106 protein-coding genes and 4 pseudogenes (2 of these 110 only partly in view) are annotated in these 113,332 nt (G+C 61.5%); 55 read left to right on the top strand and 55 right to left on the bottom strand.

Annotated elements, in window-relative coordinates; translation table 11 throughout:
* Together gndA and K1X15_RS10680 are read left to right on the top strand one after the other, a co-directional pair.
* Window positions 1–976: the 3' portion of an NADP-dependent phosphogluconate dehydrogenase gene (gndA, locus tag K1X15_RS10685; RefSeq protein ID WP_220303599.1), read on the top strand. 443 nt of this gene lie to the left of the window's left edge; the window shows 976 of its 1,419 coding nt (coding positions 444–1,419); its start codon lies beyond the left edge, outside the window; the stop codon is at window positions 974–976.
* Between the two features lie 74 nt (window positions 977–1,050).
* Window positions 1,051–2,355 carry a chloride channel protein gene (locus tag K1X15_RS10680; RefSeq protein ID WP_220303598.1) on the top strand — a complete coding sequence of 435 codons (1,305 nt, stop codon included), beginning with the start codon at window positions 1,051–1,053 and terminating at the stop codon, window positions 2,353–2,355.
* On the opposite strand, the gene K1X15_RS10675 is transcribed toward K1X15_RS10680, so the two are convergent.
* The 4 genes from K1X15_RS10675 to K1X15_RS10660 form a co-directional block, all read right to left on the bottom strand.
* Window positions 2,356–2,838, bottom strand: a complete 483-nt coding sequence (locus K1X15_RS10675; RefSeq protein WP_220307505.1) for a GNAT family N-acetyltransferase — start codon at window positions 2,836–2,838, stop codon at window positions 2,356–2,358.
* Window positions 2,816–4,153, bottom strand: a complete 1,338-nt coding sequence (locus K1X15_RS10670) for an MFS transporter (RefSeq protein WP_220303597.1) — start codon at window positions 4,151–4,153, stop codon at window positions 2,816–2,818. Before K1X15_RS10670 ends, K1X15_RS10675 begins: the two co-directional genes overlap by 23 nt.
* A gap of 114 nt (window positions 4,154–4,267) precedes the next feature.
* Entirely contained in the window at window positions 4,268–5,440 is a 1,173-nt protein-coding gene (locus K1X15_RS10665) for an FAD-dependent monooxygenase (protein ID WP_220303596.1), read from the bottom strand.
* A gap of 8 nt (window positions 5,441–5,448) precedes the next feature.
* Window positions 5,449–5,697, bottom strand: coding sequence for a zinc-finger domain-containing protein (locus tag K1X15_RS10660; RefSeq protein ID WP_220303595.1), 249 nt, complete (start codon window positions 5,695–5,697; stop codon window positions 5,449–5,451).
* A gap of 132 nt (window positions 5,698–5,829) precedes the next feature.
* Between K1X15_RS10660 and K1X15_RS10655 the strand changes: the two genes are divergently transcribed.
* Entirely contained in the window at window positions 5,830–6,600 is a 771-nt protein-coding gene (locus tag K1X15_RS10655; protein WP_220303594.1) for an alpha/beta fold hydrolase, read from the top strand.
* A gap of 81 nt (window positions 6,601–6,681) precedes the next feature.
* Complete coding sequence (gene cysE, locus K1X15_RS10650) at window positions 6,682–7,512, top strand: serine O-acetyltransferase (RefSeq protein ID WP_220303593.1); 831 nt, start codon at window positions 6,682–6,684, stop codon at window positions 7,510–7,512.
* A 383-nt stretch (window positions 7,513–7,895) separates the two neighbouring features.
* Here cysE and K1X15_RS10645 read toward each other — a convergent pair whose 3' ends face one another.
* The gene (locus K1X15_RS10645; RefSeq protein WP_220303592.1) at window positions 7,896–8,426 is read right to left on the bottom strand and encodes a hypothetical protein; all 531 of its coding nucleotides are present in this window, start codon (window positions 8,424–8,426) and stop codon (window positions 7,896–7,898) included.
* A gap of 579 nt (window positions 8,427–9,005) precedes the next feature.
* On the opposite strand from K1X15_RS10645, the gene K1X15_RS10640 reads away from it, so the two are divergent.
* The 4 genes from K1X15_RS10640 (at window position 9,006) to K1X15_RS10625 (ending at window position 12,679) form a co-directional block, all read left to right on the top strand.
* The gene (locus K1X15_RS10640; RefSeq protein WP_220303591.1) at window positions 9,006–9,896 is read left to right on the top strand and encodes a DUF4357 domain-containing protein; all 891 of its coding nucleotides are present in this window, start codon (window positions 9,006–9,008) and stop codon (window positions 9,894–9,896) included.
* Window positions 9,897–9,997: 101 nt separating this feature from the next.
* Entirely contained in the window at window positions 9,998–11,896 is a 1,899-nt protein-coding gene (locus tag K1X15_RS10635) for an AAA family ATPase (protein WP_220303590.1), read from the top strand.
* Window positions 11,897–11,910: 14 nt separating this feature from the next.
* Window positions 11,911–12,315, top strand: coding sequence for a DUF6634 family protein (locus K1X15_RS10630; RefSeq protein WP_220303589.1), 405 nt, complete (start codon window positions 11,911–11,913; stop codon window positions 12,313–12,315).
* Window positions 12,316–12,460: 145 nt separating this feature from the next.
* Window positions 12,461–12,679: a DUF3126 family protein gene (locus K1X15_RS10625; RefSeq protein ID WP_220303588.1), complete on the top strand. Its 219-nt coding sequence runs from the start codon at window positions 12,461–12,463 to the stop codon at window positions 12,677–12,679.
* Between the two features lie 4 nt (window positions 12,680–12,683).
* Here the strand turns inward: K1X15_RS10625 and K1X15_RS10620 are convergent, their stop codons facing one another.
* Window positions 12,684–13,364: a hypothetical protein gene (locus K1X15_RS10620; protein ID WP_220303587.1), complete on the bottom strand. Its 681-nt coding sequence runs from the start codon at window positions 13,362–13,364 to the stop codon at window positions 12,684–12,686.
* Window positions 13,365–13,477: 113 nt separating this feature from the next.
* Here K1X15_RS10620 and K1X15_RS10615 point away from each other — a divergent pair, with 113 nt between their 5' ends.
* On the top strand, window positions 13,478–13,798 hold the full coding sequence (locus K1X15_RS10615) for a DUF6949 family protein (protein ID WP_220303586.1): 321 nt from the start codon (window positions 13,478–13,480) through the stop codon (window positions 13,796–13,798).
* Between the two features lie 107 nt (window positions 13,799–13,905).
* On the opposite strand, the gene K1X15_RS10610 is transcribed toward K1X15_RS10615, so the two are convergent.
* On the bottom strand, window positions 13,906–14,529 hold the full coding sequence (locus K1X15_RS10610; protein WP_220303585.1) for a transglutaminase-like cysteine peptidase: 624 nt from the start codon (window positions 14,527–14,529) through the stop codon (window positions 13,906–13,908).
* A 293-nt stretch (window positions 14,530–14,822) separates the two neighbouring features.
* Between K1X15_RS10610 and K1X15_RS10605 the strand changes: the two genes are divergently transcribed.
* The gene (locus K1X15_RS10605) at window positions 14,823–15,140 is read left to right on the top strand and encodes a DUF5655 domain-containing protein (RefSeq protein WP_220303584.1); all 318 of its coding nucleotides are present in this window, start codon (window positions 14,823–14,825) and stop codon (window positions 15,138–15,140) included.
* Between the two features lie 309 nt (window positions 15,141–15,449).
* Here the strand turns inward: K1X15_RS10605 and K1X15_RS10600 are convergent, their stop codons facing one another.
* Together K1X15_RS10600 and K1X15_RS10595 are read right to left on the bottom strand one after the other, a co-directional pair.
* On the bottom strand, window positions 15,450–16,082 hold the full coding sequence (locus K1X15_RS10600) for a PilZ domain-containing protein (protein WP_220303583.1): 633 nt from the start codon (window positions 16,080–16,082) through the stop codon (window positions 15,450–15,452).
* A gap of 107 nt (window positions 16,083–16,189) precedes the next feature.
* Window positions 16,190–16,837, bottom strand: coding sequence for a PAS domain-containing protein (locus K1X15_RS10595; protein WP_220303582.1), 648 nt, complete (start codon window positions 16,835–16,837; stop codon window positions 16,190–16,192).
* A gap of 187 nt (window positions 16,838–17,024) precedes the next feature.
* Between K1X15_RS10595 and K1X15_RS10590 the strand changes: the two genes are divergently transcribed.
* Window positions 17,025–17,759: a rhomboid family intramembrane serine protease gene (locus K1X15_RS10590; protein WP_220303581.1), complete on the top strand. Its 735-nt coding sequence runs from the start codon at window positions 17,025–17,027 to the stop codon at window positions 17,757–17,759.
* A gap of 296 nt (window positions 17,760–18,055) precedes the next feature.
* Here K1X15_RS10590 and hisI read toward each other — a convergent pair whose 3' ends face one another.
* The 3 genes from hisI to folE form a co-directional block, all read right to left on the bottom strand.
* Window positions 18,056–18,508, bottom strand: coding sequence for a phosphoribosyl-AMP cyclohydrolase (gene hisI / locus K1X15_RS10585; protein ID WP_220303580.1), 453 nt, complete (start codon window positions 18,506–18,508; stop codon window positions 18,056–18,058).
* Between the two features lie 65 nt (window positions 18,509–18,573).
* Entirely contained in the window at window positions 18,574–19,407 is an 834-nt protein-coding gene (locus K1X15_RS10580) for a helix-turn-helix domain-containing protein (RefSeq protein ID WP_220303579.1), read from the bottom strand.
* 76 nt (window positions 19,408–19,483) lie between these two features.
* Entirely contained in the window at window positions 19,484–20,107 is a 624-nt protein-coding gene (folE, locus tag K1X15_RS10575; protein ID WP_220303578.1) for a GTP cyclohydrolase I FolE, read from the bottom strand.
* 151 nt (window positions 20,108–20,258) lie between these two features.
* Here folE and K1X15_RS10570 point away from each other — a divergent pair, with 151 nt between their 5' ends.
* From K1X15_RS10570 to K1X15_RS10535, 8 genes are all read left to right on the top strand, one after another.
* Complete coding sequence (locus K1X15_RS10570) at window positions 20,259–20,711, top strand: iron-sulfur cluster assembly scaffold protein (protein WP_220303577.1); 453 nt, start codon at window positions 20,259–20,261, stop codon at window positions 20,709–20,711.
* Window positions 20,711–21,022 (top strand): membrane protein insertion efficiency factor YidD, encoded by a 312-nt coding sequence (yidD, locus tag K1X15_RS10565; RefSeq protein ID WP_220303576.1) that lies wholly within the window; start codon window positions 20,711–20,713, stop codon window positions 21,020–21,022. Before K1X15_RS10570 ends, yidD begins: the two co-directional genes overlap by 1 nt.
* Window positions 21,023–21,126: 104 nt before the next feature.
* Entirely contained in the window at window positions 21,127–23,118 is a 1,992-nt protein-coding gene (gene thrS, locus K1X15_RS10560; protein WP_240549459.1) for a threonine--tRNA ligase, read from the top strand.
* A complete protein-coding gene (locus K1X15_RS10555; RefSeq protein WP_220303574.1) occupies window positions 23,118–23,342 on the top strand; it encodes a hypothetical protein in 225 nt (74 codons plus the stop codon). Before thrS ends, K1X15_RS10555 begins: the two co-directional genes overlap by 1 nt.
* 52 nt (window positions 23,343–23,394) lie before the next feature.
* The gene (arfB, locus tag K1X15_RS10550) at window positions 23,395–23,826 is read left to right on the top strand and encodes an alternative ribosome rescue aminoacyl-tRNA hydrolase ArfB (protein WP_220303573.1); all 432 of its coding nucleotides are present in this window, start codon (window positions 23,395–23,397) and stop codon (window positions 23,824–23,826) included.
* 134 nt (window positions 23,827–23,960) lie between these two features.
* Window positions 23,961–25,283: a UDP-glucose dehydrogenase family protein gene (locus tag K1X15_RS10545; RefSeq protein ID WP_220303572.1), complete on the top strand. Its 1,323-nt coding sequence runs from the start codon at window positions 23,961–23,963 to the stop codon at window positions 25,281–25,283.
* Window positions 25,280–26,284: an NAD-dependent epimerase/dehydratase family protein gene (locus K1X15_RS10540; protein ID WP_220303571.1), complete on the top strand. Its 1,005-nt coding sequence runs from the start codon at window positions 25,280–25,282 to the stop codon at window positions 26,282–26,284. The genes K1X15_RS10545 and K1X15_RS10540 overlap by 4 nt, the downstream gene beginning before the upstream one ends.
* Before the next feature lie 6 nt (window positions 26,285–26,290).
* Window positions 26,291–27,697: a phosphohexomutase domain-containing protein gene (locus K1X15_RS10535; protein ID WP_220303570.1), complete on the top strand. Its 1,407-nt coding sequence runs from the start codon at window positions 26,291–26,293 to the stop codon at window positions 27,695–27,697.
* A gap of 33 nt (window positions 27,698–27,730) precedes the next feature.
* Here the strand turns inward: K1X15_RS10535 and K1X15_RS10530 are convergent, their stop codons facing one another.
* From K1X15_RS10530 to K1X15_RS21260, 6 genes and pseudogenes are all read right to left on the bottom strand, one after another.
* Window positions 27,731–29,518, bottom strand: coding sequence for a hypothetical protein (locus tag K1X15_RS10530; protein ID WP_220303569.1), 1,788 nt, complete (start codon window positions 29,516–29,518; stop codon window positions 27,731–27,733).
* 425 nt (window positions 29,519–29,943) lie between these two features.
* Window positions 29,944–30,522, bottom strand: a complete 579-nt coding sequence (locus tag K1X15_RS10525) for a DUF6969 family protein (protein ID WP_220303568.1) — start codon at window positions 30,520–30,522, stop codon at window positions 29,944–29,946.
* Window positions 30,519–30,944: a hypothetical protein gene (locus K1X15_RS21425; RefSeq protein ID WP_220303567.1), complete on the bottom strand. Its 426-nt coding sequence runs from the start codon at window positions 30,942–30,944 to the stop codon at window positions 30,519–30,521. Before K1X15_RS21425 ends, K1X15_RS10525 begins: the two co-directional genes overlap by 4 nt.
* A complete protein-coding gene (locus K1X15_RS10515; protein WP_220303566.1) occupies window positions 30,941–32,155 on the bottom strand; it encodes a YeeE/YedE family protein in 1,215 nt (404 codons plus the stop codon). Before K1X15_RS10515 ends, K1X15_RS21425 begins: the two co-directional genes overlap by 4 nt.
* Before the next feature lie 93 nt (window positions 32,156–32,248).
* Window positions 32,249–33,148 carry a sulfurtransferase gene (locus tag K1X15_RS10510; RefSeq protein WP_220303565.1) on the bottom strand — a complete coding sequence of 300 codons (900 nt, stop codon included), beginning with the start codon at window positions 33,146–33,148 and terminating at the stop codon, window positions 32,249–32,251.
* A 904-nt stretch (window positions 33,149–34,052) separates the two neighbouring features.
* Window positions 34,053–34,253: pseudogene (locus K1X15_RS21260) on the bottom strand (NIPSNAP family protein); the annotation flags it as partial.
* Window positions 34,254–35,001: 748 nt separating this feature from the next.
* Between K1X15_RS21260 and K1X15_RS10500 the strand changes: the two are divergent.
* Complete coding sequence (locus K1X15_RS10500) at window positions 35,002–35,988, top strand: plasmid recombination protein (protein WP_220303563.1); 987 nt, start codon at window positions 35,002–35,004, stop codon at window positions 35,986–35,988.
* A 283-nt stretch (window positions 35,989–36,271) separates the two neighbouring features.
* Here the strand turns inward: K1X15_RS10500 and K1X15_RS21615 are convergent, their stop codons facing one another.
* The 3 genes from K1X15_RS21615 to K1X15_RS10485 are packed head-to-tail and all read right to left on the bottom strand — an operon-like array spanning window position 36,272 to window position 37,205.
* Window positions 36,272–36,400, bottom strand: a complete 129-nt coding sequence (locus K1X15_RS21615; RefSeq protein WP_220303562.1) for a hypothetical protein — start codon at window positions 36,398–36,400, stop codon at window positions 36,272–36,274.
* The gene (locus K1X15_RS10490; RefSeq protein ID WP_220303561.1) at window positions 36,349–36,825 is read right to left on the bottom strand and encodes a site-specific integrase; all 477 of its coding nucleotides are present in this window, start codon (window positions 36,823–36,825) and stop codon (window positions 36,349–36,351) included. The genes K1X15_RS21615 and K1X15_RS10490 overlap by 52 nt, the downstream gene beginning before the upstream one ends.
* Entirely contained in the window at window positions 36,822–37,205 is a 384-nt protein-coding gene (locus K1X15_RS10485) for a hypothetical protein (protein ID WP_220303560.1), read from the bottom strand. Before K1X15_RS10485 ends, K1X15_RS10490 begins: the two co-directional genes overlap by 4 nt.
* A 975-nt stretch (window positions 37,206–38,180) precedes the next feature.
* Between K1X15_RS10485 and K1X15_RS10480 the strand changes: the two genes are divergently transcribed.
* The 10 genes from K1X15_RS10480 to K1X15_RS10435 all read left to right on the top strand — a co-directional run bounded on the left by K1X15_RS10480 (window position 38,181) and on the right by K1X15_RS10435 (window position 50,552).
* A complete protein-coding gene (locus K1X15_RS10480; protein WP_220303559.1) occupies window positions 38,181–39,956 on the top strand; it encodes an SLC13 family permease in 1,776 nt (591 codons plus the stop codon).
* 188 nt (window positions 39,957–40,144) lie between these two features.
* A complete protein-coding gene (cysQ, locus tag K1X15_RS10475) occupies window positions 40,145–40,987 on the top strand; it encodes a 3'(2'),5'-bisphosphate nucleotidase CysQ (protein WP_220303558.1) in 843 nt (280 codons plus the stop codon).
* A gap of 15 nt (window positions 40,988–41,002) precedes the next feature.
* Entirely contained in the window at window positions 41,003–41,911 is a 909-nt protein-coding gene (cysD, locus tag K1X15_RS10470) for a sulfate adenylyltransferase subunit CysD (RefSeq protein WP_220303557.1), read from the top strand.
* Window position 41,912: 1 nt separating this feature from the next.
* Entirely contained in the window at window positions 41,913–43,811 is a 1,899-nt protein-coding gene (gene cysN, locus K1X15_RS10465; protein WP_220303556.1) for a sulfate adenylyltransferase subunit CysN, read from the top strand.
* Complete coding sequence (locus K1X15_RS10460; protein ID WP_220303555.1) at window positions 43,804–44,784, top strand: NAD-dependent epimerase/dehydratase family protein; 981 nt, start codon at window positions 43,804–43,806, stop codon at window positions 44,782–44,784. Before cysN ends, K1X15_RS10460 begins: the two co-directional genes overlap by 8 nt.
* 58 nt (window positions 44,785–44,842) lie before the next feature.
* Complete coding sequence (locus K1X15_RS10455; protein WP_220303554.1) at window positions 44,843–45,979, top strand: glycosyltransferase; 1,137 nt, start codon at window positions 44,843–44,845, stop codon at window positions 45,977–45,979.
* Entirely contained in the window at window positions 45,976–47,325 is a 1,350-nt protein-coding gene (locus tag K1X15_RS10450) for an oligosaccharide flippase family protein (RefSeq protein ID WP_220303553.1), read from the top strand. The genes K1X15_RS10455 and K1X15_RS10450 overlap by 4 nt, the downstream gene beginning before the upstream one ends.
* Entirely contained in the window at window positions 47,322–48,233 is a 912-nt protein-coding gene (locus tag K1X15_RS10445) for a sulfotransferase family protein (protein ID WP_220303552.1), read from the top strand. The genes K1X15_RS10450 and K1X15_RS10445 overlap by 4 nt, the downstream gene beginning before the upstream one ends.
* Before the next feature lie 224 nt (window positions 48,234–48,457).
* Window positions 48,458–49,495, top strand: coding sequence for an O-antigen ligase family protein (locus tag K1X15_RS10440; RefSeq protein ID WP_220303551.1), 1,038 nt, complete (start codon window positions 48,458–48,460; stop codon window positions 49,493–49,495).
* The gene (locus K1X15_RS10435) at window positions 49,458–50,552 is read left to right on the top strand and encodes a glycosyltransferase (RefSeq protein ID WP_338033497.1); all 1,095 of its coding nucleotides are present in this window, start codon (window positions 49,458–49,460) and stop codon (window positions 50,550–50,552) included. The genes K1X15_RS10440 and K1X15_RS10435 overlap by 38 nt, the downstream gene beginning before the upstream one ends.
* A 55-nt stretch (window positions 50,553–50,607) precedes the next feature.
* On the opposite strand, the gene K1X15_RS10430 is transcribed toward K1X15_RS10435, so the two are convergent.
* From K1X15_RS10430 to K1X15_RS21605, 7 genes and pseudogenes are all read right to left on the bottom strand, one after another.
* Window positions 50,608–51,486 carry a phage head spike fiber domain-containing protein gene (locus tag K1X15_RS10430; RefSeq protein ID WP_220303549.1) on the bottom strand — a complete coding sequence of 293 codons (879 nt, stop codon included), beginning with the start codon at window positions 51,484–51,486 and terminating at the stop codon, window positions 50,608–50,610.
* A 502-nt stretch (window positions 51,487–51,988) separates the two neighbouring features.
* The gene (locus K1X15_RS21610; protein ID WP_420828337.1) at window positions 51,989–52,102 is read right to left on the bottom strand and encodes a spike base protein, RCAP_Rcc01079 family; all 114 of its coding nucleotides are present in this window, start codon (window positions 52,100–52,102) and stop codon (window positions 51,989–51,991) included.
* Window positions 52,103–52,204: 102 nt separating this feature from the next.
* Window positions 52,205–52,600, bottom strand: coding sequence for a hypothetical protein (locus tag K1X15_RS10425; RefSeq protein WP_220303548.1), 396 nt, complete (start codon window positions 52,598–52,600; stop codon window positions 52,205–52,207).
* A 40-nt stretch (window positions 52,601–52,640) separates the two neighbouring features.
* A protein-coding gene (locus K1X15_RS10420) for an IS3 family transposase (RefSeq protein ID WP_220303547.1) occupies window positions 52,641–53,794 on the bottom strand; the annotation gives its coding sequence in 2 pieces (ribosomal slippage) (window positions 52,641–53,519 and window positions 53,522–53,794; 1,152 coding nt in all).
* A gap of 333 nt (window positions 53,795–54,127) precedes the next feature.
* Window positions 54,128–54,400 (bottom strand): hypothetical protein, encoded by a 273-nt coding sequence (locus K1X15_RS10415; RefSeq protein WP_220303546.1) that lies wholly within the window; start codon window positions 54,398–54,400, stop codon window positions 54,128–54,130.
* A gap of 79 nt (window positions 54,401–54,479) precedes the next feature.
* Window positions 54,480–54,599 (bottom strand): annotated as a pseudogene (locus K1X15_RS10410) (transposase domain-containing protein); the annotation flags it as partial.
* A 37-nt stretch (window positions 54,600–54,636) separates the two neighbouring features.
* A pseudogene (locus K1X15_RS21605) lies at window positions 54,637–54,813 on the bottom strand (transposase); the annotation flags it as partial.
* A 40-nt stretch (window positions 54,814–54,853) separates the two neighbouring features.
* On the opposite strand from K1X15_RS21605, the gene K1X15_RS10400 reads away from it, so the two are divergent.
* Window positions 54,854–55,381, top strand: coding sequence for an SOS response-associated peptidase family protein (locus K1X15_RS10400; RefSeq protein WP_338033458.1), 528 nt, complete (start codon window positions 54,854–54,856; stop codon window positions 55,379–55,381).
* A 29-nt stretch (window positions 55,382–55,410) separates the two neighbouring features.
* Here the strand turns inward: K1X15_RS10400 and K1X15_RS10395 are convergent, their stop codons facing one another.
* Together K1X15_RS10395 and K1X15_RS10390 are read right to left on the bottom strand one after the other, a co-directional pair.
* Entirely contained in the window at window positions 55,411–56,466 is a 1,056-nt protein-coding gene (locus K1X15_RS10395) for a FecR domain-containing protein (RefSeq protein ID WP_220303545.1), read from the bottom strand.
* Window positions 56,467–56,900: 434 nt separating this feature from the next.
* A complete protein-coding gene (locus K1X15_RS10390) occupies window positions 56,901–57,293 on the bottom strand; it encodes a VOC family protein (protein WP_220303544.1) in 393 nt (130 codons plus the stop codon).
* 1,186 nt (window positions 57,294–58,479) lie between these two features.
* On the opposite strand from K1X15_RS10390, the gene K1X15_RS10385 reads away from it, so the two are divergent.
* The gene (locus tag K1X15_RS10385; protein WP_220303543.1) at window positions 58,480–58,740 is read left to right on the top strand and encodes a hypothetical protein; all 261 of its coding nucleotides are present in this window, start codon (window positions 58,480–58,482) and stop codon (window positions 58,738–58,740) included.
* A gap of 240 nt (window positions 58,741–58,980) precedes the next feature.
* The gene (locus tag K1X15_RS10380) at window positions 58,981–59,469 is read left to right on the top strand and encodes a PAS domain-containing protein (protein ID WP_220303542.1); all 489 of its coding nucleotides are present in this window, start codon (window positions 58,981–58,983) and stop codon (window positions 59,467–59,469) included.
* 860 nt (window positions 59,470–60,329) lie between these two features.
* Here K1X15_RS10380 and K1X15_RS10375 read toward each other — a convergent pair.
* The gene (locus tag K1X15_RS10375; protein ID WP_220303541.1) at window positions 60,330–60,713 is read right to left on the bottom strand and encodes a response regulator; all 384 of its coding nucleotides are present in this window, start codon (window positions 60,711–60,713) and stop codon (window positions 60,330–60,332) included.
* 273 nt (window positions 60,714–60,986) lie between these two features.
* On the opposite strand from K1X15_RS10375, the gene K1X15_RS10370 reads away from it, so the two are divergent.
* Together K1X15_RS10370 and K1X15_RS21690 are read left to right on the top strand one after the other, a co-directional pair.
* Entirely contained in the window at window positions 60,987–61,229 is a 243-nt protein-coding gene (locus K1X15_RS10370; protein WP_220303540.1) for a DUF6894 family protein, read from the top strand.
* Between the two features lie 1,036 nt (window positions 61,230–62,265).
* Window positions 62,266–62,511 carry a sunset domain-containing protein gene (locus tag K1X15_RS21690; RefSeq protein WP_240549456.1) on the top strand — a complete coding sequence of 82 codons (246 nt, stop codon included), beginning with the start codon at window positions 62,266–62,268 and terminating at the stop codon, window positions 62,509–62,511.
* A 126-nt stretch (window positions 62,512–62,637) separates the two neighbouring features.
* On the opposite strand, the gene K1X15_RS10365 is transcribed toward K1X15_RS21690, so the two are convergent.
* From K1X15_RS10365 to K1X15_RS10355, 3 genes are all read right to left on the bottom strand, one after another.
* Window positions 62,638–62,898, bottom strand: coding sequence for a hypothetical protein (locus K1X15_RS10365; RefSeq protein ID WP_220303539.1), 261 nt, complete (start codon window positions 62,896–62,898; stop codon window positions 62,638–62,640).
* A gap of 126 nt (window positions 62,899–63,024) precedes the next feature.
* On the bottom strand, window positions 63,025–63,942 hold the full coding sequence (gene galU, locus K1X15_RS10360; protein WP_220307503.1) for a UTP--glucose-1-phosphate uridylyltransferase GalU: 918 nt from the start codon (window positions 63,940–63,942) through the stop codon (window positions 63,025–63,027).
* 548 nt (window positions 63,943–64,490) lie between these two features.
* Complete coding sequence (locus tag K1X15_RS10355) at window positions 64,491–66,482, bottom strand: MobA/MobL family protein (RefSeq protein ID WP_220307355.1); 1,992 nt, start codon at window positions 66,480–66,482, stop codon at window positions 64,491–64,493.
* 226 nt (window positions 66,483–66,708) lie between these two features.
* Here K1X15_RS10355 and K1X15_RS10350 point away from each other — a divergent pair, with 226 nt between their 5' ends.
* Both K1X15_RS10350 and K1X15_RS10345 read left to right on the top strand, forming a co-directional pair.
* On the top strand, window positions 66,709–67,398 hold the full coding sequence (locus K1X15_RS10350) for a hypothetical protein (protein ID WP_220307354.1): 690 nt from the start codon (window positions 66,709–66,711) through the stop codon (window positions 67,396–67,398).
* Window positions 67,395–67,535 carry a hypothetical protein gene (locus K1X15_RS10345; RefSeq protein WP_220307353.1) on the top strand — a complete coding sequence of 47 codons (141 nt, stop codon included), beginning with the start codon at window positions 67,395–67,397 and terminating at the stop codon, window positions 67,533–67,535. The genes K1X15_RS10350 and K1X15_RS10345 overlap by 4 nt, the downstream gene beginning before the upstream one ends.
* A gap of 101 nt (window positions 67,536–67,636) precedes the next feature.
* Here the strand turns inward: K1X15_RS10345 and K1X15_RS10340 are convergent, their stop codons facing one another.
* The 6 genes from K1X15_RS10340 to K1X15_RS10315 form a co-directional block, all read right to left on the bottom strand.
* A complete protein-coding gene (locus tag K1X15_RS10340; protein WP_220307352.1) occupies window positions 67,637–68,914 on the bottom strand; it encodes a type II toxin-antitoxin system HipA family toxin in 1,278 nt (425 codons plus the stop codon).
* Window positions 68,914–69,165 carry a helix-turn-helix domain-containing protein gene (locus tag K1X15_RS10335; protein WP_220307351.1) on the bottom strand — a complete coding sequence of 84 codons (252 nt, stop codon included), beginning with the start codon at window positions 69,163–69,165 and terminating at the stop codon, window positions 68,914–68,916. Before K1X15_RS10335 ends, K1X15_RS10340 begins: the two co-directional genes overlap by 1 nt.
* A gap of 357 nt (window positions 69,166–69,522) precedes the next feature.
* A complete protein-coding gene (locus K1X15_RS10330) occupies window positions 69,523–71,940 on the bottom strand; it encodes a glycoside hydrolase family 38 N-terminal domain-containing protein (RefSeq protein WP_220307350.1) in 2,418 nt (805 codons plus the stop codon).
* 13 nt (window positions 71,941–71,953) lie between these two features.
* On the bottom strand, window positions 71,954–74,620 hold the full coding sequence (locus K1X15_RS10325; RefSeq protein WP_220307349.1) for an alpha-L-rhamnosidase: 2,667 nt from the start codon (window positions 74,618–74,620) through the stop codon (window positions 71,954–71,956).
* 34 nt (window positions 74,621–74,654) lie between these two features.
* Window positions 74,655–75,338 carry a GntR family transcriptional regulator gene (locus tag K1X15_RS10320; protein WP_220307348.1) on the bottom strand — a complete coding sequence of 228 codons (684 nt, stop codon included), beginning with the start codon at window positions 75,336–75,338 and terminating at the stop codon, window positions 74,655–74,657.
* A gap of 23 nt (window positions 75,339–75,361) precedes the next feature.
* Window positions 75,362–76,438: a dihydrodipicolinate synthase family protein gene (locus K1X15_RS10315; protein WP_240549715.1), complete on the bottom strand. Its 1,077-nt coding sequence runs from the start codon at window positions 76,436–76,438 to the stop codon at window positions 75,362–75,364.
* Window positions 76,439–76,455: 17 nt separating this feature from the next.
* Between K1X15_RS10315 and K1X15_RS10310 the strand changes: the two genes are divergently transcribed.
* The 3 genes from K1X15_RS10310 to K1X15_RS10300 are packed head-to-tail and all read left to right on the top strand — an operon-like array spanning window position 76,456 to window position 79,305.
* Complete coding sequence (locus K1X15_RS10310) at window positions 76,456–77,457, top strand: sialic acid TRAP transporter substrate-binding protein SiaP (protein ID WP_220307346.1); 1,002 nt, start codon at window positions 76,456–76,458, stop codon at window positions 77,455–77,457.
* A 32-nt stretch (window positions 77,458–77,489) separates the two neighbouring features.
* On the top strand, window positions 77,490–77,981 hold the full coding sequence (locus tag K1X15_RS10305; protein WP_220307345.1) for a TRAP transporter small permease: 492 nt from the start codon (window positions 77,490–77,492) through the stop codon (window positions 77,979–77,981).
* A gap of 22 nt (window positions 77,982–78,003) precedes the next feature.
* Window positions 78,004–79,305: a TRAP transporter large permease gene (locus K1X15_RS10300; protein WP_220307344.1), complete on the top strand. Its 1,302-nt coding sequence runs from the start codon at window positions 78,004–78,006 to the stop codon at window positions 79,303–79,305.
* A gap of 270 nt (window positions 79,306–79,575) precedes the next feature.
* On the opposite strand, the gene K1X15_RS10295 is transcribed toward K1X15_RS10300, so the two are convergent.
* The 7 genes from K1X15_RS10295 to K1X15_RS10265 all read right to left on the bottom strand — a co-directional run bounded on the left by K1X15_RS10295 (window position 79,576) and on the right by K1X15_RS10265 (window position 87,966).
* A complete protein-coding gene (locus K1X15_RS10295; RefSeq protein ID WP_220307343.1) occupies window positions 79,576–80,514 on the bottom strand; it encodes a LysR family transcriptional regulator in 939 nt (312 codons plus the stop codon).
* 32 nt (window positions 80,515–80,546) lie between these two features.
* Entirely contained in the window at window positions 80,547–81,164 is a 618-nt protein-coding gene (locus K1X15_RS10290) for a flavin reductase family protein (RefSeq protein ID WP_220307342.1), read from the bottom strand.
* Between the two features lie 32 nt (window positions 81,165–81,196).
* The gene (locus K1X15_RS10285) at window positions 81,197–82,543 is read right to left on the bottom strand and encodes a lyase family protein (protein WP_220307341.1); all 1,347 of its coding nucleotides are present in this window, start codon (window positions 82,541–82,543) and stop codon (window positions 81,197–81,199) included.
* Window positions 82,530–84,539, bottom strand: a complete 2,010-nt coding sequence (locus K1X15_RS10280) for an ABC transporter ATP-binding protein (protein WP_220307340.1) — start codon at window positions 84,537–84,539, stop codon at window positions 82,530–82,532. Before K1X15_RS10280 ends, K1X15_RS10285 begins: the two co-directional genes overlap by 14 nt.
* 2 nt (window positions 84,540–84,541) lie before the next feature.
* Window positions 84,542–85,447, bottom strand: a complete 906-nt coding sequence (locus tag K1X15_RS10275) for an ABC transporter permease (protein ID WP_220307339.1) — start codon at window positions 85,445–85,447, stop codon at window positions 84,542–84,544.
* On the bottom strand, window positions 85,444–86,361 hold the full coding sequence (locus K1X15_RS10270) for an ABC transporter permease (RefSeq protein ID WP_220307338.1): 918 nt from the start codon (window positions 86,359–86,361) through the stop codon (window positions 85,444–85,446). Before K1X15_RS10270 ends, K1X15_RS10275 begins: the two co-directional genes overlap by 4 nt.
* 63 nt (window positions 86,362–86,424) lie before the next feature.
* Window positions 86,425–87,966, bottom strand: a complete 1,542-nt coding sequence (locus K1X15_RS10265) for an ABC transporter substrate-binding protein (protein ID WP_220307337.1) — start codon at window positions 87,964–87,966, stop codon at window positions 86,425–86,427.
* A gap of 195 nt (window positions 87,967–88,161) precedes the next feature.
* Between K1X15_RS10265 and K1X15_RS21245 the strand changes: the two are divergent.
* The 4 genes and pseudogenes from K1X15_RS21245 to K1X15_RS10250 form a co-directional block, all read left to right on the top strand.
* A pseudogene (locus K1X15_RS21245) lies at window positions 88,162–88,254 on the top strand (integrase); the annotation flags it as partial.
* Window positions 88,255–88,769: 515 nt separating this feature from the next.
* The gene (locus K1X15_RS21600; RefSeq protein WP_420828370.1) at window positions 88,770–89,390 is read left to right on the top strand and encodes an SH3 domain-containing protein; all 621 of its coding nucleotides are present in this window, start codon (window positions 88,770–88,772) and stop codon (window positions 89,388–89,390) included.
* Between the two features lie 540 nt (window positions 89,391–89,930).
* Window positions 89,931–90,281 (top strand): helix-turn-helix domain-containing protein, encoded by a 351-nt coding sequence (locus tag K1X15_RS10255; protein WP_220307335.1) that lies wholly within the window; start codon window positions 89,931–89,933, stop codon window positions 90,279–90,281.
* Window positions 90,278–91,585, top strand: coding sequence for a type II toxin-antitoxin system HipA family toxin (locus K1X15_RS10250; protein WP_220307334.1), 1,308 nt, complete (start codon window positions 90,278–90,280; stop codon window positions 91,583–91,585). The genes K1X15_RS10255 and K1X15_RS10250 overlap by 4 nt, the downstream gene beginning before the upstream one ends.
* Before the next feature lie 277 nt (window positions 91,586–91,862).
* Here K1X15_RS10250 and K1X15_RS10245 read toward each other — a convergent pair whose 3' ends face one another.
* Window positions 91,863–93,569: a winged helix-turn-helix domain-containing protein gene (locus tag K1X15_RS10245; RefSeq protein ID WP_220307333.1), complete on the bottom strand. Its 1,707-nt coding sequence runs from the start codon at window positions 93,567–93,569 to the stop codon at window positions 91,863–91,865.
* 917 nt (window positions 93,570–94,486) lie between these two features.
* Window positions 94,487–96,175: a sensor histidine kinase gene (locus tag K1X15_RS10240; protein ID WP_220307332.1), complete on the bottom strand. Its 1,689-nt coding sequence runs from the start codon at window positions 96,173–96,175 to the stop codon at window positions 94,487–94,489.
* 132 nt (window positions 96,176–96,307) lie between these two features.
* On the opposite strand from K1X15_RS10240, the gene K1X15_RS10235 reads away from it, so the two are divergent.
* From K1X15_RS10235 to K1X15_RS10225, 3 genes are all read left to right on the top strand, one after another.
* Complete coding sequence (locus tag K1X15_RS10235; protein WP_220307331.1) at window positions 96,308–96,661, top strand: response regulator transcription factor; 354 nt, start codon at window positions 96,308–96,310, stop codon at window positions 96,659–96,661.
* 193 nt (window positions 96,662–96,854) lie between these two features.
* Window positions 96,855–97,073: a hypothetical protein gene (locus K1X15_RS10230; RefSeq protein ID WP_220307330.1), complete on the top strand. Its 219-nt coding sequence runs from the start codon at window positions 96,855–96,857 to the stop codon at window positions 97,071–97,073.
* A gap of 278 nt (window positions 97,074–97,351) precedes the next feature.
* Window positions 97,352–97,735 carry a hypothetical protein gene (locus tag K1X15_RS10225; protein WP_220307329.1) on the top strand — a complete coding sequence of 128 codons (384 nt, stop codon included), beginning with the start codon at window positions 97,352–97,354 and terminating at the stop codon, window positions 97,733–97,735.
* Window positions 97,736–98,204: 469 nt separating this feature from the next.
* On the opposite strand, the gene K1X15_RS10220 is transcribed toward K1X15_RS10225, so the two are convergent.
* Window positions 98,205–99,167, bottom strand: coding sequence for a hypothetical protein (locus K1X15_RS10220; RefSeq protein ID WP_220307328.1), 963 nt, complete (start codon window positions 99,165–99,167; stop codon window positions 98,205–98,207).
* A 187-nt stretch (window positions 99,168–99,354) separates the two neighbouring features.
* Here K1X15_RS10220 and K1X15_RS10215 point away from each other — a divergent pair, with 187 nt between their 5' ends.
* From K1X15_RS10215 to K1X15_RS10205, 3 genes are all read left to right on the top strand, one after another.
* Entirely contained in the window at window positions 99,355–99,942 is a 588-nt protein-coding gene (locus K1X15_RS10215) for a nitroreductase family protein (RefSeq protein WP_220307327.1), read from the top strand.
* Between the two features lie 60 nt (window positions 99,943–100,002).
* The gene (locus tag K1X15_RS10210; RefSeq protein ID WP_220307326.1) at window positions 100,003–100,809 is read left to right on the top strand and encodes a lysozyme family protein; all 807 of its coding nucleotides are present in this window, start codon (window positions 100,003–100,005) and stop codon (window positions 100,807–100,809) included.
* Window positions 100,810–101,166: 357 nt separating this feature from the next.
* Window positions 101,167–102,372, top strand: coding sequence for a DUF2336 domain-containing protein (locus K1X15_RS10205; protein WP_220307325.1), 1,206 nt, complete (start codon window positions 101,167–101,169; stop codon window positions 102,370–102,372).
* 57 nt (window positions 102,373–102,429) lie between these two features.
* On the opposite strand, the gene K1X15_RS10200 is transcribed toward K1X15_RS10205, so the two are convergent.
* Window positions 102,430–103,191 (bottom strand): NAD kinase, encoded by a 762-nt coding sequence (locus tag K1X15_RS10200; RefSeq protein ID WP_220307324.1) that lies wholly within the window; start codon window positions 103,189–103,191, stop codon window positions 102,430–102,432.
* Window positions 103,192–103,481: 290 nt separating this feature from the next.
* Between K1X15_RS10200 and K1X15_RS10195 the strand changes: the two genes are divergently transcribed.
* The 4 genes from K1X15_RS10195 to K1X15_RS10180 all read left to right on the top strand — a co-directional run bounded on the left by K1X15_RS10195 (window position 103,482) and on the right by K1X15_RS10180 (window position 107,371).
* Complete coding sequence (locus K1X15_RS10195; protein WP_220307323.1) at window positions 103,482–104,048, top strand: transglutaminase-like cysteine peptidase; 567 nt, start codon at window positions 103,482–103,484, stop codon at window positions 104,046–104,048.
* 319 nt (window positions 104,049–104,367) lie between these two features.
* The gene (locus tag K1X15_RS10190) at window positions 104,368–104,718 is read left to right on the top strand and encodes a hypothetical protein (RefSeq protein WP_220307322.1); all 351 of its coding nucleotides are present in this window, start codon (window positions 104,368–104,370) and stop codon (window positions 104,716–104,718) included.
* Window positions 104,719–105,089: 371 nt separating this feature from the next.
* The gene (locus K1X15_RS10185; protein WP_220307321.1) at window positions 105,090–105,881 is read left to right on the top strand and encodes an exopolysaccharide biosynthesis polyprenyl glycosylphosphotransferase; all 792 of its coding nucleotides are present in this window, start codon (window positions 105,090–105,092) and stop codon (window positions 105,879–105,881) included.
* A 68-nt stretch (window positions 105,882–105,949) separates the two neighbouring features.
* Window positions 105,950–107,371: a mannose-1-phosphate guanylyltransferase/mannose-6-phosphate isomerase gene (locus tag K1X15_RS10180; RefSeq protein ID WP_220307320.1), complete on the top strand. Its 1,422-nt coding sequence runs from the start codon at window positions 105,950–105,952 to the stop codon at window positions 107,369–107,371.
* Between the two features lie 106 nt (window positions 107,372–107,477).
* Here the strand turns inward: K1X15_RS10180 and K1X15_RS10175 are convergent, their stop codons facing one another.
* The 4 genes from K1X15_RS10175 to K1X15_RS10160 all read right to left on the bottom strand — a co-directional run bounded on the left by K1X15_RS10175 (window position 107,478) and on the right by K1X15_RS10160 (window position 112,593).
* Entirely contained in the window at window positions 107,478–108,266 is a 789-nt protein-coding gene (locus K1X15_RS10175; RefSeq protein ID WP_220307319.1) for a metallophosphoesterase family protein, read from the bottom strand.
* Window positions 108,266–109,666: an O-antigen ligase family protein gene (locus tag K1X15_RS10170; protein ID WP_220307318.1), complete on the bottom strand. Its 1,401-nt coding sequence runs from the start codon at window positions 109,664–109,666 to the stop codon at window positions 108,266–108,268. Before K1X15_RS10170 ends, K1X15_RS10175 begins: the two co-directional genes overlap by 1 nt.
* A 10-nt stretch (window positions 109,667–109,676) precedes the next feature.
* Window positions 109,677–110,351: a hypothetical protein gene (locus K1X15_RS10165; protein ID WP_220307317.1), complete on the bottom strand. Its 675-nt coding sequence runs from the start codon at window positions 110,349–110,351 to the stop codon at window positions 109,677–109,679.
* Between the two features lie 100 nt (window positions 110,352–110,451).
* Entirely contained in the window at window positions 110,452–112,593 is a 2,142-nt protein-coding gene (locus tag K1X15_RS10160) for a Wzz/FepE/Etk N-terminal domain-containing protein (RefSeq protein ID WP_220307316.1), read from the bottom strand.
* 601 nt (window positions 112,594–113,194) lie between these two features.
* On the opposite strand from K1X15_RS10160, the gene K1X15_RS10155 reads away from it, so the two are divergent.
* Window positions 113,195–113,332, top strand: partial view of a hypothetical protein gene (locus K1X15_RS10155; protein ID WP_220307315.1) — the start only. Its footprint extends 219 nt past the window's final position; the window shows 138 of its 357 coding nt (coding positions 1–138); its start codon is at window positions 113,195–113,197; its stop codon lies off the right edge, out of view.

Below are 113,332 nucleotides of genomic sequence, written 5' to 3'. Positions count from 1 at the left end.
CTCCGAGGAGCAGTGGCACAATGCCGAGGCCGTGCTGACCGCCATCGCCGCCAAGTTCAATGGCGAGAGCTGCTGCGCCTATCTCGGCGAGGGCGGGGCCGGTCACTTCGTCAAGACCATCCATAACGGCATCGAATATGGCGACATGCAGATGATTGCCGAGGTCTATGGCGTGATGCGCGATGGCCTGGGGATGTCGGCCAGAGAATGCGCCGATGTCTTCAAGGAATGGAACAAGGGGCCGCTCAATTCCTATCTCATCGAGATCACCGGGCACGTCCTGGATGCCGTTGATGAACAGACCGGCCAGCCGCTGGTCGAACTGATCCTCGACAAGGCCGGCCAGAAAGGCACTGGCGTGTGGTCCGCTATCGTTGCCCAGCAGATGGGTGTGCCGGCCACTGCCATCGAGGGCGCCGTGGCGGCCCGTTCGATTTCATCGCGCAAGGCCGAGCGCGTCGCCGCCGAAGGCATTTACGGCAAGCCCGACCGTGCCAAGACCGATGTCACGCTCGCCGATCTGGAAAAGGCCCTCCTGGCCGGCAAGATCGTCAGCTATGCGCAGGGCTTTGCGGTGATCGCCAAGGCCTCGGAAGAAAACGGCTGGGCGCTGCCGCTGGCCACCATCGCCAAGATCTGGCGCGCCGGCTGCATCATCCGCTCGCGCTTCCTCGACCAGATGGCGTCCGCCTATGCCAAGGGCGAGGCGGTCAACCTGCTGGTCGTGCCGGACTTTGTGGAGATCATGAAAGACAGCCACCCGAGCCTGCGCAAGGTCGTGGCCGCTGCCGCGATGGGCGAATTCCCGATGATCTGCCTGTCGGCGGCACTCAGCTACTTTGACAGCTACCGCCAGGCCAAGGGCACGGCCAATCTGATCCAGGGCCAGCGCGACTTCTTCGGCGCCCATGGCTTCGAGATCGAGGGACGCGGCGCCGATCTGCATGGCACCTGGCCGTCAACGCTGGGCAAGTAGTCGCAAGCCCCGATTATCGCCATGAAGAGCCGGGGCCAGTCTCCGGCTCGCCTGTTCTTGTTTGAAAGGCCGACATGTCTGAGCGCAGCTTCCGTCAATCCATGCACCTGCGGTGGCATCGGATCTGGTTGCCGCGACTTCGACGCCGCGCCTTGTTCCTGGTGGGCGGCGTTGTCGTAGGCATTGCGGCGCTGGCCATGGCCTTCGTCGCCGATTTTGCCATCGAGACCTTCGCGCATTGGCAGAAGCAGTGGCACTACCTGCCGCTGTTCGCCACGCCTTTGGGATTTGCCGGTCTTGCCTGGCTGACGCGACGCTATTTCGACGGGGCGCAGGGCAGCGGCATTCCACAGGTGATCGCCGCCAGGCAAATGACTGACCTCAAGCGCAAGGGCAAACTGGTGTCACCCAAGCTGGCCGTCGCCAAGATGGTGTTGCTGGCCGGTGGCCTGCTGGTCGGCGCATCGGCCGGCCGCGAGGGGCCGACGGTGCAGGTCGGGGCCAGCATCATGTTCTGGCTGGGCCGGTTCGCACCGCATCGGCAACCGGGCCTGCTCCTGGCCGGGGGCGCCGCCGGTGTTGCCGCCGCCTTCAATGCGCCGCTGGCCGGGGTGGTGTTCGGCATCGAGGAAATGAGCCGATCGTTCGAACTGCGCACCAGTGGCCTCGTGCTGGGCACGGTGATCGTAGCGGGTCTGGTACCGCTGGCCGTGGTGGGGGACTATACCTATTTCGGCCGTTCCGACATCGCCCTGGCGGCCATTGCGGAGTGGATCTGGGTCATTCCGATAGCGGCGCTGTGCGGGTTGGCGGGCGGCGGGTTCAGCCGGCTCCTCGTCATCTTCACCGACGGACTGCCGGGCCGGGCCGGTCGCTGGATCAAGACGCATCCCGTGCTCTTCGCGGCTGGGTGCGGCGTCGGCGTGGCGCTGTGTGGGGTGTTGACCCAGGGCAGTGTGTTCGGAACCAGTGCCGAGCAGGCCAAAGCCATCATGACGGGTGAATCGGCCCCATTGGCGTTCGGGCCGCTCAAGTTCATCGCGACCCTGCTCACCTCCATCAGTGGCATTCCGGGCGGCATCTTTTCCCCGTCGCTGGCCGTGGGGGCAGGCATTGCCGATCTCTTCGCGGGTATCACACCGGTACCGATCGCGGCCCTGACCATTGTGTGCATGGCGGCTTATCTCGCGGCGGTCCTGCAGGCACCGATCACCGCCTTCGTGATCGTGACGGAAATGACCGGCAACCACGCGCTGATCTTTCCGGTCATGCTGGGTGCGCTCATCGCCAATTTCATGTCGAAGCTGGTATGCGAAGAGGGGGTCTATCATGCCCTGGCCAAGCGCCTTCTGCAGCAGGACGGCAAGGCTGCGCAGTAGCTAAAGGCTCCGGAACATCACATAGCTATCCACCAAGCCGCGCTGGGGGTGGTTGAACGCCTTGGGAAGGGTTCCGACAATTTCGAAGCCCAGACGCTGCCAGAGGTGAACCGCGGGCTCGTTGCTGGACACTACGAAATTGAACTGGATACCCTTGAAGCCCTGCTGCCGGCAATAGTCGATGGAGTGCGCACACAGGGCACGCGCGATGCCGCGACCGCGGGCGGCGGGAGATGTCATGTAGCCACAATTGGCGATGTGGCTGCCACCGCCCTGCTGGTTGGCACGCACATAGCTGGCGCCGAGGATGATCCCGTCTTCCTCGGCAACGAAATTGGTCTTCTCGGCCGAGGCGAAGTAGGCGCGGGCCGTCGCCTCGTTGCCATCGCGCGGCAAGGCAAAGGTCTCGCCTTCGCGCATGATCGGTTCGATGATGGCCCAGAGATGTGGCCAGTCGGCCTCAGTGGCGGGGCGAATTTTCAACGTCATCGTCGTCTTCCAGTGGAGCTACGCGGACCTGGCCCGGCGGGGGCATTTCGGGTGCATGGGGATGGTCGGCCACGCTGGGGCGGCGACCCAGATCAAAGCGCCAGGCGGCCACGGCAAATACGAACAGGGCAAGGGCAACCGCTATGCCGCAGGCGATGAATGGTGCGCCGGGGAAGTAATGCCCGGAGGCCGGGGAGCTGGTGTAGTAGGAAAATATCTGCGTGGCACCGAGCGGCCCGATGATCGTTGCCAGCGAACTGGCCGCGTTGACCGCGCCCTGCAATTCGCCCTGGCTGTTGTCGGGCACCTGCCGTGACAGCACGCCATTGATTGCCGGTGGCGCCAGGCCGCTGACGCAGCCAACGGCGATGAAGAGATAGAGTTGATAGACATCGGCCGAGAAGGCGATGCCCGCAAAAGCGATTGCCGCTGCCAGTAGCCCGATCACGCCCACGATCGGCTCGCCCATGCCCTTTGCCAGCGGCCCGGCCAGAACGGCCTGGCTGAAGGCGAACCCGATCCCGAACGCGCCCAGCGTACGACCGATGCTGGAGGAGGAGAAGGCGAACACTTCCACAGTGAAGTAGCTGAAGATCGTCGGCAGCGCCTGCGTTGCAAGCTGCAGGAAAAAGAGGACGACGAGCAGCCACAGCACCGAGGAATACTGCCGCAGCGCCAAGACGGCCCCGAGCGGGTTGGCGCGGCGGATGCTGAACTTGCGTCGATTTGACTTGGGCAGGCTTTCAGGCAGGACCAGGAGGCCGAATAGGAAGTTGGCAAAGGCCAGGCCCGCCGCCGCAAAGAAGGGTACGCGAGGACCAAACTCGCCCAGCTCGCCGCCGATCACCGGGCCGATGATGAAGCCCAGCCCGAAGGCGGCGCCGATGAGGCCGAAGCGGTGGGTGCGCTTATGCGGGGGGGTGATATCGGCCATATAGGCCGTGGCTGTTGCCAGGGCCGCTCCGGCGATGCCGGCAATGATGCGGCCGATGAAAAGGTACCACACGAAGGGCGCGATCGACATCATGAGGTAGTCGAAGGTCAGGCCGAGCAGCGATAGCAGCAGAACCGGCCGGCGCCCGAAGCGGTCGGAAAGATTGCCCAGGACAGGAGAAAACACGAACTGCATGAAGGCATAGGCAAAAACGAGATAACCGCCGATGACGGCAGCCTGGGCCACGCTGCCCCCCGTCAATTCCTCCAGCAATTCGGGCAGCACGGGCACAATGATCCCCACGCCGATCATGTCGATCAGAATGGTGACCAGGATGCAGGTGAGCGTCAGACGGGAGCGTGTCGCAGCTTGCATGCGGTGGCTTTTACCTTTTCTTTTTCCCACCGGGATGGTGCGATGCAATTGACACGGCGCGCGCCGTCAAGGCAAGCGCCCAGCTTTCCGGTTGGCCCGGCCGGGCTATTCGACCTAGTCTGCGCCCGCCAATCGATACGAGTAGACCCAGTTCAGTCGCTTGAGGTGGGCACGCGGCCCTTGCAGGCGTATCACCATGTTGCGGGCCACGCTGAGCGGCCAGGGTAGATGGAAGATGCGACCGTTCTCTGCCGAAAGTGCGGCAATACGCCGGGTTCTGGGTTGGCGCATCTCGGCATAGCGGGAGAAGGCTGCTTCTGCGGTTTCGGTTCCCGCCAGCAACGGCGCCAGCGCGGCGGCGTCCTCAATTCCCATGGCCGCACCCTGGGCCTGAAACGGCACCATTGCATGGGCCGCGTCGCCGATAATGCCAATATTGCCCTGGTGCCAGATCGGCGTCTCCACCGTGTACATGGGCCAGGCCGTCCAGCCGTCACCGGCCGCCGCCAGTATCGCTTCGACCCGTGGTCCGGGCTTTGCGGGCCGCGGTTGTGCACTGGTCTCGGGCGTCGCACCCGGCATGAACAGCGCCAGATTGACCTGGCCGCGATGGGGCAGGGGGTAGCATACGAGATGGAAGCCAGCGCCGAAGAACACTGACACGCGGTCCGGCGCGATCTGTCCCGAAACATGTTCGAACGGGATCAGGGCCCGCCAGGCGATGCGATTGCGGAATTCGGCTTTGGGGCCGTCCAGAAGTCCGATGCGCGTCTGGGAATGGACCCCGTCGGCGCCGATGAAGCCGTTGGCCCGTGTGGTCCGGCTCTGGCCATTGGCTTCGTCAATGGCGACGGTGACGCCGCGCGCATGGGAAACGACGTCCCAATGGCGCACGCCGAAGACGAGGTCGATATTGGCGAAACGGCGGCACGCTTTGTAGAGCACGTCGGCGAGATCGGCACGGTGCATCACCGCATAGGGCGCGCCGAAACGCTCGCGCATGACTGGGCCCAGTTCCATGCTGAGGAGCGGCTTCTGGGCGCCCTGGGGATAGAGGTCGAGCGCGCGCGGTTCGAGGCTGACGCGGTCAAGCGCCTCGCCCAGGCCAAGCTGGTTGAGACAGTGCCGGGCGTTCGGACTGATCTGGAGGCCGGCACCGAATTCCTGCACATTCGGACTGCGCTCGAGAACAACAACGGTTGCGCCGAACTTTGCCAGTGCAAGCGCCATGGTCATGCCGGCGATGCCGGCACCAGCGACGATATAATTGCGGCCCGTGGCGGGCATGGGCGAACTCAGGCGGCGTCTTCGACCTGGAAGATTGCGGAGGCCGGGTTGGCCTGTCCGTCACCAAGCTCGGCCTTGAAGACGTAAAGGGTCGAGCAGTAGGGGCAGACGATCTCGTTGTCCTTGCCCATGTCGAGGAAAATATGGGGATGGTCGAAGGGCGGCAGGGCGCCGACACACTGGAATTCCTTGGAGCCGATCTCGATGCTGCGCAGGCCTTGGGTGTTGTGGAAATGCGGTGTCGAGCCGTGGGCCATGATAGGAACCTGGGTGGTGTTTGATTTGGCGCGACCATAGCCAAAGCCCCCATCCAAGAAAAGGGCAAAGGGGCGCTTGATTTTGTGCGCCGAAGCCGCAAAACCGGGAGCCGTTGCCAAGAGGAGAGCCAAATGCCACGCTTCACCACGTCCGGTCTCTCGCTAGCCTATGATGACCAGGGGGAGGGCCCGCCGGTCCTGCTGGTGCATGGCTTTGCTTCGAGCGGCAAGGTCAACTGGCATGACACTGGATGGGTAGAGACGCTTACCGGCGCCGGCTATCGGGCCATCACAATGGACAATCGCGGGCATGGGCAGTCCGACAAACCGCACGACCCGGACCAGTATTATCCAGCGTTGATGGCCGAGGATGCGGTGGCACTGCTCGACCACCTCGATATCCCTCGTGCTGCGGTGCTCGGCTATTCGATGGGCGCGCGAATTGCCGCCTTCATGGCTTTCTTTCATCCCGAAAGGGTCGCCTGCGCGGTGTTCGGGGGCATGGGCATGAACCTGATCAATGGATTGACCGACGGCAATGACATCATTGCCGGGCTGCGCGCCCCCGCCCTGGCCGACCTGACCCATCCGACCGCGCGCCAGTTCCGCATCTTTGCCGACCACACCGGATCGGACCGGGAAGCCCTGGCCGCCTGCATGGAAACCTCCCGCCAGCCCATGGCGCGGGCCGATGTGCGGCGCATCGGGGTCCCGGTGCTGGTGGCCGTGGGCGAGGCCGATGAAATGGCCGGGCGCCCCGAGCCCCTGGCGGAATTGCTGCCCCAGGGCGAGGCCCTGTTGATCCCGAAACGCGATCATATGCGGGCCACGGGCGACAAGGTGTTCAAGGCGGCGACGCTGGAATTCCTGGGCAGGACATTCTCAAACGTGCCGGCTTCGTGAACCAATCCACCGGCTTTGGCTTTGAATGTGGAAACGAACTGGCTTATATCGTCAGTTATCGATGAAGCGGAGAGTTGCGCGATGAGTGGCAATGCCAAGAAATCGGCTCATATTCAGGCGGTCGATCCTGTTTGGGCCGCAGTTCGAGCCGGGGCGCAACAGATTCTGGAGAACGAGCCCTCGCTGGGCAATCTGGTGCTCTCCACCGTCCTCAATCACGACACGTTCGAAGAAGCGCTGGCCCACAGGCTCGCCGCGCGCCTCGACCACGAGGATGTTTCGGCCGATATGATCCGGCAGGCTTTCGCCGAGACCCTGCGCGACACCCCGGCTATTGGAGAAGCGGCCCGTGTCGACCTCGCGGCCACGCTTGAGCGCGATCCCGCCTGCCATCGCGCAATCGAGCCACTGCTTTATTTCAAGGGCTACCAGGCCATCCAGACGCACCGGTTTGCGCACGCCATGCACAAGGCGGGGCGGCGGGATTTCGCGCTCTATCTACAGAGCCGCTCGAGCCAGGTGTTCCAGGTGGACATCAATCCGGCCGTGCCGATGGGCAAGGGCATCATGCTCGATCACGGCACGGGTCTGGTCATCGGCGAGACGGCGGTGGTGGGCGACAATGTCTCCATGTTGCAGAATGTGACCCTGGGCGGCACCGGCAAGGCGGATCAGGACCGGCACCCCAAGATCGGCAATGGCGTGCTCATCGGCGCGGGCGCCAAGGTACTTGGCAATATCAAGGTCGGCGACTGCTCGCGCGTGGGTGCTGGCTCGGTGGTTCTCAAGGAAGTGCCGCCGCGGACCACTGTTGCGGGCGTGCCGGCAAAGGTCATCGGCGAGGCTGGTTGCGCGCAGCCGGCATTGGTCATGGACCAGATGGTTCTGGTCCACGATCGGGCACAAGAATAGCCTGAACCCGTAACTTTGGGGGCCAAACCGGTCGGCGCGAGACCCTCAGAGCCGCAGCCGTGCCGGTTAGTCTGGCAGAACGGGAGCCGTGCCGTGGCATGCCGGGTGGCAAACAGGCCAGCCTGACCGGGCCCGAGAAGCGTTTCCATGGGGTATGGCCTCGCCACTAACAACAAAGAGCGTTCAGCCACACCTTCAAACGAAAACCCCGCCGCATCTGCGACGGGGTTTTGTGAGACGACCCAAGACCGAGGCAGTTACGGGCCCCGGCAGGTCAAACGACTGAACGGTCAGATCTCTTCAGCCTTGGGTAACGCCCGGTTCCGGGCCGCATTATTATGCAAGTGAAGGTCATTCAACCGCGGACAATCGTCAGCGTGCCGCTAGCCCACGGCCGAAAGGGCCCGAGCGAATGCGTCCCGGTAGAGCGGGATCGCTTCCTGGTCCTCTCGCGTGGGGACGAAGTCGTTGTAGCGCTTGAGGTCAAACACGGGCGCCGGGCGGGAGAGCAAGTCTTCAATTGTTTCGCCGGGTCCCAGGATGAACGGCGAGCCCAGATGCTCGTGAATGAAAGTGACCTCCTCCGGACGGTTGACTTCGGCCCAGAGAAGATACGCGATTGCCGCGGTCAGCACCTCAATGTGATGCGGGTCGTAAGTGTCGATCTTATTGAACAGGCTTGTGCAGGCGTCGTAGATCGGCCGGTATGGCCACGGATAGTTGGTTTCGGGGGCGTCCGGCGTAGGATCGAGTCGATCAGCGTAATCGATTACTGCGCCGCTGAGCCAAAGAAGCCCCCACTTGATGCGCTGGGCGGATGCGGGCGGCTGGATCCTGTGCGCACGCATCAACTTCGCAAGAAGTTCGAGCTCAACAGGGGTAAGGTCGGAGAAGTTGTATATCTGGTCCGTCAATTTCGCGAATCTCATGTTGATGACAAGAGAATTGTCCGCTGGGAAATATTTAAGCTCAATGTCCGGAATGGGGATCTGGATTTGTGGTTAATCGCCGTTGGCAGGAGATGCTGCAATTTTCGGGAACATCGTTTCTGTGGCGATGGTCGCCAGACGCATTCGCCACCCCGGCGTCATAAGAGGAATGGCTCGCGATCGAGAGACATTAACCATGCGATCGAGGAGTTCTGGAACGGAAGCGGAACCTTGGTCAAGGTGACCGATACCGGATCGATGAACGATTCGGACTGGCCGGGCCGCTTCGTAACAAAAGCGGCCGCCGATCCGTTGGCGCGGACCGACGGCCTGACCACATCAACCTGAGTACACAGGTGTAACATGGCTGAGGCCAATCCTAGCGGGACGCGCGTCCCGCACAATCGCTGCCGCTTCCCGGCAAGCGCTTTTCCCCACCCGATCGAGATCGAGACGGCGCCCCTGGCGCTGATGCGGCGCCCCTAGCCGGCGCTGCGCGTCCTCACACCCTCTTGGTTCATTCGATCAGGCGCAGCCCCTTGGGCTTTGCGCGGGAGAAGTTCATTGTCTTTTCTGTCCACCCATTCCGTCTTTTCCGCCGTCAGCCAGTTCGGCGATGACGATCATCCGCTGGTGCCCACGGTGCTGCATGTGCCCGGCAACCGCCGCGCCGATCTCAGCCGCCTGCGCGTCACCGGCCCCGCCGTCTATGTGGCGCTCTATGCCGATGGCATCCATGCCTATGTCGGGGTCAGCGGCGACTATTCCGCCCGGGCCGGGGAAAGCCCGCATCTCACCTGGCATGGTCCGCTCGAGCAGGTGTTTGTCATCACCGAGGCCCAGGACCGCTGGACGCTCGATGAGGCCCGCGCCGCCGAACGCATCGTCTGGGAAAGCCTGAGCGAAGTCTGTGGCTATGTCACCCTGGGACAGATCCCGCTGGGGGCGCCGGTGGCTGACCGTTATTCGCAGTTGCGCATGTTCTGCGGCCGGGCGCTGCAGATCATCGCCGCCAGCGGCCATGCCCTGACCACCATTTCCGATGCTGCGCTCCTCGTCGGCGCCACCGGCAATAGCGACATTCTGGGCGACGATCTGCCCGGCCTCTATGAAGGCGTGCTGCACGAGTTTGTCGGCAAGGGCATCGCGGCCCAGGCCGTCGAGACGGCAGAGGGCGATTGGATGCTGCTGGCGGGCAGCGAGATCTGGGGCGCGCCGGTGCCCTCGGCCGGCCAGCTGCTGCGGGTGCGGCACGAAAGCCTCCTCTATTCGGGCTGCATTGAGGCGCATGTGGACGACCCGCGGCTCCTGGTGACCCGCCGGCATCTGCATTTTGCCTCTGCCAGTGGCGCCGCACTCTTTGTGGCCGGCAGCAAAGGCTTTGGTCCCACCGGCTGGCGCCGCCTCTGCATGGTCAGGAACGGCGTGCCCGGTCCCTTGCCGCGCCAGCCCTAGGCCGGACCCGGTCCCGGCCCGCGGGACCGCGCGGCCCCTCTTCCCTTTTTCCCATTCTCACGTGCAGCGCCACCGCATCCGCGCGGGCGCCCAGGACAGCCATGCCCAAACCCACGAAAGTACCCGACCCCCAATCGCCGCTGCTGCCCGATCCCGAGATCCAGATCCGGGCCATTGCGGACCGCTTCTGCACCGCCATGCTCAAGGCCGCGCTGCCCGGGAGCCTGGTTGCGGCTCTCAAAGCCAACCGGCCGACCGTGGTCATTCTCGAAGCGCCCGGGCCGGACTGGGTCGACTTTCTCGAAGAGCATCTGCGCGAGGTCTATCCCCACGCCCTGGTGGTGGCGCGCCATGAGCCGTCAAGCCGCGGTCTTGCCGGCTGGAGCAGCCAGTCACTGATGCCCTTCCTCCACTCCCGATCGGTGATCGGCGTCTCCCAGGATCCCGAGGGGCTGCTCCCAGCCCTGCTGCTCGATACGGCCGACTACGCCCTGGTGCTGGCAAGGCCCGATTACGCAATGGTGCGGGACTGCATCATCGATCTCACCACCTGCATGCCGCGTGCCCTCAAGGCCGAGCATCTTGCAGGGCTCGATGCAGGGCAGTTGCTGGCGGCCTTGCGCCCGGCGACCAGTGCCGGGACCATGGCCAAACGCCTTGCCGCCATCGCTGCAAAGCAGGGCGGGGCGCAGAACGTGCCGGACGCTCCACACATTGACGCGCTGTGCCTGCCCGACAAGGTGGCGGACTGGGCGCGGCGGGTGGTGACCGACCTGCCGCAGGGCAATACCGCTGGTCTTGAACACACCCTGCTCGAAGGCCCGCCCGGCACCGGCAAAACGCTGCTTGCCCATTCACTCGCCGCGACCGCCGGCCTGCCTCTGGTGATGACCAATGCCGCCAGCTGGCTGCAGTCGGGCAAGGGGCATCTTTCCGACGTCCTCTCCGCCCAGGTGGCCTTCTTTGCCGAGCTCAGCCGGCTGGCCCCGGCCATCGGCGTGATCGATGAACTCGATTCCGTGCCCAACCGGCAGGATCTGCGTGGCGACTATGACCCCTGGTGGGTCAGCCTCACCAATAGCCTGCTCACCGGCATTGACCAGATGGTGGCCTCCGGAACACCGGTGCTGCTGATCGGCATCACCAATCACGTCCAGCGGCTCGATCCGGCCCTAATCCGCGCCGGACGGCTGGGGCAGCACCTGACCCTGCCGCCGCCCGGTTCGGCCGGCCAGCGCCTTTCCATGCTCAAGCTGCATCTGTCCGAAGCACTCCAGAAGGCCGATCTCGCGGCGCTGCTGCCCTACCTTGGTACTCAGACCCAGGCCGAGCTCAAGCAGCTGGCAGTGCTGGCGACGGCCAGGGCGGCCGAAAAGGCAATGCCGCTCGCAATCGAACATCTCCTTGCGGTCCTCGTGCCGCCGGACACCCGTTCACCCGAACTGCGTCGCGCGGTGGCGCTGCACGAGGCCGGTCATGCCGTCATGGCCCTCTTTCTGGGGCGTCCGGTCCACTCGGTCTCCATCCTGCCGGGGGCCGGGCATGAGGGTGAGACCGATATTGCCGAGCCGTCCGCCGGCATCATCACCGCCGGGGTTATCGAGGACAATGTGCGCATCCTCCTGGCTGGTCGCGCCGCCGACATGCTGGCCGGGCTCGGGGCCAATACCGGCGCCCGCTCGGACATCGCCCGTGCCGCCGAGCTCATCCACGACGCCTGCTTCGAGCTGTTCCTTCATGGCCCCACCCGCCAATGGGCCGGGCAGGGGGCCGAGTTCAAGGATCGCCGGCGCCTCGTCGAGGAGCGGTTGGGTCGTCTGCTCGACGACACCATCGCCATCCTCACCCCGCTGCGCCCGGCAATCGAGACCGTGGCCGAGGCACTCCTCAACCGCTCCGTGCTCACCGGCTTGGAACTCACGGCGCTGCTTGAGCCGCACGGTCTCGCCCCCTCCGATCCGGCCGAGCCCAACGAACCCACCGATCCCTCCACTCCCTGATAGGACCCGAACCCATGATCATTCTTCCGCCCTTCGATATCGGCCTTTCCAACCGGAGCGGCAGCATCGGCCTGATGGATCTCGACCGCCTGATCGACGTCGATGACGACAAGCTGAGCGAGCATATGCGCCGCAAGATCGCGGCGGCCCGCAAGACGCTCTATCGCCTGCGCGCCGGCTGGCGCCCCGGGCCCGACATTCTCGAAATGGCGCCGCGCCTGCATGACTGGCGCTTTGTCCAGGTAGCCCCCCGCGCCACGGTCCTTGTCGGCACCGTCATCGGCCATCCGCGCCTCGGAGACCGGCCCCACGTGCAGACCTCCTACCTCATCGGGCTCGACGCCACCCATCTCAAATGGGCCCGTACCCTCTCAAGGTTTTATGCCCTGGGAGAGCCGTCGGACTATCCGGTGGAGTAGGTGAGATGTCAGCGTGGGGGCAGGTTGTCGTCTCTAGGCAAGGCCCCCGCCGCGATTGTTCCCGCTAAATTGCCTGGCGCAGGGGTTGCCAGCGCCGGGTGACGCACTATTTTCCCGAGCAACGCAACCAGCAGGACGTTTTCCCGTGAACCACCCCGAAATCATAAAGCTGCAGAAGTTCCTGCAACGCACCTTCAACAATCGCAATATCGATGTGCGCCCGCGCGCCAAGCTCAATGACTCGGTGGAAGTGTTTATCGGCGAAGAGTCGATCGGCCTTATTCACCTCGACGACGAGGACGGCGACAAGTCATACATGTTCTCGATGTCGATCCTGGACATCGACCTCGACGACATCGACTGATCGATCAGAGCGCGCCGATCTGGCCCAGCCAAAGGGCCAGTTCGTCGTCGAAGCGCTTCCAGCCTTTGAGCGCTTCGGCATCAAAACTGAGGACAGCGGCCAGCCCGTTGGGCAGGTGGATGGTCCTGAGGCATCGGTCCGCGCGCGAGCGTTCAGGTGCTGCCGCGCACTTGGCCACGAATGGACTGGGTGAAAGCGGGTCATACCAAACCGTTTCTCCCGCATAGCCGTCGATCGCGCGTAGCGGTTTGCCGACCAGTCCCGGTGTTCCACCGATTGTCGCGTCGGCGAACTGGTGCAGGTAGACCGCATCGAGTAGGGCGCCGCTTGATCGGGCGCCGCTCCGAGGCAGCAAGGTCGCGTCGACCCTGACCGGCGGGTGCCCGGGTTCCAGCGCCAGTTGGAACGACAGGTCCACCCGGCTGGCAAAGCCGGGCTTGTGATCTTCTCCAAACCGAAACCAGGTGGCCGGAATATTGAGTTCCTGGCCCGCAACCGTTTGGGCCACCGTATCGCCGTCGGTGAGCCGGGGCAGGGCGGGTGTCGTTTTTCGGCCGGCCTGATCAATGGCATACGCAATGCCAACCGCCGCCAGCAGCACCAAAACTGCAATGGCTGCAAGGTTGTAGGCCAGATGCCCCCTGCCGCCCGCTGCGTCCTGCACTGGTGCTTGGGAAACCGACATGTCGAAATTAACCAGTTCTCTCGCAACGGGGTGACAGCCATTAGGGCGATCAATATGCTTAACAAAGAGTAAACATTTGAGCGGCCCTGGCTGCGACATGAGGACGGCGAAGGATGACGAGGGAACTTCTGCTGGCGGCATTCATCATGGGTGTGGGTTTGTGCGTGGCCGGCGCGGGCACGCATCTCTACCAATGGGTCACCAGGCAGCAGGCGATGCTGCGCATGGATGGCTCGACCTACCTGGCCTCGCTGGGCAATCTGGCGATGAGCTTTGTGTGCGGCCCCTATATCCTGCTCCAGGTCGGCTGGAGCCATGAGGAAGACGGCACCATCTCGATGACTTCGGTTCTGCTCGCCGCACTGGTCTCTTTCGGCTGGGCCTTTATCACCGGCCTGCTGTTCCTCAGCGCCTATGTCGCCTTGCGATACTGACGTGCTCCGGACATCGGAACATAGAAAGGCCGGCTCCGCTCGCGCGGGCCGGCCTTTCTCTTCAGACCCCTATCAGGGATAGGATTTGGGCGGGGTCCGGAAACTTTTCAGTTGGCCGCAGCGACCACCAGGACGCGGTCGTCGATCATATCGACCCACTGGCCGGCATTGGCCTGGGACTGGCGCTTGATGAACTTGTAGGGCGTTTCGCTCCAGAGGCGGATGGCGCCGTCCTGGTTGTCCAGCACGAGGTCGCCGCGATCGGTGCGGGCCAGGAGCACGGCGTGGCCATTGCCATTGGCTTCCTTGACCACTGCGATCATCAGCGTCGAGGGATGCCAGCCGGAATTGATGAGATCGCGTCGCTTGGCGAGGGCAAAGTCCTCGCAGTCGCCATAGCCATTGGGATAGGTCCAGAACTCGGCGACGCGATAGAGATCCTGGTCCGTGACCGGCACCACGTTCTGATTGTAGAAGGCGTTGACAGAGACCAATTGCTGCCAGTTGGCGTCGGTCAAAACCGTCGCGGGCACCACGCGGTCATTGGCGCGGCATTCGGCTGGGTGGCTGTTGCAGAATTCGAGATGTCCCACCGGGATCGATGTTGTTTCCGCTGCGGTTTGAACGAAAGCGACATTGCTCAAGTCTAGCGCCACGGCGGGGGCGGCGGGGGCAAGGGCGAGGAGGGCGGATATTAGCCCTGCGTACAGCCTCTTTTTGGTGATTGCCATTGTGTAGTCTCCCTGATGAAGACCACACTAGGGGGCGCCAATTGCCCCGTTCCGAAAACTGCCATGCAGTTTTTATGCGTGTTTTATCGAGTGTTGCAGGAAAAGATTCACCATGTGAATCGGGTGAGAAGGCCGCCAGGCGACGGGGGCTTCAGGGTGCCTGAGCCCAAGTTCCACAGAAGATGACGATGGCGTTGCAGCTAAGGCACGTTCGCCCTTGCTGGCAATGTCGTCAGCCAGAGATTGCCAGCAAGGTTGTTTGGCGCACGGGACCGGGCGGGAGTTTGGCCGGCGTGAATGAGAGCGACTACCTGGGGCCCGATCTGAACATCCGCTCGATACTCTCTGCAATCGAATCTGCGGTGACAGCAATTGGCGAGGCGGATCGGCGTGTGTCCACGAGCCAGATTGGGTTTTACCGGAAGCGCTCGTTTGCCGCTGTCTGGCGGCCGAACCAATACCTCAGAGAATCCCACCCGCCGCGCTGCAAAGAAGTGTACGAACTCAAGCCGGGACGCTTTACCCATCACCTGGAGATCAATGACGCAACAGAGGTTGACGACCAGGTTCGGGAGTGGCTGAGGGAGGCGTGGGCCTCTGCTGCCGCGTAGTCAGAGCCAGAATCTGGCGTTCGCCGCGATGCGGAGGTACGTGTGGGCACATGGGTCGCAACGGAAAAGGATGCGGCGTCGGTCTGGGCAGAGGGTGTTCCTCGAACCGCCGGCGCGACCTTCCACCGGGAGGACGTTGCGGATCACCTAACGATCCCCCTCACAAGCCGATGGTCATTCCCCCGCGGAGTGCCGCGCAAGACCCGGAAAATGCAGCGTGTCCGTGTTATCCGGCGCCTGCCTCGACGAACGGCGCGCGATCACCGTCTCATTATCGGAGCGACAAGTCGAACCGAACTGATCCTGAGCCTAGTTCATCCGCAGGTTCTGCTGAACGACGGTCAGCATCTCCTGGGCGGCAGCGAATTCGACGGCTACCCCGTTCTGGAAATGGCGGACGACACGGGCCCGCATGCGACCCAGGGTGATCGGCGTGCCCATGGCGGGACGTACGTCGAGTTCGACCGCAGCGCCTGAGAGCGAGATATCGATGATCTTGCAATTGTAGCGGCGGCCATCATCGAGAACCACGGTCGAGTGCCGGATATCGGGCACCACGCGTTCGTGACGCCGGTCTTCGGGAAGGTTCAGAATATCCTTGTTGGCAAGCCAGGTGAGCTGGGCGGCCATCTTGTCGCGCTTGCGCGGCGAGGCGGCGATGTCCATGACGAAACCGCCATCGACCTGGGACAGGATGGTTCCCTCGATACGCCCCATATGATCGAGATAGGCGATGATGCGTTCGCCGACAATTCCGGGTACGGGCGCGATCACCACGGCGTCGCCGGGCGACATGGACAGGACCTGACAGGGAAATTCCCGCCGGTCCGCCAGCATGTAGCGACCGAGAATCGACACGCTGACGCGTTGAAAACGCCGGTCCACCGCACTGTTTTGCAGGTTGAGGGCATTTGGAGGCGCGGAAATGTCGTCACTCAGCATGCGTCAACCTGTTCCACGCACTGGGGAAATCCACAGCAACGTTAGCGGGTTTTGGTTAACGCTTGATGAGGCCGAAGGCGCCGAGACGTCTCAAATGCCGCCGGTTTTCAGTTACGGCCACCATCGATGACCGCAAGGTGCGCATAGCGGCGGGCGGTTCGGCCATAGACGGTCGTCGGCTGGCCGGGACGGGGGCCAGTCTGGGAAAAATCGACGTCATTGACGACGCTGGCGAGGACTTCACGGGCGGTATCTTCAGCCGCGATTTCGTCCGGCCAGATCAACCGGAGACCCGTAATGCGCTGCTCGAGCACCGGCTGGACGCCCAGCCAGTAGGGCTCTTCGAGGGCCGACATGGCGCCCAGGATGCGCGTGTGGGTCGAGCCATTGTGGCGCAAGGGCATCAGAATGGTTTCGAAGGTCACCTTGGTCTGGAGCGCTGTGGTGCCCTGGAAGGTCACCAGCGCGACGGCATGGTCCTCGGTGACTGCGCGAAGCAGGGTATCCATGGCGTCGCTGTCGCGATCGTGCCAAAGGGCAGAGAAGGAGCGGCCCTTCAGTTCGCGGCAATAGCTGGTGCACAGATGCGAGCCGGCAAGACGGAAAGAGAACTTGTCCTGACCATCGAGCTCGAGAATGAAGGTGTTGGCAAGGGCCTCACGGATGCGCGTCGGGTCGATGTCGCGGCGGTCAGGCGCGCTGCGGGAGCCACGAATCGTGTTCCAGTAGGTATAGAGGGTCTTCGTGCTCGGCATCTGCATCGTTCGGGTCCGCATCTGGAGTCGATATGGCGTCCTGTCGAAGAGGTCCGCCGCGCCTTTCGACAATTGCAAAATGCGGCCCGGAAGGCGCGCTTAAAGAATAGTTAAGGTTAACGTGTGCGGCCAAATGTGGAAAAGCTGGTGCAACCCGGCTCCGGGCCGCGGTTTCAGGACATAGCGCATGAGTGAAGAAGGCCAGACGCCCGAAAATCCTACGCCTCGTGAGCGCGAGCCTGTGTTCCTGCTGCCTGCAGGAGTAACCATTCTGGCGGGTGTGCTCCTCGCCGTTCACCTCGCATCAACCCTGATTCTTAATCAGGACGGGCAGATGCAGATGCTGTTCTGGTTCGCTTTCCAGCCCTATCGGATCGTCGTGGCGAGCATGGATGCAAGCATTGCCATCCCGCTTCTATGGACACCATTTTCACACGCCTTCCTGCATGCGGGGTGGGATCACTTGCTGATCAACCTGGCGTGGCTGGTGATTTTCGCGACCCCGGTCGCGCGACGCTATGGAGCAGGGGCCATGCTGGCGCTGTTCCTGCTGTCGGCGGCGGGTGGAGCGGCCCTGTTTGCCGCCACCACGCTCTATAGCCAGGTCTATCTCATCGGCGCGTCCGGTGGCGTTGCCGGCCTGACCGGGGCCGCCATCCGATTCATGTTCCAGCCCGTGCTCTGGGCGCGGCATCCGGAAACCGGTGAACGGGTCGTGCTGGGGCGGCGTCTGGCAGGCATGCGCGAGGTGTTTGCCAATCCGCGCTCGCGCTTCTTCACGCTGATCTGGCTGGTCTTGAATGCCGCTGTGCCGCTGGTGCCGCTGCTGACCGGAACGTCTCTGAGCATTGCCTGGCAGGCGCATCTGGGGGGCTTTGCGACAGGCTTCCTGCTGGTGGGGCTTTTCGAGCGGAAGGTCTAGAACGCCGCTCTGATAGAATCAGAAACGCGTTCTATCTCTTTGTTTTGTCGGAGCGTTTCGCGTTCAGGCTGACGCGGTGCTTTCGCCCCTTTCCCCCCGAGGGGCTTTGCAGACGGTTCGCGTAGCGAAGGCGCGGCGCCGGCGGAGCCGGGCCAGTCGAGAAGGCCATAGAGCGACGCTCGAATGGCTGGCAGGGATGGGGGTATGTGGGCTACCAATGGCCCCCCTCCCTTGATCCCTCCCCTCAAGGGGGAGGGACGCGAAGGAACCGGCAATCTGGCCAATAGTGAAGGGCCCTAGCTGCCATATACCGCCTTGGGATCGAACAGGCGCGGCAGGCCTGTGTCCTGCAACTGCGCCTCACCCTCAACCAACATGACCCGGCGGTAGAAGCAGCTCTTGCGGCCGGTGTGGCAGGCGGCGCCGCGACCTGTCTGGCGCACTACCATGACCAGGCAGTCCTGGTCACAATCGGTGCGCAGCTCGACCACTTCCTGCAATTCGCCGGAGGTTTCGCCCTTCTTCCAGATGGATTTGCGAGAGCGTGACCAATAATGGGCGATCCCGGTATCGAGGGTCAGCGAGAGCGCCTCGGCATTCATATGCGCGACCATGAGCACGTCGTTGGTATCCACTTCCGTGGTGACCACAGTCAGCAGGCCGTGCGCATCAAAGCGCGGGGCGAAGACGGCGCCCTCTTCGAGGGCGTCGTGGTCGAGCGATTGGGGGTCGGTGAAGGAAACGGTCATGATGCGCGCCATTGCTCGTGCAGTGGCAAGGGCTCTAGCGCGCATCAGGCCATATTGCCAGTGCTTCAGCGATCGAGCCCGAACCAGATCTCGATATCACCGCTGCCGCTGCGCGCGTCGAAACCGGGGCCGTAATATTCGAGGAAGCTGTAACTGGCCTGACTGGCCTCATGGCCGTTCGCGCTGAGCCACTGTTCGGCGGCGCCAATGGTCTGGCGGATGGTGGACAGGTCGCCACCATGGGTGAAGCGCGCCCATTTCAGCGCCGGTACCGAAACACGTCCTAGTTCGGCTGGCACTTCGGCGCCTACACGCATTTCCACGGCAACCACATATTCGAACGCATTCTCGGCAATCTCGCCAACCAGGCCATAGGCCGCGCCGGCAATGGCGCCGTCAATATTGCCGATATAGGGCTGGAAGCGCTGCCACTGGCCGGGCAGACCGGCCGGGTTGCTCATCTGGTGGCGCTGGGCAAGGCCGGCGAAGACCATGGCCGGGCGATTTTCGAACCGGGGCGGCTCGATCGAGACGGGGGCTGCAATATCCATTCTGAGAGGCTCCACGAGGGTGATCCCATTGAGATTGCGCTGCCGGCGGATCGTTTGCGGCGTCATGCCGAATTGATCGCGGAAAGCGCGGGTGAATGCCTCATGCGAGCCGTACCCGGCTTCGAGTGCGACCGACAGGATGTCAGGCGCACCATCGGCCAGTTGCCGGGCCGCGTCGCTCAGGCGCCGTGCCCGGAGATAGGCCGTGACAGAATATCCGGTCACCAGGGGGAAGATGCGCGAGAGATAGCTTCTGGACCGCCCGGTCACCGCCGCCAATTCGTCGAGGCCCAGCGGCTCGCGAGAGCGGCTTTCGAGGACCCAGAGCATTTTGGAAACAACCGACATGGCACAGACCCGTTTGAGACGGGTAGTCTATGCCATATCGGCGGCAGGTGCATTTGATCGTGCTTGTCGTCGCGCCTCAGCGGCCGCGAACCATGGCAAAGAACCGGTCCTGCTCGACCCGGTCCTCGGCGAAGACCCCAGTGAAGCGGTGGGTGATGGTTTTGACGTCATGGGCTTTGACGCCGCGCATGGTCATGCACATGTGTTCGGCTTCGAGCATCACGGCCGCGCCGCGGGGCCCGAGATTCTCGTTGATGGCGTCGATGATCTGCGCCGTCATGGTCTCCTGCGTCTGCAGGCGCCTGGCATAGACATCGACGAGCCGCGAGAGCTTGGAGAGCCCCACAACCCCATCATGGGGCAGATAGGCTATGTGCGCCTTGCCGAAGAAGGGCACCATGTGATGCTCGCAATGGGCATAGAAGGGGATGTCCCGGACCAACACCAAATCGTCGTAGCCGCCGACCTCCTTGAAGGTCTTGGACAGGACTTCGCCGGCGTCCTGGTCATAGCCGGCAAACAGTTCGCCATAGGCCTTGGCCACCCGCGCGGGTGTCTCGAGCAAGCCTTCACGGCCGGGATCGTCGCCGGCCCAGGCGATCAGCGTTCGCACTGCGGCCTCGGCTTGTTCCCTGGTGGGGCGGTTAACGGGTGCGCTGGCGACGGGCGTGGCCGTCAGTGGCTTAAGTCGTGCGTCCATGGGGTCCGGCTCCTTGCGTTACGACCGTTGCTCACTACGCGACGAACGACGCGTCAGATTTCGACAGGAGCACAAACCCCTGACAGTCGGATGGAGACCACCTATATAGAAGCGGAACGAGACCGGAACAAGAAACAGAATTGTCAGGCCGATGGAGCTAAGCGATCTCTATTCCGAAAAGATCCTTGATCTGGCAGGAAACGCCCGCCAGCCGGGCCGGCTCGGCGCACCCGACGCGAGCGCCAGGAAGGTCAGCCGGGTCTGTGGTTCGGTAATCGAGGTGGATGTCGTGGTTCGTGACGGCGTGATTGCCGGCTATGGCCACGAGATTTCCGCCTGTGCGCTCGGGCAGACATCAGCGGCCGTCGTGGCGCGCGAGGTGGTGGGCACACCGGTCGATGAGTTCTTGAGCGTGCGCCAGGCCATGCATGACATGCTCAAGGCCGAGGGCTCGCCGCCGACCGGCAAGTGGAGCGACCTCAAATATCTCGAACCGGTGCGGGAGTATCCGGCCCGGCATGTTTCCACGCTCCTGGTGTTCGATGCGATCGCCGCGGCGCTGGAAAAGCTCGAGTCGCCGCAGGCGGTTGAAGCGTCGCGCTGATGAAGAGAGTCATCGACTTGATGTGGCGAGTCATCGACCTGCCGTTCAAGGTGGCGGCGGTGCTGCTGATCACGATCTATCGCTATACGCTGTCTGCCTTTGCCGGGCGCACCTGCCGGCATCTGCCGACCTGCTCGGAATTCACCCGCGACGCCATCTGGCAATTCGGGTTCTGGCCGGGCGGCTGGATGGGCGCGGCGCGCTTCTGGCGCTGCCGGCCAGGTGGCACGCATGGCTATGATCCGGTGCCGGAGACGGTTCCGGACGAGGGGCGATGGTATGCGCCCTGGCGCTATGGGCGGTGGCGCTAGACCGGCTTCTCGGTGCTGCGGGCTGGAAATGTCCGCCAATCATGCTATTCAGGCCGCCTTGCAGCGAAAGGCGCTGCATCGAACCCAATTTCTGGAGACCTAAAATGTCGATCAAGGTGACGTTCCCCGATGGTGCTGCTCGCGACTATTCGCGCGGCACTACCGGCACCGAGATCGTGGAGGGTATCTCCAAATCGCTTGCCAAGAAGACGGTGGCAATGCGCTGGAATGGCGTGCTGTCGGACCTCAGCGACCCGCTGGAGGCTGATGGCGCCATCGAATTCGTGACGCGCGACTCTGGCTCGAAGGATGTGCTGGAGCTGATCCGGCACGATGCCGCGCATGTGCTGGCGGAGGCGGTGCAGGAGCTCTGGCCGGACACGCAGGTGACGATCGGCCCGGTGATCGAGAACGGCTTCTACTACGACTTCTACCGCCCCGCTGGTCCTTTCACGGAAGACGAGCTGCGTACCATCGAGAAGAAGATGGGCGAGATCATCGATCGCGGCGCGGCCTTCACCAAGGAAGTCTGGAGCCGCGACCAGGCCAAGGACTGGTTCGAGACCAGGGGCGAAGCCTTCAAGGTCGAACTGGTGGACGCCATTCCGGCCGACCAGTCGATCAAGATGTATGCCCAGGGGCAGTGGAAGGACCTGTGTCGCGGCCCGCATATGCGCACGGTCAAGGATGTCGGCCAGGCCTTCAAGCTGACCAAGGTGGCGGGCGCTTACTGGCGTGGCGACAGCAATCGCGAGGTGCTTTCGCGCATCTACGGAACGGCCTTTGCCACCAAAGAAGAGCTGGACGCCTATCTCACGATGATGGAGGAGGCGGAAAAGCGCGACCATCGCAAGATTGGTCGTGATCTCGACCTGTTCCACCTTCAGGAAGAGGCGCAGGGCTCGGTGTTCTGGCATCCGCGCGGCTTCGTCATCTACAACCAGATGGAAGCCTATATCCGCCGGCGCCTCAACAAGTCGGGCTATGTCGAGGTCAAGACGCCGCAGCTGATGCATGCCAAGTTCTGGGAACAGTCCGGCCACTGGGGCAAGTATCGCGAGAACATGTTCGTGGTGCCTGACCAGGTGCCGAATACCGAGGACGACAAGCCCGTGTTCGAGGAGGTCGGCGACCTCCTGGCCCTCAAGCCCATGAACTGTCCGGCGCATGTGCAGATCTTCAACCAGGGCATCAAGTCCTACCGCGATCTGCCTCTGCGCATGGCAGAATTCGGTTGCTGCCACCGTAATGAGGCACATGGCGCCCTGCATGGGCTGATGCGCGTGCGGCAGATGACGCAGGACGATGCGCATATTTTCTGCCGCGAAGACCAGATCCAGTCCGAGACCGAGCATTTCGTGCATCTGCTCTATTCGGTCTATGGCCATATGGGCTTTGACAATGTCGTCATCAAGCTCGCGACGCGGCCGGAAAAGTTCGGTGGCACGATCGAGCGCTGGGACGCAGCCGAGAAGGCGCTGGGTGATGCCTTGCGCGCCACGGGCTATGATTTCGAGATTGCCGAGGGCGAGGGGGCCTTCTACGCGCCCAAGCTCGAATTCCATCTCAAGGACGCCATCGGCCGTTCCTGGCAGGTTGGGACGCTGCAACTCGATTATGTGTTGCCCGAGCGTCTTGATGCCACCTATGTGGCCGAGGACGGCAGCCGCCAATATGCGGTCATGCTGCATCGCGCCATTCTGGGTTCGCTCGAGCGCTTCATCGGCATCCTGATCGAGAACTATGCCGGCAAGATGCCGATGTGGCTGGCCCCGACCCAGGTCGTTGTTGCCACCATTGTCTCGGAAGCGGACGAGTATGCCGAAAAGCTGGTGCGCCAGCTGCGCGATGCGGGTATCCGGGCCGAGATCGACACGCGCAACGAGAAGATCAACTACAAGGTGCGCGAACACTCCGTGCAAAAGGTGCCGCTGATGTTCGTCGTCGGCAAGCGCGAGGCCGAGGAGGGGACCGTCTCGGTCCGACGCCTCGGCACCGAGGGCCAGAAGGTGGAGCCGTTCATGGACGCGCTGGTGTCCCTGATGGCCGAAGCCACCCCACCGGACCTCAAGGACGCCGCTGCAAAGGTCGCCTGATGCCGCAACGTCCCTCCAATCGCGAGATGAAGGCTCTCTATCATCTGGGCGAAGCCAATGAGCTCGGCCCGGATGACTTCAAGGATATCGGCGAAAAGGTCTTTGCCGGCATGCTGAGGAAGAAATGGATCGAGGAGGCCGGCCCCGGCAAGTACCGGACGACCGAAAAAGGCCGCGTCATCCATGACGAGGAAGTGTGGTTCGCGGGGCGTTCCAAGCGGTAGCCGCAACGTGCCCTTCGGGGTAACGCCGATCGAATGAAGGAACGGGTGAGACATGGCAGAGCCTATCCATATCACCCGTTCCATCTCGATCGATCCGGCCGAGATCGAGGAAAGCTTCATCCGCGCCTCCGGTCCGGGCGGGCAGAACGTCAACAAGGTCTCGAGCGCGGTGCAGTTGCGATTTGACCTGCGCAACTCCCCCAACGTGCCCGAGCCGATGAAGCGGCGGGTGGCGGCCCTCGCCGGCAGCCGCATCACCAAGGACGGGATCATCCTGATCACCTCCAACGCGCATCGCGACCAGCCGCTCAACCGCACGGAAGCTCTGGCACGGTTGGTGGCCCTGCTACGGGCCGGAGCGCATGTTCCCAAGCCGCGCCTGGCGACCCGACCGACATTGGCCTCCAAGAAAAGACGGCTTGAGGGCAAGTCGGTGAGGTCTGCCGTCAAGCGGATGCGCGGACGTCCGAGCGGTGAAGAATAGCGTAGTCTGTCAAGTGCAGGCCGGATCTGCGTTACTTTCCGTAGCCTTGCGCTGTTGCCGGTGCTTTGCTGCCGCCGGGGCGCATTGTTCGGTCCGCGTAATCTGGGGGAATTGATGCGAAGGGATCTGGGAAAGTGAAGATTGCCGTTGTGGGGTCGGGCTATGTGGGGCTGGTGACTGGCGTGTGCCTCGCCGATTTCGGTCACGAGGTGATCTGCGTTGACCAGGACGCCTCCAAAATTGATGCGCTTTCGAAAGGCGAAGTACCGATCTTCGAACCCGGCCTCGAAGCGCTACTGGAAGCTAACGTTGCCAGTGGGCGTTTGTCATTCACAACCGAACTCGCAAAAAGCGTTGCGGGAGCGGACGTGGTGTTCATAGCCGTCGGCACCCCGAGCCGGCGCGGCGACGGTCACGCAGACCTGAGTTTTGTTTATGCAGTTGCGCGCGAGGTGGCGGCGGCCGTCAGCGGGTTCACCGTCATCGCGACCAAGTCGACCGTGCCGGTGGGCACCGGCGATGAAGTGGCGCGTATCGTCCGCGCGATCAATCCCGGCGCCGATGTGGCGGTTGTATCCAATCCCGAATTCCTCCGGGAAGGGGCTGCCATTGAGGATTTCAAGCGGCCCGACCGCATCATTGTGGGGATGGACGACGAGCGCGCAAGGGCCGTCATGAGCGAAGTCTATCGGCCGCTCTATCTCAATCAGGCGCCGATTGTCTTCACCGACCGCCGGACGGCCGAAATCACCAAATATGCCGCCAACGCCTTTCTCGCCATGAAGATCACCTTCATCAACGAGGTCGCCGATCTGTGCGAAGCGAGCGGAGCCAATGTGCAAGAGGTGGCGCGCGGGATCGGGCTCGACAATCGAATTGGCAGCAAGTTCCTGCATCCCGGGCCCGGTTATGGCGGCTCATGCTTCCCCAAGGACACTGCTGCACTGGTCAGGATCGGTCAGGACTTCGGTAGTCCGATGCGATTGGTGGAAACCACCGCTGCTGTCAATGACGCGCGCAAGCGAGACATGTCCAGGAAGGTGATTGCGGCCTGCGGCGGGGCGGTTGAAGGCCTCACCGTTGGGGTGCTCGGTTTGACCTTCAAGCCTAACACCGATGACATGCGCGAAGCGCCCTCGATCGATATCATCTCCGACCTTCAGCACGCGGGAGCCCGGATTGTGGCCTTTGATCCCCAAGGGATGAAGGCTGCCGGCGTCGTGATGCAGGATGTCGCGTTCGCCGATAGCGCCTACACGGCTGCCACTGACGCTGACGCGGTTGTCTTGATCACCGAGTGGAACGAGTTCCGCTCGCTTGATCTCGCGCGTCTTAAGACAGTGATGAAGCGCCCGGTCTTTGTCGATCTGCGCAATGTCTATCCACCGTCCGAGATGCGCCGTCACGGGTTCAGCTATACCAGTGTGGGACGTCCGGATGTGGAGGCGATGACATGACCGTCCTCGTCACCGGCGCCGCCGGGTTCATCGGCTTTCACCTGTGTCGCGCCCTGCTCGCGGCCGGCCACAGCGTAGTGGGCCTCGATGCCCTGACCAACTATTATGACCCAGCTCTCAAGCAGACACGGCTCGACCTGCTCATGCCAATGCGGGGGTTCAGCTTCGGCAGGGTCGATCTCACCGATCCGGCAGCCTTGGGCGCCTTCGTCGCTGCTGCCCAGGCTGAGACTGTCTTTCATCTCGCCGCGCAACCAGGCGTGCGTTACAGCATCGAGGCCCCCCAAAGCTATATTCAATCCAACGTCGTTGGCACCGCAAATCTGCTCGAAGCGCTGCGGCAGCATCCGCCGGAGCACCTGATTTTTGCCTCCACCAGTTCAGTCTATGGCGGCAATTCACGACTGCCCTATGCCGAGACAGATCGCGCTGATTCACCGCTGTCGCTCTATGCAGCCACTAAAAAATCCGGCGAAGCCCTGGTGCATTCCTATTCCCACCTCTGGTCCATCCCCTCGACCTGCCTGCGCTTTTTTACCGTCTACGGGCCGTTCGGCCGGCCGGACATGGCTCCGCTCAAGTTCGCCCGTGCCATTGCCGCAGGCGAGCCTATCGACGTCTACGGCAATGGGCAGATGCGCCGGGATTTCACTTATGTCGAAGACCTCGTCGCGGCGATGATGGCGGTTATGGGCAAGGCGCCGGTGATGGGCCAACCGCTCGAAGGCGATAGCCTCTCAGCCGTCGCGCCCTTCCGTCTGCTCAATATCGGCGGTGGTCGGCCGGTGGAGCTGATGGATTTCATTGCCTCGTTAGAGCGGGCCCTGGGGGCAAAGGCGGTGCTCAACATGCTGCCGATGCAGCCGGGGGATGTGGTGGCGACCGAAGCGGACGCAAGACTGCTGAAGGCGCTCATAGGGGTTTTGCCATCAACATCGATTGACGAGGGTGTGGCAAAATTTGTCGAATGGTACCAACAATATGCCGGCAAGGGGAGCTGAAGAGAAATGCCAGAAAGCAGCCTGAAATTCGGCACCAGCGGTCTGCGCGGTCTGGCCGATGAACTGCAAGGCCAAGCCGCCCGGCAGTACACAACCGCGTTTTTGCGCCACCTCCACAAGGTTGCCGACCGGCCGGTCGAGCGGGTCTTTCTCGCACGCGACTTCAGGCCATCCAGCCCGGCGGTTCTCAACGATTGCGCCATTGCCATTGCGGCAGCTGGCCTTGAACCGGTCGATTGCGGTGCCTTGCCGACCCCGGCACTGGCCCTGCACGCCATGGCGGGGGGGGGGGCGGCCATCATGGTCACGGGCAGCCACATTCCGGCGGACCGCAACGGCCTCAAATTCTATCTGCCCAGCGGCGAGATCGGCAAAGCCGACGAGGCCGGCATCCTCGCCGCACTCGGTGACCAACCCATTTCCGACCGTGTGGTCGAGCCGAGTGATGAAGTCGATGCGGCTGCCCAAGACTATCTCGAGCGCTGTTCGAGGCTCCTGTCGGCCAATGCCCTCAGTGGAAAACGCATCGGCGTCTTTCAGCATTCCACCGTGGCGCGCGACCTTATTGCTCAAGTTCTCACGGCCTACGGCGCCCAAGTCATTTCCCTGGGTCGTCTCGAGGGCTTCGTGCCGGTCGACACCGAAGCTTTCTCCGATGCGGTCTTTGCGCCAATCCCAGGGTGGATCAGGGAGCATCGTCTCGACGCCGTGGTGTCCGCCGATGGCGATGGTGACAGGCCCCTGGTCGTGGACGAACAGGGCGTCTTCATCCGTGGCGATGTGCTCGGGCTGCTAGCCGCGCGCCATCTCGGTGCCGAATGCCTCGTCACCCCGGTCACTTCCAATTCTGCGATCGAAGATCTGGGCATTGCCCAAGCGGTCATTCGCACCCGGGTCGGCTCGCCCTTCGTGGTCGAGGCCATGAATGGCGCCAGCGGCGCCACGATCGGTTTCGAGGCCAATGGCGGGACCTTTGTGGGGCAGGGGATCACATGCCATGGTGGGAGGCTGGATCCACTGGTCACCCGCGACGCGATCCTGCCCATCATCTGCGCCTTGGGCGAGAGCGCGCGGCTCGGCCTGGCCCTGTCGGAAGTGGTGGCGCAGCTTCCCCTCAAGAACGCCCTGGCCGATCGGCTGCAGAATGTTGCCGGTGAGCGCAGCGCGGCGTTTCTGGACCGTCTGCGATCGGACCCGGCTTATGTGGACGAGATCTTCGGCGATCTTGGCGTATCCCGGCGCGCCGATATCGACGGACTGCAGTTCTGGACTGCGGAGGGCGACATGGTGCACTTCCGAGCCTCGGGCAATGCCCCGGAATTGCGCTGTTACGTCGAGGGTCGTTCGCCCGAGGTGACACGGCAATTGCTCGAATGGGGGCTTTGTGCCGCCGCGAGGGAAACCGCCGGATAGGAAAAGAGGCCGCCCGATGGGCGGCCCCCACTGTCATTTGGCCTCGGCGCTGATATTGACCTTGCCGATCAGGGAGGTCGGATCCTCCTCGGCGGCCATGAAGTCCATCATGCCCAGGCCCGGATCGGTCTTGGCCTCGATACCGATGATCAGTGTCTTGGCATTGCCGGACACAAAGCTGTTGATCGCCTCGCCCAGCTTGGCGGCATCGGCGGCGCCGGCCATCATGCTGATCACCGTGCCCTGCGCGAGGCCGGCAAAGACCGGGCGCAGGGTTTCGGGATCGGCGTCCTGATCGGCCGCGGCGACGGCGAGGACGATGTCGGAGAGGCCCGCATCGGTCACGGTCAGATCGAGCGATTTTACCGCCAGCGCCATGCCGGCTGCCATGGCGGTATCGGGATCGAGGGCGAAGAGGTCGGCGCCGGCATTGGTGATCTTGCCGGCCAGCACCACGCTGGCAAGGTCTACGCCGCTGATCGACACCTCCTCGAGATCGATGCTGCTTGTCGCCTCATCCCAGGCCGCCGCGACGCGGAAGCCGGCATTGATATCGGTGATGCCCAGCGCCCGAAGCTGTTCCAGGCTATCATCGCCGCTGTTTTCCGGAATCTGCGCCTCGACATTGGCGGCGGACATGTCGAGATTAGTCGGGATGCCGTTCAGATAATCGGCAAGGGAGAGGTCGAAGGAGCCCACCTTGGCCTGGATGCGGCTATCCGGGGCGTCAGGATCGGGGATATCGATATCGAGCCCGCTGAAGCCAAAGCCTTCCATGGCAGGGATCAGCGCGCGCGCATTGGCCTCGAGCCACGCCTCATCTACCATTTCGGGAGCGGCTTCCAGCGTTGCAATGGTGGAGGTCAGATCCATCGGCTTGACGGTGAAGTTCTCAAGCGACATCGAGCCGTCACCGTCGACGACAACATCGAAGCCATCCATTGAAATGGAGGGATAGACGCCCGGGCTCATGCCACCCATGGTCATGCCGGCCACCGACAGGTTCATGGCCTGGCCCTCTTCGGTGGTGCCGTCGCAGGACATACCGTCGAAGCTGATCTCGGAGGTTTCAAAGGCGGTGAGGATGTCGGCATACATTTTAAGGAACTGGCCCATGAGTGCGGGGTCGACGGTCTCGGGATCCTCCTCCATGGCCAGGGAGATTGCCATCATCTCGCCAAAGGAGGTCTTGAGCGGGCGGGCCTTGAACTGGGCGCCCGTCATGCCGCCAATTGTGCAGGAAACCTCTTCGGCCTCCAGCGTGCCGCCTTCGGCCTGAAGATCGGTGTAGATGATTTCGAGCTCAGTTTGATCACTCTCGACAAGGCCATAGAGCCCGAGAATGCCCGCGATGTTGAGATTGGCGGCAGACATGGTCCCGAAGTCAAAGCTGGCCTTGTCCGTGACCATGCCGACGCTTCCCAGGCTGACACGCGCGGCCTTGCCGTCGGCAACATCCTCGAGCAGCAGATCGGTAAAGGTGAGCGCGGTCTCCTGAGATCCCTCTTCGGTTTCTGACGTGACGGTAAGGGTAATCTCGGGCACCGAAATACTGGTCGCATCGAGCCCAGCCAGTTCTTCGGCGTGATCGGCGACATTGCCCGAGAGGACCTCGGACAGGACGTCGTTGGACAGGTTCGCGCCAACCGCGTCGATTGTGGGGATATCAACGCTATAGTCGACCTGCAATTGAGAGGTCGCGGCCGGGGTTGGCTTGACCTTCTCCTTGGCCACAATAGCGCTCTGGGGCAGGGCAACACCAAGCAGGCACGCGGTAACCAAGGCCGGCAAGCGGCCGCGAGTGGTCAATTTTGTCGGCATCTTCTTCTCCCGTTGTGTTCACAGCATCTGGGCGTCACCCCAGGCTCGTTCAAGTAGAAGAGGTATCCGCCCGCAATGTGTTGCGCAACAGAGACAGAGGGCAAGAAAGCCTGGCAATCCGGCGCCGTAGGTTTTCAAGGTCAAGCGCGAATGTCGGCGAGCCGAAAACTGACCCATCAATTGTTTCGGACGAGCTGCCCTGGCCGAAACGGTTTGAGATCGAATAGATGTGCCAGCTCGATCACCACATTGGCGGTTGAAGTTGCGTCGGTTGTTTCCCGACGAGGCGCCGCCGCACCCTGCAGCGATGCTGGCCGTGCTTTTAGATCCGCGCGAAAGCGGGCGAAATGATCCGTGGGTCCAAAGAGGATTTTGCCGAGTTGGCGAGAGGCCGGTGAGCGATGCCGCCGGCTCGCGGTCTCGCCCTAGACGAGCCAAAACTGGGACGTGACTTCGAGGCCGCGGTCGTCTCGCGCGGGAACGCCCGCGGGCGGCACGCGGCCGGCCAGCACGGCATCGCGTTCCCGCACGAGGTCCACGATTTCGGATCTGTAAGCGACCAGCACGCCGGTCAACCAGCGGTTGACGAGATAGGACGGTCGGGGCATCTGCATGTCGAACCGGTCGAGCAGCGCAATCGTGGTATCGGCGTCGGCCCAGTCGTCGCCGACGACCCATTGATTGACGGTGAACAGCCGCAGCAGTTTGCCACGTGCGTCCACCCCCACAGCGCAGAGATGGTGGATGGGGCCCTCCGGTCCCGTCGGTCGAACGAAGCAATGGAAATGTCCATGCTCGCGCGCGTCCTCCTCGGCGGGGTGGCAATGGTAGAACCACTGCGAATTGCTGGCCGGATCGAAGACATCGCCGGGCGGATAATGCGCCCAGGCGGCGATGTCCGACACATCCTCGAACGTTTCGGTCAGGATATTGAGCCCGCCTTTGCCGAGGATCGCCTCGCAAAAAGCGATCTCCTCGAGGGCCCGCTCCCGCGCCGCGCTCATAGCCCGTCCACGACCAGGTCCGGCGCCTCCTGCGCGTCAGCCGGCAGTGGTTTTGGCGGCGGTGGCGGCGCCTGTTTGCTCGCCACGTCGGCCGGACGGCTGGCCGGTGGCGGCGGCGGCGCCAGCTTAGTCTCGCTGGCCGGCGGCTGGGCAGGCGGCGGTGGTGGTGGTGCCAGCTTGGCCGCGGCGCCCGCGGCGCAGGGCGCAGTGACAGGCGAAGCGGCATTGGCCGGTGCGCCCGCGGCGCAAGGCGCGCCGGCAGCACATGGGGCACTCCCGGCCGCGCAGGGCGCGGCCCCGGCCACCGGGCCCGATGCAGCCCCTGGCCGCGCCGGTACCGGATGGGTCAGATGATCATAGGCTATGGCGGTGGTGGACACGGCCAGCGCGGCGCCGAACAGAAGGGTATTGCGCGAACTCATTTGCGGCTCAATCCATCGAGGCCGAACAGCGGCCGTGCCCAGACGCCAACCCAGGAGCCGACGAAGGCGGCGGCAAACCAGAGCCAGCCATGCAGACTTCCGGTGGCGATGCCCGAGAACAGTGCGCCGATATTGCAGCCGAAGGACAGCCGCGCCCCATAGCCCATCAAAAGGCCGCCAATGATGGCCGCCAATAGCGATCCCAGCGGCAGTTTCGCCTTGGGCGCGAATTTGCCCGCAACCGCTGCGGCAAGAGCCGCGCCCAGAACGAGGCCAAAATCCATAACTGAAACGCTATCGGCCAGGACGGAGGAATTGAGCGCCTGGGCCTGGGCCGGCCAGGTCCAGAATTCCCAATGCCCGACATCAATGCCAATCGCCTGCGCGATCTTGGCGCCCCAGAGGCCAAAGCCATAGGTGATCGACCAGGGATGGCCGGCGGTGAGCAGGGTTGCAACATTGAGCAGCGCCAGCATCAGCCCGGCCCCGACCAAGGGCCAAGGGCCAAGCCAGAGCCAGCTCCAGCCGGCACGCGCCGGCCCCGGTTCTACCTCAAGGCTGCCATGGGCGCGCATTTCGATAAGTACTGTTACCAGGGCCACCAGTGCGAGCCCCGCAACGCTTAATGCTATTGCGGTGGCAATGCCGAGTTCGGCGCCGAGGCTTATGGTCCCGAACGAGGGCTGTTCCAGCCAATAGGGCAGGTGAGCGGTGCCGATCAGGGCGCCGATAATAAAGAATGCCAGGGTCACCAGCATGCGGGCCGATCCGCCGCCGACGGTAAAGAGGGTTCCTGAACCACACCCGCCCCCCAATTGCATGCCAAGGCCAAACAATGCGGCTCCCAGCAGCACCGACACACCCACGGGCGCGGCGGCCCCGACAATAGCCTGCCCGCCAATGCTGCCGGCGGCGACCAGGGGGATCATCGCGACGGCGGCCACGCCGATCATCAGCATCTGGGCGCGCATGCCCCGGCCGCGTTTCTCGACCACCATGCGCCGCCAGCCGCCGGTGAAGCCAAACGAGCCATGGAAGAGGGTGGCGCCCAATGCGCCCCCGATCAGAAAGAGGGCACCCTGGCGCAGGTCGACAAGCACGGCAATCGTGAGAAATCCGGCCACCAGCATGGCGCCTGCGACGGCAAGCGGCCAGCGGTCGCTGGTGACGGGAGGAAGGTAAGTCGGCGGGGTAGCGGCAATATCGCTCATCGGTCCGGACGTGATGGAGGCTGAAAAAAGCTTTGGATGCTGCGCCGTTTGGGCGCAACATCCAGGGATCGATTTCAACAGAAGCGCAAGTGCTTACTGGATCGGGCGGGCCGGATCTGCGGCCCATTCGGCCATCGAGCCGTCATACATGGCCGCGTTCTTGTTGCCGGCCACTTCATGAAGGCCAAACCAGGCGATCGAGGCCCAATGGCCGGTATTGCAGAAGACGATGGACTTTTCATCGGCGCCCAGACCCAGTCCCTCTGCCAGTGCGGCGATGGTTTCGGGCTGGGCGAAGCTTGCATATTCGGCGCTGTAGAAGTTCGAGTGCGGCAGGTTCACGGCGCCGGGAATGGTGCCTTCAACGCGGACGACAGGGCTCTTGGACTGCCCCTGATGCTGCTCCTGGGGCCGCCCATCGACCAGTGCGGTGCCCTGGGCAAGGGCCGCTTCCACGTCTGCCGTGGTGGCGCGCAGCGCCTCGTTGATCTCGTAAGGGAAGGTCGTTGCTTCAGCCACGGCCGGTTCGGCGACGCGGGCGCCGCCCTGGGCGTCATATTGGCGCCAGCCGCCGTCGAGGATCGAGACCGCGTCATGGCCCAGATATTTGAAGGTCCAATAGACCCGGGTGGCGCCACCGAACTCCGAAGAATCGGTGCCCCAGGGCACAATCACCACGTGGTCATCGCCATCGATGCCGAGATTTCCGATAAGCCCGGCGATCTCTTCGACGGGCGGGATTTGTCCCGGCACACCGTCGATTTCAGTGCGCCAGCCGGCACTGCTGTAGGGCGCCACCACCGCATTGGCGATGTAGGGCAACTCGCCCAGATCGGTTTCGGCGACCTTGTCGCGGATGTCGAGGATCACGAGGTTTTCTTGTCCCGCATGGGCGTTGAGCCATTCGGCTGAAACGAGCGGGGTGATGTCCTCGGCCTGCACGGCGATGGGGGTTGCCACAAACACGGCTGCGGCAAGGATCGGGAAACGCATGAAAAAATCTCCGTAGTCAATTGTCCCAATACTATCGGGAACGGGACGTCCTTTCGCGGTGCTGGAATCCAAAATCGGGTCAGAGGGGGAAATTCCGCTCTCGTTGTGCGGGGGCCGCGCGGAAAATCATTACCTGCCTCGGTTTGGCTCCGGCGCTGGCTGTTGGCCTCCCGAAGCGCAAAAGAAGGCGGCGCGATCGAGAGGTGAGCTTTTCGCAGGTTCTGCCGCTTGCGGTGGGCGCTAGGCTTGAATTGGGGGCTCGCGGCGACCGCATTCTCGTGCTGACCCCGCACGACTGTCGCGCCGGCTCGAGGGCCGAGCTGTGGTGCCCGGCACTCTGGGTATTAGAGTGCCGTTGATATGTAGGATTGCAGCCAAATCTTTAACCGCGCCCCAAGCTTAACCGGGGGTTGCTTTCGAAAGCGTGGAAACCTGACCACCGTTGCCACGTTGGCGGTTCCATGAACGCTCTAGCATGCTTGGAACGCCGACAATGCCACCGATCGACACTCTCGTCAGAGACCACCTTCAGCGAGCACACGCGTTGCTCAACGGCAACGATAGCCGTACAGCTGACCTGCGCGAAATCGTTGAGCAAACCATTCGACTGATTGATCACGTCCCGCCAGCCGACCCCGCTCACGAGCGGTCGAACATCATTGATTACTCCGCCTTCCGTGCCCGCAGAGGACGCTAAAGACATTGGGGAGGAGGTAGGCTCAACCGTAAACCGCATGGATACGATCATTGGCCAGTAGGGCCGCGTCGCCATCACTGGAAAGGCCGTCGATCCGATGCTCGGTGCCGTCGAGGCCGGCGAGGCCGGCGAGGAAATGCACGCCAGGAAATGGAAGCGCGCCTAATGGGCGCGCCCACTTGTACTAGGGGTGGAGGTGCCGGTCCCAAATTCATAGTTCTTCCACCCTAGGGGACCAGCTGCCAGACGCTTGCGATACGCTTGATAGTCAACAAGAGATGGCGGCGAATAAAGGCCATAGGCGGTCGAGGTCGAACCTTCCTGCGGGGCGAAATGGCCGATGAGGTCGGCCCCGAAACGCTGGCCGCATTCCCCCAAGGTGGGATGCCAAATCACACTGGCGCACATCCCTCCGCGAGAAGCGTTGTACGCGATCGCCATTTGCATTTTCGCACATGCCCCGGCGTAGAGGCCATTGTGCGATCGACAAGTTCCGTTGTCGCACATTCCCCGGCGTAGAGGCCGTCGTGCGATCGACAAGTGTCCTTTCCGCACCTTCTTCCACCGCCGGCCGGGGCCCGAGCGGCTCGGCGAGACCGGAGCGCGAGGAGATGGTCCTACCGCAATTGGCGCGGTTCGCAGACCTCCTTGGCGTGGTTGGTGGCCCGATGCACATCTTCGCGGGTGATCCCTGGATCTCGAGAGGGTGGGCGGTGAGAGCGCAGCTCGAGTCCTCGAATTCAGAAGATCACATGCACGACGCTATTGGTCGCCCGGACCATGATGGACCGGCGGTGCACGCGCGCGCAGCTGCGCAAGCCACCCGCGTGCAAGCGCGCAGTCGAATAGGGTGGCGAGCCCTGACCCACGGTCTGCTCTTGGACCATGCAGGCGAGTTGCACCAACCATGCTTGCGGCTCTGAATCGTGCTTGCAGTTCCTCCAAAGGAAGGCCCTCTGGCCCAGGCTTTCAAGCTCCATTTGTGCCCCCGCCCCAAAAAGCTTGAAAACGCTGGCTTCCGGCAAAAATCGGGAAGTAACGGACCTACCGATTCCGAGCTGAAATCGGGAAGTGGGTTTCCCGGATTTTCCAGAAAACGTGTGTCGTATGCATGATCTGGCTGCAGGGTCGCACGCGAAACAATGGAGTGGTCCCGATGCCAAACTATGTGATCATGCGTGTCAATCGCCTCCAAACCAAATCCGATCTTGACGGCGGCACCCGCCACGGCCGGCGTGAGGACACTGGCACCCATTTCGATCCCGAAAGGACGCAGTTCAACGAGCACTATGGCGCTGCGCGCGTGGTGGGTCCTGTGGATTGGGCCGAGGCCGTCAGCCATTCCGCAAAGCGCATTGGCGCGGTTTTTCGCGATCGTGCGTCGAGGGCCGCTGAGTTCTTTGTCGGTGCCTCACCAGAATATTTTGCGCCGCGCGCTCATGAGCCGCATTTCAACATGGAGCGGGTGCGTGCATTCCGCGATGCGGTACTGGCGGCATTCTATGAAAGATACGGAAACCGGGTCGTGTTGGCGCGGCTGGATCTGGATGAGAGCTCACCCCACATGACCATCGTCGTGTTGCCTGTCTACGAGAAGAAGACCAGGCACAAGACCCAGATCACCGTCAGCTACCGAAAGGTCTTTGGCGGAGGTGACCAAACCGAGGCCCGCGCGAATTTGATCCGTTTGCAGGACTGGATCGCCGAGAAGCTTGCGCCGATCGGACTCGTCCGAGGTGTGCCAAAAAAGCTCACGGGCCGGGAGCATCTGAGCCATCATCAATATGCGAGGCGTCGTCGAATGGAAGACGAGGCGCGGGAGAAGGCGCGCATCGCGGCCGAGCAATATGCCAAGGATCTCGACGTCCGTCTTGCCGAAGCCGAGGGCAAGCTGATCAGGCTGAAAAAGCTCGAATATGTCGCTCTTGCCAATGCCCGAAAGGCCACCGAATTGCTTCTTGACGGCGAAAAGGCGATGGCGACGGCCAGTGCCCTCATCCGTGCAATCACGGAGTCGGATCCGCACGGTGTCGCCGCCGCAGTGGCGAATTCTCATGAGCCGGAACTCGAAGCCTGGAGGAAAGCGCTGGGTAAGCTGCGCAAGAAACTGGATGCTGGGCCCGATGGTTCAAATGGCTCCTGACCCTCACATATATGATAAGTCCGCCCGTGGAATCGTCGAACGCTTCCCAGCAGGACTTTCGCGCAATGCTGCTGACCGGCTGAACGATCGACTGCCCCCTCCTAAGACGTTCTGCAGATATCGGCCTGCGGTGGCCGCGGTAAGACTCGACGGGCCGGCAAGCGCGAAAATGGGCGATAATCAGAGGTGACCAAGATAGGTCATTTGAAAGCATGATCCGAGGGAGCCCCGAATTTGGTGGAGGATACCTCCAGGTCTTTTTTCCCGTCTCAACAGGCCCTGTTCAGGTCCAGACGTCGATTTCGGCTCGATCGACATAGCGCATCACGGTGGTAGCGGATTTCCATCCGCCTGCCTTCATCAGGCGCAACACATCATGACCGTCGCCGAGCAGAGTCTGAGCGGCGCCCACGCGCAGGGAGTGGCCGCTGAGTCGCGCAATGGGCGGTCGACACCAAGCGCTTGCCGCGGGCGGTTGGGGCGATGGCGCTGGATGCGCCGCCTTGCCATGCGGACGCGCTCGCTGTCAGCGGGATTTTCCAGTTCCAGCAGCCGATGCACCCGCACGATCGCGGCCAGGCGCCGGACCAGCGTGGTGGCGCGAAGGGTCGCGATGTTCGCATCGAGATATCGCGCGACGGTCTGGGGCGACGCGGGGAGGGGGCAACACTCCTGCTCGTTGCACCAGGTGATGAACAGCGCGAAGTCGCGCGCATAGCCATGGATCGTGGTATCGGCATAGGCGCCCCGGAGGTCCTCCAGGGCGCTTCGCCAATCGTATCCGTTCTTGTCCTGCTCATGCGCTTCTGCAACGGGGCAGGGCGCGGGTGCGGTCATGGCCGGTCTCCCTGGTGCCGGCCCTTGAAGGCCAGGGTGAGCTTGAGGGGCGTGAAGCACCGGGCGACCCTGCTTACCCTCCAGCGACGATTGCGGGCGACGTAGCCCAGCAAGGGTCGTCCCAACCACGCCCAGGCCATGGCCATGACGAAAGTACGGTCGTGCTGAAGCTGGACCTGGGCGGTGAACCTTGGCAGCACATGATCTTGGATATGGCTCAGGCTCTCAGCGGAATTGGTGGCGAGGATGGGGATCGCCGCCCAGACGATATAGCCAGAGCCTGTTTCCGCGGCGATTTTGCGGCGGAAGAGATCGGGGTTCTTGACGAGGCCACAACGAAAACCGCCGTGGCCGTCGACGGCGATGACGAGCATCTTCATCGTTCATCTCCCCAGCAGAGCGCGGGCGTCAAGGCGGTGATCGGGATTGCGGGGTGAGAATTTTCGTGGGAGGGCGCGAAAGCGCCTTCAAGATCGCGCGCGAGCGCGCTAGGGCTGTGTTCAGCCATAGTATACTCCTGTGCATGCAGGGGTTGCTCTGGTCAGGCCGTCTCGGTGTTACCAGCACCGGGGCGGCCGCTTTATTGAAGCGTGTCGCCCAGCCCGACACGAGGCCATGATCAGCCTCGATGAACGCAAAATGGCACAAATGGAGAACGTGGCAACCGTCGATCTCCATCAAGGTTAAAGCAAGTATTTGATTAGAATGCTGCGTTTTGCAGACAGGCAGGAAGAGGTCAGTCCGACGTGGCCTGGTCATGAACCGGGCGCAAGCAGTAGCGGCGAAAGTGCTGTATGTGCCGCCTGGCAGTGGGAACGTACTCGCAGTCGGTGAGACTATGGAGCTTGAGCGCCCGGCAGACCCGGACCGCCGGGAGGAGACGCCGGGTGAGGCAGGGCGCTTGCCGAAATTGCCGTTACGGCTAAGGCGCCTTTCAGGTTCTAGCGGGCGCTAGGCCAAACGAAACCGGCAGCAGCTAAGTCCCTCGCGAGGACCGATCGAGACCTTTTTGGTCATGCGCGCTTTCCCGCCTCGCCGACGGGAACCGTTCGGCGCCAAAGCGGTGCGTCCGGAATGACTGAAGCTGCGTCGCGGAGGAACCGGTAGCACGCCGCCCGGCCGGCCTGCGCCAGGTGGCGAACTGTGACCGCCTGGCCTCGCAAAAGGACCAAGGCCCGTTCATCTGCAAGGCCGGCCAATGCCACAAGGCGCGAGAGACATTGCGCTCGATGGTGGCAACCGCCGGCAGGTGTCTTTGAGACTATTCAGCCATTTGGGGCTTGCTGTGGCAGTTGTACTCGCCTGAGGATCGCGATAGCTATGTGGCCGCTTGCAGGCTGCTGGGAAAGAGACGCATGGCACCAGACCAGATCTTCGTGCTTGTCCTGCTTTGCCTGGTCTTTCTTGCGTTTGTCAAAGAAATCTACCCTCCGGAGGTCACAGCCTTGGGGGCCACGGCAATCCTGCTGGCGACGGGAATATTAAAGACCGAGGCGTTTCTTGAAGTTTTTGGTTCGCCCGCCGCAATAACGATCGCCATGATGTTCGTCCTATCGGCCGCCCTCGAGCGAACAGGTGTTCTCGATGTGGTCGGTGCATTCATAAAGAGGGTGGCGCGTGGGTCCTTGCTGCGCGCCATGCTCGTCATGATGGTGGCTTCGGTTGCGGCATCCGCATTCATGAACAACACCCCGGTCGTGGTTCTTCTCACGCCGATCATGATCGCTGTCGCGGGCTCGCTCAATGTTCAGCCCTCGCGTCTGCTTATCCCCTTGTCCTACGCCGCGATCTTTGGTGGGACGCTGACGCTGGTGGGCACGTCAACCAACGTGCTCGTCAGCGGAGTGGCGGAGAGTGCGGGGATGGCTCCCTTGGGCATGTTCGAAATGACAGCGGTCGGCGCCGTTTTCGTTGCTGTGGGCATGATTTACATGCTTTTCGCCGGCCGCTTCCTACTGCCGGACCGTGCATCCATGGCAAGCATGTTGTCAAAAGAAGGGAAGCGGCGCTTCATGGCACGGTTTCTGATCCCGCACGGGTCGAAATATGTAGGGAAGCTGCTCAAGGACCTGCCCTTTCAGGAATCGACGGCACGCATCCTGGACGTCGTCAGGGGCGAGGTCTCGATGCGACGCAAACTGTCGGATTTGGTCCTGCAGCCGGGAGACCGGGTGGTCGTAAAAACCGATACCGGGGAAATTCTCGGGCTGAAGGAGAATGGGCAGATCGAGTTTAGAGAGCTTGAGGACTCGGGACTTGAACCAGTCACGGCAGAACAGACCGTTTTGATGGAAGCCAGTATCGGACCGCATTCCCACCTTGTGGGGCGCCCGGTACTGGAACTGAAGCTCAGACGAAAATACGGCGTCTATTTGATCGCGGTGCACCGACAGGAACAGAACATCTCCCAGAACCTCCAGGCGCTGCATCTTCAGTTCGCCGACACGCTGCTGCTCGAAGGGCCGCCGGAGGGCATCCGCCGTCTCCTAGAGGATGGCGGCGTGGTGAATCTCAGCGCGCCTTCAGAAAGTCCGATGCGTCGAGAGCGGGCTCCCATTGCCTTGGCGACGATCTTCTTCGTCATCGTTCTGGCGGCATTCAACGTCATGCCAATCGCCGGACTGGCGGTCATCGGGGCGGTCATTGTCATGGTGACACGTTGCATCGACCCACAGGACGCGTTCGACGCAATCGACTGGCGCATCCTCTTCCTGATCTTCGGGATGCTAGGATTTTCGCTCGCGCTCGAGTCCACGGGGGCGGTGAGAGTGATCGTTGAGGCTGCCGCGGGCCAGTTGGGCCATGCAGGACCGCTGGTATTGCTGGCGGTGATCTATGTCCTCACGAGCGTTCTTACCGAGGTAATATCGAATAATGCGGTCGCGGTTCTGGTTGGGCCGGTAGCTGTCGCCTTGGCTACGCATCTCGGTTACGACCCTCGGCCATTTTTGATCGCGGTCATGTTCGCGTCCTCCGCAAGTTTTGCGACGCCCATCGGCTACCAGACGAACACCTTTGTCTATGGCGCGGGGGGGTACAAGTTCCGCGACTTCCTCGTGGTGGGGCTTCCCCTCAACATCATATTCGCCGTTACTGCCATCGTCGTCATACCGATATTCTTTCCGCTGTAGCTTCTCCCCAAACCGATTCTTGCTCGGTCGTCGGATTTGTTCTTTGGCGTACCGGTGCTGGAGCAATGAGTGCCACGCATGAGGCTCATGTGATCTTGGCCATGGCAATTGGCCATCAAAGGGTTTTTCTTGGCCTGAAGGGACGATAACCATTTGTTCACTATCAGCTGGCCCTGGTCGCGGTGCTGATGTATTTGGGATTCGTCGTAGTAAAGGGGGCAGGGTTGGTAGAGGTTAGATCGCTTTGTGACGTAGCGTTGTTGGCAGGTCAGGAAATCTTGCGCGTATATGCCACAGATTTTGACGTCGAGATCAAAGCTGACCAATCTCCAGTTACCATCGCGGATACTGCCGCTGAAGCAATAATTCTTCGGGCTTTGCACGAGATGTATCCGGGCATTCCTGTAGTTGCCGAGGAAGCTGTCTCGGCTGGCGACACTCCCGCTATCGAGAACACCTTTTTCCTTGTTGATCCATTGGATGGCAGCAAAGAATTCGTGTCGAAGAACGGCGAGTTCACGGTCAACATTGCCGTGGTGGTTGCCGGCGAGCCTGTGATGGGCGTGGTTTATGCTCCAGCCCTCGGCAAGCTCTGGTGGGGCGCGAAGGGGCAGGGGAGCTTCTACGCTAAGGTGGTTGATGGTTGCATCAGTGAGGCACATCAGATCGGTGTACGCGAGGCGTCGAGTGGGCTCAGGGCGGTGGGTAGTCGCTCACATGGGAGTGGCGAAGGCGATGAGCGCCTCTCTCGGCTGCCGATCAGGGACTATGTCTCGGCAGGTTCATCGCTGAAATTCTGCCTGGTGGCTTCGGGTGAAGCCGATGTCTACCCGCGGCTTGGCCGTACCATGGAATGGGACACCGCCGCGGGTGATGCAGTTCTGAGGGCGGCCGGGGGCAGGGTCGAACGTCTCGATGGCGGCCTGCTTGTCTACGGCAAGCGACAGCAAGTAGGAGACGTAGACTTTGCCAATCCCTTTTTTATTGCTTATGGCGATACTCGGTTTTGCCAAATGGCTGATGCCGTTTGATTTTTTGGAGGCACTTTGTCCGGTTCAACTCTGACGCATTTGCAGACCCTCGAGGCCGAGAGCATCGAGATTTTGCGCGAAGTAGCGGCCAGTTTTGAGCGGCCGGTGATGATGTACTCGATCGGCAAGGATTCGAGCGTGCTGCTGCATCTGGCGCGCAAGGCCTTCTATCCGAGCAAGATCCCGTTCCCGCTGCTGCATGTGGACACGACCTTCAAGTTCCGAGAGATGATCGCGTTTCGGGACCGGACGGCCGAAGAGTATGGTTTCGATCTCATCCGCCACACCAATCAGGACGGGGTGCGCGACGGCATCAATCCGTTCGACCACGGTTCGTCCCGGTACACCGACATCATGAAGACCCAGGCCCTGCGCCAGGCCCTCAATGCCGGCAAGTATGACGCCGCCATCGGTGGTGCGCGTCGGGACGAGGAGAAGTCGCGCGCCAAGGAGCGGGTGTTTTCCCACCGCAATGCCAGCCACGCCTGGGATCCCAAGAACCAGCGACCCGAGCTCTGGCGGACCTTCAACACGCGGCTCAACCCTGGCGAGAGCATGCGGGTGTTCCCGATCTCGAACTGGACCGAACTGGATGTGTGGACCTACATCTATTCCGAGCAGATCCCCATCGTTCCGCTCTACTTCGCCCGGCCGCGTCCGGTGGTGGAGCGCTCGGGTACGTTGATCATGGTCGATGACGAGCGCCTGCCGCTCAACCCGGGCGAGACGCCGCGCGAGGAGATGGTGCGGTTCCGCACCCTTGGCTGCTATCCGCTGACCGGCGCCATCCGCTCGGAAGCTTCGGACCTTCCCTCGATCATCATGGAGATGCAGGCCAGCCGTACCTCGGAGCGCGAAGGCCGGCTGATCGACAGCGACAGCGTGGGCTCGATGGAAAAGAAGAAGCAGGAAGGGTATTTCTAGGATGAGCGTTGCCATGGCCACCGCCAATACCGACCTCGATCTCTGGCTGGCCCAGCAGACGGACAAGTCGCTTCTGCGCTTTCTCACCTGCGGCAGTGTCGATGACGGCAAGTCCACCCTGATCGGCCGTCTGCTCTATGACAGCCAGCTCATTCTCGACGACCAGCTGGCGAGCCTTAAAAAGGAAAGCCACAACCGCACCGTGGGCGAGGAGGGGATCGATTTCTCGCTTCTCGTGGACGGGCTGGTGGCCGAGCGCGAGCAGGGCATCACCATTGACGTCGCCTATCGGTTCTTTTCGACCGACAAGCGCAAATTCATCGTGGCCGACACGCCGGGCCACGAGCAATACACCCGCAATATGGCAACCGGGGCCTCTAATGCCGAACTGGCACTGGTGCTGATCGATGCCCGCAAGGGCGTGCTGACCCAGACCCGCCGCCACAGCTTCATTCTGTCGCTGATCGGGGTGAAGCATGTGGTCCTGGTGGTCAACAAGATCGACCTGGTCGATTATGAGCAGGCCACTTTCGATCGGATCGTGGCCGAATACCGCGCCTTTGCCGAACCGCTCGGGTTCAAGAGCCTGCACGCAGTGCCGGTCTCGGCCCTGCGCGGGGATAATATCCTCAAACAGAGCCCCAACACGCCCTGGTACCGTGGCGAAGCGCTTGTGCCCTATCTCGAGACCATCGATGTCTCGGAAGATCGTACGGCGCAGACCTTCCGGTTCCCGGTGCAGTGGGTGAACCGGCCCAATCTCGATTTCCGGGGCTTTTCGGGCACGGTGGCGTCTGGTGCGGTCTCGGTGGGTGACGAGGTGCTGATCGCTTCCTCGCGCAAGCCGGCGGTCGTGAGCCGCATCGTGACCATGGATGGTGAGCTCAACCGCGCCGTTGCGGGGCAGGCGGTGACGCTGGTGCTCGATCGCGAGGTCGACATCTCCCGCGGCGACGTGTTGAGCCATCCCGGCGAAACGCCCGAATACTCCAACCAGGTTCAGGCACGGCTGATCTGGATGAACGAGGAGGCCGCCTTTCCCGGGCGTTCCTACCTGCTCAAGATCGGCTCGCAGACGGTGCCGGCGGCCATTACCGACCTCAAGTTCCGCACCAATGTGAACACGCTCGAACATACGGCCGCGACCAAGATCGACCTCAATGAAGTGGCCACGGTCACCATCGCCACCGACAAGCCGATCGCCTTTGACCCCTACGCCACCAATGCGCTAACCGGCGGGTTCATTCTGGTGGATCGGATCTCCAATGCCACGCTGGCGGCGGGCACTATCGAATATGGCCTGCGGCGCGCGCAGAACCTGACCTACCAGTCCTTCGACGTGAACCGGGAGGTGCGGGCCCGGATGAAGGGGCAGACCCCGCGCATCGTCTGGTTCACCGGCCTATCGGGGTCGGGCAAGTCCTCGATCGCCAATCTGCTTGAAAAGCGGCTGACCGCCGAGGGTCGCCATGCCTATATCCTGGATGGCGACAATGTCCGCCATGGCCTCAACAAGGACCTTGGCTTTACCGAGGCGGCGCGGGTCGAAAACATCCGGCGCGTGGCCGAGGTTGCCCGGCTCATGGCCGATGCCGGCCTGATCGTGCTGGTCTCGTTCATCTCGCCCTTCGAAAAGGAACGGCGCCTGGCCCGCGAGATCGCCGGCGACATCGACTTCACCGAGGTCTATGTCGATACCCCGCTCGAAGTGTGCGAAGCGCGCGACCCAAAGGGACTCTACAAGCGCGCTCGTGCCGGCGAGATCAAGAACTTCACCGGTATCGACAGCCCGTTCGAAGCGCCCCAAAACGCCGAACTCGTCCTTCATGGGGCGATAAACACCCCCGAGCAAATGGCCGCAGAACTTCACGCACTGCTCTCTGGAGGCTTGAATGGCTAGCAAGTACGCTGTCGTTTTTGGTGGTGCGGGATTTATCGGCTCGCATTTGCTCAAGGCCCTCGTAGCCAGTGGCGAGTATGAGACGGTGGTTAGTGGTGACATCCAGGAACCGCGCTTCGTGGTTGAGGGCGTCGACTACAAGCGCGTCGATGTGACCAAGCCGATCGCGGTGGATGTGTGTCCCAATGCCACAGAAATCTACAACCTGGCGGCTGTGCATACCACGCCCGGTCACCGGGACTGGGAGTATTACTGGACCAATGTCCTTGGGGCCACGCATTGCGCCGATTTTGCACGGCGCGTGGGTTGCAACAGAATTGTCTTCACAAGTTCGATTTCCGTATATGGCGCCAGTGAGGAACCAAAGGACGAGAACTCGGCGCTGATGCCGGATTCTGCCTATGGGCGATCCAAGCTGTGCGCTGAAGAAATCCATGCGCAATGGGTCAATGAAAACCCGGAGCAGCGGCGGCTGGTTGTGGTGCGGCCGGCGGTGATCTACGGCTATACCGAGAGGGGTAATTTCACCCGCCTCGCTCACCTGATGGCCAAGGGTCGCTTCCTCTTCCCGGGGCGCAAGGACACCATCAAGGCCTGCGGCTATGTCGAGGATCTGGTGCGATCGTTCCGCTTTGCGCTGGATTGCGACCAGACGCACCTGACCTACAATTTCGCCCATGTCGAGCGGTTCACATCGGAAGCAATTTGTGACGCTTTTTCCTCAGTGGCTGGCTACAGCAAAGCTGATCGGGTTGTGCCCATTTCGTTCATGATGCTGGGCGGCTTCGGCTTTGAAGTGCTCAATCTTCTCGGTCTTCGCAGTTCGATAAACCGGGCACGAATTCGAAAGCTTTACCGGTCTACCAATATTCTTCCGGCAAAACTGGTGGAACTTGGCTTCCAATACAATTATGATCTGCCAAAATCACTGCGCCATTGGCGCGAAATGAGTGGCGGCGAAGTTTTCAAGTGATTTCCGAATCCGTTTGCCTGGTGTTAATCGTCTGGGGCCAGTTTAGAGAGATGGTGCTTTGAGAGTTGCAATTGTCCACTACTGGTTGCTGCACATGCGCGGGGGCGAAAAGGTCCTTGAATCGCTGTGCAAGCTTTTCCCCCAAGCTGACATCTTCACCCATGTCTATAATCCGGATGGGGTCAGCGAGACCATTCGACGCCACAAGGTGCAGACGACCGGCATTTCGAAGCTGCCGGGCGCATTGAAGCGTTATCGCAGCTATTTGCCTTTCATGCCCTATGCGCTCGAAAGCCTGGACCTATCGGGTTATGACCTGGTGATTTCCAGCGAGGCCGGGCCGGCCAAGGGTGTCATTGCGCCGCCCGATGCACCGCATATCTGCTATTGCCACTCGCCGATGCGTTATCTGTGGGATCAGTATCATGTCTATAAGGCCGGAGCAGGGCGGCTGGCCAAGCTGACCATGCCGCTGCTGGCCCCTGGTCTCAGGCAATGGGACGTGACCACGGCGGCGCGTGTCGACCAGTTCATAGCCAACTCGTCCCATGTCGAAAAGCGCATCAACAAATATTGGCGGCGCGAGGCCAGGGTGATCTATCCGCCAGTGGCAGTGGAGGATTTTTCGCCGGCGCCGTTATCCGAGCGCGAGGATTTCTATCTCTGGGCCGGCGAGCTGGTCAGCTATAAGCGGCCTGACATCGTCGTTGATGCCTTCAACAAGCTGGGCAAGAAGCTGGTGGTGATCGGTGGGCCGGAGAATACGCGCCAGGCACTGGCGGCCAAGGCCAATGACAATGTCACCTTCCTGGGCAAGGTGCCTTTTGCCGTGCTCAAGAGCCATATGGCCCGCTGCAAGGCACTGGTCTTTCCGGGCGAGGAAGATTTCGGCATCGTGCCGGTCGAGGTGATGGCCTCGGGCCGTCCGGTGATTGCCTATAATCGCGGGGGCGCCACCGAGACAGTGCGCGACGGCATTTCCGGACTGCTGTTCGACGAGCAGAGCGTGGGCGGGCTGATCGATGCCATCGGGCGTTTCGAGCGGTCCGGACTATTGCAGGCCGATCCGCACACGATTGCGGCCCATACCATACGCTTCAGCGAGGCCAATTTCCTGTCCGATATGTGCGATGTGTTCGCGCAATATGGCATCGAGCCCGAAATGGCCGAGCGCCTGGTCGAGGCCGCCCAATGAGCCCAGCGGTTGCCATTGCGCGGGCGCGGGCCAGGCTGGCGACGCTGGCGGGCGATGAGCTTCTGGCCAAACTCGCCCATGGCGGGTTGACGGCGCTTATCATCAAAATCGGCGCGGCAGGACTGTCGTTCCTGATGGTCCTGATGCTGGCCCGTGCCATGAGCGCGGAAGAATATGGCCGGTTTGGGTTTGGCTTTTCGCTGGCCATGTTCCTCAGCGTCATTGCCAGCCTGGGCCTACATACCGGCATTTTGCGTTGGTGGCCGGAGTTCACAGCAAAAAAATCTCCAGACAAGGCAGTCGCCGTCCTAGTTTTCGGATTGCTTTGGTCCGCGATCGCGGCCGTTGGCATGGCAGTGGCACTGGGTCTAGCTATTCCAGTACTAGGGTGGTCGGGCGTGGCTGGGCTTGACTATCTCTACGCTGCGGCCTTGCTGATCGTTCCGCTGACCTTGTCTGAATATGTTGCGAGTGCGCTTCGGGCGCAGGGCAGTGTGGTTCGGGCTTTGGCGGCGAAAGACATCATCTGGCGAGCTGGTTTTATTGCCTTGGCGATCTATGCGATCGGCGCGGCCATGAGTTTGTCTGCGGGTGGTGTCTTCCTGTTCGCGGCGGCGGTTTTGATGGGGTTGGTCTTGCTGCAACTGGGCCGAATGCTCGGTGGTGCAGGTGCGCCGGTGCGGAGCGTCCTGACGGCGAAAGATGGCCTTGAGCTGCTGCGCACGGCGCTACCCATGTGGGGTGCGTCGGTTCTCTTTGCCTTCAGCCAGTATGTCGATGTCGTCCTGCTGGGCATGTTCATCTCGCCTGAAGAAGTCGGCCCGTACTTTGCTGCCACCCGGGTCGCAAACGTGCTCGGCCTGATGCTCATTGCCGCCAATATGGTTGCCGCTCCCATCATATCGCGCCTGTTCCATTCCGATGAGCATGCTCGGATGCAGCAGGTCCTTCGGATGATCGCAATCGGTGTCACCGTGCCAACGCTCCTGGCTTTCGGATTGATTGTCGTCACCGGTGTGCCGTTGCTTGAAACCTTCGGGGCCGGTTTCTCTGAAGCTTATGTCCCGCTCATCCTCCTGTCGGCCGCGTTTGGCTTCAATGCAGTCTGTGGGCCGACAGGCTATTTGTTGCAGATGACAGGACATCAGCGAGCATATGCACAGATCATGCTGGTGACCTATGGGTTCACCCTGGCGATACAGCTGGTGCTCATTCCAACGATTGGGACAACCGGCGCTGCAATAGGAACCCTTTTCGGCCTGGTCGCCTGGAACCTCTGGGCACGCCACCTAGCCCTCACCAAACTCAACCTCGACCCCACGATTTTTTCATTGCGAGCAAGATGACCAAGCCCAACACCTTTATTATTGGCGCGCCGAAGTGCGGGACAACAGCGCTTGCGCACTATCTGTCTGAACGAGATGATGTGTTCCTGAGCTACCCGAAAGAACCTTTCTTTTTGGCGTCCGATTTTCCTGCGCTACTTCAACGGCACGGGCTTGGCGAAATGGATGATTATCTTAAACTATACAGTGGCGCCGACCCTGAAATTCATAAAGTAATTATTGACGCATCGACTAATTACTTGATGTCAGAATGCGCGATTAAAAATGCTCTTAAATTAAATCCTGACGCAAAATTCATCGCATTGCTTCGAAATCCGGTTGATGTTGCACACGCATTTCATATGGAGCAGTTATTTGCTCATAATGAGGATGTAAATGATTTTGAGGAAGCGTGGGAGCTTCAAGATGCTCGAAAAGCTGGTCGTAGCATACCTAATGGTTGTTTTGAGCCAAAGTTCTTGATTTACAAAGAGGTAGTCGATTTTTTTCCTCAGGTGACTAGGTTTTTTGAATTAGTGCCGGAGGATAGGCGGCTTATTATCCTACAGGAAGAGATGGTGGTAAACATGTCTTCAGCATATGAGCGGGTACTCGCATTTCTCAACTTGCCTTCGGATGGTCGTTCGGACTTTGAGCGGCAGAATGCATCTCACGCGCATCGATTTCCGGCGCTTGCACACCTAGTTCTCGAGCCGCCTGAATTGATTGCTCCAGCCATAGAAAAGGTTCGCACGTACCTACGACGCGGCAGATATGCCCCGGTGGAGAAGCTGAAGCGTTGGTTGAACGTTCCGGCTACGCGCGCACCCATGAGTGGTGAATTTAGAGAAAGTCTGTGGCGAGAGCTCAAGCCGACAGTCATGGAGTTGTCCCGCGTGGTTCCGGAAGTCGAGGTTTGGCTAAAGTAACGGTCATGGCTATCTGGACGCGAGACGATGTACAGCTCAATACCCTTCGGATTCTCGCGCTATCTTGTCCGAATCTATATGTCAGATTTTCTGGATCAGCATTTTCGGTCATAGATATTTTGACGCCTGTCATAATATTACTGATACTAACGAACGTACAGAAAGGTGGCTTTCTTTATATCATCTATCTAATGTATTGCCTCTCAGCCATGATGTCCGTCTTGGTGAACACTGAAGTTGCGGGGTTCTCAAATTTCCTGCTGGCAGTAAGGCTTGTAGCAATTTCTTCTCCCTTATTTCTTGTGTTGTCCATTCGCAATTTGAGTGGCAGTGATGCTGTTGGCTTGTTTAAGCTTATTCTAATAGGGAGTAGTGTCGCCGTTGTGGTAGGGCTGGTTCTGCATATCTTAGGAGTGCAAATCCAGGATACCCAGCAGCAGCTCTGGCTGGGTGCTGGATATGGAAGTGTCCTGCGTGCGGGCGGAATTGTTGGGAATTCCGGGGAGTACGGCCAAGTCTGCGCCTTATTATCTCTATTGCTGTTAGGGGCGCCCTTGGCAGGCGTAAAATTGAATTGGTGGGTTGCCCTGTTTGGTCACTCGCTGGCAGTTTTAGGGATAATTTTTTCTTCCTCACGGACCAGCATTCTAATGTTGCTAGTGGGGTTTCTGATTTTTGTCGCCTTTCAGCCGAAATACTACTACAAAATGCTTCTTGCGTTCGTTGCTGTTTTTTTTGTTATAGCGGTGACTATTTATTCTGTAGGATTTGACAACCTACCTTTAGACATAAAAAACTCCATGTACAGATTGGATTTTTTTAATATCAGCGGTCAGGGGCAGTTTGCAGATTCAGTTAGGTTGGATACATGGTCGACAATCGTTGAGCTTCCGTATTTGTCATCTGTATTTGGTTTTGGTTACAAATCATTCGAGTCGTATGCTGGATACTTTATTGATAATTCGTTTTTATTAGCCTGGGTGGAGTCTGGTATCCTCGGCTTTTTCCTGTTTTCCGCTTTCTGGGTTGCTACCGCTGTGCGTTTCACACTTAGGTCCGCAATGGGGCGTCCTTGGGCGATTTTGGGCATGGGCGTGTCGATGGCGTTCATTGCCAGAATGATGACTGGCGGGGCGCATGCGGGATGGAGCGCTGGGCCACTTTTTTTCATGGCAATAGGATTGGCTTGGAAAATGGATTTTAAGTCCCGATCCCTAGGAGTGGATAAAACTGAACACCCTGTTCCTAACCCTGCGCGCTGACATAGGTGGGGGGCCAGAGCACCTCTACCAATTGTTACAGCATTTACCGGCCGGGATCTTGCCGATCGTCGCGTGTCCAGATGAGGAGCCTTATTTCGGTCGGTATGCGCGGCTCATCGGACCTAATAACGTGATTCCTGTGCCGCATCGGGCGTTCAAGCTTGATGCCTTTGGGTATCTGGCCGACGAAATCAGAAAGCGCAAGGTCGCGCTCGTTCACTCGCACGGTAAGGGTGCAGGCATATATAGTCGGCTGCTATCCGCCCGTACCGGTGTGCTAGTGGTGCATACCTTTCATGGTTTGCACGTGGGTGAGTATGGCCGCGTCAAGAAGGCCGGGTATCTGGCAATCGAACGTGCTCTTGGCTGGTTCACCGGGGCCGCGATATGCGTGTCAGACGGAGAGCGGAAGCTGATCGAGGCGGCTGGCTTTATGCCGCAAAGCAAGCTGCGAACCGTCGTCAATGGCGTTGCCATTCCGGAGTTGCGGTCGGCGGAGCCTGATCAGACTCGCCTGGATATCGTTTCAGTCAGCCGGTTCGATCATCAGAAGAATCCTGAGTTGGCCATCGAGATTGCCAGACAGCTGCGGCAAGCACAGCCGGACCTCAAGTTCTGTTTGACCATCGTTGGCGACGGGGAGAAGCGCCAAGCCTGCATAGACGCGGTCCAAGCTGCGGAGCTAGGCGAGTATGTGAGCTTGCCAGGCGCAAGCTCGAACCCTCGTTCCTATTTTCGCGATGCCCATCTCTATCTGTCAACATCCCGTTGGGAAGGCATGCCGCTCGGCGTCCTCGAAGCGATGTCCGAAGGCTTGCCTATCGTTGCCACAGATGTGGTCGGCAATCGGGACCTTGTCGGTCACAATTCCAATGGTTTGCTTTTTTCTGACGGGGACGCCGTTGGCGGCGCGGCATGTGTCGCTAATCTGCTGGACGAAACGGCACGTCACGCGCTGGGCGCGGCGTCCCGCGCCGCGGTCGAGAGTCGTTATTCAGTCAATGTAATGGCGCAAAGAACAGCGGCGATCTATCGAGAGGTTCTTGGCGCCGGTTAGCCAGTCCAGGCGGAGAGGATGGAATTGTTCCAGACCGGTCAGGCGTAGAACTGGCTCAATAACACTGCGCCTCGATTGGCCCCACCTTGTCCCGTCCAAATCTGCAACTGACCAAACCCCGGCACCACCACCGTATCGTCGCTGCTTTCCACCGGGCTGTCGCTGTTGCGGCGGGCCCAGGTCTTGAGGTCATTAGTGGCCACGCGCATGGCGGCGGTGATGTGGTCGCCACAGGCAAGGTTGGTGATGCCGACGCTGCCATGGGTCTTACATCGGTCTGGGCGGTGACGGCGGTATTGACCTTGCGGTTAAGGCTCCCGGCATTGGCGGCGACGTAGAGGCCGATTTCGTTAGCGGCGCTGCCGTCGTTGAGGCTGGGGAGCCAGGGAAAGCCTGTCTGCCCGCCCAGGTAGCGCGCCGCAAGGGCAAAGCTCGGCGCGCTGCCGGCGCCCGCCGTCGCGGCCGGCAGGCTGAGGCTATCCGCAGCGCGGGTGGTCGTGCTGCCATTGGTGATGATCTGCGAAGTCGGCCAGCGGCCTTTTTCGAGCTGGTGTCCGCCCATCCAGCAGGCAGTGGCCATGGCGGGTACTCCGGTCGTCCCCTGGATATGTGGGTGGGCCGCATAGGTGAGGGGGCTGCCCGACACATTGCGGAAGGTCGTCCAGAGCCGGACAAGGCCATTGGGATAGGTTTCGATGACGTCGGCTATGTGGCGGGTGAGAGCAGGATTGTTCTCGATCGTGCCGCCCTTGCTGATAGTGCTACCGGAGACGGTCCAACTGGTCGCGGTATTGCCGGTGCCGTCAAAGACATGGGTGCGGAGCGGAATGGCCGAGCCGGGCAGGGCGAAAAACGAAACCACGCCACAGTCCTGATCGGCCAAGGTGAGGGTATCGAGGCTCTTGAACTTGGGAATGGCGGAGGGAGCGCTCACGGCGCATTGCCCTAGCACCAGTGCGCCAAAGGCTAGCGGACTACCTGTGGTCGTGGTGAAACCCACCGCGGTCTAGGCACTGGCGTCGGACAGGCCCGAGGAGCGGAGCAGGCGCCTTCCAGCAGCAGTCCCGCATCGGTCAGCCGCGCCACACCGGCCAGATAGGCCCGTAGAGTGCCCGCCATGCTCGTGTCCCCGGCGAGGGGCGGGCGAAGGTCATGATCTTCCCAAGGGCGCGGGCCGGATGGTCCACCACCAAACGGCGGTGACGAAGTCGGACGCGAAGGCGGCGTGGTCGGGCCATCTTAGGGGCGAAGCCTTGGGCTGCGTGGTCAATGCGATGCCGATGCAGCTCAACCGAGCCCCACGATGTTGCTTGCCGTGGTGCCGGTGGCAGCGGCCGCCGCTACTCGCAGTAACAGCAAGTTGTCTGTTGGCACCTTGCCAATATGACCTGGCTGCCCCCGGCCAGGGTCAGGGCGAGATTGCCACCCGCGCCGACTTAAGGGGCGCGCGTGGTTTCGGCCAGCGCCTGGCCATCTGCGGGCGTTACGGCAAATCCCGATTGGGCGGGGGACTCAAAGCCGGGCGTGTGCCCGGAAAACCTGTCGACCATCTCGGTCTCCATTGCATTGAATAGATCGGCGCAATGATGGCGACGGTGAGAGGGGTCGGGGGCAAGTTTCTGCGTGCCTGTTCGCACGAAATGCGGTCGAGGCTATTGCTCCGTCGGCTGGGCAGGCGTGGCCTGCTGCAGCATGGTGCGAATCTGTTCGAGCAGTGTCTTTTGTTGTTCGAGCTGGGCAAGGCGTTGTCGCGCGGCGCTGGCGGAGGCTTCAAATGCCCTGATTTCTGCCTCGTCCTCGGAAGATCGGTCGGCATAGTCGCCGCTCGCCTCCAGCAGCGCTGTGGCTTTGAGATAGGCCTGGTCCACGCGCGTCTTGAGCCCGCTCATCTCACGTTCTGTCTCGTTCAGTTGGCTCTCAACTACCGATGCTACGGCGCCCAATCTGGTGGCGTCGGTTTGCTGGTCTCGGCCAGGAGAGCGGGTGCGGAAAGCGAAGAAACGGGGGAATGCCAATGGAACCTCTTTTAGGCGAAGGATACGCAACATCTGAGCTACTCCCCAATCGTTGGACAGCTTTTGGCGTAAATTAAGCTACTCGTTGCACCTGCTGGTCGGGTTGGTTTTGGTCAATGCGCTGCCAATAGATCACGGCAGGCGGTTTTCCGCCAAGGGCGGAATGAGGGCGTCGGTTATTATAGAAGTCCACCCATTCGCGGACGCCGGCGCGGGCCTGTGACCCGGTCTCCCAGGCGTGCAGGTAGACGCATTCGTATTTGAGGGTTCTCCAGAGCCGCTCGACAAAGATGTTGTCGAGGAACCGGCCCTTGCCATCCATGGAGATGCGCACCCCCATTCGTCGCAACCGATCGGTCCAGGCAAAGGACGTGAACTGGCTCCCCTGATCGGTGTTCATGATCTCGGGCGGACCGAACTTGTGGACCGCCTCGTTCAACGCCTCGATGCAGAAGTCTGCCTCCAGCGTGTTCGAGATGCGCCATGCCAAGACCTTGCGGGTGTGCCAGTCCATGATGGCCACCAGGTAGAGAAAGCCCCGGCGCATCGGTAAATACGTGATATCCGCAGCCCAGGCCTGGTTCGGGCGCTCCACCCTCAACCCCTTCAGAAGATAGGGCCAGATCTTGTGCCCCTTGGCTGGTCTCGAGGTATTGGGCTTCTGATAAATCGGCATCAGGCCCATGAGCCGCATCAGCCGACGCACGCGCTTCTCGTTTATCACGTGACCTTCATTGCGCAGGTGCCAGGTCATCTGCCGGACTCCGAAGAAGGGCGTTTCCAGGAATTGCCCATCGATCCTGCGCATCAGGGCAAGGTTGATCTCGGTCTCGCCTTTCGGCGTGTAGTAGAACGAAGAGCGCGCGATCGACAGCAGCGTGCACTGTTTGCCAATTGAGAGCACGGGGTGATCAGGTTCTATCATCCCTCGCCTCACTTCCCGCCCCAAGGCTTGAGCTTTCTGGACAAAAAATCGTTGGCGACGGCCAGCTCTCCGATCTTGGCATGCAGATCCTTGACCTGTTCATCGTCAATCTCAGGCCTTTTGCGCCCGCCGCGCTCGAACACACCCGATGCCCCTTCGAGCAACGCCCGTTTCCATTGGTGGATCATCGTGGGGTGAATTCCGAACCGGCTCGCCAATTCCGATACCGTCTCTTCGCCCTTCAATGCTTCCAGGGCGACCTTCGCCTTGAACTCGGGCGAATGCTGCTTGCGTTTCGACATCTCTGATCTCCATCGTCGAAGACCAGCAGACAACAATTCCTAGCTTACGTCAGCGTCCCATTTTCGGGGAGTAGCTCAATCACGTCATCTTAGAAGATCGCAACGACGTAAAACTTCAGTTGAACAGGACGAAGGTGCGGAAAAGGAAGTTGGCGCACAACGGCCCTTATGCTGGGGGATGTGCGCAAGGCCAAGTTGGCGCACCTGCGGCCAACAACGCTGCCTTCCTCTCCGCCACTTCCTTCTAATAAACTGCTGAATTCATTGGCGAATTCGATTTTAGCCCGTCCTCAACCCTAAACATCACCCTAGCCGTGCGGCCAAGGGCGATTCTCAGTCATCGTCCAGGTCATCGGTGTAGCTGACCCCCAGAAGCGCGTTCGCGTCCAACATGTCCTTGGCAATATAGCTGACGCGAAACTTCTTCGCATCGGGTTGGCCGATCCGTTTCCGGATAGCTTCAGCGACCGCCTCCACCTCATAGCGGCTGGCCCCGTTGGTTTTCGACGTCAGGATTGCCGTCGCATAGGCGAGGGCCTTTTGAGCTGATACTCGGACAGACGTCAGGTCTTGCCCTTTCTGGCGGGCGAAATCCAACTGGTACATGAAGCCTTCAACGATTGCCCGATTCAGGACATGGGTCGTAGGAGCGCCGAACACCTTCGTAAGCGCGTAGCCGAGGCCGCTATGGCTTGAAGTTCCCGGGCATCAGTACGGCGGTCTGGCTGCTGGGCCAGCCGCCGGCGATGCGCTGAAGGGTCTGGGTCAGCCAGGCGTGCGGATCGACGCCGTTCATCTTGGCTGTGGTCCACCGCATCCTCTGGTGCCGGCAGCACCAGCTTCCCGTTCCGCGCAAGGGTTCGCCAAGAGGAGACATGGTTGGCCTTCAGCCCATGCCGCTCCGCAACTTCACTAACGGTCGCCCCCGGTCGCAACGTCTCGGCGACGATCCGCGCCTTCACCTCATCGGGCCACTGCCGATTGCGACGCCGCCTCCCGCCATTTGTGAGAAGCTCCATTGGAGCGTCCATGGAGAAACTCCCGCACTGAAATCAACCAGTGCGCAATCTCATGACTCGCGAACGGGCGGAAGGTGGGGGTAGGGCACCGCTTACGCCTGACAGCGGGACCACCAACGTTCGCAACATCTTCAACGGCACGCGCTGGAATGCCCATTGGAACCGCTGGATAGGCGTTGAAAATCGCTGCGTTGTGCCCTTCACGTCCTTCAGCGAGTTCGACAACACTTTCGAGGACGGCAAGAAGAAGGGCGACACCTGGTTTGCCTTCGATGAAAGCCGCCCCTTAGCCTTCTTCGCAGGCATATGGGTCAAGGACTGGACAAGCGTGCGAAAGGTCCGCACTGGCCTGGAAACCACTGACCTGTTCGGCTTCTTGACCTGCGAGCCGAATGACGTGGGGGGCTCAATCCATATGAAGGCCATGCCGGTCATACTGATAAAACCAGATGAAATCGAGCTTTGGCTCACCGCGCCGAAAGAGGAAACCATTAAGCTCCAGCGGCCATTGCCGGACGGTGTGCTAGTGGCCGTGAATGCGAAGCAGGACAGGCCGCCTAGGGCTTGATCCCGCCAAGGAATGACTTCCGGGCTTTCTCAGTCATCCTTTTTGCCGTTTCCCTTCCCGTTCCCACCAGCGTTCGAATGCTCTGGCGGACCATTTCCGCTACCGCTGCTGCCCGAGCTTGAGTTGCCGCCGGCATTTGAGTGCTCTGGCGGGTCATCTCCATTCCCACCGGTGTTCGATTGTGACGGGGGACCGTTGCCATTCCCATTGCCGTTATTGCCGGCCCCTGAACTGTTTCCGCCCGCGTTCGAGTGCGCCGGAGGCCCATTTCCGTTGCCGCCTGCATTTGAGTGTGATGGCGGGCCACTATTGCCGCTGTTTCCGTTCCCATTGTTGCTGGCTCGGGCATTGGCGCTGACCGCATTGCCCTGGCCTGCGGAATTGGCATTGGCATTGGCATTGGCCCTTGCGTTGGCGTTGGGAATGGTACCGTTCCTTACCGCATCGAGGGCATCTTCTGCCGCCACGTCTCCCCGCAGCACCGCCTCGCGCGCCACCGCCGGCACCACATTGCCCTCGATCAGGTAGACCACCCGATCCGAGCCGGGTCCGCTCACATCCACCGGCGCCATCTGGCTGGCCTCGGCGGCCTGCCCAGGTGTCACATCCACCACCATGTCATGGGCACTGTCCTGCACCTGCACCACGCCGCGGTCCACGTCCACGCGTGCCTGTCCATTGCGATAGGTCACGGTGAACTGCGTGCCCTTGACCACGGCGGCCAGCACTGGCGTCTGCACAGAGAAATGCTGCACATTGCGCCGCTCGGCCTCGATGGTCACGCTGCCATGGAACTGCAGGACGCTGGTCATCTTCTGCCCGGCAGCATCGCGCACCTCCACCTCCGTATTGCCGGCGAGGGCGATGCGCTCCTGTCCGCGTACCAGTTCGACCCGACCAGTGCTGCCGGTGCGGATCTTGCGGCCGTCAGGCACGACGTCGCCACGCTCCAGCGCCGTCCAGTCCCCGTGTTCGAACTGCAGGACCTGACCGCGCAGTCGCTCCGCGGTCCAGTCCTGGGCCAAAACCGCCGTGCTGACAGAGGCCAACATCGCGGCTATTAGAATGGACTTGCCAAAATGCATTTCTGTTTCCCCCCACAGACTTCTGCCTGCATACGAGAGGTAACTTCGCGACTTATCCGGTTAATCGCTTCCTAATCCGCGCCCTAGACAGCAGTTTCACCAGTTCACGGCCGGACTTGGGGTTAATGCCCAGTTCCTAATTGGCCTCAATCCTCAGGGAACGTCTTTGTTTGCTTGAGCGGTCGGTCGATACCAGGTCATCTCAAAGCTCCGGCTTCCGAAACGGAGCGTCGTCAGTTCGACGCTGACGACCACTTGCGGAGCTGAAGCCCAACGCAGGTCTATTGTCGGAGCATTCGCTTCATGGGCGAGTTGCGGATTTCCGAGGCCGTTCGGGGAGAGGCCCAAGGGCTCTTTCGTCGCATCAGAATGCAGGTGACGTTCGAGGAGCTGGTGTGAAAGAGGACCGACAAGGCCATTGACGGATCGTCGGCTCAATCTAAATGGCCGCCAGGGCCCTGGCAGATGCAGAAGTTATTGCCCTCCGGGTCCGTCATCACCACATATCCTTTTTCTCTTCGCACATAATTTGCTCCGAGTACGGTGAAGCGCGTCATCTCCTCGTCCACATTTAGCGCTTCAACTTCGAGATGAAGCCGGTTTCGCTGTGGACGTGGCCCCTCGCGCAACTGAAAGCACAACCGAATCCCCGGTCCAATTATCATGACCGATGGATCAGTCTCGGGGGTGAGGCCGAGTGACGCCAGCCGAGCAATCTCTTCGTCGTCGTATGGCATAACAGAGTAGCCATCGAGAGCGTCAGCCCAGAACTTGGCCAGGCGCGATGGCACGTCGCTGTCTATGACCAGTTCCTTTAGGCGAGCCATTGTACCTTCCTCAAAAACGGAATCGCCGGGTCCGACCCGCGCCGGGAGCGAACCCCCAGATACTAGGCGGCTTGGGCGGCCGGACGATACCATGTAAGCTCAAAGCTCCGGCTTCCACAACATGGCGCGGTCAGTTTCGACTTAAGCTTGGCAATCTCGAAATTATAGCCGAGTGCCGCCACTAACGTCGGCAAATCCAGTTCCGCCTCAACCCCGCACGGCCTGGTCGCCTTCAGGCCCTGGTGGTGCCCCTCGCAGCGAATGAAGCCCCTCCATTTCTCGTGCATTGCCTTCCCCACGGTGGCTGGCATTTGTGGAGCCGGATTGTCGCGACGAATTTGGCAGCGGTCGACGTTGTAGTTGAGACTGTTCGGGCTGGGTGGGTTAAGAGCCCTGGAGCAACCCGCAAGCTTTGCGAGCAGGGTCATGGCTTCGGGAAGTGGCACCTCGCCCACTAGCTCTGCCAACCGGTCGGCCCGATATTTCCCCCTACGTCCGCATGGATCGCACTGGAAGCGAAGGGTCGTTGAGCCCATCTCCTTGAGGGTATCGGCGGGCATGGCTGGCTGTCGGTGTAGGTACAATGTTCCCTTTATGTTCCTTTTGAGCGCGGCCGAGTCAAGGCGTCTGGTGCCGCCCCACGTCAAAGTTGAACGAACGCCTCGCCCAAGGCTGGTACCTTGGGGCCGCGTGGTGACGAACGGCACGCCACTGGAGCGTTTGAAGCCTATCTTTGGGCGGTCCAAGCGAGTAATGAAGCTGTACTTGGTGGGAACCCATTGAATTCGATGAACCGGATCACAGCACTTTTAGCGGCATTCGCCGCCGTCCTGCTGCTAGCGATCCAACCGTCCCTTGCGCAAGCATCGGATCATTTTTCAATCCACCGTGCCGAACAGACACTCACCTCCGGTGAGGTAGCCTCCCCGTCGGCCATCGTTAGCCCGTGGATTTCGACAACATTAAAAACCCATCATTGCGATGATCTGCCGCCATCGCCTGCAACGGTCAGTCTGCGCGCCACTGATGGAACTGCAGTCTATGCGCCATTTCGAATTTTCAGCTCAAAGAAAGTCTCTTTGGGCTTCTGGCCATGTGCACCGCCTAGCCTAGGCGCCTGAAGTCCATCCTTTGATCTTCAAATCCCGCGCTCTTCAAAGAGTGCGGCAGACACGTGTGCACTAACATGTCCACTGAACCCAACGACACCCCGGCACGTCGCAGCACCGCCGCTGCCTTTGTTCACGCCATGCCAGCCATTACCCTAATTAGCGGGTATCTGTGGCTCGCCATCGGCGTTGCTTCCTGGGCCTTTGCTTCGGCCTTTTTCGGCGGCTCCACTGTCATAATAGCCACTTCCCTCGTCCTGCTGGCCCCTGGCGGCATCTACCTTACGAGCAGGCAGGTTAAGCTCGCAATTGACGCCGAGCGCTCCAGTGACAACTAAGAAGCTGCCGACTAAATGGTCCGCCGCCTCCCCGGCGGCGGATCGTTGGTGCACTGCAGTGTCCGGTGAAGTCCGCGCCGCCGTCTTTCGTGGTGTGACCCATTCGCCGCGTGATGTGGGGCAGCCGGCTTCTTGATGGGCGGATTGACTGCCTGCACCAACCAGCGTGGAACCAGCGCTGTGCTCGCTTTGGCAACCGGGCCTTTACCATGCTGTTTGAAGTCCTGGCCTGGGCGCGGTATGACCTCTCATATCAACCGCTGTGGAACAATGGCGCCCATCAAGCACCCTTTCGCTGAGAACAAGATCAAGGATACCAAGCTTGACCCCTCGGCTCAGGCCCTGACCCTATCGGATATCCGCGCCCCTGACGCCCCTCTCGTCTACGTGAATCAAGGGTTCGAGAAGATGACGGGCTATCGGCGCAAAGACGCGATAGGGCAGAATTGTCGCTTTCTTCAAGGTCCCGACACCAGCCCCGATGCGGTAGCGCAAATGAGGGCGGCAATAGAACATGGCGAATCTCTGCTCATCGACGTGCTCAATTACCGCCAGAACGGCACCCCGTTCTGGAACCGGCTTTCTTTGGCGCCGGTCGCAGATTCGTCCGGGAGAGTAACGCATTATATCGGCATCCAGAGCGACATCACGAAGATGCGCCTTCTGCAGGACCGACTTCACTCCATTGCGCTGGCGTTGGCGGTTGAGGACAAGTTCGTCCTGGACTGACTGCCGCGTCTACTGGGTGACAAACGGCACCATCAACATGGTCCGTCTCTACAGCGAGTCCTCTTATCCGCAGACGTGATCAGATGCTTAGGCGAAACCTGTCATAGTTAAACGACACGACGCAGCTCAGGTGCGATGGTGCGGCAATCGCCGACCCATCTGTGGCATCGGCGATGACAGTCAAAATGCCCCCAAGAGGTTTAAGCTGCCGCCACGAAACCCATAGAGGTGGCGTATGTCAGCCAATTTCCATGCATTGTTTTTCTGCCCTTTTTGTCACCAGACGAACTGCATCGGCGCGGCAAATCTCCCCAGCGGAACGGCCTTGAACTGTTCCCGTTGCGGTCGGTTGTTGGCAAAGTGGATAGCCGAAGCTAACGATGGTCAATTCTTGCCGGTCGCCAGCGCGACCAGAGGGGCTGGATCAGCGGTCACAGACTACCTCGACCCTTAGCGAGAGTTATCGATGGGTCGCACCGGCGAGCAGAGCCGTCCTTCACCTTTGCTATCAGGCGCTCGTAGGCCACGATGAGCCTGCCAATCTCACGAGCACGTTTTGGGTGTTGAGTGCCAAGCCTGACAAGGTGCCTGGCTTCTTCCGCGAGTACCTTGATTGCGTCGTCCGGGCGCTCGGATATGCTACTCATCCATCCCCATGCGCGGAGGAGCTTCAGCGACTGCTGCAGTCGCTCCTCAATTTCCGTCATTTTGGCCACGATGGCGCCCCAGCCCTGTACGGCGTAGCTGTAAGAGGTCGAAGTGGCCATCCGGTTACAAAGAACGATACAATCGCGGTCGATGCCGCTCCAGCTGGTACCGGGGCAAGGCGCGCAGCATGCTGGTTTTGGCGGGCCAACCCTTCACAACTGCCGGTCAGCTTCATTGATGAGCTGGGAGATAGCCGTCACTACCTGAGCAGTCGCAAACGGTTTGTGGATCATGTGACTGTTCGGGACGCCATTTGCGGCCCAGTCCGACGCGCTATCGCCGCTCATGTAGACCACCGCAATCTGGGGGTTCAACTCGCGCACCCGATGGGCGATATGCCAACCGTCAGGACCTGCGCCAACTCTGATATCGGTGATAATTCCGCGTATGGAGCCGAAAAGCTCTTCTGCCAGCTTGAGACCTTCATGCCCGTTGTTTGCCGTCACGACACTGTAGCCAGCATCGCGAAGCGCATCCTCTAGTTCAAGAACGACTAGAACCTCATCTTCCACGACGAGGACCGTAATGTTGTCCAAAATGTGCTCCCCAGGCAGTCACATGAACAAGCCCCCCAAGGGTACTCGGTTCCATTCAAGTGCCAATTTATTGAGCAAATGGGCGCGTGAAGAACTGCGGCATTGCCGTCGCGGCTAGCTGATGCGACGGATTGCGGGGGGTCTTCGGGCCGCCCTTTCACTGGCGCGACCAGCGGCGGCCTTCAATGCGGCCATCACATCTCCAACCTACTTGCAACTAGCGGTGCCCCGGATCTGTTCGGTCCTTACGATTGGGTGGTTGGAGCGTAGCGGATGGCGTGGTTCTTTTTCGAGGTCCAGCGAGCGGGAGAGGACCCCGTCCCCGACCTCATCGGCGGTGAATTCGATACAATCGAGCGTGCCCGGCAAGAAGCGAGCAATGCGCTCTATGAAATGGCGATGGACGTCAAGCCCGGCTCCGGACCGACGAGCATCCAAATCACCGTGAAGAACGAGCTGGGCCAAATCGTCGCCCGGCGCACCGCCCGATTTGAATCGGAAGACATCGAGCCTTAGTGGGGCCTCCGCGCCTGCGCCCTCTGCTTCTGCTCGGCAGCGGGTCTCGACGTGGCCCGTCCTTAGCGCTCCAGAGCGTTATTGGCTCGGCCCACGAAAGTGAGGGTGAATTAGTAGGCGGTCGGCGCAGACTTTTCGCATGCCTGCTCCGACCGCCAGCCCCAAGTGGACGCAAGAGGCCCAACAAAAAAACCACGTCGGCCCCTTCGGTTCGTAGACGCCGGTCAACCTGGCGGCGCAATGCCGGATTGTAAAAGCATGTCAGCGCTAGTGCCTTATAGTCTGGGCCGACAGGCACCATTTGAGTATTAGTACGCAATGAGCTGGCCTCGATTGGGCCTCGCCCTTCGGCGCTCGGCGTCCACTGGAGAATCCAGTGTTTAGCTTCCGAAAGGGAGAGCCCAAGGGCTCGGCCCTACACAAGACTCTCTTGCGCTCAGGCGCGGAGCGCGAATGGCCGAACCTAAGTCCCGCCGACCTGACGCCCGTCAAGACGGAAGGGCAGCTTAGTGAACTGGTTAGCGAACGAACGGGCAGAACTATCGAGGAAGCGGCCGTAGAGGTCCGGCGCTGGATGCAGCGCCAGAATATGCGCCCTGACGTTGGAACCGGCTTCCTGGCACGCCGCCCAATTTCCAGATGGGAGAATGAAGGCGGTGCGATAGGTGGGTTCGTTGACAAGTCCCCGACCTAATTGATCAGGGACTACGAAAACCGCTAAAATACTAGTTGGACCGGTAAGCATCCTGTCAGGTCGAGTCAGATAGTCCTGCACCAGAGCGCAGCCCTGAGTCCGGCACGGGATGGTCCCACCCCGGTTAAGGGCCAGGGCTGCGCTCAATCCGAATTATTTGCGGAACCGGATCGCACAGCGCACGTTCACTGGCTGCGTGATGAATATTGCCCCCAAGATTCACACGCTGCCTTGGCGGCCCCCGTCGCTGAGGCACTATCCCTCAATACCCCATGGCCCCGGCAGCTTTCGCTGCTGGGGTTGTCGCTTGCCTAGCCGCATTGGGCATGATGTTCTGTCGGTATGAGAACCGCAATTACCAGACCTGCCATCGCCGCTGCATTTTTGGCTCTTACCCTTACTCCTGGCAGCGCCCAGCAAGGCGACTGCAACATCAAGGGCAATGTCAGCACCCAGGGCGAGCGCATCTACCACGTGCCGGGGCAGAAATACTACGACGACACCCGGATCAGCCGATCACATGGCGAACGGTGGTTTTGCTCGGAGGAGGAAGCTCGAGCGGCGGGATGGCGAAGGTCAAAGGTCTGACGGTTGAACCAGCGGAGACTTTGCCATGAACCTGAATACCCTTTGCGACGCAGTAGGGGCCAGAAAGCTCGTCAAGTTCCGCTACAGGCAGGAGTTAGGCGAGAGAACTTTTGCACCATACATAGTCTACCGGACCAGCGCACGGCATGAACATGTGTCAGGGTACTTAATGGTCCACCCGCAAAAGCCATTGATCGAGCCGGTCTGGGTCACCGTGCCGACGACCGCTTGCCCGCCTGGATAGACATGGACATGCTGGTGCTCGACCACGACGCGCTGCTCGTTCTTGCTGCGGAACTTCTTGAGCGTTTCCATTTGGGTGGTGAAGGTGCGGGCCAGCTTGTTGTCGACCTGCTGGAAATTGGTCCCACTTCCTCTCCCCCGCACCCACTTTGACCCGTTCGTTTCCAGGGTAGTGGGCGTGGATCGTCTCAAGAGGCAGCGACACGGCCAAAGGATCTCCCGGTGGGATGATGGGCCGTCAAGCCTTATGAAATATCGTCAGGCCCCTGACTATTCAGCCGCTTTTGCGGTCCCGTCGCCCATAATGTCGGCGTAGCCGATCTTGCGCAATTGCTGAACGAACCCGTCGCGGATGTCATCGCGTCCGAGCGCATAGACGACATTGGCGGTCAGAAAGCCGATCTTGGAGCCGCAGTCGAAGCTCTCGCCGCGATATTTGACGCCCGTGAAGGTCTGGGACTTGATCAGGGTCTGCATGGCATCGGTCAGCTGGATTTCCCCGCCCGCGCCCTTGGGCTGGTCGGCCAGCAGGGTGAAGATCTGTGGCTGGAGGATGTAGCGACCCGAAATGATCAGGTTGGACGGCGCGTCCTCGGGCCTGGGCTTTTCCACCATGCCGGTCACCTCAAAGCCACCGTCCGGGCCCTCGCCGCGGGCGATCACGCCATAGGAGGAAACTTCGTTTTCCGGCACCTGCTCGACCGCGATGACATTGCCGCCGGTCTCCTGATAGGCATTCATCATCTGCTTGAGCACGCCTGGCTCTCCCCTGAACAGCATGTCGGGCAGCAGCAGCGCAAAGGGCTCGCTGCCCACGATGTGGCGGGCGCACCAGACCGCATGGCCCAGGCCAAGCGGCTCCTGCTGACGGGTGAAGCTGGTGCGGCCTGCCGAGGGCAGATCCTTGCGCAGTTCGTCCAGCGCGGCGGTCTTGCCGCGGCTCTCGAGCGTGGTTTCGAGCTCGAACTGACGGTCGAAGTGGTCTTCGATCACGCCCTTGTTGCGGCCGGTGACAAAGACGAAGTGCTCGATACCGGCTTCGCGCGCTTCGTCCACCGCGTACTGGATCAGCGGCCGATCGACCACGGTCAGCATTTCCTTGGGCATGGCCTTGGTTGCCGGCAGGAACCGGGTCCCAAGTCCGGCAACCGGGAATACGGCAGTACTGACTGGCTTAGGAAAGGTTATCTCCCACTTGTTGCCAGCGGAGATTACTGCAGCGCGGAAAAGTGTTGAGCGGGAAAGTATAGAATTCTGGAAATTCGGTTAATCGCGTGGGAAAGGTCTCCAGCATTGCAAGTCTATCCGTCAAATTAGGGGGAGCCTGGGCTGTCAAATCCGCCTGGACTCCCCACGATACCCGGGGTGCGAGAGGGTGCCTGGCCCCAAGCGTTGTGTTGGCCGAACGGACAACGTCCAAACTGGCGATGTCTGTTGGGATGCAACTTGTAGACGGTGCGAAGAGGCAGGTTGGCGTACCTGCGGCCTCTTTGCCGGGGGATGAGTGCAAAGGTGCGCTCTCGATCGCATCGCCCGGGGGCCATTTGAAGACACCGCTCTGGTGAGAGCCGGCCCCCGCGCGCCCGTACGACGTCCTTCGTCGCCGCTCTCCCTTAACCCTCTTATTATACAATATGCGTTTTTGTGCGCGCCCCGTCGGCGGTCGCCGCGAGTACGCCGCGAGGCGCTTCTATCCCTCTCGTTTCACTTTTCTGCCGTATCGCCTCCATGAGCGGTCATTCGGGCTCGCGCGGGTCCTCGAAGTCGACTCCATCCCAGTCAAGTTCGCCATCATCCGCGAAATCGACATCGTCCGGCGTGGGCGGCTCCATGTCCGGGTCATCCTCAGGCCGGTCGTGCAGCCCGTCCCCAGCCAGGGTGGCGAAGGCGGCCGCCTCCGCCGCGAGATCGGCATCAAGCGCGTCGATATTCGCCCAATCATCCCATCCCGGCTCCCTCTGGCTGTAGCGCCATTGGTCGAGCCGCTGCGCCAGGCCCGCCTCATCCCTAGACGCATCGCGCTCTGGCACCGTCCAGTCCAGGTCCCCCGGAGAGGTGGCGAAGAACCGGATCATGCCGGCAATGGCCGCCGGCGCGGTTACGAGTCCGCCCTCGGCATCGAGGGCAAAGCGCGGCCAATTGGGCGGAATCGGGGCATGGTTCCGTCCAGAAGGGGCGTGGGCGATGGCAGATCTGGGCGGGGCAGCTCCGGGCGGGGCGGGTGCCGGCGCAGGACCAGCGGCCGGGACAGTGCCAACGAAACGATCGCTCCAGCGCAGGACCCGGACATGGTGGGCAACAAGATCGAGCAGCGGCAGGCGCGGCCAGTCGCTATCGATCCGGCGAATGAGGACGATTTTGGAGTTCCCGGCAATGGCCGCCAAGAGGGCGAGGGACAGGTCCCTGGCGGTGAGGGCATCGGCGTCGTCGATGATGATCGTCGCCTGCGAAACCATTCGCGTGCGGAGCGCTTCGATATCCCGCACCACCGCCCTGGGGGGCGGGTGTCCCGCCGCATGAGCGATGACCACCGGGGCGAGCCCGGCCGCTTGAGCTGTTCCTGAGATATCGGCCACCAGCAGCCCGGCGGCGCCGGTGGCCTCGATAAGGCTGAGATCGGCATCTTCAAAGAGCGCGGCCAGCACGGTCCGTGTCTCGTCCGAGAAGCCTTCGCCAATATGGGGCGCCACCTGCCGGCTGCAGGACGCGCGTGCGGCCAGCATAAGCGACCGTCCGAAGGCCGCCAGCTCGGTTTGAACGAGGTTGACGCTGGCGAACCACGCAATTTCTGAGCCCTCCACGTCGAGCGCGACGCATTGGCCGAGCCCGATGCAAGCCTGGGTCATTTCGGCGGAAAGCTCAGGGTGCAGGTGACGCGAAAAGAATGCCTCGAGCTCACCACGGGTAAATGGGGCCTCAAAACACGCAAGGGCGTCGTCGATGGAGAGGGCGATCGCGGCGTTTTCGTCTTCGCGCGCCGGGTTGACGAGGAGGGCGCGGCCATTGATCTGCGGAGTGGTGCGGCGTGCGCGCTGGCGCCATCGCCGCACCGCCCGCAGCGGCGCGGGATCGAGGGTAACAGGCGGGTTGGGGGTGACGCGCAGATCAAGGCCTTCTGCCGCAAAGAAACGGTTCTGAAAATCGCCCCACAGCTTGCCCCAGTGCCGGCCATAGGTCCTGCCGCTCCGGGTGACTGGATCGAGGGCCGTATAGCGCCGCCGCGCCAGTCCGTCCGGGGTGAGCTGCCTGGGAGCAACAAGGATGTGGCAATGAAGATTGGCGCTGGCTGTGGCAATGGACCGGCCGAAGCTGTCGTCATCGGGCCCGAGAGCGTCCTCCAACGCTGCGTCCTCACCCTGGCCCGCATGCGGGCGGTGCACGGCCAGGGTGGCCGCCAATTGGTGTCTCTCAACAATGATCTCGTGCGCGAAAGCTTGGGCCAAGCGGCAACTGTGCTCCAGCGGGAGCTCTGCCGGCATGGGTAGGGAAAGGACCAGTTCGAAGCCAAGCGCGGCGTCGGCGCGCTTTGAAGCCGCCTCGATCGCCTCCCATAGGTCCACTGCGTCCATCTCCGCGCATCCCTTGGGCACCAGGGTCAGCGCGGCGACAAGGTCGGGCCGGTCCGCATGGTCAAAAACCTGTCCCGTTCTGGCGGAAAGGAGCCTCCGGCGGGTGATATAGGCGAGACGCTGGACGCTCGAATGCCCGCGGGAGCGCTGCAGCGGCATCGATCTCGCAAACCCAATGGCCAATCCCGGCGTCCTTGCTGAAAGTTTTCGCCCTCGGGCCAATGCGGTTGGCCTCCTGGCAAGGCACAATAGTCAAAATCTTGCTCCGGAACAAAAATTTCTGGTTTCGGGGGCGCGTGCCTTGCCAGGGTCGGCGGCATTTTGGGGCCAGAACCGGTGGCGAAGTGCGCCGCCGGGCAGGACCTCAACCCCCGGAAGGACAGCAATGGGCCAGAAGAAAATAATTCCAGGCGACATCCACGCCCAGACCATCGCGCTGGTCGACATGACGCGCCAGCTCAGCCGCAAGAGGCTCGCCGGTGGTCAGACGCCGGCGGACCGGAACGCGGCGCTCGCCCAGCAGGCGGCCCGCGTGGATCTCGCGGCGGCGCGCAACAGCGTTGCCATTGCCGGGACCCTGACCGCGATCGCCGGCCAGGTTGGCTTCGAGAGCTGCACGCTGGACGTGGTCGCGCTGCGCGGTGCGCTGCTTACGGTGATGGACAATGCGGCCGACGCGGAAAAGGTGGCGGAATATCGCCAGCGCGACGCCGAATTTCAGGCCAGCAAGCGCCGCATGGTGCAGGGCGTCCGCGGCCTTGTTGCCGCGTCGCGCCCGGGTGCGGAGCTGACCAAAGCCGCCAGGGCGCTGGGGCTGCGCCGCGATCTGCTCGCGGGCGGTCTGATCGGTCGGGCCAGCCCCGAGGCCTTTGCCGCGCTCGGACGCGACCACAACTGCACCGTGAGCGTCACCGTACAGGGGGAGCTCGTGCAGCTCGTGAACAAGGGCGTGGTGGACGAGGATGTGCTCGGCCTGATCGGCGGGCAGGCCCAGGACAATCCCGAGCTGCCGCTGGCGCCGATGAGCGAAGGGAGGGGGGGCAGAGGGCTGCGCGGCAAGCCAGCGAGCTCGTGACCGAAGAGATGGAGGAGCAGGGCGGCACGAGCGGCACGCAGATCCTGGTGCAGCCCCGCATCGGCTCGAGCCTGCGCCGCCCCATCTCCGCCACCGAAACGCGCGTGGTCGCCGAGGACGAGGACAGCGAGAACTAGAAAGAAGACCAAACAAGCGTGAGCAGCCGGGCGGGATATGCATCCCGCCCGGCCTGTTTTTCGGGTCTTCTGTAACTGGTCAGTTGCCGATCTTGTTTGAGCTAGGCGCTCCAGGCGCGCACCCTGGTGCAGCGCTGAACGATGTCCTCGACTGCCAGCGCCAGCAGCGCGCTGTCGGCCTCGGTTCCTTTCACTTCCGCCAGCAGTCTCTCGGCAGCCGGGATCATGCGCTCCGCCATATCCTGCAGTTGCCGAAGCACGAAGCGAGGACGGAAGTCGGTCTCTCTGGCGAACGCTTCCCAGTGCTCCGGCGTCAACGTGAGCGGATCACGATTGCCTCCGACGAACATTGCCAACCGCGGATGCTGCTCCTTGAAGAAGGACCGAAAGGCCGCGGCATTGTTCACGTCATAGAGCGGGCTGAGCTCAATGCGGTCGAGCCGATAGACCAGAGAGTAGTTCTTGGCATGGGCATCCGGGTTGCCAATAAGGAACTGGAAGGTCGCGCGATCGAGAAGTTGCGTGCGGGCCGCGACGACGTCGGTGACCTTCTTCATCAACTCAAAGCTTTCCTGCCACCCCGGACCGCCATCCTTTTCGTACTTCTGCCGTGGAAACCGCCCGAGCGCCTGACAGAAATCCTCCTGATGCAGTCGACGGAAAACCCCTTGCCCATTCACGCCGACGCGGTCGTACCGCCGAATGACCATATAGGGCCTCTCCTTGACCACGCGGATGGTCGAGAATGGCACTGGGATGCCCACAGCGGCAGCCACCCGCAGGCAGAAGTGCTCAACGCGGATCGAATCCGGCAGACCGTCGATGTCCACCTTTAGAATGTGAGTGCTTGGCGTGCGCCCTCTCGGCAGCGCAATCCTGCGGTCAACGACGCCGACCCCCGCCTTGTGATGGACGCCGGCAAGCGAGAGCCGCAGCTCGCCTTCGGCGTCGATGAACAGCGGCCGCCGCGGCAAGGCCTCGATATATCGAGCGAGCCGATCATCGTCCAGCACGTCCCATTTTGTCTCGACATTCTCGTCGGCGATCACCTCGTCGTCGAGCGGCATAACGGTGACCGCGCCCGGGCAATCGCGGCCAAGCTGGTAGAGCAGCGAGTAGTCATCGGTGGCATCGACCTGCAGATAGCGCGCCAGAGCCTCGCGCGTCTGTTTCGAATCCGGCAGCAGCCCACCGAAGAACGGACCGGCGAGATTGTGATCGCATGGATTTGGCGAGAGAGGGAGCGACAAAGACAGCGGATGATGTGGCAATTGCGTACGCTCGAGCCAGCCCTGCTCGTAGCGAAAGGACAAGTTGCCGTCCCTGGCAACGTCGAGGACACCAACAGGAAGACCGTAGAGGCGGATGGATGCGGGCATCAGAATTCGGAACCAGCGTCTGTCGGTTCGCTCGCCGAAATTGTCGCTGGCGAGAACGCGATCGTCACGCCCAGCAACACCAGCACCTTGAGCACGATCGAGATAGGCGGATCGACGCGGCCGCGCTCGAAATCGCTGACCCACTTTTGCGAGGTCGCCGTAAGGTCAGCGAGCTGAGCTTGGGTGAGCCCGCGACGCCTGCGCTCCTCCCGCAAAAAGCGGCGAACCTCGTCGATACTTCGAATGTCCATCAGTCGCATCCTATTACCGCTCAGTGATATGAGAAGCTATAGCATGCAAATATCACCGAGTGGTGAAATTTCAAGGGAAATTGCCGAAAAATAACCGTTCGGTGAAATGTTCGCATCAGCCGGGCAACGAACGTGGCTGAGCAAATCGGCCGATGTGCTCTTGATCCAGATGTTCGTTTACGCCGGCTACGCCCGGGCCTACGAGGGGCGCCCTTCTGAAAGCGCGGACAGCGGCCACGGGCCGACAAGCTTGGGCATCAAGTTTTGAACTCAGGCGCCGCGGCATCCATGCCCAAGGCCCAGGCACGGTCTCGGCAGTTTTCCACTCGCTTGAAGCGAGCGATCACAAGCACCAAGCTAGATTTGGCTTGCAGCGTAGCGTCGCTCCAGGCCATCGCAGGGGATCAAGTCGTTGTCGGATATTCGTAGGGTGGCCATGCCGCTGGCGGGGACCCTGACATGGCCGCTCTCCAGGCTGATCGTGGCGCCGGTGCCGGAGAGGTCCAGCGCCCGCGCTATGAGGCTGCTGCCGTCCTCCGCGCCCTTGAGCGTCGTGATCATGCCGCCTTGCGCCGTTAGTGACAGCCATTGGCCAGCGTGCCTCCCCGTGCCGCCGCGGCTCACATGCGGGGTGGTGACGACCGGCTTGTTGAGGCGCTCGGCGAGAACAGCCGCGTCCTGGCGCGACAGGCCCGGGGCCGCCCGCAGCAGGATGGTAAAGACCTGTTCGCCCTGGTCCATGTAGCGATAGCGCGCGCCCGCCTCGACCGGGATCGGATCGTGATGGGCAAAGATCGGCGCGCGGACAGCGGTGAGATAGAGCGTGCCACCCTGCGCCGCGTAAGAGTATTTCGCGTCATTGACCAGCACGACCTCGTGCCCTTCGGCTGCGACGCGCACCCAGCGCTGGCCGGGCACTTCCCGGCCGCTGTCGGGCCGGCTGTCCCAGCCGCCCGCCACTTCGTACTCGAAGTTCTTGCCGGCCAGCGGATAGGCGAGGCGCAGAAGCTTGTGCTGTTCGTGCCAGTCGAGCGCCACCCGCAATTCGACGGGCTGGGCCGCGTCAACCGGCAGCATGATCGAGGTGACGAGACGCGAAGCGCCATGGCTTGCCGTGACCTCGATGGTCAAGCGCACCGGCCCGTCTTCGACCAGTTTCACGCCCTCGAGGCGCAGCGCCGCTCCCTCGAGGCCAAAGCACTCGGTGCCATGGGTCCAGGTGTCGCTCCGATCATCGACGACAATTCCGGCGTGACCGGGCGCAGTGAAAATTCTGATACCGCTGTGGCGATTGACGAGGCTCACGATGGCCCCGGTCTCGGGCGAGAGCGTCAGTGCATAACCGGCGGTTTCGAAGCTGAGTGACCCGGCATGGGGCTGGCCGAAACTGACGCGCGGCGCCTTTTCCCCAGCTTGGGCGGCAGCAAAGCGCAGCACGCGATAGCCAAAGGCAGGCACGTCGAGCGGGAAGACGAGGCGCTGCAGGCCCGTCGTCTTGCCGGCTGGATCGACATACTGAAAGGGCACGGGCTTTCCAGTTTCGTCTAGCAGGAGGCGCGGGGTCAGCGTGTCCTTGTCCACCCAGGGCTCGGCCTCGACAAGACCGCTTGAGGTGACGCCGGATAAATTCATCACGACGAAGGTGGCGTCAGTCGGATCGACCGGCGGGGCAATGGTGCCGTCGAGCCGGCGCACCGCGGCATTGAGCAACTCCTCCGCGCCGGCAATGACACCGGCCAGTTCCCGCTCGCTGTCGATACAGGCCGCCTCGATACTGGTGCCGCCCAGCGTGTCGTGGAACTGGTTGAACAGCAGCACCTGCCAGAGCGCGGCGAAGCGTTCGCGCGGATAGACGGCGCCGGTCGCCCTGTAGGCGAGGGCCGAGGCGGTCTCGGCCTGTTCGAGCAGGCTCTCGGCCTTGCGATTCAGCGCCTTGAGGGACGAGGCCACCGCATAGCAGCCGATGGCGTGAAATTGCAGTTCGCTCTCGACCACCGGCAGGTCGTCGGTCTCGATCTCGCGGAAGAAGCGCTCCGGATCGGAATAGGCAAGGTTCTCGCCGCGCGCGATGCGCATCTCGATCTCGTCGATATTCTCGATGGTCGGCGCTCCGCCGTGATTGCCCACGCCGTAAAAGGCCATGAATGGATGCCCGTACCTGTCGATATGGGCGTAGTGCTGGTCGATCTTTTGCGGCAGCGGCGTCGAGCGCTTGGAGGTGTTGTAGGCATCCTGGATGCGGAAAGCCGGCAGGGACGATCCGTCCGGCGATTTCCAGATGAAGAGCTCGCCTGGCAGGTCCATTTCATGCGGGCCGGGGCGCATGAAGGTGTAGCTGGTGAATCCGGTATGCCGGAGCAGCATCGGGAAAGTGCCCGGATGCCCGAAGCTGTCGACATTATAACCGGTGGTCGGCTCCACCCCGAATTTCTCCATGAAATAGCCCTTGCCGTAGAGGGCCTGACGGATGACGCTTTCGCCACTGGGGATATTGCAATCAGGCTGGATCCACCAGCCATTGACGATGATCCAGCGGCCCTCGGCCACATAGTGTTTGATCTCGGCAAACAGCGCCGGCTCCAGTTCCTCGATCCAGCGATAGATATGCGCCTCGCCCTTGGTGAAGACGAAGCCTTTGCCCTCGCGCAGCCGGTCCACGGCGGCCCAGCAGGTGCCGATGGCTTCCGCGCACCCTTCCTGCCAGCGCCAGAGCCAGACGGGGTCGAGATGGGCATTGCCGATCATGTGGAGCAGGGGACGCTGTGCTTGTGCCATTTATGGTCTCGTTTCAGAGCGAAAGGGTAATGGTGTAGCGGCCGGAGCCGAGGGTGAAGCTGGCGCCGGGAACGGGCAGGGGCCTGTCGCCCGCTATGAGCGTGAGCACCGGCCGGGGCAAGGCGATACGGCCCGCGCAATTGGGCGGGATGGAGAAGGTCCAGGTGACGAGGCTACCCTCTATGCGCCAGGTGCTTTCGACCCTTCCGGTGGGCGCGTCGTAATGCGCCTCGAGCCAGCCCAGTCGGGGATCGAACAGCGGCCGCATGGCAATGGTCGAATAGCCCGGATCGGTCTCGTCCCAATCGATGCCGGCAACGCGGGCATAGAGCCACTCGCCCACCGCGCCATAGGCATAATGATTGAACGAGTTCATGTTGACGCTCTGGAAGCCCTTGTCTTGGGTCCAGCCATCCCAGCGTTCCCAGATGGTGGTGGCCCCCTGCGCAATGGAAAAGCCCCAGCTGGGATAGCTCTGGTTGAGCAGCAGGTCATAGGCCCGTTCCGGCGCGCCGATATCGCTCAGTACCGGGCAGAGATGCTTCACGCCCAGGAACCCGGTCTGTAGATGCCCGTTCGCCTCTTCGAGCTTGCGCAGCAGGTGCCCCGCAGCCTTGGCATGCAGGTCGGTTGGGAGCACGGCGAAATCGAGCGCCAGCAGATAGGCGGTCTGGGTGTCGCCTGTGATGCGGCCATCATCGTCGACAAAGGCTTTTATGAAGGCCTGCCGCACCGCGCGCGCCTGATCCTCATAGTAGCGGGCCAATTCGCTGCGTGCGACCACGGCGGAAAGCTTGGCCATCAAATCGGCTACATGCACCCAATAGGCGGTGGCCACCATGGTGCGGTCCGAGGCCGGGCCGACGCTCAGCCAGTCGCCGTAATTGTTGTAGACGGCGTTGACCCGCAGGTGATCGGGATTGGCGTCGGCAATGTGCCTCAGCCAGGCCACCAGCCGGTCGAAGTGCCTTTCGACCAGCGCCCTGTCGCCATAGCGCAGCCAATGCTGCCAGGCGAGAATGACGGGCGCATCACCCCAGCCGGGAGCACCGGGTTGGGCCGACTGGCGATAGGGGTTGAGCGGGCGCGAGGGGGCAATATCGGTAAAGGCGCCGTCGGGCAACTGGGCCTCGGCAATGTCCTCGAACCATTTTTCGAGAAAGGCCGAGACGTCCATGCCATAGCCCGCGGTCTTCCAAAACACTTGCGCATCGGCACTCCAACCCAGCCGCTCGTCGCGTTGCGGACAATCGGTGGGCACGGAAAGGAAATTGTCGCGCTGGCTCCATTCGATATTGGCGATCAACTTGTTGACCATATCCGAACCGGTCCGCAGCGACCCGGCGATGTTCAGGTCATTGTGGATGGCAATGCCGGTCAGCGTCACATCGTCGGGCGAGACGCCATCGGGCAAGGTCAGTTCAACGAACTGGAAGCCATGGAAGGTAAAGCGTGGCTTGAACCTTTCGCAGCCATGGCCCCTGGCGATATAGTGGTCCACGGCCACGGCATGGCGCAGATTGGCGACATAGAGTTCACCCTGGGCGTCGAGCATTTCGCCATGGCGCAGGGTGAAACGGTCGCCTGATCTGGCCTGAACCTCAAGCTGGACATAACCAGCAATGTTCTGGCCCAGGTCATGGACATGACCGCCGGTTCTTGCCCGATGCAGAAAGCGCGCCGGGAAGCGCACGGTCTCGCGCACTTGCGGGGCGCGGGCGGCTTCGAGGCGCGGCGCGCGCGGCTCGGGCGTGAACACCTCCACCGGTTGCCAACGCGCATCGTCAAAGCCCGGTTGGGCCCAGCCCGGCATCTCCAGCTGCGCGTCATAGAGCTCGCCCATGAGAAAATCGCTGTAGCAGACCGGACCCTGTACGGTGCGCCAATCTGCGTCGCTCAGGATGCGCTCGATCCGCCCGTCGGCATATTCGAGATGCAATTGGCAGAGGAGGGCTGGCCGCCCGCCATAATGATTGCCGGCGCGACGCTGATTGTGCCCGACCCGGCCCGAATACCAACCTTCGCCAAGGAGCGCGCCCAGGGCATTGGCGCCCGAACGCACCAGATCGGTCACGTCGTATGATTGATACTCCACCCGCTGGTGATAATCGGTCCAGCCCGGCGCCATCACCGCATCGCCGACGCGGGCGCCGTTGAGATAGAGCTCATAGAGTCCCAGCGCCGTCACATAAGCTGTGGCGCGCACGGGTTTATCAGGCGTGGAAAAATCACGCCGGAAATGGTCGGCAGGGCGGGCCTGCCAGCGATTGTCATAGGGATTGTCGGCCGGCGCCTCCCGCCCGGCGGGAAGCACGAAATAGCGGGCAATCCAGTCGGCCTGCCAGTCGCTCTGCTGCATCAGCCCGGTGAACAAGTGTCCAGCTTCGGCCCAGTCCGAGGGCGTGCCGGCCTCGTCCCAGACCATCACGGTCCAGTCCAGGGCCTGGTCCGACACCAGCGCGGGTCCGGCATACTCGACCTGCCGGGTCTGTGCGGACATGACCTTGCCGCTGTCCCACAGCATTGCCTCCCCCGCACGCACCATCAGCCGATAGGCGGTCTGGCTTCGCTCATGGCCTTCCCCTTCCAGCGCCCAGTCGAAACGCGGGTGGGGGCGGTTGAGGCCCATGGGGGCGGTCTGGTGCTCGCAGCGGAGCGCGACGGGACGCAAGGCAGTCACCTTTATACTCGCTAAGAGGGCGGCGGATGGGGCGCTAGAGGGCCAGCGCCCGTTCCCGCGCATTGCGGATATGGGCTTCCATGGCCGCGGCCGCCTTGTTACGGTCGCGTTCCAGAATGGCCTCGATAATGGCCAGGTGATCGCCAAAGGCCGCCGGCAGGGTCGTGGCGCTCAGCGTGATACGGTCGAGCTTGATCAACCGCACCCGGATCGAGTTCACGTCATAGGCCTGCACCAACAGCTCGTTCTCGGTGAAGCCGATGAGCATTTCATGGAAACGCGAATCCACGTCCTGGCTTTCCTCGAAGAATGCGGTGCTGCGCTCGACCTTGAGCCGTTCGAGAATTTCCAGGTGCAGCCGCTTCTGCTCTTCGATCATTTCGTCCGGCATGCGGTCAACGGCGTAGAGCGTAGCCTCGCGCTCGAAAGCCATCCGCATCTGGTAGGCGTCGCGGATCATGGGCAGGTCGATGGTGGTGATCTGGATGCCGCGCTGCGGCATCACATTGAGCAAGCCCTCGGCCTCCAGGCGCGGCAGCAATTCCCGCAATGCGCCGATGGACAGATCCAGCGTCTGCACCAGTTCGCGCTGAGACACCACCTGGCCCGGGCGCAGCCGCCCGGCGAGCAATTCCTGCTGGAAGCGCTCATAGGCCGCCTTCTTCACCGAGGCCGGTGCGGTGCCCAATGGTTCGGCTATGCTGGACGAACGGGCCATACTCCCCTCCATGGATCGGATGATCAGGCGGCGGTCCGCACCGCAAACCCGGTGCCCTCGATGGCATCAAAGACCACACTGGCTCGTTCCGGCGCCAGCGCCATCAGTGGCGGCATAGCACGGGCCCATTCCTTGTCCTTGTAGAATGCGGCAAGCACGGCCTTGAGGGCAAGCAGCGCGCCATTGCCATCCACTGCTTCGATGCGGGTGGCGGCATTGGCCTTGAGCGGGGCCGAGCCTTCGGCACCGGGCGCCTCGTAGAGCGCGCGCAGATCCTTGCTGAACACGTTGGGCATGCCGCCGATCATGCCGGCGCCGCCCCGTGCCAGAAGACTGGGCAGGACGCGGTCATCGCCGGTAAAGATCGACAGCTGCGGAAAGCCCTCGGCCAGTTCCACGCCGCTTTCCAGCTTCCCGGTGGAATCCTTGATGCCCACGATCCGGTCGCCAAACCGCGCGATCAGCTTGCGGACCAGGCTCGGCGTGAAGGTGATGCGCGAGAATTGCGGGATATTGTAGAGGAGGATGTCGAGATCGGGATGGCCCGCCCGCTCCAGCGCCCTCTCGAAAAAGGCGACGATGCCCTCCTCGCTGGCGCTGGCGTAATAAAAGGGCGGCAGTACCAGCGCGCCCCGGCAGCCGAGTGCCGCGATCTCGGCAATCATGCGACCCGCTTCGTCGCTGCTGGGCGTCATTACCGAGGGAATCTGGCTGCGCATGTCCGCACCGGCATCGGCTAGGGCCCGCAGCGCGGCGATCTTCTCATTGGTGGAGAACGAAGCCCCCTCGCCGGTAGTGCCGAAGGTCGAAACGAAGCTGCACCCCTGGCTCAGAAGTCGGGTGCAATGCATGGCCAGACGCCCCGCATCAATTGAAAATTGCGGGCTGACCGGCGTCACCGATGCGCAAATGATTCCGGAAAGGTCTGAATTTGCCAAGGGTTTAGTCCTCCGTATGGGCCTTGTCAGCACACTGATACAATCAGTTATCACATCACTGTTTACATCAGTCGTTTCCTGCTGCAAAGTCCAGCCGTCAAAACAAGCGGACACTTTCGCTGGCGAACTGATGCCGGAGAGGAGGAAGTGAGCCGCACCCATCGAGAGGGAGGATCGAAATGACCCTTAAGTACACCGCCTTGGTCGCCATGACCGCTACTGCACTCGCCACCCTGATGGCAGCGCCCGCCTTCGCCCAGGACAAGCTGGAACTCAAGTTCACCACCGTGTCTGTGCCTACGGACCTGCACACCCAGGCCATGAAGGTCTTTGCCGACAAGCTCGAGGAGCTTTCGCCGGGCCGCTATGATATCCAGCTCTATGACTCTGGTGCCCTGTTTGGTCAGAACGCCGATCTCGATGCGCTCCAGCGCGGCAATGCCGAAATGGCCTATGTCGCCTTCCAGCTGATCGCCGACGCCATTCCCGAATTCGGTCTGTTCACCGCCGGCTATCTGTTCCAGAGCCCGGAGCATTACCGGGCCGTGCTGGAAAGCGATATCGGTGCCGAGTTCAAGCAGCGCGTCTCCGATGAGATGGGCCTGCAAATCCTGGATGCCTGCTATCTGGGCACCCGCCAGCTTAACCTGCGCAGCGCACGCGACGTGCAGACCCCCGCGGACCTCGCCGGCGTCAAGCTGCGCATGCCGGGCGCCGAAAGCTGGCTCTTCCTGGGCGAAGCCCTGGGCGCCAACCCCACCCCGCTGCCATTTTCAGAAGTCTATCTCGGCCTCCAGACCGGCACCATTGACGCCCAGGACAATCCCTTGCCCACGGTCGATGCCGCCAAGTTCTACGAGGTAACCGAGCAGATCACCCTCACCAGCCACCTGGTCGACGGTCTGCCCATGGTGGTCAACAACCAGACCTGGGAACAGCTGACCGACGACGAAAAGGCCAAGATGACCGAAGCGGCCGTGGCGGCCTGTGACTGGAACAACCAGGCCCGCATCGCCGAGGAAGATCGCCTTGTGGCCTTCTTCGAGAGCGAAGGCCTGACTGTCACCACCCCCGATGTCGACGCCTTCCGCACCCATGTCCAGGACTATTACCTGAATTCGGAACGCGCCGCGCTCTGGCCCGAAGGCTGGGTTGACCGCATCAATGAACTGGCCCCCTGATAGCCAGAACCCCGCCTGACCTGGACGACACGATGACAGAAAGCCTCAAGTCCCTTTTGCCCACCCTGCGCAGGATTGCCGACACGCTCGGCGTATTGTTCTTCGTGGCGGCTTTCGGCGGCTTCATCGTCCAGGTCTTCATGCGCTATGTCATGAACCGGCCGCTCGCCTGGACTGAAGAGTTCGTCATGGTCGCCTTCATCTGGGCGGTCTTCTGGGCGGCGGCCTTCATGGTGCGCATCAAGGAGCATGTCTCGTTCGACGTGCTCTACGACTTCCTCCCCGAGAGCGGGCGGCGACTATCGGCCATCTTCGCGATGGCGGTGCTGCTGTTGGCTTTCGGCCTGCTCATTCCCCACACGGTCGACTACCTGGCCTTTCTGACCCGCAAGAATTCGCCGGTGCTGCGCCTGCCCATGGAATGGATCTATGGTTGTTACCTCGTGTTCCTGGTGTCTTTTGCAGGGCAGGGGCTCCATCGCCTTATCGGCCTAATGGGCCGGAACTGGCGCCGCCATCTCTGACCCCGCCTGCAAGGAGGCCCTCATGCTGGCGGATTACGCCCTTCCCATTCTCGTCATCCTGCTGATCGTGATCACGGCCTCCGGCCTGCCCTTCTCGATCTCGATGATCGTCGCCTCCATCTTCTATCTTGTTGTCTCCGGCCGCGATGTGGGCCTGGCCGCCGAGAACGTGCTCAATGGCGTCTTTGGCAATTTCGTCGCGCTGGCGGTGCCGCTCTTCATATTTGCCGCCAACATTATGGAATCGGGCAAGATCACCGAGCGCCTGCTCAAATTCTCCCTGGCCATGGTGGGCCGCCTCCCGGGCGGGCTGGCCCAAGTCAACGTCATCACCTCGCTGATCTTTTCGGGCATGAGCGGCTCGGCCATTTCCGACGCCGCAGGCGTGGGCAAGGTCGTGACCGGCATGATGATCGAGAAGGACCGCTATCCGCGCGGTTTTGCCGGGGCGCTAACCGCCGCAACCGCCGTGGTCGGGCCGATCTTTCCGCCCTCCATTCCGCTGGTCTTTTATGCCCTGATCTCCTCCACCTCGGTGGGCGTGCTGTTCCTGGCTGGCGTCGTGCCGGCGCTGATCGTGGTGCTGGTGCAATGCGTCTTCGTGCAGGCCGTGGCCATCAGGCGCAAATTCCCGGTTGAAGCCGCCATTCCATGGGGTCTCTATCCAGTCATCATCCTGCGCGCGGTGCCGCCGCTGATGATGCCGGTCATCCTGCTCGGCGGCATCTATTCGGGTGCCTTCACCCCCACCGAGGCGGCAGCCGTGTCGGCCTTCTATGCGCTGGTGCTGGCCGTGGTCGCCTATCGCAGCCTGACCTGGGCGGAATTCTACGCCGTGGTGCGCGAGACCGTGAAGACCACTGCCGTGGTGACCCTGGTGCTGGGCGGCGCTTTCGTCTTCAACTATGCCATCACCATCGAACGCGTGCCGCAAATGCTCTACGAGTTCCTCGTGAGCTTCGAGATGAACCAGTGGACCTTCCTGCTGCTGGTCAACATCCTCTATCTGCTGCTCGGGTGCTTTCTCGATGTTTCCACCATCATGCTGGTGATAACGCCGCTCTTCATCCCCACAGCGGCGGCCCTGGGCATCGACCTGCACCATTTCGGCGTGGTCGTCGTCTTCAACATGATGATCGGGCTGATCACCCCGCCCTATGGCATACTGCTTTACATCATCAAGGCCATTAACGGCATTCCGCTTGGCGAGATGATCCGCGAAGTGTGGGTGCATATCGCCATGCTGGTGGGCATTCTCATGCTCATCACCTACGTGCCCGAATTGGTGCTATGGTTACCCAGGGCCGCGGGTCTGCTGAACTAGCCCCCGCCGACTTGGCTGCCCGTCGGGTTGGGGCAGGGGATCGAGTTCGCCGCGGCGCTGGGGACAGCACGGAAGCGTTGTTGGACATTCCCCGAGCCCTCATGGGCATTGCGACTGCCCGCTGCCAAGTCCAAAGTGGTAACACCGTGCGCAGCCGGAAAGCTACAGCGGCGCCGCCTGCGGGAGCGCCTGGGTCGGCCTTTGCAAAAGCGGGCAGTTGGGGGCGGGGCAGTGATCGATCGATCTGCTCCTCGCCACACCTGACATAGCCTAGGTGTGAGTGATCAGGCGGAGACTGTCGGCGATGTCGGGGGTTGACTGTCGCTCCGCGACAACAAAATCGCGCATGCTTTGCACGAAATCGCGTTCGAGGGCCGGGCGGGGCCCCCGCGGGTGGATGGTTGCATAGGTAACCCAGCGCTCATGCGCCAGGGGTCGCAGCACAAGCGGCTCTCCGGGAAGTATTCGGCCGCAGACTCTATCGACAATGGTCGCTCCGAGCCCATCGCGCACCAGTTGCGTGACCACCGGCGTCGACGTGGTTTCGATGGGGACAGGCGGCGCTAGCCCCGCCCCTGAAAACACCTCGTCCATGCGGTCGCGCCACCTTTGACCCTTGTGAAGGGCAACAATGGGCTGGTTGACCAGGTCTTCGGGTTCGATGCTTTCTCGAGCGGCCAGCGGATGGTCCGCCCGCATGAGGACCCCAACACGCGCTTCGAGGAACGGCTCGACGGTCAGCTCGACAATGGCGTTTTCCAGGGGCACCGAGATGATCCCGAAATTAAACGCCCGCGCGGCCACCTTGCTTTCGATGCCGAAGCGCGTCTCGACATTGATGTCGCATTCGAATTCCATTCCTTTCCGGCGCATGAGCGCCAGAGTTGGTGCAATGACGCCCATGGCGAGCGGCGCAGCGGTGACGAGCCGCAGCCGATTGTTGGTCTGCTGGCGGATATCGCGCGACACCGCGCTCATTTCATCGAGACCGCGCAGGATATGCTCGGTCTCGCGATAGAAGCGGTCACCTTCCTCGGTGAGCTCCAGGCGGCGCTTGTGACGGGCAAAGAGCACCAGGCCCAGCTCGGATTCCAGCAGGGAAATCAGCCGACTCGCTGCCGAAGGGGAGATGTTGAGCTCGCGCGACGCCTGCGCAAGCGATCCGAGCGTGACGATGCGGCGGAAGATGCGCAGCGATCTCAGGTTCAATTTGGCCCCTCCTGCGCCGCTCGGGCTGCATCTTACCCAATTTGGGGGCGCAGCATCTCGAAAGTTTGGGTCGCCCGCACATAGTCTCCGCGATAGCCGCAGCGGGCAATGGTCCCCGCACGAACCATGTCGAACCGCCCGTCCAGCAGCAGATCGGCGCGAATATGGACACGCGTGACCTGGCCGATGATCAGGTGGCTGAGGACCGGTTGACCATCCAGGTCATGGAGCTGGCGGGTTTCGAGCACTCGGCATTCCATGGCCGCGGCGGCGTCCGCCACCCGAGGAACAGCAATGGTATCACTGTTCAGCTTGCCCAGCCCGGCCATCTCGAACTCATCGGTCAGTGGCGGATAAGTGCCGGAAGACTGGTTCATCTGTTGGGCCAGGTCTTGGGTCGCCAGGTTGAACACGAAGGCACCCGACTGGACGACATTGGACAGCGTGTCTTTGCGACCCTCGCTGCCAAAAATCAGGATCGGCGGCTTGTGGCTGAACATGTTGAAATAGCTATAGGGTGCCAGATTGGCGACGCCAGACGCCCCGATTGAGGAAATCCAGCCGATCGGTCGGGGCGCGATGATGGCCTTGATCGGATCATGAGGCAGGCCATGCCCTAGGGCGGGATCGAAGGAATGGTAGTCGCTCAAGCGGTATTGGCTCCCCTGGAAGCAGTTCGGCCCTAACTGGTCTGGCGCCGCCGCAAGTCGTGCGACACGCTCGCGGCAAGCGACACCGATTGGCGGGCAATAGTCGCGCTTTCGCCCAGATAGTTGGCCGGATCGAGCGCCTGTTCAAGCGCGCTGCGGTCGATATGCGCGGCTATCTCTTGACGGAGCAGAATATCCACGAGGTCACTCCCATCGCGGGTCGCGGCGATCACCGCATGATGCACCGCATCATGTGCCCTGGAGCGACCAATACGGGGCGCCAGCACCATCATCAGGTTCTCCGAAGCGATGACATTGGCGCTGCGCCCCAGATTGGCCGACATTGCGGCCGGCTTGATCTCGATATGGGCCAGGGTTGCCTCCAGCCGCTGCGCCAGTTCCCAGCCCAGCATGCAGGCGCTTTCGAGCGTACGCGACATCAACTGGTTGCTGGCGGCGTCTCCCTCATGGCCCGGCATGCCCGCCTCGAGGGCAGGCGCGACCCGGGAGCGCAACTGCGCCGCGGTCGAGATCAGGTGCACCACATGCTTGGGATTGACCTTGTGTGGCATGGTCGAGCTGCCGATAACCAGGTCTCCCAATTGCTCGGCCACCTCGTCGATCTCGTTGGCCATCAGGCGATAAAGTTCGTTGCCGATGCGCCCCACCGCCATGGCGAAGAGCCCCAGGCTCGCCACATATTCAGCCTGGGTGTCGATCGAAGCGCGCGAGGGTACGAGGACATGGCCCAGCGCCAGCCTCCGGCCCAGCGCTTTGGCCAGCGCGTCGCCCTTGCCGTCGAAGGAATGCATCGCGCCGATGGCGCCGCCAAAGGACAGCGCGAACAGACGCGCCTCGCATTCGGCAAAACGCCGGTTTTGCCGCGACAATTCCTCGATCCAGCCGGCAACCTTGAAGCCGAAGCTGATGGGCAGGGCATGGCGGTTATTGGTGCGTCCGGCCATCAGGGTTTCCGCATGCTCATCGGCCCAACCGCCCAGCGTATCCATCGCACCGGCCAGATGCCCCAGCATCCGCTGGTGGCCCCGGCGCACCAGCAGCAGCATGCCGGTGGACATGATGTTCTGCGTCGTGCCGCCCCAATGGACATAGCCGCCCGCCTCACCGCACAACTCGGTCAGGGCCCGGACCAGCGAGACGATGGGCGCCATGGTCTCGGCCACAGAGCGTTCCAGCGCATCGAGATCGAACAGTTCGAGCCGGGCCTTGCCGGCAATCTCGTCGGCGGCCCATTGCGGGATCATGCCGATTTCGGCCTGGGCCTGCGCCATGGCGGCTTCGACATCGAGCCAGGCCTGCCAGAGATTGGGACGGGAGAACAATGTTTGCGGCGTCAGGCCAGCATCATGAAAGGTCATGGGTGACAACCTCGTCGCGAATACAGCGTGTCAATTGCGGGCCGGTTTTGGCCGGTTGCAGGGCCGGGGGCGCGGCGCGGCAGGCCTCGGCCACATAGGGGCAGCGCTCGGAGAAGCGGCAACCCGGTGGCAGGTCGAGTGGATTGGTGATAATTGCCGAGCCGGCCCGTCGGGGCTTTCTGGTCCCATTCAGTTCGGGCACCGAGGACAGCAATAGTTGCGTATAGGGATGGCGAGGGGCGGCCAGAATATCGGCGGCGTCGCCCATTTCCACTATCTGCCCCAGATACATGACGGCAATGCGCGAGGCGACCTGATGCACCACCCCGATATCGTGGGTGATCAGCAGATAGGTCAGCCCGAGATCGCGCTGCAGATCGGAGAGCAGGTTGAGGATCTGCGCCTGCACCGACACGTCGAGCGCCGAAGTCGGTTCGTCACAGACCAGCAGTGCCGGCTTCATCACCAGCGCCCGGGCAATGGCGACACGCTGGCGCTGCCCGCCCGACATCTGGTTGGGATAGTTGTGCATGACCCGGCTGGGCAGCCCAACCCGCTCCATCACCTCCACCACCGCCGCCTCGCGGCTCTGCGCGTCGCCAATGCCGTGGATTTCTAGTGGCCGTCCGATCAGCCGGCCAATGGTGTGGCGCGGATTGAGCGAGGAATAGGGATCCTGGAAGATGGGTTGCATCAGCCGGGCGCGCTTGAGCCGATCCATTTTGGCAATGGGCTCGCCTTCGAGCAGCACCTCGCCATTGCTGGCGGGGTTGAGGCCGAGCAGGATCTTGGCCAAAGTCGTCTTGCCGGAGCCGCTTTCCCCGACCAGCGCAAAAGTCTCGCCGCGGCGGATGTCGATCGAGACGTCGTCCAGCGCATGCAGCTGTCTTGCCTTGGCAAAGATCGAGCGCTTGATGTCATAGACCTTCTCGATGCCGCGCCCCTCCATGAGCACGTCATCGAGCTTGGCCTTGAGTGGCTGCATTTCGACATCGGGCTGGGCCGGTGGCAGGAGGGCAATCTCCTCCGGTGTCAGCACGCAGGCATATGTGCGGCCACCAAGGTCGCGAAGGGGCGGACGGCTGCTGCGGCATTCGGCGCGCGATTGCGGGCAGCGCGAGGAGAACACGCAATACTCCACCTCGCCAATCAGCGAGGGCACGATGCCCGGAATGGCGCCCAGCCGGCGCGGCACGTCGGACAGTTTTGGTGCACTGGCCAAAAGGCCCCGCGTATAGGGATGCATGGGATGATGCAGCACTTCGGCGCAGGCACCCTGTTCGACGATCTCGCCGCCATACATTACCGCCACCTTGTCGACGGTCGAGGCGACGACCGCCAGGTCATGGGTGATCAGGATCATCGCCATGCCGAATTCGCGGCGGAGATCGGCCAAAAGGTCCATGATCTGGGCCTGAACGGTGACGTCGAGCGCGGTGGTTGGCTCATCGGCAATAATCAGGTCCGGCTCGTTCATCAGTGCCATGGCGATCATCACGCGTTGGCGCTGCCCGCCCGAGAGCTGGTGCGGATATTGCTCCATCCGCCCGGCGGGATCGGGGATGCCAACCTTGCCGAGCAGATCGACAGCGCACTCCCGTGCTTCGGCTTCGTTTAGCCGTCCGATGCGAGTGGCCGCCTCGGTCATTTGCCTGCCGATGGAATAAACCGGATTGAGCGAGGTCATGGGCTCCTGGAAGATCATGGAGACCTTCTGCCCAGCCACGTCATTGGCAAAGTGCCGGTCGTCCATTGATCCAAGGTCATCGCCGCACAGCGAAATGGCCTCGGCCCGAACCTGGGCATTGCGCGGCAGGAGCCGCATGAGCGCCAGGGCGGTCATGGACTTGCCCGAGCCCGATTCCCCAACAATACCGATGGCCTCGCCGGCTTTGAGATCGAGACTGGTGCTGCGCACGGCCCTAAGCGGCCCGGCAGGGGTCGGCAACACGACTTCGAGGTCGCGGACCGTCAGAATGGTGCGAGTGTCGAGCATGGTCAGTTCCTTCCCTGGGGGGAGGTGACATCGCGCAGCCCGTCACCGAGCAGGTTGGCGCCAATGACCAACAGGAACAGCATCAGGCCCGGGAACAGCACGAGGCTGGGGCGGTAGAACAGGGCCTGCTTGCCCTCGGCAATCATCAGGCCCCAGGAGGGCGTGGGCGGCTGGATGCCCACGCCGAGGAAGGAGAGCGAGGACTCCGCCAGGATGGAAATGCCCAATTCGAAGGTGAAGATGACGATGATCTGGCTCGACACATTGGGGAGGATCTCACTGCGCAGCACCTGCCAGCGGCTGGCGCCCATGGCCTGGGCTGCTGCCACGAAATCCTGTGACTTGAGCCGTTGCGTCGCCGAGCGGGTGACCACCAGGTAATAGGTCCAGTGAAGCACGCCGATAATGCCGATCACCACCCACACCGACGGCCCGATGATGAAGACCAGCGCCATGGCCAGCAGTAGGCCGGGCAGTGCCAGTTGGGCAGTGAGCGCAAAGCTCACGACCGTATCCACCCAGTCGCCGAAATAGCCGGCGCAGATGCCCAGCGTCACCCCAATGAGGAGGCCCACACTTGCCGCCCCGAAGCCGATAATCAGCGAAACCTGGGTGCCGTAGATCAGTCGGCTGAGATAGTCGCGTCCGACCTGGTCGGTGCCCAGCAAATGGTCCCAGCTGCCGCCCGTCTCCCAGGCCGGCGGCAGCAGCCGCTTGGCGAGGGACTGGGCATAGGGATCGTGCGGGGCCAGCAGCGGCGCGAAAAGCGCGACAATGATCAGCACGCCGACAATGGCGGCACCGATGATAAGTCCCTTGTGAGCAAGGGCGCGGCGCAGCAGCAGGCTGCGGGGAGATGGGGCGAGGACTTCCTCGCCCAATAGGGTGGGTCGGGTCTGAACATTCATCCGATGCGGATCCTTGGGTCCAGGGCTGCATTGAGGAGGTCAGCCAGGAGGTTCATCACCACGAAGGTGATGGCGAAGATGAAGATGAGCATCTGCACGGTCGGGATATCCGATCCCAGGATCGACTGCAGGGCGAGCCGGCCGAGGCCGTTGATGGCAAAGACCGTTTCGATGATCACCGAACCGCCGAGCTTGTTGCCAAGCTGGACCGCGAGGACGCTCACAACTGGGAGCAGGGCGTTGCGCATGGCGTGGCGCCGGAGCAGGGCAAAGCCGCGATAGCCCTTGGACCGGGCGGTGCGGATATAGTCGGACTCCATCACCTCGATCAGTCCCGTGCGGGTGAGCCGCATCACGGCGGGCACCGAGCTGGCGCCCAGGACGAGCGCCGGGAGCACGAAATGCTGCCAGGTGCTGTCGCCCGAAATGGGCAGGATCGGCACCATCACCCCAAAGAGAATGATCAGCAGCAGGCCGAGCCAGAAATTGGGCATGGCCTGGGCCGAAACGGCGAAGGTCAAGGCGAATCGGTCGGCCCAGCTATTGGGATTGAGGGCGGCCACGGCGCCCAGCGGGATGGCAATGAGGATGGTGACCAACAGCGATGACAGCGCCAGCGCGATGGTGACAGGCGCCCGTTCCAACACCAATTGGCTGACGGCCTTGTTCCAGTAGTAGCTCTCGCCGAAATCACCCTGCGCGACACCGCCGAGCCAGTCAAAGTAGCGAACCAGGACCGGGCGATCCAGGCCATAGGCGAGGCGTATGCGCTCGACCACTTCGGGCGTCGCGTCTTCGCCGGCAATGGCCGAGGCCGGGTCGGTGGCGAAATTGAGCAGCATGAAGGTGGCGAAGGACACCACCAGGGCAACGGCCAGAGCCAGGGCTCCGCGCTGGACAATATATCTGAACATGGCAGCGATCCGATCTGTGACCGGCGCGACAACGTCCGCGCCGGTCCTTGAGGCGTTTGCCGATTACTTCCAGCTTGCCTGATAAAGCCGTGGCAGGCCATCGGCGCTGAGCGGGAAGTCCAGATCCGGGCTGACCAGATAGTTGACCGAATAGGTCACCAACGGCACCCAATAGGCTTGGTCAGCGATGATGTTGAGCGCTTCGGTGTAGATGGCCAGGCGCTCGTCCTGATCGCTGGTTTCCTCGGCGGCCTGGATCAGCCGCGACACTTCCGCATCACCCGACAGGTTGCGATCGGTCGTTTCGTTGAAGTGGATCGAGGCGATGGCCGCCGTGTCGGCGGTGCCGCCCGAACCCCAGGTGCCAATATAGGCCGGAATATCCTGGCTGGCGCGGGCCTGGTTGAGCGATTCAAGCTGCACATAGCGCAGGTTGACATTGATGCCGGCAAGGCCGAGGTCGGCCGCCACCGCTTCGGCCATGGGCCGCTCGCGATAGGCCCAGAGATCGAGCGGGAACCCGTCGGGATAGCCCGCTTCGGCGAGCAGCTCCTTGGCCCGCTCGGGGTTGTATTCATAATTGGCAATATCGGTGACACAGCCGAATTGTGCCGGGTGGCAGGGGGTATGGATCGCCTGAGCAGAACCGCCGATCAGGTATCGAGCAATATCGGCCTTGTTGACGGCATGGTTCATGGCCTGCCGCACCAGTGGATTGGTCAGCGGACCATCCGGGTCGGTATAGCCAGCCGCATCGAGCACGATGAAGGAGACGCGCAGGTCCGGCCCGGAGAGATGCTCGGCGGCCGGGGTCTCACCCATGCTCTGGGCCACGTCCAGCGGCACATTGTACATCCAGTCCACGCTTCCGCTCATCAGCTCGGCCTGTTGGGTGCCGATGTCGGGAATGGTGCGAATGACGATGGTCTTGATCGCCGGTTCACCCTTGGGGCTGTCGTCGTAATATTCATCAAAGCGCTCCAGGACCAGATCCTGGCCCGGCTCGAACGAGGCAACGCGATAGGGCCCGAGGCCGACTGGCTCCAGCGCAGCGGCATTGCGCACGACCTCGCCATTGACGTGATAGGTGTTTTCCGGTCGGATGCGCACGCGGCTGGCTAGGTCGCGAATGGCGAGCGGATAGTCGTTCTTGAGGTTGAAGCGCACCGTCAGTTCGTCGACGACATCGACGCCCGCAAGCCAGCTTTCATGGGTGGCGCCGGCATTGGATTCGCTGGCAGGGTCGATCATCCAGTTGTAGGTATAGGCCACGTCCGCCGCGGTCAGCTTCTTGCCGTTGTGGAAGGTGACATCGTCGCGCAGCGTGACCTCAATGGTGAGTTCGTCGAGATACTCGTAACCGCTGGCCAGGGCCGGCAGGAATTCATTGGTCTCCGGGTCGACGCTGAACAGCGTGTCGTCGATCAGGTCGGAGATGATGATGTATTCGCGCTTCGTCGTGTAATTGTAGTCTAGTTCGAGAATTTCCTCGGTGAAGGCGACCCGCATGGTGTCGTCGGCCTTGCCTGCGAGAGCGTGGGTCATCGGCGCGACACTGAGCAGGGCCGCGAGCGCAAGAGCGCGCAGTGGATAGGTCTTTGTCATGTTCTTCCTCCCTTTTGTTGAGCAGAGGGTGGCAGAGATACTTAGCTTCCAAAAGCGCAATTGATTTAACGATAGTTGCACAAATTCGAACTGAACCGTGCAATCTTCCGCCCAAAAGCAGACCTGGAATCCCAGGGTGCCAATCTTCACCGACGCGGTCAAAAATCAGAGCGTGCCGGGGAGGTCTACAGGTCCGTCCTCGGTCACACCAAGATCGAGAACACGGTCAGATATCTGGGCGTCGATGTTGAGGACGCTCTGGAACTGGCGGAGTCGACCGAAGTCTGATGATCAACTGCCACACCGCTGGTGAGGCCGCATCCGGTGACACCGCCGCGCGATTCCTCGGGCCCCCAAACCACCAAGCGGACAGTCAGCAAGTCAACGATCGCGGCGTTCGGACGGTGCGGTTCCGGACCAACGTCCAATTGCCCCTTTGCGGACACTAGGCCTCGGTGGAAAGCTCCTTAGAGCGGACACACGGGTACTCAGCCCTGGCGTCGCCATGGGAGGTCAACCCCATCACATCAGGGAGCCTGCCTCACACTCGGAGCAAGCCTAGTTGCCTATACTTTCGGGAATCGAAAAATGGCCGAAATGGGGGTCGGTTGCTGCCAGCCCTGCAGCACCGGCCGGTTTCGCGGTGATGCAAAGGGGGCCTTCTGGTCCGCCGGCATGAGCGGTCATTGCATCGATCCTCCTCCTTCGGGAAGGCATGTACCGATCAATTCTTGTTCCCGATCAATATGCCAACTGATTGCTTCTGCTAGTTTAAGGAGTTCAACTTTGCAGAGGACGCAAAAATGCGAGCGTTGACAAGACTGGTCCTCCTGGGCCTCGCGTTGGCCGGAGGAAGCTGGAGCACGTCATCGATGAGTGCCGAAGCCACTGCGAGTGTGAACGTACGCTCGGGTCCGGGCGTCCAATATCCCGTGTTGGATACCCTGAGCCCCGGCGAGACGGTAGACATAGACCATTGCGTGAACTCAGGATGGTGCTACGTGCTGAAAAGCGGTCCGGACGGCTGGGTTTCGGGCAGGTATCTCACCAATGAAGATGCTTTGACTAGCGGTACCGCGCCTCGACCCGACGTAAGTCTTAGCTTCTCGATCGAGGGCTTTAGTTTCTCGTTCGGGGACGGGGGGTTCTCAATTGATCCCGCGCCTAGCAGCAGCACTGCCCGGGTATGCTTCTATGAGGACGTGAATTTCCGCGGCGACGGCTTCTGCCTGCGTCCCGGGCAAAACCTGCGTTCACTGGGAGATTGGAACGACGAGATCTCCTCAATTGATGTGAGGGCGGGCGCAGAGGCGCTGGTCTGTGAGCACGTTCGGTACGCTGGCCGCTGCGTTTTAGTATCTCGCGACATTCGAGACCTCGGGCGACGTGGCAACGACCAAATCTCCTCCATCAAGGTGCGCTAACGTTCTTTGAGCAAGCGGAACGCCATCCGGCCGGGTGAGGCACACTTCAAAAAGGAAGCCCCCGGCCAGTGATGCTGGCGTGTTGTACGCCAGTTAGCGATCGATGACTTTGCAGATCAACGGTCACGACCAGATCGATTGCGTCCGCATTTTGATAGCCTGTTACCGAAGCGGCAAGGCCATTTTCGGGCCTTTTTGTCATTGGCGTCATGCGGCGCCTGACGGGGGCCGCACGGGACGGAAGTTGCACAAGGCCGGATACTGGGCCCGCGGATCAGCCATTCATTGCAGATTGCGTCAGCAAAGCCGTCGCGCTGATGACCCGAGGTCCGTACCCCGGACTGCAGCGACATTCCGTCGAGCCAGTTTCGTAGAGCACTGCTATTAGTGCCTCACATGTAAGTCGTTATAAGGCCATTAATTGACAATGACTTTCATACGAGGCGTTATCCGAGTCGTTGTTGACAATCTGATAGTGCCTCGTATATTGAACTGTAGTTTGCGTCTAAGGTTACAATGAGCACTATATGAGGCACTAAAATGGTTGGAGATCAGCCAATCCGCCATCAGTTGAGCCGGATCGGTAAGCGGATCGCAGGGATACGTCTGTCCCGCAACCTGACCCAAGAGCAACTCGGCGACCTCTCCGGTAGCTCGAGAAATACCATCCGGCGCCTCGAGGCGGGCGAGGTGGTGTCATTGGAGACATTCCTACGCGTATTGGCCGCGCTCGATCTCGAAACGGATATCGGCGCCATGTTGCCGGATCCGAGCGTGCGGCCCGTGGATCGCGTTCGCCTGCAGGGCAAAGAGCGCCAGCGCGCTCGTCCCAAAGAGGACGCTCAGCCGAAGGCGTCCGAATGGGCATGGGGCGAGGAGAGTGACGCGTGAGCGACGCAACTGTTCGCCTGTGGGGGCGTGACATCGGCGCTGTCAGCTGGTTGGAAGATCGGCAGATTGCAGTCTTCCAGTATATGCCGGAGTTCTTGGGCAGCGGCATCGAGCTCTCGCCGATTGCCATGCCCTTGCGCAGGGACCCCTACGAGTTCCCCGCTCTGGCCAAGGATGCCTTCAAGGGCCTGCCCGGCATGCTCGCAGACTCCTTGCCCGACAAGTTCGGCAACGCATTGATCGATGCCTGGCTGGCGGCCCGGGGGCGAACGGCCGACAGCTTCAATCCCGTGGAACGCCTTTGCTATATCGGGACGCGTGGCATGGGTGCGCTTGAATTTCATCCCAGCGTTTTCAAGGCCGCCAACCGATCGCACCGGATGGAGATAGAAGATCTCGTCGATCTTGCGAACCAGGTCCTCAATTCGCGCGAAGAGCTTGGCGGCGTCCTGGCGGGCGGGGACGGCGACCGCGAAACCCTTGAGGAGATCCTGCGCGTCGGCACGTCCGCCGGCGGGGCGCGGGCCAAGGCCATCCTCGCCTGGAACGAGCAGACCGGGGAGTTCCGCTCCGGGCAGGTCAGCGCCGAGGCGGGGTTCACTTACTGGCTGGTGAAGTTCGACGGTATCACCGCCAACAGGGACAAGGAACTTGCGGACCCACAGGGCTACGGTCAGGTGGAATACGCCTTCTATCTGATGGCTCGCGACGCCGGCATCGACATGACGGAATGCCGACTTCACCTCGAAGGCGGCCGGGCCCACTTCATGACCCGCCGGTTCGATCGCACCGCAAAAGGAGAGAAACTGCATATGCAGTCTCTGGCCGCCCTGCGCCATTTCGATTTCAACGCGGCCGGAGCTTACTCCTACGAGCAGGCAGTCGAAACAATCCGCCTGCTCGGTCTGTCGTCCCTCGATATCGAGCAGCAGTTTCGGCGCGCCGTATTCAACATCATGGTGCGCAACCAGGATGACCACGTCAAAAACATCGCCTTTCTCATGAACCGGAGCGGCGAATGGCGCCTCTCTCCCGCTTTCGACGTCAGCTATGCCTACAATCCGCGCGGGGCCTGGACCAACCGGCACCAGATGACGCTCAACGGCAAGCGCGACCTGTTCGAACAGGACGACCTGTTCGCATTCGGGCGGTTCTGTGACCTGAAAACGAAGGCGATCAAGACCATTATCGGGGAGATGCACGAAAAGGTCGCTTCCTGGCAAAGCTATGCCGAGCGGGCAGGTGTTCCCGAGCCGATGGCCGGCGCGATCGGGAAGACGATGAGAACCGGCATGTCCGTCTAGACCAGCGACCCCATGACGGCGGCTGGACAGATGTCCGATAACGCCTCTTGAGCGACGCCGGACGAGTGTGAGGGGCAGGGCGCCAGTGCCCTCTAGACGGCCGCGCAAAACCATATCGCCTCGGCCCATATGCAGGCCGACTGTAGCTCTCAAGCGCTGCGGCAGCCCGACCGTGGCAAGCGGCAGGTCAAAACTACTCCCAGACCGCGGTCGCGCAGCCGGCGCACCAGGTTCTTGACCTGGCCGATCGAGAGCGGATCAAATATCAACTCCCTCCTCAGGAGAAGCCGGCGTGGTCTTCGGTAGCGCGCCGAAACAGATCCGCCGCTGCAAGCCATAACAAGGTAAAAAGACCGGTCGCAACGATCAGGCGCAGGATGGCGGGAGCCTGGATTGTTCCCGTCCCTACCACCAGGGCGACTGCGCCCACAGCGATTTGGCCTGCCGCCAGGACCAACAATGCCCGCACCATGCCCTTGGGCGTAAACCGGGCATGGGCTGCAACCAGCGCGCCCCCGCCCAGCATGGCGAAATAGAGAAGATTCAAGCTGTTGGTCTCGCTGCCGATAATGCCAACTGCCAAACTCACCCAGATCAGAAGGAAGCTGGTTCCTAGCGCCATCACCAGCCCCGCGCGGTAGAAGAAGTTGGCGCTCCATGTGAGCGCGACTTCAAACGTCAATCCCAAGCCCACCAACATGGCAGCGAGCCAAATGAAGTCCTCCGCGCCCCAGTTCATTTCTTGGGAAAACTGCAGGGCCAGGAACGGCAGCAGCAGCAACAGCGCCGCTGCCAGCCAGCGGGCAATCCGCCACCGGTGTCGTCCAAGCCAGCTTGTCTGCATATCGTTTGCCAAGATAATCCTCCATGAAACCCTATGCGGCAGGCCTACCGCGCGTGCGGCGGCGCCTGCATGATGGACAGGTGAGGGTTTCGTGAAATGGCTGCATTTATTGAGGACGCACAGCCCGGTCGCAATACCGGCGCCGAATATCATGCCTTCTACCGCGGCAAGCACAAGTTCGGTCGGGGGCGGCAGGCGGGCGAGCGGCACGAAGGAGCGCAGCCGGCCCAGAGACAGGTCTGAGGCGAGGAGTGCGGCCGCGAGATCATCGAGAGTGCCCGCCATCATCTGGCCCCCGCCAGAAACAACCAACACCGACGCCAGGGCACAGGCCAGTGCCGTGCGGCCAACTTGACGGTCAGGCGACCCGCCGAAGCTTAGTGCCAGACCGATGGCGCCACCCAATGCGGCCCCCTCCCATGCACCGGTTAGCCTATCCGGTACCACGCCCAGAACCAGCGCGAAGGCGTCATTTCCAATGAGGTTCGCGAGCCCACCCACCACAAGGCCGCCCGCGGTCGCGCCCGTCACCGCCTGCCATCTACGGCAGTCTCTGCTACCAAGCGCCAGCCCGAGGCTGACAAACAGGGCCCCCAGCGCCCCGACAAGCATGCAAAGCGCGACCACTGCAATAAGGACCAGCACAGCCCCGGTCGCAGGTGTGTTCCGCGCAAGGGCGACGGCGTAGCCGTAGATCAGCCCACCCGCCAGACCCGCGCCTGCCCCGCCCGCCATTCCCGACAATGACGTCCTCAGCGCCAGCGGCAGGCCTTGTGGCGCCTGAGGTCGCTGTTGGGGCACCTCAGCATCGCCGCTCCTGGCCTCGAAATCTGAGACCGGAGCTATGAAGCGATAGCCATGCTTGGGAACGGTCTCGATGAAGCGCGGCTGGCGGACATCATCGCCCAGCACGCGCCGAAGTGTCTTTATGCACTGGGTCAGCGCTTCGTCGCCAACCACAACATCGCCCCACACCGTTTCAAAGAAGTGGTCCTTGGTGATCAATTGTCCGTGTTTGCTCAGCAGCAACACCAGCACGTCGAAATAGCGTGAATTGAGACTGACCACGCTGCCGCCATGCCGCAGCTGGCGTTGGTCAAGGTCGATCACAAACTGCTCAAATCTGAAGGTCTGAACCATCAGGAGCCCCATTTTACGCCAACGGTGATCATCGATCCCGCCGCAAAATCGCCGGGAGGACTTAGAGTTACCAGTACCTTCTGCACCCTGTCATTGCGAATGCCCACCTTTTTGACCTCGACTTGCCGCAAGAGAGTGAGGGGCAGCTTGCACATGCCGCTCCGTCTGAAGAAGCTGCACCGATCGAGGAGACCGCACGCCGAGCAAGCCGCTCCTGTCGAGGAAGCAGCCCCGAAGGCACCAAGGCAAAGAAGCCGCTCTGCCCGCCCGAGCTGATGGTGGATGGCATCTGTCCGCCGAAGGGGCAACGGAAGAGATCGCACAGTAGGACGCGCGGTCGTCTCGTGCCTTTGGGAGGGGTGCTGCGAGACCCCTTTCTTGCTCAATGTGTCCTTGCGGCCCCACGGGCGAAATGTGCGCAGTGCAGACGGCTGTCCTGTCACTGTTTTGGACCGGACCGAGGGCGCGGCCGGACCGCTGCATCGCATTCGTTCGAATGATGTCATCGGCCGCGGTCCCCGCCGCCACGTCGCCAACCTAGACTGCACGACATGCCGATGTAGCGTGGGCGTCGAGATCCGGCAGGATCTTGTCGCGTCATGTGGGGGGCGATGCTGCCTTGTGGGGCAGGGGCTCTGACCCGGCACGCTCACGGATCTTTGCCGCTTCCCGCTCCATCAGCGGCTTCAGCCCCTCCACAATACCTTCCGTGGTCTCGACGCTGCTTTTCCATCCGATGGGGCGCCGCGGCAAAGGGGTCCCTCAAGAGCCTCGGCGATCACTGGGTAGGCGGATCGCCACTGCGGCGTATAGATGAGGGCTTTTGGCATGGCAATGTCGCGGAGAACCTCGCCCAACGTCCCTTGTAGCATGCGGAGTATTTTCTCGATCTAGTGCCGGAGGGCAAGTTCGGTCTGTCAAGACCTGGCTACGGTCTCCGGACTGACCACGCGATCTAGCGGGCAATCGAGTATATATTCCAGCCCATCTTCATGAAAGGCGAGGTCAACGTTGCCAAAGGTCTCCGCGGCGAGCACGCGCTTCACCATCATCGTGCCGAACCCGGCATGATCAGGATTCTGCACCCGCGGCCCATGGCGTTCGCGCCAGATCAACCTGAACCGGTCTGCTTCCTGGGACCAAGAAAGGTGGATCTGGCCCCCCGGGACGCTCAATGCGCCATATTTGACGGCGTTGGTCGCCAGTTCGTAAAGGGCCATTGACAGAGCCATGCTCACCTTCGGGGAAACCCGCATCGCCGGTCCCGCAAATTTGATGCGCTCCACATTCGCACCCACGAATGGTTTGAGCGACGTCGCCGCAATCTCGGCGATGTCGCCTGCCTCCCCCTCGCGCGCCAGAAGCGAGGTATTGGCGCGCACTATGGCAGCGATGCGGCCTTCGAAAGCTCGAACCTCGGGGAGATCGGCGGTGCCGGTGAAGGTCTGTTTGGCGATCACCTGGATGACTGCCAGAAGGTTCTTGACCCGGTGCTGAACCTCTCTCGCATTGAGGTCGCGTTGCTCTTCAGCCAGCGCCTGGCCTTGTTCCCGATCGTCAAGTTCGTCGAACAAGAGATCGATGGAGCTGCCGATGCGGCCGAACTCGGTGCCGTCGTCTTCATAGTTCGTCCGGGCACTCTTGTCGCCTGTGCGCCTTGCCCAGACAGCCTTACTCAGGCGCTCGACAGGTTGCTCGACCCACCGACGACCAACCGACCAAGCCAGAAGGACCGCGAGCGTCGCCCCCAGACACGCCACCAGGGTGTTCAATAGCGCCGCACGATCGAGCGGGGCCAACACCTGGTTCTCTTCCAACCCGAAGAATACCGCTATCGGGGGAGCACCAGTCACGGGCCGATACCCGACGATCAGCATGGTGCCATTCCCTCCCGGTGCGCGCGTCGTCGCCGGTTCACTTTCCTGCGCCAGCGCTGCGAGGGCTTCCGGGAGGCGGTCGCCCGGCTTCAGAGCCCCTGTCGGAAGCCGAAACAGCACGGTACCCTCGCGGTCTGCCACGATGGTTGCTCCGGTCGTTCCCGGCACCGCACTCTCGACCAAGCGTTCCAGCTCGGTCAAAATTACGTTGAGATAAATGTATCTGGTCTCACTCCCCGAGAGGCTCGGCACCGCCATTGCCATGGGCAAGGCCGCGCCCCCTGGTGTTGGCGTGTAGGTTCCGACCTGCAGTCCCTCTGCCGTCGCGGCGTTCATGAGCTTGTCTATTCCCGCCGCCACCGCTGGCAGACTAGAAGCGCCTGAATGGCAGAGTATGGTTCCCCGCGTGTTGGCTATTGCCAGGTCTACTAAAGAGGGTATGTCCAGCCGAATGCCAGTCAGATACTGCTCGCAGTCATCGGGATCCTGCAGTTCGCTGGAGTGGCGCATTCCGATCATGAGGGTCGCCGCGCCGGTCATTCCGCGGATCACTTCGCCAAGCACGATTTCGGTCATGCGTAAGGAATAAGCTTCGGCGTCCGCTATGCTTTGCGAGCGGGTGTTGAACTGATCGATCAAAATGATCGCGAAGGCCGGAAGCAGGCCCAGAACCGCAAGCACCAGCAAGCGCAGCCGAAGGTTGAGATGCGTTGCCCGCCGGTCTGCCAAGGAAGGGTTCTCCGAGAAATTCGACGTACTCTTGCGTCGAGAACACAGGGTCGAGCACCCGTTTGTTGTTTAAATGGATCCTATCGGCCTTTGGTTGCGTTGTCCCCCCTGCGACAGGAACATCAACCGCAAATGACCAGAGTATTGTATGTTGAGGACGAGGCCCTGCTCGCGATCTCCATGGAAACCGTGTTGTTGGACGCCGGCTACATCGTCGCGCTCGCCCATGATGGAGAAGAGGGAGTTGCCCGAGCGGTCAGCTTCTTACCTGAGGTCATCGTCACCGATTACATGATGCCTCGGATGGACGGCCCCTCTATGCTGAAGGAACTTGAGAGCCGGGGTCTCAAGGTACCGGTGGTTCTCACCACCGCAGTCCCCGAACAGGATATCACAGACGATGTCCGCAGCCAGTTTGACGTCTATTTGCCGAAACCGTTCAGCGAGCGAGACCTTCTTGCCGCGGTGAATGGCCTATTGGCGTAGCCACCGCCGAACTGACCCGTGCGAACGCAGAGGCCGCAACGAAGCAGAGCGGCTATTAGCCCAGCTTGTGAGGGTGATGTACGGTGTCGGGAGGCTGGATAGACGTGTTCAAGGCGCGATGGCGCCACTACGTGTCAACTGAGTGGAAGCTTTGCGGAAGCCTGTGAGACGCGAGGGGCCAGGAGGATAAGAATTGACGGAGTTCCGCATTATCGACCTGCGTACCGGCATAATCGAGCCCGAGGTCACAGTTAAGTCAATATCCCCAGAAAAAGCGGCGGAGGAAGCGCTGGGCGTGCAAGTGGTCCGCTCAGGCAAGCCAAAACATTTGGTCTGTCGCATCTACTGGACCACCAATGGCACGACGAACATGATCCGGTTCTACAGCCAGACCGCTCATCCGCATAGTTGATCCCGTCCAAAGTAAGCATCTGACACGCTCCTCCTTTTCAGGTGTGGGCTTCAGATGTGGGCTGACTATTACCGCTGAGAGCTACGCGACGCAGTCGCCACAGATGAGGCTGGTCAGCAAGAGACGGGAGCAGCGAAAGCGGAGATGAGAGGCGTTATCGGTTCGCTGGTTGGCGTCATTGAGTTTTGTGTGGTGGTTATAAAATCGCGTGTGGACAGTCTTGGCCCGCACCGGATAAATGTTAGTGTGGGCAGACTTCGCTTCAGTTGATAATGCGAGTGAGCAAATGGCTTGGCGCTGCCTCATTGGTGCTTTATAATTTACTTTTGTTGCAGGGAAGAATAGAGATGAATAGACTACTGGTTGCCATTGCTTGCGTGTTAGCCTGTACCGTCACACCTGCCGTTGCCCAAAAGAGCCCACACAATGAGGGCGACTACGTATGTCGCAACAAAGGGAACGTAACGGGGTCCTTCTCGATCACTGGGCCATCAACGTACGTCGACAGCAGCGGCAATCAGCGGTCATTTCAATATGACCCCGGACTTAATGTGCTGAACTTCGACGATGGAAGGCAGTACTTTGTTGGCAAGCCTGACTTGCTGATTCTCATCGAGAATGGCGGCTTCACCAAACATGGCTGTGCGCGACAAATCAGGTGATTTTATCGCCTAGTGGCGTCAGTGCGCTCTCAGGTCGACTGGGCGGCCGACCTATACCAGGTGAGCCTAGAGCTCCGAATTCTGCAACATGGCGTCGTTCGACTTGAAGCCTGGCGGTCTCGAAGTCAAAGTCACGCGCGGACACCAAAGGGGGCAAATTCGGGCTCCGCCTCAACGTCGCCCGGCTTAGTCGATTTGATGCCCTATCCGAATACAGGGCATCAGCGCGAAATGCAGTCGGGCGGGTTACCAGGTCCGATCCGAGTGGTTGTCGGCCTCGGGCTGCTGACGGCGTGGTAACCCAGGTCCCCCACGATCTCCGATGTCCTCGGACGGTCTTATTTGGCGGCGGCGGGTCGACTTCCCCGCCCCGCCGGCGGTAGGGAACCGCGCACTTTGTGGTGTGCCGATCGACGCGTCGACCGTCCACCTTTCTGCGTTGGATCAGAGGCGCGTGCGTCCTCCCGGCTCAGTAAACTGCCGTCAGGAGCTCAATCTCGCGTGGACTGCCTGGTTGAATCTGAATCTCTCGATTGAAGACCTCGTCTCCAAGTTTGGCCAGAACGAGGTAGTCACCCTCGGCGAGGACCGTCGAAGGAAATGCGCCCCGGTCGCTGAAAATAGTGGCGCCATCCGTCGTCTTTACTGTCCATTCAACATCGGCAATGGCCTCGCCCCCCTCTTCGGAAACGAGCTTGAAAGAGACCTCTGCGGCATGGTGGTACAGGGTCGCATCGGTCAACTGGCCGGGCTCGACCCGCAGATCGGCCCTAACGACGGCGTTTATGGTGCCGAAGCGCGAGACGATGTGATAGGTGCCGGCAGTCAGGGTGACGATTTCGTTCGGTGTCAGATTGTCTGCGACCAGTGCCCGACTGGATTCGTCGCCGCCTGTATAGATGTCGAAATTCAGCAGTGCCGGCGAAATCGGGATGTCCCCGGTGACGGCAGAATTCAGGCGCAGTGCGCCGGCATCGAGAACGACCTCGAGGCTGTTTTCGCCCGGAACGACCGACAGCGTTTCGGTGACCTGGGCCTGGCCGTAGGCAACGTGCACTACATAATCTCCCGGATTGAGTTCGACTGCTGCGGTGCCGCTATCGGACTTTGCGACCAGGGCCATCTCGCCGTTTTCATCGGGCGTGCTCTCGAAGATGCGCCAGATGAGTCCTTCGGGAATGGGGGGGCCGTCCTGGGTAATGCGTGCCGCGAGCGTCACGGGTTGGGGTATATCCGCCAAGGCGGCTATCGCCTCGGTGGCGGCTGTTTGTTCGGGTGTCGGCAGATCCGGAGTGGCGACGCGATCCGGCCTTGGGCGGGGCAGGGGTGGGATCTCCACACCGTCCTGGGCAAAGACGGCCGGCGTCACTGGCGCCGTGCCGATCCCCGCCAATAGGCATATCAGGATTGCAACAAGTCTGGCCGAACGCATGTACTCTCCCCGTCCCGGGCGTCTTTGTCACCGCCCGACTCCCATGGAGTCTAGGCCACGATTTGGGACAAGCTGTGTCACAGTCGGCGGGCATTTTGAACCGGCTCCTCGCCGTTCACGGAATTTTTCTGTTTTGGCTTGGTTCCTGACATGACCCCGGACTAAGAGGGGGGACGGAGGACCGCCCATGCCACAAAACCAGTCCGTCATCGACTATCTCCTGTCCCGCCGCTCCGTCGGTCCGGCATTCCTGCGAGAGCCTGGTCCAAGTGCCGAACAGCTCCGCACCATGCTGACCATTGCCACGCGAGTGCCCGACCACGGCAAAATGGCACCGTGGCGTCTGGTCATATTCGAGGGCGAAGCGCGTCTTGCGGCGGGAGAAGCCCTGGCGGCCATCGCGAGGCGGAACAATCCCGACCTCGACGAGGAGAGCCTGGATGTCGAGCGACAACGTTTCCTGCCAGCGCCACTGACGGTTGGAGTTGTCTCTGCGCCGCAGCCCAATCCCAAGGTACCCGAATTTGAACAACTGCTTTCGGCAGGCAATGTGGCGCTCAACCTCGTTCACGCTGCCCACGCAATGGGTTTTGCCGCATCCTGGATAACACGCTGGTTCACATTCGATCCTGAAGCGGCTGCGGTACTCGGAGCAGGACCGGGTCAGCGCTTTGTGGGCTTTGTCCATATAGGCAGCCCAATCATCGTGCCGGAGGAACGCCCGCGCCCTGACCTTGACGATGTGGTCCGACGTTGGCGCGCGGAGGGTAGTTAACAGGGCGTTAACGCGATCTGGTGCTAGAGTGGCAAAACCGATTCGAACTCGGATACCCCGATGGGCGTACAGCCGATCAGCATTTCACAAAGCCTTGCCAATGCGCTGACTGTGGCAGGAAACCGCAGTGGCGTCGATTTCGGCTATTTGCTGCAGACAGCAATGCGGGAAAGCAGCCTTGATCCGCAGGCGCGCGCGAGCACGTCGAGCGCAGTGGGATTGTTCCAGTTTCTCGAAGGCACCTGGCTACAGGTGATGAAAGAGGAGGGGCCACGCCTGGGGTACGGACAATATGCCGATCAGATCTCGCGGACGAGCGAAGGCGCGTACCGGGTTGCCGACCCCGCGAGCCGCGCTCAAATCCTTGCTTTGCGAGAAAACCCGGAAGTCGCCGCTGATCTGGCCGCTGCCTTCACCCGGTCCAATGGCGAATACCTCAAGTCGGCCTTCGGGCGAATGCCGAGTGCGGGCGAATTGTATATCGCGCATTTTCTGGGCGCGCAGGGCGCCGAGAAGATGTTCCGTGCCGGTCTTGAAAACCCCGAGCAGCTTGCGGTGAATCTTTTCCCCCGACAGGCCTCGGCCAACAGGGCGATCTTTTACGACCGAAATGGGCAGGCTCGTTCCATCCGGCAGGTTTACCAGGTGCTCGTGGCCAAGCACGAAGGCGGCGATCCCGCCTTCGCCGCGCAGCAATTGAGCGGGCAGGGCAATCCCGCCACCAGCGCTACGTCCGAACCGCCGCTGCCCTCGCGCTTTTCGCGCGAGAACATGTCTTTTACGGGACTTTTTAAGACGGAACCGGAAGCGGTCGACATGGACGAGCCGACCGGCGCCGCATTCTTCACCCAGCTCTATAACCAATAGGGCAATGGGCGCATTGCAACGGACCAGTTTCAGTCCGCGTTAAGAATTTGTCGGTCTAGTGAGCCACAAGCGTTGCGAACGCCAGGAGGACCAGCAATGGCACACCATCCCGTTGGAATTAGAGCCCACGAAAGCTTTGCGTTGCCACGCGGCATCATTGTGGCGTGCCTCGCTCTCTCTTCCTGGGCGCTGGCGATTGCTCTCTGGAACGCTTTGTCTGCCGGTTTTTCCTTCGTGGCTGGCCTCTGAGCGAACCTTTTGACCCCGATCAAGACCCGCGGTGGTCAAGGCCAATTTATGGTGAACCGTTCCTTAAAGATTGCCGCTTAGTCTAGCTCCGGTGGTGCGGAGTAAGTGATGATCGGTTACGCGGCGTTTTCAGAACTATCGCTGTCCAATGATAGTGATGAGCGTGGTCATGCCGCGCACCTGGCTGCCTTGGCCTATCTGGGACATGACGGATCCGCTGATGAACAGGCAGCGCTTTACGCCGCACTTATCGGCTTCCTCGACGACACCTCCGTCAAGGTAAGGGCGGCGCTCGCTTACGGTTTGCTTCATTCAGACAGGGCGCCCCGGCCGGTCATGCTGGCGCTGCTGCAGGATAGTGCGGTCATTTCACGCGCCGTGCTGCAGTATTCGCCCGTCCTGATAGACGCTGATCTCATGCCGGTTGTTGCCCAGGGGGAGGCGTCTGCCCTTGCCGCCATTTCGCAGCGCGCCCGGATCAGCCCGAGGCTGGTCTCGGCGCTGCTCGCTCGGGGGGAGCGTGGCCTTGTCCTTCGCGTTTTGCGGCGTCCCGAAGTCGCTGTATCCGCTTCATCACTGGAATCACTGTCTCACCATTGGGCAGACGATGCCGAGATGCGCGGCGCCTTACTCGACCGGGCCGATCTTCCCGGGACGGTACGCCTGGCTCTGGTGCGCAAGGTGGCCGCTAGCCTGAGTGCGTGCAGAATGGTTCGGGGAGCTCTGGCCCCTGAGCGACTTGAGCGGTTGGTGCGGGACGGCAGTGAGGGGGCCCTGACGGCCATCGGCGAGGCTGAAGCGCCAGACCGAAGGGCCGGGTTTGTAAGCCTTCTGGTTGCCGAGAACGAAATTCATACTCGGCTGCTGCTGCATGCGGTCGTCTCCGGGCGCGTTGTCTTTTTTGGTGCCTGCCTGGCTGGCCTGGCAGAAACCAGCGAACACAAGGTCTTCTCCCTGCTCGAGAGCGGCAGTTCAGCCGCCCTGAGCGCCCTATTCGACCGGTGTGGCATGCCTGGTGCGTGCGGACGGTTGCTGGTGCGCCTGGTGATGCTCGCACGTTCAACGGATCTGGCTGACGATGTCGCGGCCCGCCACTATGTTGTCACCACTCTGACAGAAGAGCTGATCACCGAATATGACGGGGAGATCCCCGAGGCCCTCGAGGAGGCTTTCTGCTACCTCAACGAGCAGAACATTGCCCTGGCTCGAATGGCGGCGCGCGGCGTGATGGCCAGTTTCGCGCGGACGGTGGAGTCGAGCCGCAGGCTGCCGCTTCCTGGCCCAGACGAACAAATGCAACTGTCCGTCGCCTGACCTGTTCGTGCTTCCAAGATCGATGCGGCGTGCGAGAGCGGGCGCGTGAGCACCAGATCAAAAACGGAACTGTTCGCTCAGGACGCGTTCTTCAAGGCTGGTGCCTGGATCAAATAGCAACGTCACGCCATGCGTCCGATCCTCCCGCACGGTAACCTCGAGGACGTTCTGAAATTCGACGTTGTCTGCGACCGCACTCACCGGCCTTTTGGCGGCTTCAAGCGTTACGAACCTGACCACAGCCCGGTTGGAGAGAATTGCTCCCCGCCACCGGCGCGGCCGGAAGGGGGAGATCGGTGTCAGAGCCAGAAGCGGTGCCTCGATGGGGAGGATCGGGCCGTGGGCGGAAAGGTTGTACGCCGTCGAGCCTGCAGGCGTTGCGAGCAGTGCACCGTCGCAGATTAACTCGTCCAGGCGCACCTCGTTGTCCACCAGGATCTGCAGCTTGGCCGCCTGGTAGGTCGATCGGAACAGCGACACCTCATTGATAGCCAACGCCGTCCGCTCACGCCCCGATACGTCTAGTACCTGCATGGACAGAGGATAGATGCGTGTGCGTTGGCTGGCCAGGAGCCGATCTGGCAGGTTCTCTTCGCTGAAATTGTTCATCATGAACCCGACCGAGCCGAAATTCATGCCATAGACGGGCTTTTCGGTGCCCATGACCTTGTGCAGCGTCTGCAGCATCAGCCCATCGCCACCGAGTGCCACGACGAAATCGGCTTCTTCCATGGGAGTGACGCCGTATCGATCGCGTAATCGGGCGGCCGCCTGCTCGGCGGCGTCCGTCTCGTTGGTGATGACGCAGATCTTGCTCATACGGCCGTTCCTTGCGGGCTGACGATCCCGCGCCGTGCCTATCACGGTGGCCGCCTGCTCGCCAGCAGGCTTTGGTCGACCTCGACAGCGACCATTTGAATAAAACCTGCTTGGGGTTTGCCTCAAGTTGGACCGTCGCCGGCAATTGCCCGTTTGGTGCGGAGGCCTACGCCTAGGTCATGGGCGGCCGGAACCGCTCGAAATTGAATAAAATTGTATCGATCCTGCAAAGGCGGGCACAATGTGTCGCGTGCATTCTTCTGATCATCAACGCATCAGGGATGGCGCAAATGAACACCAAGTTTTCCATGAAGATTGCGGGCTTTGCTCTCGTTATCGCCATGAGTTCCGTCGGTGGGGCCGCGGCCTACACCAGTCAGGTGACGATCGGGGATCTTCGTCCCCCCGTGCAAGTGGCCGCGATTACGCCGCTCTCGCTTCAGTTCTTCTGCGCCAAGAACCGCAGCGAGTGCCGCGGTGGCGGCAGCGCCCAGGTGACCATGACGCCGAACCTGATGGCAGTGCTCAAGCAGGTCAATGTCCATGTCAATCGCTCGATCCGCCCGAAGGTGGATACGGCCGATCTGTGGAACCTCAATCCAACGGAAGGCGATTGCGAGGATTATGTGTTGACCAAGCGCAGCATGCTGATCCGAAACGGAGTTTCCGCCGGCTCGCTTCGTATCGCCTATACCCATACCCGTCGTGGTGAGCCGCATGCGGTTCTGGTGGTCAAGACCAGCCAGGGCGACTATGTGCTCGACAATCTCAGCAACTCGGTCAAGACCCTGCGGGCTTCGGGCTACAACATCCGTTCGATGTCCAACGCGAACCCCACCAGTTGGTCGGCCGGTTAGGCGACCCCGTCGGGGACTGGACACCCGCCGGACCGGGCAATACCGGCAATCGGGCCGACACAACGACAAGGGGCAGGTATGCGCGGTTCGCATGCCTGCCCTGAATACTTGTAGAAATTGCGTGTTGCCGTGTACTTTATTGGGAAATTTCCGGATCGAAAAACCTTGATCCACGCCATTTTGGCCCGGTCCGGCGTCGGCTTTACCATTTTCGAGAGCTGTGATTTGCGCAATTGCCTAATAATGGGTAAAGCCTCTACTTGACCCCAATGCCTCACTGCTCTAGGAAGTTGGTGCGGCCACACTTTGGAGAAGTGCGATGCGTAACAAGCTGGCGTCTGTTGTGACTATCGGAGCGATTTCCCTGTTCTCCTTCGGGAACCTTCAGGTTGCAGCCGCTCCGGTTCCCGGCTTCGAGGGCCTTTACGAGGCTGTGCTCGGGGCCTGTACCCCGCCTGCCGGCACACCCGCGGCCTGTGAAGCGGCCATCAATGCCTATTCCGCGGCTCTCGTTGCCGCCGGCGTTGATCCTGCCGTAGCCCTTCAGTCCTTTACCGAGCTCCGCGCGGAAGTCGTTGCCGCAGGTGGCGGTGAGGCGATCGACGCGCTCTTCGAGGAATTGTTGCCCGAGTCCGGCGCCGTTGGCGGCGATGAAGCCAGCCCGGTCTAATCCATCATCTTATTGCGGCTGATTTTCCTTGAGGCGCGGGCTTTGGTCTGCGCCTTTATTGTCTCATCCCTGATAGTCGCTCGGTTGTGCTTGGAAATAGTACAAGGCAGCGATGCGCGCCACGCAGATCGTTTCGGCCTCCAGGGGTATGAATGACCTCCAATCGGCGGAAACTCCAAGGGATGGGGAAGAGCGGCTCGAATTTATAGAATGGATTTCTGCCTGCTTTGGCGTCGGGTCGCTGTGGCGTCTGATCGATTAACTATTGTTGCCGTCAGGTGAATTTTTGCTATTGGTCTGCGTAAACTTTTTGGTAAGTATATGGCACTGCATAAAATTCATTTACCATCTTGCTATGAGGGACTGGCAGTATGGATAGTTTGTTTCAGTCGGAAACTGGGGCCGATCTGGCCCCGCAACACGCGCGTTTTTCAGGCGCGGCTCACCCCGTTGCGTTCGTCACCACGGACCACGAGGTCAAAAAGCACCTCGTCTCGCGACATTCCGGCCTCGCCGTGCGCTGGGATGTGACGGAAATGGAGAACTCGCTCGGTCGTCGACTGAACCTGGCCGCAAAGCGCGCAATGGACATTGTCGGGGCCCTGGTTGGCCTGGTGCTGCTGGGTCCGTTGATGATCATCGTCGCTCTTGCCATCAAGGCCACCAGTCCCGGGCCAGTCCTCTTCAAGCAGAAGCGGGAAGGCATCAACGGGCGGATCTTTGAGGCCTACAAATTTCGGTCCATGGGGGCGGAGATCGGCGATGCCACAGGCGTGTCGCAGACGCTTTCGAACGATCCTCGGGTGACATCGGTCGGTCGGTTCATCCGCAAGACCAGCATCGATGAACTGCCACAGTTGTTCAATGTGCTAAGGGGCGACATGTCGCTGGTTGGACCGCGGCCACATGTGCCGGGCATGATGGCCGCCGGTCGTCTCTACAAGGAGCTTGTGCCATACTACGACCGTCGCCTGCAGATGCTTCCCGGGATCACCGGATGGGCACAGGTCAATGGACTGCGCGGGTCAACCCGCGACCCGCACAAGGCGCGGGAGCGTGTCGATCACGACTTGGCCTACATCCAGAACTTCTCTGTCTGGCTCGACGTCAAGATCATCGCTCTGACGATCGTTCGCGAGTTCGTCACCGGGAACGGCGACTGAGCCTAGCGGCTGCGTTTTCTAGTGCGGCTTGCCGCTGACGAGTTGATTTCAGTCGGGGGACCCGAGTTTTGAAACCCATCATTCCAGTCATCCTGGCCGGTGGCCAGGGCACGCGTCTCTGGCCCAAATCGCGCTCGGCGCGGCCCAAGCAGTTCATCGACCTGATCGGTGAAACCAGTCTCTTCCAGCAGACCCTGGAACGGGTCAGGGACGCAGGCCGCTACGGCCGGCCCATCGTCATCACCAATGCCGAATACCGCTTCCTCGTTGCAGAACAGGCGCAGGAGCGCGGCATCGAGCTGGGCGCCATCCTGCTTGAACCGGTAGCGCGCAACACGGCAGCAGCGATTGCCGCATCGGCACGGGTTGCCCTTGGCCAGGATGAAGATGCCATCATTCATGTCCTGCCATCGGACCATCTGATCCCGGCAAGCGCGGACTATTTCGGCGCTGTCGATAACGCCGCACTTGCAGCGCGAGAAGGGCATCTGGTCACCTTCGGCATCACCCCCGAACACCCCGAAACAGGCTATGGCTATATCGCCGTCGGCGAGCCAATCGGGCACGGCGCGCACAAGGTCGCGGCCTTTGTCGAAAAGCCTGACGCGCAGAAGGCGGAACGCATGCTCGAACAGGGCGGGTTCACATGGAACTCGGGCATGTTCATGCTGCCGGCAAAGATCTTCCTGGCCGAATGCGAAAGGCTTGCACCTGAGGTTTTCGTAGCGGCAAAGGCGGCGGTGACGGAGGCCAAGAGGGACCTGGATTTCATTCGCCTTGATGAAGCAAACTTTGCGTCTTCCCCCAGCATCTCGGTGGACTACGCCATTTTCGAGCGTACCGACAAGGCCGCCGTGCTGCCCGTGTCATTCGTCTGGTCCGACCTGGGCGCCTGGGATGCGGTCTGGAAGGGCCATAGCCGGGACGCGAGCGGGAATGCCGCCGCGGGGCCGGTAACTCTGTCCAACGCCACCAACTCCCTTGTCATGACTGAACATGCCCATGTCGTGCTTGACGGTCTTGACGACGTGGCGGTCATTGCCACTGAAGACGCTGTGTTTGTCGGGCGTTTGAGCCAGGCACAGAATGTTGGCGCTATCGCCAGGTCGCTCAGGGCCAATGTGGAAACGCGTGCCCTGACGGAAACGCACAAGACGTCGTACCGGCCCTGGGGCGGTTATTCCTCGGTGCTCATGGGGGATCGCTTCCAGGTCAAGAAGCTCTTCGTCAAGCCCGGCAAGAAGCTGAGCCTTCAGAAACATCACCATCGGTCCGAACATTGGGTGGTAGTGCGCGGCACCGCGGAGGTGACAGTGGATGGGAAGGTGAGCATGCTGGCGGAAAACGAGTCCATCTACCTGCCTTTGGGATGCACACACCGCCTCGCCAATCCAGGAAAGATCGAGCTCGAACTGATTGAAGTCCAGACCGGTTCTTATCTGGGCGAAGACGATATCATCCGCATCGAGGACGAGTTCGGCCGGAGCTGACCGCGGTACTAACCTAGCTGACGGTAATTGCGCCGACGACGCCAGTGCCCCTGAGGCGCGCGCCTTCGTGTCATGGCGATGGCCCCTGCCTGTCGCTTGCTCGCCGTCAAGGCGTTTGGAGTATCCGTGTCTGCCCATCGGACGTGATCTTGAGAGCGGTCAGGCGCCCTGTGGCAAAAGCGCCCGTATCCAGGCAGATGCGACCGGGCGTGACGACTGGCTCGGCCGCCGGGGTGTGACCATGAACGATGCGGATTTGCGGCAGGGCAGGGGCGGCGAAGAACTCTTCGCGTATCCAGAACAGGTCCTCCGGGTCTTGTTCTTCAAGGGGCAGTCCGGGGCGCAGGCCAGCATGAACGAACAGCCAGCCTGGCAGGCTCAGTGTCCAGGCGAGCGAACGCAGGAAGTCCCGATGCTCCTGGGGCACGTGCGCCTCGACTGCCTGGCGTACGCGGCTCGCTGAACTCCCGCTCGGCGCAAAGGACGGCAGTCCGTAGGACTGCATTGTCTCGGCGCCGCCGAAGCTGAGCCAATCCGATCGCGGGCTAGGCTGGTCAAGGAAGGCAGAGGCCATGACCTCGTGGTTGCCCATAAGGCAGATGCGCTCAAACCCGTCGGGTGGAAGCGCCAGCAGATGGTCGATGACGCCAGCTGAATTCGGACCCCGGTCAATATAGTCGCCCAGCATGACTAGAAGTTTGTACCCCTCGATGCCGGCGCTATCCTGGGTGATCTTTCGCTCCAGGGAACGCAGTTCCTCAAGGCAACCATGGACGTCGCCAATGGCGTAGACGACCGCCGGCAGCGTATCTAGCCGTACGTGCCGGGCCTCAGACTGCGCCCGCGTCGCAGCCTGGCGAGAGGCGCCAAATAGTCGCCGGACGAAGTCCAGCATCACCGTAACCTGCCGTCCGACCGGACGCCGACGCAATTTGCCAGACCAGTGGTGACAATAGCGATGAACATCAAGGTGTTGGCCGGGATTTCCAGACTAAAATCTACGGTCGAATGGATGGCGATCTGGACAATGGCTGCCAGGGCGGCAACCTGGGGTGCCCAGGATCCGGTGCCGCGTAGCAGGCCGACGATTAGTCGCACTGCGGCATAGCCGAACGCCAGAATAAGGAAAGAGCCCGCCACCAGGCCAAGTTCGGCCCAGAGCGCTAGATAGGAGTTATGCGCAAGTTTCCACGTCACGTCCGGGGTCAGGGGCAGTTGATGAACCAGTGGGAATGCCACCTCGAAGGTTCCACCCCCAAATCCGGTCCAGGGTCTCAACGCGATCAGGTCCATCACCTGTTGATAGAGCAGGATGCGACTGTCCGAGCCAAAGCCCTGCCATTCGATGCGTTCAAGGAGACCGCCGCCAATCAGCCAAAACAGTCCGACAAGGGTGGCCAATGCCACCGGCGCGACCAAAAGGACAAGGCCCAGTCGACGCACCGAGAGCAGGGTGATCAGGATCACGACCCCGGAGCCCGCAAGAGTTGCGAAAAGGCCCATGCGCGACTGGGTGCCGATGACGATGAGCAGCAGGAAGAGGTAGCCGGCCGAATAAAGCACAAGGCTGCTCAAAAGGCCCGTGATCAGTCCGTCGTCTGGGTGCCGCTGGGCCTGGCGCCGCACCAGGGCGCAAAGATGCGATAGGGTCAGGATCGCCCCAAATCCCAGGAAGGTCGCGAAAGAATTGCGGTTGACGAAGCTGCCGGTGATCGACCCCGAATAGGCCCATTTGGGCAGACCCAGAATGGTATCTCCCATGCGCAAGGCCACAAGACCATAGGCGGCATAGGCCAAGGCGATGGCGATCAGGCCATGGAGAAGGAACGGGCGCCGTCTGTCACTGGCGGCCACCTGCAGCACCAGAAACGCCACCAGTGCATAGGTCAACTGACGCGTCAGCATCAACAGGGTCTGCCCTGGCGCAACGCTCACTTGCGCCGATACCAGAGTGGCTCCTTCAGCGCTCACGATCGGAAAGGGTGCAATGGGCAGGAGCTGGAGGATCAGGGCAGCCAGTGTCAGGAGAACTAAAAAAGTCGGGGACTTGAAGTCCAGCGGGCTGACCCGCAATGGGTTACCCGAGCGCAACTGCCAGACAAGGAAAACCACGGCCACCAGGCCCGTGTAGGACGCCCAAAGCGCCCAGAGGAAGGGCCGGGCGCTGGCAAGGGGCAGGGGCGCCAGGGCAAAAAGCACTAGCAGTGCCCAAAGTGCAAAGCCATTTTGCGGCCTGCCGGCGGAGCGGCTGGTGAGAGCGCGGGGGCGGGCGGCGGCAAAGGCGGAAATGGTCATCTCTCCGCTCCTAAAGCTGACGGCGGATAAGTGAGACGAAGCGGCGCTGCACGTCCTCCGGCTGCGCTTCGATCAATTGTTCGGCACGCTGGCGAAACGCTTCATCCAGCACATATCTCCGCGCCACAACCGCCCCCCGACTGCTCGGGACCAGCAGGACAGTGTCGGCGTCACCTACCGCCCGGGCAGCAGGCGAAATCTCAGCGTAGTGGTCCTGAACGAGGTCGAACCGCTGCTGGGCGATCCAGCTTTCATTGCGGCCCGTGAGACCAGACCAGACGATACTCCTACTGGCCTCGTCCGTTTCGCCGCTGCGGATCTGTGACATGGCAAGAACCAGCCAGGCATAGGCATCGGTGGGGGCGGCCGCGACAACCTCTTCCGAAAGCGCGCGGCAGAAGGGCCCGACCATAGCCTGTTGCGCGTCAGTGGCAAACCGAAGCGCCAGCGGGCTTGTCGCCTGCAGGGCCATCTCGCAATTCTCCAACAGGACCCGCCGTCCCTGGACAGAAAGGGGCAGCGGCAGGTCCTGTTCCATCATGGCGAGGAACTGCGGCAGTTGCGTGGATCCCGCACCCAATGCCGTGGCGCCCGCCTCGGCACGAAGCGTCAACGCGCCCAGGGAAAGGCAGCCGAGCGCCATGGCGAGCAGGGCAAAGGTGAGCGGGGTCTGGTTCTTGGCCATATTGTCCGGCTTCCCTCTATGGTCCTGCTCTAACGTGTCCCCAAGGCGCCTTGGGCGGCTCGGGGCGCTCCAATTGGCCCCGACCACGCATGGGTATTCATTAGGCGCTGTAGGAATAGTACCCGCTATACTTCTTGTAGTATTCGGAGCGCGATTGCTCCTGCTGCGTCAGGGCGACGAGAAGCGGAATGTCCTCGCCGGCGGCATTGACCAGAGCATCGATATTCTTCCTGACTTCGCTTTGAGAAGTGCTGGCCCATTTGATCACAAAGGTGATCGCGTCGGCTTGCCGACAGAGATAGAGCGCATCGACAACCGGCCCAACCGGCGGTGTGTCGAGAATGACATAATCGAATGAGCGCCGCGCGGCCTTGAGGATCCGGTGAAACGATGGGTTGTCGAGGAGCTGGTCCGTGGGCGCGTTGCTCCGCCGCGATCCCACTACGACTGAGGCCCTGGACAATGGATCACTGATGATGATGTGGCGCAATGAGGCCATCTGGTCGGCCTCATCGGACTGGAGCAGATCCAAGAGGCCGGTTTCGGGCGCAATCCCCAGATGGCGGTGAACGGAAGGCTTGCGCAGGTCGCAGTCGATCAACAGCACGGACTGGCCAGACATCGCCGCCGATCGTGCCATTGCCAGCGCCATGGTGGTCTTGCCCTCATTGGGATTGGAGGAGGTGACCAGGACGATCCGCCCGCGTTCCTCCGCGTCGGTGCTCCGCTGCGCATGGCGTATGGCCTGGTCAACTGCGGCACGAGCCCGGCGAATGGATTCGGAAAAGATAGAAAGGGGCGAGGACACGACGAGATCGGCATGGCTGTCGCTTTCAGCCTTTCCCTGCTGCCGCGGCACGGTGGCGGCAACAGGACGCTTGAGGACGGTTGCAACTTGCTCGTCGGTCGTAAAACCACCGACCAGGTTTTCATAGAGAAAGGCCAGGCCGACGCCCAATCCCAGTCCCGCCAGTCCTGCCAGGATCAGGATGAGACGCTTATTTGGAAATGAGGGGGCTTCTGGGGCCAGCGCCGTCGAGACAATGCGGCTGTCAGCCAACTGCAGGTCGGCCTGCGCCTCGAGGTCCTGCGCCCGGGAGAGCAGGGTCTGGTATTGCCGGCGCGCCAGCTCGGCGTTCTGCTGCAGCTCGAAAATCTGCGTCAGCGTGTCGGCCGATAGGGCCGAACCGATGACTTCGGACCGCAGGGTCTGGCGGAGCGAAGCCGTCTGATCCTGGGCCTGTTGCACTTCGCCCTGAAGTGCCGTGACCTCACTGTTGGCAGTCTCGATTATGGATTGCTCGATGCGGGAGAGTTCGGCCTGCAGGTCCAACTCGCTGGCGGTGCCCGCCTGGTCGGCAAGGTCCCGACGCAGGCGTTCGCGCTGCTGCTCGAGGGCGTCAAGGGCTTCGGATTGGAGGTTCGTGACGATGGCGTTGATGTCGTTGTCGGCAATGGCGACCTGTACCGTGCTCGCCAGCGAAGCGGATTGGGCACGCGCCGATTCCAGAGCCGCGATTTGTCTTTGCATATTGGCAAGGTCGGTTCGGCCGCTGTCACGCGCTATCGCATCGATATTGTCGGCAATGAATTGATCATAGGCGGTTTCGGATGCGACGATTCCAGTTCGGGCCTGCTCCAACCGGCTTTGAATGACCTCAAGGGAGGCAACGGCGCTCGATATCTTGGAAGACAGCTGGTCCTGGATGTAGACCTCGGCCAGGGCATTGGCGAGACCGGCGGCCTTGCCTGCCTCTTCGGACCGAACTTGGAGCGAAATGAGGTATGTGAGGCCTTTGCGCTGGACGCTGACTGCGCTGCGCAACTTGCTCAAGCTCTGGTTGAGCGCTTCCTGCCCCGTGGGCAGGTCGGGGGGCGGTACACCAAGAAAGGAAAGCAGGCGCGCGGTGAGGCCAATCGAGACGCCAAACTCGTCATCCGAAATCAACTGCTCGCGCTGGATCACCTTGAGAAGGACATTGTCGGACCGGGCCAACTCGACCTCGCTGTCGATCCGCGCATTGTCCGCTGCGGACGAGGCGCCGGAAATGGCGCTGTCATCGAGAATGTTCTTGCGCGAAGGGTCTACCAGCACCAGGGCGGAGGCGGTGTAGAGCGGGGTCAGGGTGAAGGCGACGGCTGCCGCGACCGCGACGACCAACACGGTCGTCGACACGATGAGCACCATACGCCTGCGAAGCAGGCCGAGGATGCCGCGGATGTCGATTTCACTTTCTTCCATAACGCTACTTTCGTGATCTTTATCTTGGCGGTTCTACGACCTGGGCAGCACTCGCGGCAGCCCGGCTTCTGGTAAGGCGGGTGATGAACCTGCCGCTGCGAACATCAGTAAAACAAATCCAACGGCCGCGGGCATCCAAGGGGACGACATGGCCAAAAAGTTGAAGGATTGATTTGAGTATCAGATTTCTTCAATTGCCGTACTGGTCGCTCTCAATCGATGGCATGAAGATTGCCGACTCCGGGGCGGCGCCAGATTGCCACCAAACGAATTGAGTTTCTATCTATTGTAGAAAATGCTGCAACTAGGGTTAAGCCGTTGCTGCCCTCCGATTTCTGCATAGGTCTAGGGGGCCTCGGTGTCGACTGCCGGCCAACCTTCGCCTGACGCGTTTGAGGTAGCCAAGTGGCTGCGCTTTGTTCGCTGCTCTGGACCTCTGCGTCCACTCTTGGCCAGGGATGCCGGAGTTGACGTTTGCCCGGATGCCTCATGGGGACATCAGGTTTCTCCCAAGCCACAGTCGATCGCGAAGTGCGAGCGCCAGCTTGGCCTGTCCAAACGTCCATTGGCCGCCCGTCAGCCTTCTGGTAGATTTTATTCGATGCGAACATCTATTTGGCGAGTCATCGCCTGGGGGCTCTTTATCCTGGTGACGCTTGCGACATTGTCGCCCATCGGGCTTCGGCCGCAAATTGTTGACGATCCCTCCATCGAGAGAGCTCTGGCCCTCCTGCTGGTT

It is taken from the genome of Devosia salina, assembly GCF_019504385.1.
In the GTDB taxonomy this organism is placed as follows: domain Bacteria; phylum Pseudomonadota; class Alphaproteobacteria; order Rhizobiales; family Devosiaceae; genus Devosia; species Devosia salina.
The sequence above is the reverse complement of the archived record's forward strand: the minus strand, read 5'-3'. Positions and strand labels throughout refer to the sequence as shown.

Excerpts from the sequence above, each read along its gene's own strand:
- K1X15_RS10385 (WP_220303543.1), top strand. The coding sequence starts at position 58,480 with ATGTCCACTGAACCCAACGACACCCCGGCACGTCGCAGCACCGCCGCT.
- K1X15_RS10610 (WP_220303585.1), bottom strand. The coding sequence starts at position 14,529 with ATGGCAATCACCAAAAAGAGGCTGTACGCAGGGCTAATATCCGCCCTC.
- K1X15_RS10450 (WP_220303553.1), top strand. The coding sequence starts at position 45,976 with ATGAGCCCAGCGGTTGCCATTGCGCGGGCGCGGGCCAGGCTGGCGACG.
- arfB (WP_220303573.1), top strand. The coding sequence starts at position 23,395 with ATGGCAGAGCCTATCCATATCACCCGTTCCATCTCGATCGATCCGGCC.
- K1X15_RS10190 (WP_220307322.1), top strand. The coding sequence starts at position 104,368 with ATGCGTAACAAGCTGGCGTCTGTTGTGACTATCGGAGCGATTTCCCTG.
- K1X15_RS10590 (WP_220303581.1), top strand. The coding sequence starts at position 17,025 with ATGAGTGAAGAAGGCCAGACGCCCGAAAATCCTACGCCTCGTGAGCGC.
- K1X15_RS10170 (WP_220307318.1), bottom strand. The coding sequence starts at position 109,666 with ATGACCATTTCCGCCTTTGCCGCCGCCCGCCCCCGCGCTCTCACCAGC.
- K1X15_RS10355 (WP_220307355.1), bottom strand. The coding sequence starts at position 66,482 with ATGCCGCTGCAGCGCTCCCGCGGGCATTCGAGCGTCCAGCGTCTCGCC.
- K1X15_RS10380 (WP_220303542.1), top strand. The coding sequence starts at position 58,981 with ATGACCTCTCATATCAACCGCTGTGGAACAATGGCGCCCATCAAGCAC.
- K1X15_RS10255 (WP_220307335.1), top strand. The coding sequence starts at position 89,931 with ATGGTTGGAGATCAGCCAATCCGCCATCAGTTGAGCCGGATCGGTAAG.
- K1X15_RS10445 (WP_220303552.1), top strand. The coding sequence starts at position 47,322 with ATGACCAAGCCCAACACCTTTATTATTGGCGCGCCGAAGTGCGGGACA.
- K1X15_RS10580 (WP_220303579.1), bottom strand. The coding sequence starts at position 19,407 with ATGTCGGTTGTTTCCAAAATGCTCTGGGTCCTCGAAAGCCGCTCTCGC.
- K1X15_RS10265 (WP_220307337.1), bottom strand. The coding sequence starts at position 87,966 with ATGACAAAGACCTATCCACTGCGCGCTCTTGCGCTCGCGGCCCTGCTC.
- cysN (WP_220303556.1), top strand. The coding sequence starts at position 41,913 with ATGAGCGTTGCCATGGCCACCGCCAATACCGACCTCGATCTCTGGCTG.
- K1X15_RS10530 (WP_220303569.1), bottom strand. The coding sequence starts at position 29,518 with ATGCCGACAAAATTGACCACTCGCGGCCGCTTGCCGGCCTTGGTTACC.
- K1X15_RS10600 (WP_220303583.1), bottom strand. The coding sequence starts at position 16,082 with ATGCTGAGTGACGACATTTCCGCGCCTCCAAATGCCCTCAACCTGCAA.
- yidD (WP_220303576.1), top strand. The coding sequence starts at position 20,711 with ATGAAGAGAGTCATCGACTTGATGTGGCGAGTCATCGACCTGCCGTTC.
- K1X15_RS21425 (WP_220303567.1), bottom strand. The coding sequence starts at position 30,944 with ATGAGTTCGCGCAATACCCTTCTGTTCGGCGCCGCGCTGGCCGTGTCC.
- K1X15_RS10390 (WP_220303544.1), bottom strand. The coding sequence starts at position 57,293 with ATGGCTCGCCTAAAGGAACTGGTCATAGACAGCGACGTGCCATCGCGC.
- K1X15_RS10515 (WP_220303566.1), bottom strand. The coding sequence starts at position 32,155 with ATGAGCGATATTGCCGCTACCCCGCCGACTTACCTTCCTCCCGTCACC.
- K1X15_RS10305 (WP_220307345.1), top strand. The coding sequence starts at position 77,490 with ATGACAGAAAGCCTCAAGTCCCTTTTGCCCACCCTGCGCAGGATTGCC.
- K1X15_RS10215 (WP_220307327.1), top strand. The coding sequence starts at position 99,355 with ATGCCACAAAACCAGTCCGTCATCGACTATCTCCTGTCCCGCCGCTCC.
- K1X15_RS10425 (WP_220303548.1), bottom strand. The coding sequence starts at position 52,600 with ATGTTGCGTATCCTTCGCCTAAAAGAGGTTCCATTGGCATTCCCCCGT.
- K1X15_RS10510 (WP_220303565.1), bottom strand. The coding sequence starts at position 33,148 with ATGCGTTTCCCGATCCTTGCCGCAGCCGTGTTTGTGGCAACCCCCATC.
- K1X15_RS10330 (WP_220307350.1), bottom strand. The coding sequence starts at position 71,940 with ATGGCACAAGCACAGCGTCCCCTGCTCCACATGATCGGCAATGCCCAT.
- hisI (WP_220303580.1), bottom strand. The coding sequence starts at position 18,508 with ATGACCGTTTCCTTCACCGACCCCCAATCGCTCGACCACGACGCCCTC.
- K1X15_RS10335 (WP_220307351.1), bottom strand. The coding sequence starts at position 69,165 with ATGGACATTCGAAGTATCGACGAGGTTCGCCGCTTTTTGCGGGAGGAG.
- K1X15_RS10220 (WP_220307328.1), bottom strand. The coding sequence starts at position 99,167 with ATGCGTTCGGCCAGACTTGTTGCAATCCTGATATGCCTATTGGCGGGG.
- K1X15_RS10280 (WP_220307340.1), bottom strand. The coding sequence starts at position 84,539 with ATGCTCGACACTCGCACCATTCTGACGGTCCGCGACCTCGAAGTCGTG.
- K1X15_RS21600 (WP_420828370.1), top strand. The coding sequence starts at position 88,770 with ATGCGAGCGTTGACAAGACTGGTCCTCCTGGGCCTCGCGTTGGCCGGA.
- K1X15_RS10245 (WP_220307333.1), bottom strand. The coding sequence starts at position 93,569 with ATGGTTCAGACCTTCAGATTTGAGCAGTTTGTGATCGACCTTGACCAA.
- thrS (WP_240549459.1), top strand. The coding sequence starts at position 21,127 with ATGTCGATCAAGGTGACGTTCCCCGATGGTGCTGCTCGCGACTATTCG.
- K1X15_RS10195 (WP_220307323.1), top strand. The coding sequence starts at position 103,482 with ATGAACACCAAGTTTTCCATGAAGATTGCGGGCTTTGCTCTCGTTATC.
- K1X15_RS10655 (WP_220303594.1), top strand. The coding sequence starts at position 5,830 with ATGCCACGCTTCACCACGTCCGGTCTCTCGCTAGCCTATGATGACCAG.
- K1X15_RS10160 (WP_220307316.1), bottom strand. The coding sequence starts at position 112,593 with ATGGAAGAAAGTGAAATCGACATCCGCGGCATCCTCGGCCTGCTTCGC.
- folE (WP_220303578.1), bottom strand. The coding sequence starts at position 20,107 with ATGGACGCACGACTTAAGCCACTGACGGCCACGCCCGTCGCCAGCGCA.
- K1X15_RS10485 (WP_220303560.1), bottom strand. The coding sequence starts at position 37,205 with ATGAAGATGCTCGTCATCGCCGTCGACGGCCACGGCGGTTTTCGTTGT.
- K1X15_RS10210 (WP_220307326.1), top strand. The coding sequence starts at position 100,003 with ATGGGCGTACAGCCGATCAGCATTTCACAAAGCCTTGCCAATGCGCTG.
- K1X15_RS10490 (WP_220303561.1), bottom strand. The coding sequence starts at position 36,825 with ATGACCGCACCCGCGCCCTGCCCCGTTGCAGAAGCGCATGAGCAGGAC.
- K1X15_RS10185 (WP_220307321.1), top strand. The coding sequence starts at position 105,090 with ATGGATAGTTTGTTTCAGTCGGAAACTGGGGCCGATCTGGCCCCGCAA.
- K1X15_RS10660 (WP_220303595.1), bottom strand. The coding sequence starts at position 5,697 with ATGGCCCACGGCTCGACACCGCATTTCCACAACACCCAAGGCCTGCGC.
- K1X15_RS10540 (WP_220303571.1), top strand. The coding sequence starts at position 25,280 with ATGACCGTCCTCGTCACCGGCGCCGCCGGGTTCATCGGCTTTCACCTG.
- K1X15_RS10595 (WP_220303582.1), bottom strand. The coding sequence starts at position 16,837 with ATGCCGAGCACGAAGACCCTCTATACCTACTGGAACACGATTCGTGGC.
- K1X15_RS10480 (WP_220303559.1), top strand. The coding sequence starts at position 38,181 with ATGGCACCAGACCAGATCTTCGTGCTTGTCCTGCTTTGCCTGGTCTTT.
- K1X15_RS10370 (WP_220303540.1), top strand. The coding sequence starts at position 60,987 with ATGGCGTGGTTCTTTTTCGAGGTCCAGCGAGCGGGAGAGGACCCCGTC.
- K1X15_RS10535 (WP_220303570.1), top strand. The coding sequence starts at position 26,291 with ATGCCAGAAAGCAGCCTGAAATTCGGCACCAGCGGTCTGCGCGGTCTG.
- K1X15_RS10310 (WP_220307346.1), top strand. The coding sequence starts at position 76,456 with ATGACCCTTAAGTACACCGCCTTGGTCGCCATGACCGCTACTGCACTC.
- K1X15_RS10630 (WP_220303589.1), top strand. The coding sequence starts at position 11,911 with ATGATCATTCTTCCGCCCTTCGATATCGGCCTTTCCAACCGGAGCGGC.
- K1X15_RS10395 (WP_220303545.1), bottom strand. The coding sequence starts at position 56,466 with ATGCATTTTGGCAAGTCCATTCTAATAGCCGCGATGTTGGCCTCTGTC.
- K1X15_RS10670 (WP_220303597.1), bottom strand. The coding sequence starts at position 4,153 with ATGCAAGCTGCGACACGCTCCCGTCTGACGCTCACCTGCATCCTGGTC.
- K1X15_RS10460 (WP_220303555.1), top strand. The coding sequence starts at position 43,804 with ATGGCTAGCAAGTACGCTGTCGTTTTTGGTGGTGCGGGATTTATCGGC.
- K1X15_RS10235 (WP_220307331.1), top strand. The coding sequence starts at position 96,308 with ATGACCAGAGTATTGTATGTTGAGGACGAGGCCCTGCTCGCGATCTCC.
- K1X15_RS10320 (WP_220307348.1), bottom strand. The coding sequence starts at position 75,338 with ATGGCCCGTTCGTCCAGCATAGCCGAACCATTGGGCACCGCACCGGCC.
- K1X15_RS10620 (WP_220303587.1), bottom strand. The coding sequence starts at position 13,364 with ATGTCGGTTTCCCAAGCACCAGTGCAGGACGCAGCGGGCGGCAGGGGG.
- K1X15_RS10275 (WP_220307339.1), bottom strand. The coding sequence starts at position 85,447 with ATGAATGTTCAGACCCGACCCACCCTATTGGGCGAGGAAGTCCTCGCC.
- K1X15_RS10200 (WP_220307324.1), bottom strand. The coding sequence starts at position 103,191 with ATGAGCAAGATCTGCGTCATCACCAACGAGACGGACGCCGCCGAGCAG.
- K1X15_RS21610 (WP_420828337.1), bottom strand. The coding sequence starts at position 52,102 with ATGGTCGACAGGTTTTCCGGGCACACGCCCGGCTTTGAGTCCCCCGCC.
- K1X15_RS10615 (WP_220303586.1), top strand. The coding sequence starts at position 13,478 with ATGACGAGGGAACTTCTGCTGGCGGCATTCATCATGGGTGTGGGTTTG.
- K1X15_RS10570 (WP_220303577.1), top strand. The coding sequence starts at position 20,259 with ATGGAGCTAAGCGATCTCTATTCCGAAAAGATCCTTGATCTGGCAGGA.
- K1X15_RS10665 (WP_220303596.1), bottom strand. The coding sequence starts at position 5,440 with ATGCCCGCCACGGGCCGCAATTATATCGTCGCTGGTGCCGGCATCGCC.
- K1X15_RS10165 (WP_220307317.1), bottom strand. The coding sequence starts at position 110,351 with ATGGCCAAGAACCAGACCCCGCTCACCTTTGCCCTGCTCGCCATGGCG.
- K1X15_RS10205 (WP_220307325.1), top strand. The coding sequence starts at position 101,167 with ATGATCGGTTACGCGGCGTTTTCAGAACTATCGCTGTCCAATGATAGT.
- K1X15_RS10555 (WP_220303574.1), top strand. The coding sequence starts at position 23,118 with ATGCCGCAACGTCCCTCCAATCGCGAGATGAAGGCTCTCTATCATCTG.
- K1X15_RS10340 (WP_220307352.1), bottom strand. The coding sequence starts at position 68,914 with ATGCCCGCATCCATCCGCCTCTACGGTCTTCCTGTTGGTGTCCTCGAC.
- K1X15_RS10635 (WP_220303590.1), top strand. The coding sequence starts at position 9,998 with ATGCCCAAACCCACGAAAGTACCCGACCCCCAATCGCCGCTGCTGCCC.
- K1X15_RS10415 (WP_220303546.1), bottom strand. The coding sequence starts at position 54,400 with ATGTACCAGTTGGATTTCGCCCGCCAGAAAGGGCAAGACCTGACGTCT.
- K1X15_RS10525 (WP_220303568.1), bottom strand. The coding sequence starts at position 30,522 with ATGAGCGCGGCGCGGGAGCGGGCCCTCGAGGAGATCGCTTTTTGCGAG.
- K1X15_RS10270 (WP_220307338.1), bottom strand. The coding sequence starts at position 86,361 with ATGTTCAGATATATTGTCCAGCGCGGAGCCCTGGCTCTGGCCGTTGCC.
- K1X15_RS10300 (WP_220307344.1), top strand. The coding sequence starts at position 78,004 with ATGCTGGCGGATTACGCCCTTCCCATTCTCGTCATCCTGCTGATCGTG.
- K1X15_RS10350 (WP_220307354.1), top strand. The coding sequence starts at position 66,709 with ATGGGCCAGAAGAAAATAATTCCAGGCGACATCCACGCCCAGACCATC.
- K1X15_RS10680 (WP_220303598.1), top strand. The coding sequence starts at position 1,051 with ATGTCTGAGCGCAGCTTCCGTCAATCCATGCACCTGCGGTGGCATCGG.
- K1X15_RS21690 (WP_240549456.1), top strand. The coding sequence starts at position 62,266 with ATGAGAACCGCAATTACCAGACCTGCCATCGCCGCTGCATTTTTGGCT.
- K1X15_RS10175 (WP_220307319.1), bottom strand. The coding sequence starts at position 108,266 with ATGCTGGACTTCGTCCGGCGACTATTTGGCGCCTCTCGCCAGGCTGCG.
- K1X15_RS10500 (WP_220303563.1), top strand. The coding sequence starts at position 35,002 with ATGCCAAACTATGTGATCATGCGTGTCAATCGCCTCCAAACCAAATCC.
- K1X15_RS10285 (WP_220307341.1), bottom strand. The coding sequence starts at position 82,543 with ATGACCTTTCATGATGCTGGCCTGACGCCGCAAACATTGTTCTCCCGT.
- cysE (WP_220303593.1), top strand. The coding sequence starts at position 6,682 with ATGAGTGGCAATGCCAAGAAATCGGCTCATATTCAGGCGGTCGATCCT.
- cysQ (WP_220303558.1), top strand. The coding sequence starts at position 40,145 with ATGTATTTGGGATTCGTCGTAGTAAAGGGGGCAGGGTTGGTAGAGGTT.
- K1X15_RS10315 (WP_240549715.1), bottom strand. The coding sequence starts at position 76,438 with ATGGGTGCGGCTCACTTCCTCCTCTCCGGCATCAGTTCGCCAGCGAAA.